At 30.2% G+C, this 115,343-nt stretch carries 124 protein-coding genes, 1 other RNA gene and 2 riboswitches (2 of these 127 cut by a window edge); of the genes, 110 read left to right on the forward strand and 15 right to left on the reverse strand.

What is annotated here, in order from left to right:
• The 26 genes from rpoD to gcvPB all read left to right on the forward strand — a co-directional run.
• Positions 1 to 337 carry the 3' end of an RNA polymerase sigma factor RpoD gene (gene rpoD / locus NSU06_RS06130; RefSeq protein WP_002449793.1) on the forward strand. The gene continues 770 nt to the left of window position 1, outside the view, so only the last 337 of its 1,107 coding nucleotides appear in the window; its start codon lies beyond the left edge, outside the window; the stop codon is at positions 335 to 337.
• Positions 338 to 440: 103 nt separating this feature from the next.
• Positions 441 to 1,130, forward strand: coding sequence for a tRNA (adenine(22)-N(1))-methyltransferase (locus NSU06_RS06135; protein ID WP_017176223.1), 690 nt, complete (start codon positions 441 to 443; stop codon positions 1,128 to 1,130).
• Positions 1,120 to 2,223: a Nif3-like dinuclear metal center hexameric protein gene (locus NSU06_RS06140; protein WP_017176224.1), complete on the forward strand. Its 1,104-nt coding sequence runs from the start codon at positions 1,120 to 1,122 to the stop codon at positions 2,221 to 2,223. The genes NSU06_RS06135 and NSU06_RS06140 overlap by 11 nt, the downstream gene beginning before the upstream one ends.
• 24 nt (positions 2,224 to 2,247) lie before the next feature.
• Entirely contained in the window at positions 2,248 to 3,594 is a 1,347-nt protein-coding gene (locus NSU06_RS06145) for a DEAD/DEAH box helicase (RefSeq protein ID WP_017176225.1), read from the forward strand.
• 9 nt (positions 3,595 to 3,603) lie between these two features.
• The gene (locus tag NSU06_RS06150) at positions 3,604 to 4,494 is read left to right on the forward strand and encodes a deoxyribonuclease IV (protein WP_017176226.1); all 891 of its coding nucleotides are present in this window, start codon (positions 3,604 to 3,606) and stop codon (positions 4,492 to 4,494) included.
• Positions 4,495 to 4,614: 120 nt separating this feature from the next.
• Positions 4,615 to 5,391 carry a metal ABC transporter ATP-binding protein gene (locus tag NSU06_RS06155; RefSeq protein WP_017176227.1) on the forward strand — a complete coding sequence of 259 codons (777 nt, stop codon included), beginning with the start codon at positions 4,615 to 4,617 and terminating at the stop codon, positions 5,389 to 5,391.
• A 56-nt stretch (positions 5,392 to 5,447) separates the two neighbouring features.
• On the forward strand, positions 5,448 to 6,293 hold the full coding sequence (locus NSU06_RS06160; protein ID WP_017176228.1) for a metal ABC transporter permease: 846 nt from the start codon (positions 5,448 to 5,450) through the stop codon (positions 6,291 to 6,293).
• 3 nt (positions 6,294 to 6,296) lie between these two features.
• Entirely contained in the window at positions 6,297 to 6,719 is a 423-nt protein-coding gene (locus NSU06_RS06165; protein ID WP_002455286.1) for a Fur family transcriptional regulator, read from the forward strand.
• Between the two features lie 229 nt (positions 6,720 to 6,948).
• On the forward strand, positions 6,949 to 7,551 hold the full coding sequence (locus tag NSU06_RS06170; RefSeq protein ID WP_017176229.1) for a superoxide dismutase: 603 nt from the start codon (positions 6,949 to 6,951) through the stop codon (positions 7,549 to 7,551).
• Between the two features lie 130 nt (positions 7,552 to 7,681).
• Entirely contained in the window at positions 7,682 to 9,727 is a 2,046-nt protein-coding gene (locus tag NSU06_RS06175) for a peptidoglycan D,D-transpeptidase FtsI family protein (RefSeq protein ID WP_017176230.1), read from the forward strand.
• A gap of 122 nt (positions 9,728 to 9,849) precedes the next feature.
• On the forward strand, positions 9,850 to 9,999 hold the full coding sequence (gene rpmG, locus NSU06_RS06180; RefSeq protein WP_002449881.1) for a 50S ribosomal protein L33: 150 nt from the start codon (positions 9,850 to 9,852) through the stop codon (positions 9,997 to 9,999).
• A gap of 210 nt (positions 10,000 to 10,209) precedes the next feature.
• Positions 10,210 to 10,761 carry a 5-formyltetrahydrofolate cyclo-ligase gene (locus NSU06_RS06185; RefSeq protein ID WP_017176231.1) on the forward strand — a complete coding sequence of 184 codons (552 nt, stop codon included), beginning with the start codon at positions 10,210 to 10,212 and terminating at the stop codon, positions 10,759 to 10,761.
• Positions 10,761 to 12,218, forward strand: a complete 1,458-nt coding sequence (locus NSU06_RS06190) for a rhomboid family protein (RefSeq protein WP_017176232.1) — start codon at positions 10,761 to 10,763, stop codon at positions 12,216 to 12,218. Before NSU06_RS06185 ends, NSU06_RS06190 begins: the two co-directional genes overlap by 1 nt.
• A complete protein-coding gene (locus NSU06_RS06195; protein WP_017176233.1) occupies positions 12,202 to 12,405 on the forward strand; it encodes a YqgQ family protein in 204 nt (67 codons plus the stop codon). The genes NSU06_RS06190 and NSU06_RS06195 overlap by 17 nt, the downstream gene beginning before the upstream one ends.
• On the forward strand, positions 12,402 to 13,388 hold the full coding sequence (locus tag NSU06_RS06200) for an ROK family glucokinase (RefSeq protein WP_002449785.1): 987 nt from the start codon (positions 12,402 to 12,404) through the stop codon (positions 13,386 to 13,388). Before NSU06_RS06195 ends, NSU06_RS06200 begins: the two co-directional genes overlap by 4 nt.
• Positions 13,388 to 13,711 (forward strand): MTH1187 family thiamine-binding protein, encoded by a 324-nt coding sequence (locus tag NSU06_RS06205; RefSeq protein WP_017176234.1) that lies wholly within the window; start codon positions 13,388 to 13,390, stop codon positions 13,709 to 13,711. The genes NSU06_RS06200 and NSU06_RS06205 overlap by 1 nt, the downstream gene beginning before the upstream one ends.
• Position 13,712: 1 nt before the next feature.
• Positions 13,713 to 14,339 carry an MBL fold metallo-hydrolase gene (locus tag NSU06_RS06210; RefSeq protein ID WP_017176235.1) on the forward strand — a complete coding sequence of 209 codons (627 nt, stop codon included), beginning with the start codon at positions 13,713 to 13,715 and terminating at the stop codon, positions 14,337 to 14,339.
• A 50-nt stretch (positions 14,340 to 14,389) separates the two neighbouring features.
• The gene (gene comGA, locus NSU06_RS06215) at positions 14,390 to 15,364 is read left to right on the forward strand and encodes a competence type IV pilus ATPase ComGA (RefSeq protein WP_017176236.1); all 975 of its coding nucleotides are present in this window, start codon (positions 14,390 to 14,392) and stop codon (positions 15,362 to 15,364) included.
• Complete coding sequence (gene comGB, locus NSU06_RS06220) at positions 15,342 to 16,400, forward strand: competence type IV pilus assembly protein ComGB (RefSeq protein ID WP_048681721.1); 1,059 nt, start codon at positions 15,342 to 15,344, stop codon at positions 16,398 to 16,400. The genes comGA and comGB overlap by 23 nt, the downstream gene beginning before the upstream one ends.
• 19 nt (positions 16,401 to 16,419) lie before the next feature.
• Positions 16,420 to 16,731 (forward strand): competence type IV pilus major pilin ComGC, encoded by a 312-nt coding sequence (comGC, locus tag NSU06_RS06225; protein ID WP_017176238.1) that lies wholly within the window; start codon positions 16,420 to 16,422, stop codon positions 16,729 to 16,731.
• Complete coding sequence (gene comGD, locus NSU06_RS06230) at positions 16,721 to 17,155, forward strand: competence type IV pilus minor pilin ComGD (protein WP_017176239.1); 435 nt, start codon at positions 16,721 to 16,723, stop codon at positions 17,153 to 17,155. Before comGC ends, comGD begins: the two co-directional genes overlap by 11 nt.
• A 191-nt stretch (positions 17,156 to 17,346) precedes the next feature.
• Positions 17,347 to 17,844: a competence protein ComG gene (locus NSU06_RS06235; protein WP_017176240.1), complete on the forward strand. Its 498-nt coding sequence runs from the start codon at positions 17,347 to 17,349 to the stop codon at positions 17,842 to 17,844.
• Positions 17,845 to 18,008: 164 nt separating this feature from the next.
• The gene (locus tag NSU06_RS06240; protein WP_017176242.1) at positions 18,009 to 18,518 is read left to right on the forward strand and encodes a shikimate kinase; all 510 of its coding nucleotides are present in this window, start codon (positions 18,009 to 18,011) and stop codon (positions 18,516 to 18,518) included.
• Positions 18,515 to 18,636: riboswitch (glycine riboswitch) on the forward strand. (Overlaps the previous gene by 4 nt.)
• A 76-nt stretch (positions 18,637 to 18,712) precedes the next feature.
• Entirely contained in the window at positions 18,713 to 19,804 is a 1,092-nt protein-coding gene (gene gcvT / locus NSU06_RS06245; RefSeq protein WP_017176243.1) for a glycine cleavage system aminomethyltransferase GcvT, read from the forward strand.
• 16 nt (positions 19,805 to 19,820) lie between these two features.
• A complete protein-coding gene (gene gcvPA / locus NSU06_RS06250; protein WP_017176244.1) occupies positions 19,821 to 21,173 on the forward strand; it encodes an aminomethyl-transferring glycine dehydrogenase subunit GcvPA in 1,353 nt (450 codons plus the stop codon).
• Positions 21,160 to 22,638, forward strand: coding sequence for an aminomethyl-transferring glycine dehydrogenase subunit GcvPB (gene gcvPB / locus NSU06_RS06255; RefSeq protein WP_017176245.1), 1,479 nt, complete (start codon positions 21,160 to 21,162; stop codon positions 22,636 to 22,638). Before gcvPA ends, gcvPB begins: the two co-directional genes overlap by 14 nt.
• An 84-nt stretch (positions 22,639 to 22,722) precedes the next feature.
• Here the strand turns inward: gcvPB and NSU06_RS06260 are convergent, their stop codons facing one another.
• Positions 22,723 to 23,109, reverse strand: a complete 387-nt coding sequence (locus NSU06_RS06260; RefSeq protein WP_002449897.1) for a rhodanese-like domain-containing protein — start codon at positions 23,107 to 23,109, stop codon at positions 22,723 to 22,725.
• Positions 23,110 to 23,259: 150 nt separating this feature from the next.
• Between NSU06_RS06260 and NSU06_RS06265 the strand changes: the two genes are divergently transcribed.
• Positions 23,260 to 24,090 carry a lipoate--protein ligase family protein gene (locus NSU06_RS06265; protein WP_017176246.1) on the forward strand — a complete coding sequence of 277 codons (831 nt, stop codon included), beginning with the start codon at positions 23,260 to 23,262 and terminating at the stop codon, positions 24,088 to 24,090.
• A gap of 51 nt (positions 24,091 to 24,141) precedes the next feature.
• On the opposite strand, the gene NSU06_RS06270 is transcribed toward NSU06_RS06265, so the two are convergent.
• Positions 24,142 to 24,357, reverse strand: a complete 216-nt coding sequence (locus NSU06_RS06270) for an SA1362 family protein (protein ID WP_017176247.1) — start codon at positions 24,355 to 24,357, stop codon at positions 24,142 to 24,144.
• Between the two features lie 16 nt (positions 24,358 to 24,373).
• Positions 24,374 to 24,955: a hypothetical protein gene (locus tag NSU06_RS06275; protein ID WP_017176248.1), complete on the reverse strand. Its 582-nt coding sequence runs from the start codon at positions 24,953 to 24,955 to the stop codon at positions 24,374 to 24,376.
• 100 nt (positions 24,956 to 25,055) lie between these two features.
• Between NSU06_RS06275 and NSU06_RS06280 the strand changes: the two genes are divergently transcribed.
• The 17 genes from NSU06_RS06280 to NSU06_RS06360 all read left to right on the forward strand — a co-directional run bounded on the left by NSU06_RS06280 (position 25,056) and on the right by NSU06_RS06360 (position 40,800).
• Entirely contained in the window at positions 25,056 to 26,114 is a 1,059-nt protein-coding gene (locus NSU06_RS06280) for a M24 family metallopeptidase (protein ID WP_049382014.1), read from the forward strand.
• A gap of 27 nt (positions 26,115 to 26,141) precedes the next feature.
• The gene (gene efp, locus NSU06_RS06285; protein WP_002449752.1) at positions 26,142 to 26,699 is read left to right on the forward strand and encodes an elongation factor P; all 558 of its coding nucleotides are present in this window, start codon (positions 26,142 to 26,144) and stop codon (positions 26,697 to 26,699) included.
• 258 nt (positions 26,700 to 26,957) lie between these two features.
• A complete protein-coding gene (gene accB / locus NSU06_RS06290) occupies positions 26,958 to 27,434 on the forward strand; it encodes an acetyl-CoA carboxylase biotin carboxyl carrier protein (protein ID WP_019835214.1) in 477 nt (158 codons plus the stop codon).
• Positions 27,434 to 28,789: an acetyl-CoA carboxylase biotin carboxylase subunit gene (gene accC / locus NSU06_RS06295; RefSeq protein WP_017176250.1), complete on the forward strand. Its 1,356-nt coding sequence runs from the start codon at positions 27,434 to 27,436 to the stop codon at positions 28,787 to 28,789. Before accB ends, accC begins: the two co-directional genes overlap by 1 nt.
• A gap of 12 nt (positions 28,790 to 28,801) precedes the next feature.
• On the forward strand, positions 28,802 to 29,161 hold the full coding sequence (locus NSU06_RS06300) for an Asp23/Gls24 family envelope stress response protein (protein WP_017176251.1): 360 nt from the start codon (positions 28,802 to 28,804) through the stop codon (positions 29,159 to 29,161).
• Positions 29,162 to 29,193: 32 nt separating this feature from the next.
• Positions 29,194 to 29,580 carry a transcription antitermination factor NusB gene (nusB, locus tag NSU06_RS06305; protein ID WP_017176252.1) on the forward strand — a complete coding sequence of 129 codons (387 nt, stop codon included), beginning with the start codon at positions 29,194 to 29,196 and terminating at the stop codon, positions 29,578 to 29,580.
• A 20-nt stretch (positions 29,581 to 29,600) separates the two neighbouring features.
• Positions 29,601 to 30,938, forward strand: coding sequence for an exodeoxyribonuclease VII large subunit (xseA, locus tag NSU06_RS06310; RefSeq protein WP_340779620.1), 1,338 nt, complete (start codon positions 29,601 to 29,603; stop codon positions 30,936 to 30,938).
• The gene (locus NSU06_RS06315; protein WP_017176254.1) at positions 30,931 to 31,161 is read left to right on the forward strand and encodes an exodeoxyribonuclease VII small subunit; all 231 of its coding nucleotides are present in this window, start codon (positions 30,931 to 30,933) and stop codon (positions 31,159 to 31,161) included. The genes xseA and NSU06_RS06315 overlap by 8 nt, the downstream gene beginning before the upstream one ends.
• Positions 31,139 to 32,020: a polyprenyl synthetase family protein gene (locus tag NSU06_RS06320; RefSeq protein WP_340779622.1), complete on the forward strand. Its 882-nt coding sequence runs from the start codon at positions 31,139 to 31,141 to the stop codon at positions 32,018 to 32,020. Before NSU06_RS06315 ends, NSU06_RS06320 begins: the two co-directional genes overlap by 23 nt.
• Before the next feature lie 261 nt (positions 32,021 to 32,281).
• The gene (gene ahrC, locus NSU06_RS06325; protein WP_002449839.1) at positions 32,282 to 32,734 is read left to right on the forward strand and encodes a transcriptional regulator AhrC/ArgR; all 453 of its coding nucleotides are present in this window, start codon (positions 32,282 to 32,284) and stop codon (positions 32,732 to 32,734) included.
• Positions 32,735 to 32,749: 15 nt separating this feature from the next.
• Entirely contained in the window at positions 32,750 to 34,423 is a 1,674-nt protein-coding gene (recN, locus tag NSU06_RS06330; RefSeq protein WP_049434811.1) for a DNA repair protein RecN, read from the forward strand.
• A 142-nt stretch (positions 34,424 to 34,565) separates the two neighbouring features.
• Positions 34,566 to 35,990 (forward strand): dihydrolipoyl dehydrogenase, encoded by a 1,425-nt coding sequence (lpdA, locus tag NSU06_RS06335; RefSeq protein WP_019835218.1) that lies wholly within the window; start codon positions 34,566 to 34,568, stop codon positions 35,988 to 35,990.
• Between the two features lie 13 nt (positions 35,991 to 36,003).
• Positions 36,004 to 37,005 (forward strand): thiamine pyrophosphate-dependent dehydrogenase E1 component subunit alpha, encoded by a 1,002-nt coding sequence (locus NSU06_RS06340; protein WP_017176258.1) that lies wholly within the window; start codon positions 36,004 to 36,006, stop codon positions 37,003 to 37,005.
• Positions 36,998 to 37,981, forward strand: coding sequence for an alpha-ketoacid dehydrogenase subunit beta (locus tag NSU06_RS06345; RefSeq protein WP_019835219.1), 984 nt, complete (start codon positions 36,998 to 37,000; stop codon positions 37,979 to 37,981). The genes NSU06_RS06340 and NSU06_RS06345 overlap by 8 nt, the downstream gene beginning before the upstream one ends.
• Positions 37,982 to 37,993: 12 nt before the next feature.
• Complete coding sequence (locus tag NSU06_RS06350; RefSeq protein ID WP_049415558.1) at positions 37,994 to 39,280, forward strand: dihydrolipoamide acetyltransferase family protein; 1,287 nt, start codon at positions 37,994 to 37,996, stop codon at positions 39,278 to 39,280.
• Between the two features lie 92 nt (positions 39,281 to 39,372).
• A complete protein-coding gene (gene brxB / locus NSU06_RS06355) occupies positions 39,373 to 39,810 on the forward strand; it encodes a bacilliredoxin BrxB (RefSeq protein ID WP_017176260.1) in 438 nt (145 codons plus the stop codon).
• A 12-nt stretch (positions 39,811 to 39,822) separates the two neighbouring features.
• Positions 39,823 to 40,800, forward strand: coding sequence for an aromatic acid exporter family protein (locus tag NSU06_RS06360; RefSeq protein WP_017176261.1), 978 nt, complete (start codon positions 39,823 to 39,825; stop codon positions 40,798 to 40,800).
• Between the two features lie 151 nt (positions 40,801 to 40,951).
• Here NSU06_RS06360 and prli42 read toward each other — a convergent pair whose 3' ends face one another.
• Positions 40,952 to 41,047 (reverse strand): stressosome-associated protein Prli42, encoded by a 96-nt coding sequence (gene prli42, locus NSU06_RS06365; protein ID WP_017176262.1) that lies wholly within the window; start codon positions 41,045 to 41,047, stop codon positions 40,952 to 40,954.
• Between the two features lie 168 nt (positions 41,048 to 41,215).
• Between prli42 and NSU06_RS06370 the strand changes: the two genes are divergently transcribed.
• The 3 genes from NSU06_RS06370 (at position 41,216) to NSU06_RS06380 (ending at position 45,831) form a co-directional block, all read left to right on the forward strand.
• Positions 41,216 to 42,340 carry a M20/M25/M40 family metallo-hydrolase gene (locus NSU06_RS06370; protein WP_340779625.1) on the forward strand — a complete coding sequence of 375 codons (1,125 nt, stop codon included), beginning with the start codon at positions 41,216 to 41,218 and terminating at the stop codon, positions 42,338 to 42,340.
• A gap of 77 nt (positions 42,341 to 42,417) precedes the next feature.
• Positions 42,418 to 43,824, forward strand: a complete 1,407-nt coding sequence (gene gndA / locus NSU06_RS06375) for an NADP-dependent phosphogluconate dehydrogenase (RefSeq protein ID WP_017176264.1) — start codon at positions 42,418 to 42,420, stop codon at positions 43,822 to 43,824.
• A 360-nt stretch (positions 43,825 to 44,184) separates the two neighbouring features.
• Complete coding sequence (locus tag NSU06_RS06380; protein ID WP_019835223.1) at positions 44,185 to 45,831, forward strand: glycoside hydrolase family 13 protein; 1,647 nt, start codon at positions 44,185 to 44,187, stop codon at positions 45,829 to 45,831.
• Positions 45,832 to 45,884: 53 nt separating this feature from the next.
• Here the strand turns inward: NSU06_RS06380 and NSU06_RS06385 are convergent, their stop codons facing one another.
• Together NSU06_RS06385 and zwf are read right to left on the reverse strand one after the other, a co-directional pair.
• Positions 45,885 to 46,751 carry an AraC family transcriptional regulator gene (locus tag NSU06_RS06385; protein WP_002449782.1) on the reverse strand — a complete coding sequence of 289 codons (867 nt, stop codon included), beginning with the start codon at positions 46,749 to 46,751 and terminating at the stop codon, positions 45,885 to 45,887.
• Positions 46,752 to 46,962: 211 nt separating this feature from the next.
• The gene (zwf, locus tag NSU06_RS06390) at positions 46,963 to 48,447 is read right to left on the reverse strand and encodes a glucose-6-phosphate dehydrogenase (protein ID WP_017176267.1); all 1,485 of its coding nucleotides are present in this window, start codon (positions 48,445 to 48,447) and stop codon (positions 46,963 to 46,965) included.
• Between the two features lie 242 nt (positions 48,448 to 48,689).
• Here zwf and rnz point away from each other — a divergent pair, with 242 nt between their 5' ends.
• Positions 48,690 to 49,610, forward strand: a complete 921-nt coding sequence (gene rnz, locus NSU06_RS06395) for a ribonuclease Z (protein ID WP_049415561.1) — start codon at positions 48,690 to 48,692, stop codon at positions 49,608 to 49,610.
• Positions 49,611 to 49,704: 94 nt separating this feature from the next.
• Here rnz and proC read toward each other — a convergent pair whose 3' ends face one another.
• Positions 49,705 to 50,520, reverse strand: a complete 816-nt coding sequence (gene proC / locus NSU06_RS06400) for a pyrroline-5-carboxylate reductase (protein WP_017176269.1) — start codon at positions 50,518 to 50,520, stop codon at positions 49,705 to 49,707.
• A gap of 107 nt (positions 50,521 to 50,627) precedes the next feature.
• On the opposite strand from proC, the gene NSU06_RS06405 reads away from it, so the two are divergent.
• On the forward strand, positions 50,628 to 51,383 hold the full coding sequence (locus tag NSU06_RS06405) for an SDR family NAD(P)-dependent oxidoreductase (protein WP_049415592.1): 756 nt from the start codon (positions 50,628 to 50,630) through the stop codon (positions 51,381 to 51,383).
• A 96-nt stretch (positions 51,384 to 51,479) separates the two neighbouring features.
• On the opposite strand, the gene NSU06_RS06410 is transcribed toward NSU06_RS06405, so the two are convergent.
• Positions 51,480 to 52,388, reverse strand: coding sequence for an aldo/keto reductase (locus NSU06_RS06410; protein WP_049415564.1), 909 nt, complete (start codon positions 52,386 to 52,388; stop codon positions 51,480 to 51,482).
• Between the two features lie 81 nt (positions 52,389 to 52,469).
• Here NSU06_RS06410 and NSU06_RS06415 point away from each other — a divergent pair, with 81 nt between their 5' ends.
• From NSU06_RS06415 to xerD, 3 genes are all read left to right on the forward strand, one after another.
• A complete protein-coding gene (locus NSU06_RS06415; RefSeq protein ID WP_049415565.1) occupies positions 52,470 to 53,012 on the forward strand; it encodes an NUDIX domain-containing protein in 543 nt (180 codons plus the stop codon).
• Between the two features lie 100 nt (positions 53,013 to 53,112).
• A complete protein-coding gene (fur, locus tag NSU06_RS06420; protein ID WP_017176273.1) occupies positions 53,113 to 53,559 on the forward strand; it encodes a ferric iron uptake transcriptional regulator in 447 nt (148 codons plus the stop codon).
• Positions 53,560 to 53,723: 164 nt separating this feature from the next.
• The gene (gene xerD, locus NSU06_RS06425) at positions 53,724 to 54,611 is read left to right on the forward strand and encodes a site-specific tyrosine recombinase XerD (protein ID WP_017176274.1); all 888 of its coding nucleotides are present in this window, start codon (positions 53,724 to 53,726) and stop codon (positions 54,609 to 54,611) included.
• A 25-nt stretch (positions 54,612 to 54,636) separates the two neighbouring features.
• On the opposite strand, the gene NSU06_RS06430 is transcribed toward xerD, so the two are convergent.
• Positions 54,637 to 55,140: a DUF309 domain-containing protein gene (locus NSU06_RS06430; protein ID WP_049415567.1), complete on the reverse strand. Its 504-nt coding sequence runs from the start codon at positions 55,138 to 55,140 to the stop codon at positions 54,637 to 54,639.
• A 98-nt stretch (positions 55,141 to 55,238) separates the two neighbouring features.
• On the opposite strand from NSU06_RS06430, the gene NSU06_RS06435 reads away from it, so the two are divergent.
• The 6 genes from NSU06_RS06435 to NSU06_RS06460 all read left to right on the forward strand — a co-directional run bounded on the left by NSU06_RS06435 (position 55,239) and on the right by NSU06_RS06460 (position 60,900).
• Positions 55,239 to 55,970, forward strand: coding sequence for a segregation and condensation protein A (locus NSU06_RS06435; RefSeq protein WP_049415570.1), 732 nt, complete (start codon positions 55,239 to 55,241; stop codon positions 55,968 to 55,970).
• Positions 55,963 to 56,496, forward strand: coding sequence for an SMC-Scp complex subunit ScpB (gene scpB / locus NSU06_RS06440; RefSeq protein ID WP_049415573.1), 534 nt, complete (start codon positions 55,963 to 55,965; stop codon positions 56,494 to 56,496). Before NSU06_RS06435 ends, scpB begins: the two co-directional genes overlap by 8 nt.
• Position 56,497: 1 nt before the next feature.
• Complete coding sequence (locus NSU06_RS06445; protein WP_017176278.1) at positions 56,498 to 57,235, forward strand: pseudouridine synthase; 738 nt, start codon at positions 56,498 to 56,500, stop codon at positions 57,233 to 57,235.
• Between the two features lie 206 nt (positions 57,236 to 57,441).
• Positions 57,442 to 58,167 (forward strand): response regulator, encoded by a 726-nt coding sequence (locus NSU06_RS06450; RefSeq protein WP_048681466.1) that lies wholly within the window; start codon positions 57,442 to 57,444, stop codon positions 58,165 to 58,167.
• Positions 58,151 to 59,917, forward strand: a complete 1,767-nt coding sequence (locus tag NSU06_RS06455; protein WP_340780047.1) for an ATP-binding protein — start codon at positions 58,151 to 58,153, stop codon at positions 59,915 to 59,917. The genes NSU06_RS06450 and NSU06_RS06455 overlap by 17 nt, the downstream gene beginning before the upstream one ends.
• Positions 59,918 to 60,162: 245 nt before the next feature.
• A riboswitch (FMN riboswitch) is annotated at positions 60,163 to 60,290 on the forward strand.
• Positions 60,291 to 60,354: 64 nt separating this feature from the next.
• The gene (locus tag NSU06_RS06460) at positions 60,355 to 60,900 is read left to right on the forward strand and encodes an ECF transporter S component (RefSeq protein WP_002449844.1); all 546 of its coding nucleotides are present in this window, start codon (positions 60,355 to 60,357) and stop codon (positions 60,898 to 60,900) included.
• Between the two features lie 83 nt (positions 60,901 to 60,983).
• Here the strand turns inward: NSU06_RS06460 and NSU06_RS06465 are convergent, their stop codons facing one another.
• Entirely contained in the window at positions 60,984 to 61,232 is a 249-nt protein-coding gene (locus NSU06_RS06465; protein WP_002449743.1) for a ferredoxin, read from the reverse strand.
• Positions 61,233 to 61,328: 96 nt separating this feature from the next.
• On the opposite strand from NSU06_RS06465, the gene NSU06_RS06470 reads away from it, so the two are divergent.
• The 4 genes from NSU06_RS06470 (at position 61,329) to ypdA (ending at position 66,456) form a co-directional block, all read left to right on the forward strand.
• Positions 61,329 to 62,294 (forward strand): helix-turn-helix domain-containing protein, encoded by a 966-nt coding sequence (locus NSU06_RS06470; RefSeq protein WP_037541043.1) that lies wholly within the window; start codon positions 61,329 to 61,331, stop codon positions 62,292 to 62,294.
• A complete protein-coding gene (locus NSU06_RS06475; RefSeq protein ID WP_017176282.1) occupies positions 62,275 to 63,654 on the forward strand; it encodes a RecQ family ATP-dependent DNA helicase in 1,380 nt (459 codons plus the stop codon). Before NSU06_RS06470 ends, NSU06_RS06475 begins: the two co-directional genes overlap by 20 nt.
• 147 nt (positions 63,655 to 63,801) lie before the next feature.
• On the forward strand, positions 63,802 to 65,319 hold the full coding sequence (ebpS, locus tag NSU06_RS06480) for an elastin-binding protein EbpS (protein WP_340779631.1): 1,518 nt from the start codon (positions 63,802 to 63,804) through the stop codon (positions 65,317 to 65,319).
• 150 nt (positions 65,320 to 65,469) lie between these two features.
• Positions 65,470 to 66,456: a bacillithiol disulfide reductase YpdA gene (gene ypdA, locus NSU06_RS06485; RefSeq protein ID WP_340779634.1), complete on the forward strand. Its 987-nt coding sequence runs from the start codon at positions 65,470 to 65,472 to the stop codon at positions 66,454 to 66,456.
• A gap of 62 nt (positions 66,457 to 66,518) precedes the next feature.
• Here ypdA and NSU06_RS06490 read toward each other — a convergent pair whose 3' ends face one another.
• A complete protein-coding gene (locus NSU06_RS06490) occupies positions 66,519 to 67,487 on the reverse strand; it encodes an asparaginase (protein WP_017176285.1) in 969 nt (322 codons plus the stop codon).
• A gap of 75 nt (positions 67,488 to 67,562) precedes the next feature.
• On the opposite strand from NSU06_RS06490, the gene cmk reads away from it, so the two are divergent.
• From cmk to NSU06_RS06615, 25 genes are all read left to right on the forward strand, one after another.
• On the forward strand, positions 67,563 to 68,219 hold the full coding sequence (gene cmk, locus NSU06_RS06495; protein WP_017176286.1) for a (d)CMP kinase: 657 nt from the start codon (positions 67,563 to 67,565) through the stop codon (positions 68,217 to 68,219).
• Positions 68,220 to 68,529: 310 nt separating this feature from the next.
• On the forward strand, positions 68,530 to 69,708 hold the full coding sequence (gene rpsA, locus NSU06_RS06500; protein ID WP_017176287.1) for a 30S ribosomal protein S1: 1,179 nt from the start codon (positions 68,530 to 68,532) through the stop codon (positions 69,706 to 69,708).
• Positions 69,709 to 69,892: 184 nt separating this feature from the next.
• Entirely contained in the window at positions 69,893 to 71,203 is a 1,311-nt protein-coding gene (gene der / locus NSU06_RS06505; RefSeq protein WP_017176288.1) for a ribosome biogenesis GTPase Der, read from the forward strand.
• Between the two features lie 14 nt (positions 71,204 to 71,217).
• Positions 71,218 to 72,216, forward strand: a complete 999-nt coding sequence (locus tag NSU06_RS06510; protein ID WP_340779636.1) for an NAD(P)H-dependent glycerol-3-phosphate dehydrogenase — start codon at positions 71,218 to 71,220, stop codon at positions 72,214 to 72,216.
• A 168-nt stretch (positions 72,217 to 72,384) separates the two neighbouring features.
• A complete protein-coding gene (locus tag NSU06_RS06515; protein ID WP_002449794.1) occupies positions 72,385 to 72,657 on the forward strand; it encodes an HU family DNA-binding protein in 273 nt (90 codons plus the stop codon).
• A gap of 188 nt (positions 72,658 to 72,845) precedes the next feature.
• Complete coding sequence (locus tag NSU06_RS06520; protein WP_017176290.1) at positions 72,846 to 73,427, forward strand: heptaprenyl pyrophosphate synthase subunit A; 582 nt, start codon at positions 72,846 to 72,848, stop codon at positions 73,425 to 73,427.
• Positions 73,427 to 74,128 (forward strand): demethylmenaquinone methyltransferase, encoded by a 702-nt coding sequence (locus tag NSU06_RS06525; protein WP_017176291.1) that lies wholly within the window; start codon positions 73,427 to 73,429, stop codon positions 74,126 to 74,128. Before NSU06_RS06520 ends, NSU06_RS06525 begins: the two co-directional genes overlap by 1 nt.
• A 29-nt stretch (positions 74,129 to 74,157) precedes the next feature.
• Positions 74,158 to 75,114 (forward strand): polyprenyl synthetase family protein, encoded by a 957-nt coding sequence (locus NSU06_RS06530; RefSeq protein ID WP_017176292.1) that lies wholly within the window; start codon positions 74,158 to 74,160, stop codon positions 75,112 to 75,114.
• Between the two features lie 123 nt (positions 75,115 to 75,237).
• A complete protein-coding gene (gene ndk / locus NSU06_RS06535) occupies positions 75,238 to 75,690 on the forward strand; it encodes a nucleoside-diphosphate kinase (protein ID WP_017176293.1) in 453 nt (150 codons plus the stop codon).
• Between the two features lie 229 nt (positions 75,691 to 75,919).
• Positions 75,920 to 77,086, forward strand: coding sequence for a chorismate synthase (aroC, locus tag NSU06_RS06540; protein ID WP_017176294.1), 1,167 nt, complete (start codon positions 75,920 to 75,922; stop codon positions 77,084 to 77,086).
• A 38-nt stretch (positions 77,087 to 77,124) separates the two neighbouring features.
• A complete protein-coding gene (gene aroB, locus NSU06_RS06545) occupies positions 77,125 to 78,189 on the forward strand; it encodes a 3-dehydroquinate synthase (RefSeq protein ID WP_037541037.1) in 1,065 nt (354 codons plus the stop codon).
• A gap of 10 nt (positions 78,190 to 78,199) precedes the next feature.
• The gene (gene aroA, locus NSU06_RS06550) at positions 78,200 to 79,498 is read left to right on the forward strand and encodes a 3-phosphoshikimate 1-carboxyvinyltransferase (protein WP_049415988.1); all 1,299 of its coding nucleotides are present in this window, start codon (positions 78,200 to 78,202) and stop codon (positions 79,496 to 79,498) included.
• Between the two features lie 6 nt (positions 79,499 to 79,504).
• Positions 79,505 to 80,749 (forward strand): tetratricopeptide repeat protein, encoded by a 1,245-nt coding sequence (locus NSU06_RS06555; protein WP_049415985.1) that lies wholly within the window; start codon positions 79,505 to 79,507, stop codon positions 80,747 to 80,749.
• Positions 80,750 to 80,763: 14 nt separating this feature from the next.
• Positions 80,764 to 81,303, forward strand: coding sequence for a YpiB family protein (locus NSU06_RS06560; protein ID WP_017176298.1), 540 nt, complete (start codon positions 80,764 to 80,766; stop codon positions 81,301 to 81,303).
• 25 nt (positions 81,304 to 81,328) lie between these two features.
• Positions 81,329 to 81,946 (forward strand): DUF1405 domain-containing protein, encoded by a 618-nt coding sequence (locus tag NSU06_RS06565; RefSeq protein ID WP_049415982.1) that lies wholly within the window; start codon positions 81,329 to 81,331, stop codon positions 81,944 to 81,946.
• A gap of 27 nt (positions 81,947 to 81,973) precedes the next feature.
• On the forward strand, positions 81,974 to 82,672 hold the full coding sequence (locus NSU06_RS06570) for a zinc metallopeptidase (RefSeq protein WP_017176300.1): 699 nt from the start codon (positions 81,974 to 81,976) through the stop codon (positions 82,670 to 82,672).
• A gap of 200 nt (positions 82,673 to 82,872) precedes the next feature.
• On the forward strand, positions 82,873 to 83,190 hold the full coding sequence (locus NSU06_RS06575) for a nucleotide pyrophosphohydrolase (protein WP_017176301.1): 318 nt from the start codon (positions 82,873 to 82,875) through the stop codon (positions 83,188 to 83,190).
• Between the two features lie 22 nt (positions 83,191 to 83,212).
• Positions 83,213 to 84,331 (forward strand): N-acetyl-alpha-D-glucosaminyl L-malate synthase BshA, encoded by a 1,119-nt coding sequence (gene bshA, locus NSU06_RS06580; protein ID WP_017176302.1) that lies wholly within the window; start codon positions 83,213 to 83,215, stop codon positions 84,329 to 84,331.
• Positions 84,332 to 84,346: 15 nt separating this feature from the next.
• On the forward strand, positions 84,347 to 85,549 hold the full coding sequence (locus tag NSU06_RS06585; RefSeq protein ID WP_049382029.1) for a CCA tRNA nucleotidyltransferase: 1,203 nt from the start codon (positions 84,347 to 84,349) through the stop codon (positions 85,547 to 85,549).
• Positions 85,536 to 86,507: a biotin--[acetyl-CoA-carboxylase] ligase gene (locus NSU06_RS06590; protein ID WP_049415980.1), complete on the forward strand. Its 972-nt coding sequence runs from the start codon at positions 85,536 to 85,538 to the stop codon at positions 86,505 to 86,507. The genes NSU06_RS06585 and NSU06_RS06590 overlap by 14 nt, the downstream gene beginning before the upstream one ends.
• Positions 86,508 to 86,536: 29 nt before the next feature.
• Entirely contained in the window at positions 86,537 to 89,245 is a 2,709-nt protein-coding gene (locus NSU06_RS06595) for a helicase C-terminal domain-containing protein (RefSeq protein ID WP_049382031.1), read from the forward strand.
• 106 nt (positions 89,246 to 89,351) lie between these two features.
• Positions 89,352 to 90,644: an asparagine--tRNA ligase gene (gene asnS / locus NSU06_RS06600; protein ID WP_049415977.1), complete on the forward strand. Its 1,293-nt coding sequence runs from the start codon at positions 89,352 to 89,354 to the stop codon at positions 90,642 to 90,644.
• Between the two features lie 97 nt (positions 90,645 to 90,741).
• A complete protein-coding gene (locus tag NSU06_RS06605; RefSeq protein WP_048762449.1) occupies positions 90,742 to 91,428 on the forward strand; it encodes a DnaD domain-containing protein in 687 nt (228 codons plus the stop codon).
• The gene (gene nth / locus NSU06_RS06610; protein ID WP_049415974.1) at positions 91,418 to 92,077 is read left to right on the forward strand and encodes an endonuclease III; all 660 of its coding nucleotides are present in this window, start codon (positions 91,418 to 91,420) and stop codon (positions 92,075 to 92,077) included. The genes NSU06_RS06605 and nth overlap by 11 nt, the downstream gene beginning before the upstream one ends.
• 4 nt (positions 92,078 to 92,081) lie before the next feature.
• Complete coding sequence (locus NSU06_RS06615) at positions 92,082 to 92,417, forward strand: YpoC family protein (RefSeq protein ID WP_048762447.1); 336 nt, start codon at positions 92,082 to 92,084, stop codon at positions 92,415 to 92,417.
• Between the two features lie 93 nt (positions 92,418 to 92,510).
• Here NSU06_RS06615 and NSU06_RS06620 read toward each other — a convergent pair whose 3' ends face one another.
• Both NSU06_RS06620 and recU read right to left on the reverse strand, forming a co-directional pair.
• A complete protein-coding gene (locus tag NSU06_RS06620; RefSeq protein ID WP_048762445.1) occupies positions 92,511 to 94,895 on the reverse strand; it encodes a transglycosylase domain-containing protein in 2,385 nt (794 codons plus the stop codon).
• On the reverse strand, positions 94,892 to 95,518 hold the full coding sequence (recU, locus tag NSU06_RS06625) for a Holliday junction resolvase RecU (RefSeq protein ID WP_048762475.1): 627 nt from the start codon (positions 95,516 to 95,518) through the stop codon (positions 94,892 to 94,894). Before recU ends, NSU06_RS06620 begins: the two co-directional genes overlap by 4 nt.
• 261 nt (positions 95,519 to 95,779) lie before the next feature.
• Between recU and NSU06_RS06630 the strand changes: the two genes are divergently transcribed.
• From NSU06_RS06630 to NSU06_RS06665, 8 genes are all read left to right on the forward strand, one after another.
• Positions 95,780 to 96,133, forward strand: a complete 354-nt coding sequence (locus NSU06_RS06630) for a DUF1798 family protein (RefSeq protein WP_017176309.1) — start codon at positions 95,780 to 95,782, stop codon at positions 96,131 to 96,133.
• Positions 96,130 to 96,693 (forward strand): DUF1273 domain-containing protein, encoded by a 564-nt coding sequence (locus NSU06_RS06635; RefSeq protein WP_017176310.1) that lies wholly within the window; start codon positions 96,130 to 96,132, stop codon positions 96,691 to 96,693. Before NSU06_RS06630 ends, NSU06_RS06635 begins: the two co-directional genes overlap by 4 nt.
• Positions 96,694 to 96,704: 11 nt before the next feature.
• Entirely contained in the window at positions 96,705 to 97,043 is a 339-nt protein-coding gene (gene gpsB / locus NSU06_RS06640) for a cell division regulator GpsB (protein ID WP_002449866.1), read from the forward strand.
• A 136-nt stretch (positions 97,044 to 97,179) separates the two neighbouring features.
• Positions 97,180 to 97,566: RNase P RNA component class B (rnpB, locus tag NSU06_RS06645), an RNA gene on the forward strand.
• 117 nt (positions 97,567 to 97,683) lie between these two features.
• Complete coding sequence (locus NSU06_RS06650) at positions 97,684 to 98,820, forward strand: THUMP domain-containing class I SAM-dependent RNA methyltransferase (RefSeq protein ID WP_017176312.1); 1,137 nt, start codon at positions 97,684 to 97,686, stop codon at positions 98,818 to 98,820.
• A gap of 178 nt (positions 98,821 to 98,998) precedes the next feature.
• Positions 98,999 to 99,637 (forward strand): SDR family oxidoreductase, encoded by a 639-nt coding sequence (locus NSU06_RS06655; protein ID WP_002455331.1) that lies wholly within the window; start codon positions 98,999 to 99,001, stop codon positions 99,635 to 99,637.
• A 163-nt stretch (positions 99,638 to 99,800) separates the two neighbouring features.
• On the forward strand, positions 99,801 to 103,244 hold the full coding sequence (locus tag NSU06_RS06660) for a dynamin family protein (RefSeq protein WP_049415971.1): 3,444 nt from the start codon (positions 99,801 to 99,803) through the stop codon (positions 103,242 to 103,244).
• Positions 103,245 to 103,258: 14 nt separating this feature from the next.
• The gene (locus NSU06_RS06665) at positions 103,259 to 104,143 is read left to right on the forward strand and encodes a 5'-3' exonuclease (RefSeq protein WP_049415968.1); all 885 of its coding nucleotides are present in this window, start codon (positions 103,259 to 103,261) and stop codon (positions 104,141 to 104,143) included.
• Between the two features lie 63 nt (positions 104,144 to 104,206).
• Here the strand turns inward: NSU06_RS06665 and NSU06_RS06670 are convergent, their stop codons facing one another.
• Positions 104,207 to 104,608 carry a ribonuclease HI family protein gene (locus NSU06_RS06670; protein WP_002449811.1) on the reverse strand — a complete coding sequence of 134 codons (402 nt, stop codon included), beginning with the start codon at positions 104,606 to 104,608 and terminating at the stop codon, positions 104,207 to 104,209.
• A 99-nt stretch (positions 104,609 to 104,707) separates the two neighbouring features.
• Entirely contained in the window at positions 104,708 to 105,412 is a 705-nt protein-coding gene (locus NSU06_RS06675; protein WP_049382033.1) for a queuosine precursor transporter, read from the reverse strand.
• Between the two features lie 199 nt (positions 105,413 to 105,611).
• Between NSU06_RS06675 and NSU06_RS06680 the strand changes: the two genes are divergently transcribed.
• From NSU06_RS06680 to NSU06_RS06750, 15 genes are all read left to right on the forward strand, one after another.
• On the forward strand, positions 105,612 to 105,806 hold the full coding sequence (locus NSU06_RS06680; RefSeq protein ID WP_002449911.1) for a zinc-finger domain-containing protein: 195 nt from the start codon (positions 105,612 to 105,614) through the stop codon (positions 105,804 to 105,806).
• 11 nt (positions 105,807 to 105,817) lie between these two features.
• Positions 105,818 to 106,066, forward strand: a complete 249-nt coding sequence (locus NSU06_RS06685; protein ID WP_002449746.1) for a NifU N-terminal domain-containing protein — start codon at positions 105,818 to 105,820, stop codon at positions 106,064 to 106,066.
• A 17-nt stretch (positions 106,067 to 106,083) separates the two neighbouring features.
• Entirely contained in the window at positions 106,084 to 107,199 is a 1,116-nt protein-coding gene (locus NSU06_RS06690; RefSeq protein ID WP_017176316.1) for a conserved virulence factor C family protein, read from the forward strand.
• 13 nt (positions 107,200 to 107,212) lie between these two features.
• Entirely contained in the window at positions 107,213 to 107,647 is a 435-nt protein-coding gene (gene brxA, locus NSU06_RS06695; protein WP_017176317.1) for a bacilliredoxin BrxA, read from the forward strand.
• A 181-nt stretch (positions 107,648 to 107,828) separates the two neighbouring features.
• Complete coding sequence (locus tag NSU06_RS06700) at positions 107,829 to 108,785, forward strand: thymidylate synthase (protein WP_049420518.1); 957 nt, start codon at positions 107,829 to 107,831, stop codon at positions 108,783 to 108,785.
• A 41-nt stretch (positions 108,786 to 108,826) separates the two neighbouring features.
• Entirely contained in the window at positions 108,827 to 109,303 is a 477-nt protein-coding gene (locus tag NSU06_RS06705; protein ID WP_048679885.1) for a dihydrofolate reductase, read from the forward strand.
• Between the two features lie 21 nt (positions 109,304 to 109,324).
• On the forward strand, positions 109,325 to 110,170 hold the full coding sequence (locus NSU06_RS06710; RefSeq protein ID WP_017176320.1) for a DegV family protein: 846 nt from the start codon (positions 109,325 to 109,327) through the stop codon (positions 110,168 to 110,170).
• A 101-nt stretch (positions 110,171 to 110,271) separates the two neighbouring features.
• On the forward strand, positions 110,272 to 110,799 hold the full coding sequence (gene msrA / locus NSU06_RS06715; RefSeq protein WP_017176321.1) for a peptide-methionine (S)-S-oxide reductase MsrA: 528 nt from the start codon (positions 110,272 to 110,274) through the stop codon (positions 110,797 to 110,799).
• The gene (gene msrB / locus NSU06_RS06720; protein WP_002449905.1) at positions 110,792 to 111,220 is read left to right on the forward strand and encodes a peptide-methionine (R)-S-oxide reductase MsrB; all 429 of its coding nucleotides are present in this window, start codon (positions 110,792 to 110,794) and stop codon (positions 111,218 to 111,220) included. Before msrA ends, msrB begins: the two co-directional genes overlap by 8 nt.
• Before the next feature lie 12 nt (positions 111,221 to 111,232).
• Positions 111,233 to 111,733, forward strand: a complete 501-nt coding sequence (locus tag NSU06_RS06725; RefSeq protein WP_002449797.1) for a PTS sugar transporter subunit IIA — start codon at positions 111,233 to 111,235, stop codon at positions 111,731 to 111,733.
• Positions 111,733 to 111,954: a YozE family protein gene (locus NSU06_RS06730; RefSeq protein WP_017176322.1), complete on the forward strand. Its 222-nt coding sequence runs from the start codon at positions 111,733 to 111,735 to the stop codon at positions 111,952 to 111,954. Before NSU06_RS06725 ends, NSU06_RS06730 begins: the two co-directional genes overlap by 1 nt.
• Positions 111,955 to 112,155: 201 nt before the next feature.
• On the forward strand, positions 112,156 to 113,625 hold the full coding sequence (locus NSU06_RS06735; RefSeq protein ID WP_017176323.1) for a S41 family peptidase: 1,470 nt from the start codon (positions 112,156 to 112,158) through the stop codon (positions 113,623 to 113,625).
• Positions 113,626 to 113,642: 17 nt separating this feature from the next.
• Positions 113,643 to 114,146, forward strand: coding sequence for a GNAT family N-acetyltransferase (locus NSU06_RS06740; protein WP_017176324.1), 504 nt, complete (start codon positions 113,643 to 113,645; stop codon positions 114,144 to 114,146).
• An 18-nt stretch (positions 114,147 to 114,164) separates the two neighbouring features.
• A complete protein-coding gene (locus tag NSU06_RS06745; RefSeq protein WP_017176325.1) occupies positions 114,165 to 115,232 on the forward strand; it encodes an undecaprenyldiphospho-muramoylpentapeptide beta-N-acetylglucosaminyltransferase in 1,068 nt (355 codons plus the stop codon).
• 17 nt (positions 115,233 to 115,249) lie between these two features.
• Positions 115,250 to 115,343, forward strand: partial view of a phosphatase PAP2 family protein gene (locus NSU06_RS06750; RefSeq protein ID WP_017176326.1) — the beginning only. It continues 530 nt past the right edge of the window; only the first 94 of its 624 coding nucleotides appear in the window; it begins with the start codon at positions 115,250 to 115,252; its stop codon lies beyond the right edge, outside the window.

Raw genomic sequence — 115,343 nt, forward strand, 5'->3', positions numbered from 1 at the left:
TCAAGAGCCAGTATCCCTAGAAACGCCAATAGGTGAAGAAGATGACAGTCACTTAGGAGACTTTATTGAAGATCAAGAAGCACAAAGTCCTTCTGACCATGCTGCTTATGAGTTATTGAAAGAACAATTAGAAGACGTTTTAGATACACTTACTGATAGAGAAGAAAATGTTTTACGTTTAAGATTTGGCCTTGATGACGGACGAACTAGAACATTAGAAGAAGTAGGTAAAGTGTTCGGTGTTACAAGAGAACGTATTCGTCAAATCGAAGCTAAAGCGCTTAGAAAATTAAGACATCCAAGTCGTAGCAAGCGTCTTAAAGATTTTATGGACTAAGATTAATGCTAAATCTGAGTTAACGATAGATGTTATGTATAAAGAAATTTGAGGCTAAGACAATACTATGTCCTAGCCTCTTTTTATAATAAAGGAGATAACAATGATATCATTAAATCATAGATTAAAAGTTGTAAGCCAATACTTATTACCTAATTCATTAGCTGATATCGGTTCTGATCACGCTTATTTACCTATTTATGCATTACAACATCATCTATGCGATGATGCTATTGCTGGTGAAGTAATAAAAGGACCTTATACAGCTGCTAAAACGAATGTAGCACAGCATCAACTTACTCAACATATCGATGTTCGATTAGGTGATGGTCTTAGTATTCTAACTGAGAAAGATAAAGTAGATAATGTCACAATTTGTGGAATGGGTGGACCTTTGATAGCGAAAATATTAGATGAGGGTAAAAATAAACTTGCACATCATCCACGTCTAATTTTGCAAAGTAATATTCAAACTGAAACCTTACGCAAGACACTTCAACATCTTAATTATGATATTATTGCTGAAGAAATTTTAGAAGAAAAAGGGCATATCTATGAAATTGTAGTTAGTGAATGGAAAGAAAATCTTAATCTTCTTAATAAGAAATCACTTAAATTTGGTCCTATTCTTTTAAATCATAAAAACGATATTTTTATAAAAAAATGGGAAAGAGAGTTAGCAGCTTTAGAGTATATTCGTAATCAATTGAATCCAATACAACATCATGAGAGACTAGAAGAGATTGAAGAAGAGATATCAATGATAAGAGAGGTGCTCTATAATGAAAATTAAAGAACTAATGTCAATTATTGACCAACATGTTCCCCTTAAAACTGCTGAAAGCTGGGATAATGTGGGTTTATTAATTGGAGATGACACTAAAGAAATAACAGGTATTTTGACAGCATTAGATTGCACAATGGAAGTAATAGAAGAGGCAATTAGCAAAGGATACAATACAATTATTGCGCATCACCCTTTAATTTTTAAAGGTGTTAAATCATTAGTTAATGATGGATACGGTAAATTGATACACATGCTTATTCAAAATGATATTCAACTTATTGCTTTACACACCAATTTAGATAATCACATTGATGGTGTCAATGAGATGCTAGCAAAAAAATTAAATTTAACTAATATTAGATTTTTAAATGAAGAAGAATCTTTTTATTATAAAGTACAAACTTACATTCCGGAAGAAAATCTAGAATCATTTAAATATCATATAAATAATATTGGTCTAGCAAAAGAAGGGAATTATGAATATTGTTTCTTTGAGTCCAAAGGTAAAGGTCAATTCAAACCAGTTGGAGACGCTCGCCCTCATATTGGAGAACTAAATCGAATTGAACATGTAAATGAAGTGAAGGTAGAATTTATGATTCGTAAAGATCAATTAAGTATTGCTAAAAATGCAATTATTAATTACCATCCTTATGAAACACCTGTATACGATTTTATTAAGATGACGACATCTGCTAATTATGGTCTTGGAAAAATAGGTGAACTAAATGAACCATTAAATTTAGAAGATTTTGCTAAATATGCTAAAGCACATTTAAATATTCCTAGCGTTCGTTATACAGGTCCTTCAGAAGCGTTAATTAAAACAGTTGCTATTATCGGAGGTGCTGGTATCGGTTTTGAAACTAGTGCTTTTAAAAAGGGAGCAGATGTTTTCGTTACTGGAGACATAAAACATCATGATGCACTTGATGCTAAAACTAATGGCATTCATTTATTAGATATCAATCATTATAGTGAGTACGTTATGAAAGAAGGACTTAAAGACTTACTAGGACGATGGTTATTTAGTAATGATAGTAAGCAGTTTAATATAGAAGCTTCAGAAATAAATACAGATCCATTTAATTATATTTAAAACAATACAAAGGAGGCCAGATGAATGGCTAATCATCCATTTGAAATATTTAATTTAAATCCAAATCTTATTGATGCAGTTAAAGATTTAAATTTTAATAAACCTACTGAAATTCAAAATAGAATTATTCCACGTATAAAAAAAGGGACTAATTTAATTGGTCAATCACAAACCGGTACTGGCAAATCACACGCCTTTTTATTACCTTTAATAGATTTAATTAATACTGACATTAAAGAACCTCAAAGTATTGTTGTTGCACCAACTCGTGAATTAGCACAACAATTATATAAAGTGGCTAGTCATCTAGCTAGTTTTCAATCAGATATTAAAGTAAGTTTATTTATTGGTGGTACTGACATAGAGAAAGATAAACAACGAACAAATCAACAACCTCAATTAGTGATTGGTACACCAACACGAATCAATGATTTAGCTCAGAGTGGACATTTGCATATTCATAAGGCATCATATTTAATTATCGATGAAGCAGATTTACTCATTGATTTAGGGTTAATAGAAGATGTGGATTATATTGCTGCTCGTTTAGATGAAAATGCTAATATTGCAGTCTTTAGTGCAACAATTCCAAAATCATTAGAACCGTTTTTAAATAAGTATCTTAGTCACCCTGAATATGTTGTAGTTGATAACAAATCCCAAAATAAAAAAAATATTGAATTTTATTTGATTCCTACTAAAGGAACTGAAAAAGTTGATAAAACTTTACAATTAATTGATATACTAAATCCATATCTATGTATTATTTTTTGTAACAGTAGAGAAAATGCAAATGAACTTGCTCAATCTCTTAATGAGTCTGGCATTAAAGTAGGTATGATTCATGGCGGTTTAACACCTAGAGAACGTAAACAACAAATGAAACGTATTCGGAATTTAGATTTCCAATATGTTATTGCAAGTGATTTAGCTTCAAGAGGAATTGATATTGAAGGCGTTAGTCATGTAGTAAATTTTGATGTTCCTAATGATATTGATTTCTTTACTCATAGAGTGGGTAGAACAGGACGTGGAAATTATAAAGGCGTGGCTATAACGTTATATAGCCCAGATGAAGAACATAATATTTCTCTTATTGAAGATAAAGGCTATCACTTTGATAATGTTGATATTAAAAATGGAGAACTTAAGCCAATCAAAGCGCACAATACACGTCATAAACGTGAACGTAAAGATGATCATTTAACAAATCAAGTAAAACATAAAGTAAGAAGTAAATCTAAAAATAAAGTTAAACCAGGCTATAAAAAGAAATTTAAACAAGAAGTAGAAAGAATGAAACGACAAGAGAGAAAGCAATACAGTAAACAACGTAGTAGACAACAACGAAAAAACAATAAAAAAGGTTAGGTGAAACAAATGTTAATTGGCTCACATGTATCAATGAGTGGTAAAAAAATGTTAGAAGGATCGGCCGAAGAAGCACATCAATTTGGTGAATCAACATTTATGATTTATACAGGTGCACCTCAAAATACAAGAAGAAAAAATATAAACGATTTAAATATTGAAAAAGGTCATAAAGTTATGGAACAATATGGTTTATCCAATATTGTTGTACACGCTCCTTACATAATAAATATAGCAAATACAACGAAGCCTGAAGTTTACGAACTAGGTGTGAATTTCCTTCAAAATGAGATTGAACGCACGCAAGCTATAGGAGCGAAAGATATTGTCTTACATCCAGGTGCACATGTAGGTGCCGGTGCAGATAAAGGAATTAATCAGATTATTAAAGGATTAAATGAAGTATTAACACATGATCATGATGTACGAATTGCACTTGAAACAATGGCTGGGAAAGGAACAGAAATTGGACGTAGTTTTGAAGAACTTGCTCGCATTATTGATGGTGTGACACATAACGATCGATTATCTATTTGCTTTGATACCTGTCATACACATGATGCTGGTTATAATATCAAAAATGATTTTGATGGAGTTTTGAATGAGTTTGATAAAATCATTGGAATAGACCGTATTAAAGTTGTTCATGTAAATGATAGTAAAAATGAACAAGGTGCACATAAAGACCGACACGAAAATATTGGATTTGGATATATTGGTTTTGACGCCTTGAATAATGTGGTACATCATGAAGCTTTTAAAGACATTCCTAAAATCCTTGAAACTCCTTATGTAGGAGAAGATAAGAAAAATAAAAAGCCGCCTTATCGCTTTGAAATCGAAATGTTAAAATCTCAAATTTTTGACCCCAAATTAAAAGAAAAAATATTGAATCAATAATTAAAATAAGAGTAAGATAGCATAATCTACAAAGAGGCTATCTTACTCTTGTTTTAATTCGTAAACATTACTATTTACAAAAAACATATATAATTGTATAGTATTTAGCGAGGTGAAAAGATGAATCAACCTGTTTTTGAATTAAAAAATATTGATTATTATTTTGATAATAAACAAGTATTAGAAAACATTAATATTCGAATTAATAAAGGTGACTTTCTTGCAATTGTTGGTCCTAATGGAGCCGGTAAATCTACTCTTTTAAAGGTTATTCTTGGCTTGTTACCATTACAACACGGTGAAATATACATTGACGGGAAATATTATAAAAAAAATACTCAATCTGCATTAAAAATTAGTTATGTATCTCAAAAAGCCAATGCTTTTACTGCAGGATTTCCTGCTAGTGTGAAAGAAGTTGTTTTAAGTGGTTTAACTAAAACGAAAAGAATTTTTCAGTGGTTTAATAAAAGTGATGAACAACAAGTAGATAATGTTTTACATCGTTTAAACATTCATCATCTAAAGAATAAAAATATTGCAGAATTATCAGGTGGACAACAACAACGTGTACTAATTGCACGCGCTTTAATTTCAAATCCATCCGTCTTAGTATTAGACGAACCGACAAATGGGATTGATGCAAAACATGTGAATGAATTCTATGCCACCTTGCAACATTTAAAAGAAGAAGGTATAACGATTATTTTAGTTACTCATGATATAGGCGTTGTGGTAGACACAGCTACAAAAGTCGCTTGCTTAAATAAACATCTTCATTTCCACGGTTCTACTGAAGAATTTAAGTCTCTTGATGAAGTTGAAATTTCAAAAATATATGGTCATCCAATTAAATTTGTTGATCATCAACATAATCGTTCATGCTGTGAAGCATAATTTTAAATAGGAGTTAATTATGATAAGTATATGGATTGAATTAAGAGGTGAATATCATGATTGAAGCATTGTTAAATTTTGATTTTATGAGATATTCACTTTTAAGTGGGATATTGATTGGTTTTATTGCACCTTTAATTGGTGCATTTATAGTAGTAAGGCGATTATCATTAATTGCTGATGCTTTAAGTCACGTCACACTAGGCGGTATTTCGTTTGGAATGTTTATTATTACCTTATCACCAGCATTAGCATTTATAAACCCTATGTGGTTTGGTATAATCTTTGCAATAGTTGGAGCTTTACTTATAGAAAAATTAAGAACTTCATATTCAAACTATCAAGAAATTGCAATTCCAATTATAATGAGTGCAGGAATTGCATTAAGTGCAATTTTTATTTCTCTAGCTGATGGGTTCAATCAAGAAATTGTTGGGTTATTATTCGGTTCAATTAGTGCTGTAAATTTAAGTGACTTAATCACAATTACGATTATTTCAATCGTCGTATTATTATTCATTCTTTTATTATACAAAGAATTATTTATTTTATCTTTTGATGAGGAATATAGTAAGGTTATTAATATTCCAAAATGGATTCAGTTTTTATTTATAACGATTGTTGCTATGGTCATTTCTGCATCAATGAGAGTAGTAGGAATTTTACTCGTGAGTGCATTAATTACATTACCTGTGGCTATAGCAATGCGATTAACTAAAGGATTTAAACAGTTGATTATCTTAAGTATTGTTATAGGTGAATGTTCTGTTATTCTAGGGCTTACCTTAGCATTTTATATTAATATATCTCCTGGTGGTGTCATCGTGGTATTATTAGTTCTAATTTTAGGAATAACGATGTTACTACAGAAAACTAAACGAACTGCCAAAAAGGAGCATTAAATTATGAATACAAATGACGCTATTAAAATTTTAAAAGACAATGGGTTAAAATATACTAAGAAAAGAGAAGATATGATTAATATCTTTGTTAATGAAGATAAATATATTAATGCTAAATATATACAACAACAATTAGACAATGATTATCCAGGTATATCTTTTGATACTATTTATCGTAATCTTCATCTTTTTAAAGATTTAAATATTGTTGAAAGTACAGAATTAGATGGAGAAATGAAATTTAGAATCGCTTGTACTAATCATCATCATCATCATTTTATATGTGAAAATTGTGGGGATACAAAAGTAATAGATTTTTGTCCAATTGAGCAAGTTAAGCAATTCCTACCTAATGTAGATATTCATACTCATAAATTAGAGGTATATGGTATATGTGAAACTTGCCATAATAAAGGTATAAATTAAAATGAGAAATGTTCTGAGACGTAAGTAAGCGTCTCAGTTTTTTATAGGTCAAAAGTCTGAATTTCTACTAATATTGAAATATATGTTTAAAAACTACTAAAATGAGATATAAGAAGAGTATAATAAGAAATATGACAACTATGTGAATAATATTTAAAGCAAATGATTTGTTGCACATCACATAGCTTGTTATTATTTATGTAAAGATAATTTAGGAGGATGATTATTTATGGCTTTTGAATTACCAAATTTACCATATGCAGCAGATGCATTAGAACCACATATCGACAAAGAAACAATGGAAATTCATCATGACAAACATCATAACACTTATGTTACAAAATTAAATTCTGCAGTTGAAGGTACTGATTTAGAATCTAAATCAATTGAAGAAATTGTTGCAAATTTAGATAGTGTACCTGAAAATATTCAAACAGCAGTACGTAATAATGGTGGAGGTCATTTAAATCACTCATTATTCTGGGAATTATTAACTCCTAATTCTGAAGAAAAAGGTACTGTAATTGATAAAATTAAAGAACAATGGGGTTCTTTAGATGAGTTTAAAAAAGAATTCGCTGATAAAGCTGCAGCACGTTTTGGTTCAGGTTGGGCTTGGTTAGTAGTAAATAATGGAAAATTAGAAATTGTTACTACTCCAAATCAAGATAACCCTATTACTGAAGGAAAAACTCCAATTTTAGGTTTAGATGTTTGGGAACATGCTTATTACCTTAAATATCAAAATAAACGTCCTGATTATATCAGTGCTTTCTGGAATGTTGTAAATTGGGAAAAAGTAGACGAGTTATACAATGCTGCTACAAAATAATAAATAAAAAAAGTATTTATTAGTGGTCTCTTTTTGGGAGATCACTTTTTTTTATGAAAAATATAGAAAAATTATACAATTTCATATATCATTTATACGTATACATGATTAATAATTGAGGTCGGTTGTCTTGCTTAAAAGATTAAAAGAAAAATCAAATGATGAAAAAATAAAACATACGATGAATAAACGAATTAGTTTTATATTTGGTGCAATTGTTTTGATTTTCGTATTAATTGTCCTAAGACTAGGATATTTACAAATTGCACAAGGTGCACATTATAGTCAATTAGTGAAAAATGATGAGAATATTACTGTCAATGAATCCGTACCACGAGGAAGAATACTAGATAGAAATGGCAAAATTTTAGTTGATAATGCTTCGAAATTAGCAATTACCTACACTCGTTCTAGAAAAACCAGTCAACAAGATATGTTAAACACCGCTAAAAAATTAGCTAAACTCATTACAATGAATACTGATAAGATTACAAAGCGAGATAAACAAGACTTTTGGATCCAAAATCATCCAAAAGAAGTTAATAAATTAATGAAAAAAGAAACAACTATGCTTAACAATGGTAGCATAAGTCAAGAACAGTACGATAAACAATTACATAGTAAAATTACAGAAACTCAATTAAATAGTTTATCTAAGCATGATTTACAAGTATTAGCTATATACAGAGAAATGTCAGCTGGATCTACACTTGATCCGCAAATGATAAAAAATGAAGATGTTAGTGAAAAGGAATATGCTGCTGTTTCTCAACAATTGGATAATTTACCTGGTGTCAATACTTCAATGGATTGGGATCGAAAATATCCATATGGTGAAACTTTAAGAAGTATATTTGGTAGTGTCTCTACACCTTCTGAGGGTATTCCTAAAGAATTAACTGAACAGTATTTAGCAAAAGGATATTCTAGAAATGACAGGGTTGGGAAAGCTTATCTAGAATATCAATATGAAGACATTCTACGTGGTAAAAAGAAACAGTTGAAATACACTACTGATAAATCTGGTAAAGTTATTAGTTCTAAAGTGATTAACCCTGGGTCACGCGGAAATGATTTACAACTAACCATTGATATTGATTTACAGAAAAAAGTTGAGTCTCTATTAGAAAATGAAATAAAAACACTACGTAGTCAAGGAGCAACAAATATGGACAATGCTCTTGTAGTTGTTCAAAATCCTAAAAATGGTGATATTCTTGCAATGGCTGGAAGACAAATTGATAAAAAGGGTGAACTGCTAGATTATGATTTAGGTAATTTTACTGGCCAATTTGCAGTCGGTTCTTCTGTTAAAGGAGCAACCTTATTAACTGGTTATCAAAATCATACTATCAAAGTCGGTGAAGAAATGATTGATGAACCTTTACACTTTAGTGGCGGACTAACTAAACGTTCTTACTTTAACCAAAATGGCAAAGTCCTAATTAACGACAAAGAAGCATTAATGCATTCTTCAAACGTATATATGTTTAAAACTGCTTTAAGACTAGCTGGTGATCCTTACTCAAGTGGTATGAATTTACCTAATAATATTGAAGAAGCTGGTCAAAAACTGAGAAAAGGTCTAAATCAAGTAGGATTAGGTGTTAAAACAGGTATCGATTTACCAAATGAAACAATTGGTCAAATTGAACCATTAACTAATAATCCAGGCAATTATTTAGATTTATCAATAGGTCAATATGATACTTATACACCTATTCAACTTTCACAATATATATCTACAATTGCAAATAATGGTTACAGAGTACAACCACACATTGGTTTAGCTATACATGACGCAACAAATAGTGATCAGGTAGGACCTGTAAAAGATAAAATTAAAGGTAATATACTAAATAAAGTCAATAATTCTCAAGATGAGATAGATGAAGTAAAACAAGGATTCAAGATGGCTTTCAATGAAAAAGATGGTACAGGCTATGCAAGCTTCCATAAAACTGTTGTTCCATCAGCTGGTAAAACTGGTACTGCTGAAGTTTATCAAAATGGACAACCTAGAGTTAACTCAACATATATAGGTTATGCGCCTGTTAAAGATCCTAAATTAGCTTTTTCTATCGTATATACTAATCAACCTGTTCCACCACCATGGTTAAATGGGGGAGATTTAGGAAGAGATATCATTAATTACTACTTTAAAAATGAAAAATAATTTGAATAACCGTTGATAAGATGCTTTTCTATTTAACACTAGTAAAAATTAATACTTTTCAATTAATCGTCTAAGTGGTATGATAATAAAGTCGTATTTAGAAAAGGTAAGGAGGTATAATCATGCGCGTAAACGTAACATTAGCTTGTACTGAATGTGGTGACAGAAACTACATTACTACTAAAAATAAAAGAAACAATCCTGAACGTATTGAAATGAAAAAATATTGTTCACGTGATAACAAACAAACTCTACATCGTGAAACTAAATAATATTAAAAGTAAAAAGGTTGGAACAAAATTGTTCCAACCTTTTTTACTTTAGTAGCTCATTCAACTATTAATAATCCTAAATATATAATCAACAACTATATTTATTTTATATAAATTAATATAATTTTTTAACTTAAAATAATTTGAATTATCACAAATGACATCACTATATAATAACGTTATAATATATATTAAAGGATGGGAGAAAGAATGGGTAAAAAACAAATTAGAAAAAATATCTTATCACAAATGAAAGACTTTGATAAAAAAAGTAAGCATAAAGCTGATATTTGGTTAATGAAACAATTAATTGAAAACGAAAAATTCAAAAATGCACATCGTATCGGTATATTTTTGTCTATGCCACACGAGATTAATACATACAATATTATTAATTTCGCTTTAGATAATGGAAAACAAATTTTTGTGCCCAATACAGATTACAGAAGTCGTAATATGAACTTTAAACAACTATTAGATTTGTCATCAATAGCTACCGATGATAAAGGCATTAATTATGTTAATGAAGATACATCTATTAGTAATGACATGGATTTACTTATTGTACCTGGAGTAGCTTTTCAAACAAATGGTTTTCGTATAGGGTATGGAGGAGGTTACTATGATAAATTTCTAAATCAACACGATATTAACTCAATTAGTCTTATATATGACTTCCAAATATCAGATTTCGATGTGGAAAAACATGATCAACCTGTAGATAATTTAATTATATGTAACACTAAATTTGGGAGGAATTAATGAATATTGATAAACTATATTGGAAATCAATTTATTATTGGATCAAATATTTTAACTATAAATTAGAACACACAGATAAAAATACAAATGAAATTTGGTTATTCAATAAGAAAAAAGAAGAACTTATTGTATTTAGAAAAGAAGTGAGTTCAACTCAAGAGATACGCTTCGACAAATCTAAAATAAATGATCATAAAGAGAATTTACAAAAAAAGTTAGGATTTAAAATTAAAAAAGTTGAGTTCTTCTACTTTTTAGAAACATCGATGAATATTGATAATTTCGATGAAACGCATCCTACTAAGTTGATTTATCATAGTATCACTAATGAAAAAGACTTAGAAAATACAATGCCTAATTTTATTTTAAAAAAACGCGTTAATAAAAAAGATAAAAAATCATCGTTAGATTATAAAAAGCGTGTACTTAATACGAACCTTGTTGATAAGTATATGATGATATTTTCACCAATGACTTATACACTTATAGCTATAAATGTCCTAGTATGGTTATATATGAAGATTTATCTAAATCATTTTTCAGATATTAAGCTACTAGATGTTGGGGGATTAGTACACTTCAATGTAGTGCACGGAGAGTGGTACCGTCTTATTACCTCGATGTTTTTACATTTTAATTTTGAACATATTTTAATGAATATGCTATCTTTATTCATTTTTGGTAAAATTGTAGAGACGATCGTTGGTCCATATAAAATGTTAGGTATCTATTTAATTTCTGGATTATTTGGAAACTTTGCTTCGTTATCCTTTAATATAAGTACAATATCTGTTGGTGCAAGTGGAGCCATTTTTGGTCTTATAGGGGCTATTTTAACGATGATGTACTTAAGTAAGACTTTTAATAAGAAAATGATAATACAATTGTTAGTTGTTGTATTAATATTGATTTTTGTCTCGCTATTTATGTCGAATATTAATTTAATGGCTCATTTAGGTGGTTTCATAGGTGGTATCCTTATTACATTAATAGGCTATTATTTTCATGAAAATCGTAATTTATTTTGGTTATTTTTAATTTTATTATTAGTACTTTTTGTTTTATTACAAATTAGAATATTTTCAATTAAAGAAGAAAATATTTACGATAAACTTATTAAAGACGAAATGATATCCTATAATTATGATGATGCTTTATCAATTGTTGAACATACAATCAATAAAGGATACGATGATGATGAAACATATTACTTAAAAGGTTTAATAACTGCTACTAAAAGTTCTAAAGCAGAGGCAATGGCTGATTGGGAAAGAGGCCTAAGAAGTCATCCTAACTCTGCATTATTAAACTATGAATTATCCATAGCTAATAGAGCATTAAATGATAACGATAAATCTTTAAAATATATAAAAAAAGCTTTGAAAATTGATGCCAATAACCAAAGCTATAAAAATTTAGAAAAAGAATTGAAAGATAGTAATGAATCGAAAAATTAACAATTTTTATGATGTCTTGCAACTTTTGAAACGTTATGGTTTTATTATATATTTTAAAGATAAAGAAGATATGTATGAAATGATGCAACAAGAAATACGTTCTCTTTACAATTATGATCTTTTAACAAATGAAGAATATCTAAAATGTATTTTAATAATTAATCAAAGAAGGAATGAGCATAAATGAAAAATATTATTTTAGCAGCTGATATAGGTGGAACAACATGTAAACTTGGTATCTTTGATACAAAATTAGAACGATTACATAAATGGTCTATTGAAACCGATACTTCAGACCATACAGGTCGAACTTTATTAAGGCAAGTCTTTGATTCTTTTAAAGAAGCAACTGAATCTTATCATTTTGATCTTCAAAATGTTATCGGAGTTGGTATAGGAGTTCCTGGTCCTGTTGATTTTGAAACGGGAATCGTACATGGGGCTGTTAATTTACATTGGCCTGGAAATGTAAATGTGAGAGAGATTTTTAGTGAATTTATAGATTGTCCTGTATATGTGGATAATGATGCAAATGTAGCTGCACTGGGTGAAAAGCATAAAGGTGCTGGTCAAGGTGCAAATGATGTAGTTGCTATTACACTTGGTACTGGTCTTGGTGGAGGCATCATTTCAAATGGTGAAATTGTACATGGTCATAATGGTTCAGGTGCAGAAATAGGTCATATTAGAACTGATTTTGATCAACGTTTTAATTGTAATTGTGGCAAATCAGGATGTATTGAAACTGTTGCTTCAGCTACTGGAGTGGTTAATTTAGTCAATTTTTATTATCCTAAACTAACTTTTAAATCATCTATTTTATCACTTATAAAAGAGAATAAAGTAACTGCTAAAGCTGTATTTGATGCAGCAAAAGCAGGAGATCAATTCTGTATATTTATAACAGAGAAGGTCGCAAATCATATCGCTTATTTATGTAGTATAATTAGTGCTACAAGCAATCCTAAATATATTGTTTTAGGTGGAGGAATGTCTACAGCTGGATTAATATTAATTGAAAATATTAAAACAGAATATCATAATTTAACATTTACTCCTGCTCAAAAAGATACTGAAATTGTCCAAGCAAAACTTGGAAATGATGCTGGTATCACTGGTGCTGCTGGACTAATAAAAACATATATAATTGAAAAGGATGGTGTTAAATAATGGCTATTATTGATGTAGTTGTTATACCAGTCGGAACGGAAGGTCCTAGTGTTAGTAAATATATTGCAGAAATCCAAACGAAACTAGAAGCATTTAAAAAGCAAGGTAAAATTGACTATCAATTAACCCCTATGAATACGCTTATCGAAGGTGATCTTAAAGATTTATTTGAAGTAGTTCAAGCAATTCACGAATTACCATTTGATAAAGGATTAGATAGAGTATGTACAAATATCCGTATTGATGATAGAAGAGATAAGTCTCGTAAAATGAATGATAAATTAAAATCTGTTCAAAAACATTTAGATAAACAAGGTGAATAATATGAGAATTTCTAATTTATCTTTAGGATTAGTTGATACAAACGCGTATTTTGTAGAAAGCGATAACAGTGTATTATTAGTTGATCCTGCTGGAGAATCTGATAAAATATTTAAGAAATTAAATCAAATCAATAAACCTTTAAAAGCAATACTACTTACACACGCTCATTTTGATCATATTGGTGCTTTAGACGATGTATTATCCAAATATGATGTACCTGTTTATATGCATAAAGAAGAATTTTCTTTCTTAACTGATCCTGAAAAAAATGGTTCTTCAAAATTTAAACAATATGGTATGCCACTCACTACTAGTAAAGCTCAACCAATTGCTTTAGATGAAGGTAATTTTACAATCGATGAATTTAAATTCAATGTTCTTCATACACCAGGTCATTCGCCAGGAAGTTTAACTTACGTTTTTGACGATTTTGCAGTAGTAGGAGATACATTATTTAATAACGGTATTGGAAGAACAGACTTATATAGAGGAGACTATGAAACATTAGTAGACTCAATTAAGGATAAATTATTTGAATTAGACGGAGATTTGCCTTTATTCCCAGGTCATGGTCAATACACTACGGTAGATGACGAACAACTCAATCCATATTTAGATGGACAATAAAAAAGTAATTTAAACACCTCTTACGTTTATATATGTAGGAGGTGTTTTTTTTGAAATTATTATTTCAAGAAATAATTAATAAAGCAATTTCAAAAAATGCAAGTGACGTACACTTTATTCCTTCAGAGGATAAAGTACATATTAAATTCAGAGTGAATGATATATTAGAGACATATGAAATGTTTAGTAATGACATTTATGAAAAATTATTAATTTATATGAAATTTAAAGCAAATTTAGATGTATCAACACATCAAATAGCTCAAAGTGGTAGATATACTTATCATGCTAAATCAATATTTTATTTAAGAATTTCTACTTTACCTTTGTCATTAGGAGTAGAAAGTTGTGTTATTAGACTTATCCCTCAATATTTCACTTCTAAAAGAGAGTATAAGGACTTTAATGACTTTAAATCTCTAATGAATAAAAAGCAAGGTCTCATTTTACTTACTGGTCCAACAGGTTCAGGTAAAAGTACTTTGATGTATCAATTAGTACTCTATGCTTTTCAAGAATTAAATTTAAATGTTATTACAATTGAAAATCCTGTTGAACAATTATTAAAAGGCATAACACAAGTGTCAGTAAATCATAAAGCCGGTATAGATTATGTTAGTTCATTTAAAGCAATATTAAGATGTGATCCAGATGTTATTTTAATTGGTGAAATTAGAGATGCTGAAGTGGCAAAATGTGTTATTCAAGCAAGTTTAAGTGGTCATTTAGTGTTAACTACTATGCATTCAAGCAATTGTAAGGGCGCAATACTCAGATTGTTAGAGATGGGGATTAGTGTTCAAGAAATTTCACAAGCAATAAATGTTATTTCAAATCAAAGATTAGTTACAACTACTTCAAATCAAAGAAAGCTTGTTTGTGAGTCTATTACAAATAATCAAATTCAATATTTTTTTGAACATAACCATACGCTTCCTAAGACATTTAATAATTTAAAAGAAAAATTGTTATCGCTATCGAAAGAAGGTCTTATATGTGAAGATGTGGTTGAAAAATATATTTAACAAACATTCTAAAGTTCTTAATGAAAACCAACAAATTATACTTCTAAATAATTTGAATAACTTACTTAAAAGTGGATTTACATTATTAGAAAGTTTTAATTTTATAAATTTGTATTTTAATTATAAAAATAAAGATATAGCAAATAAGATAGTTAAAATAATAAAAACAGGAGGAGAATGCGATCAAATATTAGAATTAATAGGCTATCCTAAATCTATTATCACTCAAATTCAATTTGCGCAGAAATATGGGAATATAAATGAAGCACTAGAGGAAGCAATGAATTATTTAAAAACAAATCTTCAAGCTAAACAACGAATATTAAAAGCTATTCAATATCCCATCATTTTAATTGCAATATTTATAACTATGTTAAGTATATTAAATTATACAGTTTTACCTCAATTTGAACATCTGTATTCAATGATGGATGTTAAACTCAATTTATCACAAACTATTATTACATATTTAATTAGTCATTTACCGCAAATTTTTCTTTTTGTTTTTTTTACTTTACTAACTTTATCCATCATTATATTTATCTTTCTTAATAAATTAGATATATCCAAAAAACTTACATTCATTTCTTACATACCAATTGTACGTTTTTATTATTCGACTATAAAAACATATCAACTTGCTAATGATTTAGCTTTATTTTATAAAAATGGTATTAGTATTCAACAAGTCGTAGATATGTACATTCATCTACAAAACAACTCATTTTTGAATTATATTGGTATCGTTATTCAAAATGAACTAAATAGAGGCATTAATTTACCCAATATTTTGATTAAAATACCATGTTATCAATATGATTTAATACAGTTTATTAAGCAAGGTGAGAAAAATAATAAATTAGATATTGAGTTGAAAATGTATTGTCAAATATTAATTCAAAGGCTCCAACAAACAGCTTTAAAACAGTCAAAAATTATCCAACCTATCGTATTTATATTCTTAGGAGCCTTTATAGTCAGCTTGTATCTAGTGATCATGTTACCCATGTTCCAACTTATGCAAAATATTAAGTAAAGTAAAATGGAGGTTTTTTATGAAAAAATTCAAAAATAAATTAAAAGCTTTTACTTTAATTGAGATGTTACTTGTACTATTAATAATTAGTGTTTTACTCATTCTTATTATTCCGAATATAGCTAAACAAATGTCACATATTCAATCAACAGGATGTGAAGCACAAGTGAAAATGGTCAATAGTCAAATTGAAGCTTATACTTTAAAACATAATAGAGTTCCTAATTCTATTGAGGACTTAGTAACTGAAGGGTTTATAAAACAAGGGCAATCATCTTGTAAGTCTGGAGAAACTATCAGTATTAAAAATGGAGAAGCAGTTGCAGAGTAAGAATATTAAAGCATTCACTTTTATAGAGAGCTTGTTAATCATTTTGATTTTAACAATCTTACTTAATGCAACTTTAAGGGTAAATGTATTTAACAATATTTCTTTGTCAGACGATTTAAAAGCAACACAATTTGTTAATCAATTAGAATATTTTAAATCTAAAGCGATGCATGATCATCAATCTATTACATTGTTAATTTCAAAACATTCCTCAATTATAAAAGTAATAGAAGCACATGGTGGGCGGTACAACTACAATATTGAAGATGGAAAAATAGTTGAAGTTAGAAATTTAGAGAAAATTACTTTTAATAAAGAAGGAAGAATAAATCAGTTTGGCTCTTTAATATTGAAAATCAATCAACATCAATATAAGTTGATTATTAATATTGAAAAAGGAAGAATTAGATATTTTAAAATTTAAAGCAGTGTTACTCATCGATAGTTTATTTAGCTTGTATATATTCACTACTATAGTTTTTACTTTAATTCCACTACTAATCAGTTTAAATCATACATTAAAAAGAGAATACCAAATTATTGAAATCAAGCAAACTATAATGAGTAGTATCAACCATTATGATAAAAAAACCCTTTCAAAAGGTATAAATTTAGGTGATTATCATATTAAACTTTATTCCAACAAAATATGTGGACTTCACAAAGAAACTGAAATCGAATCATGCGTTAAATATTAAATTAAAATCATTCACTTTAATAGAAATGTTAGTTTCATTATTTTTAACAACAATGATGTTAACATTTTTTCCTCAATTAATTAAATTGACTCATTCCTATTTATACGAGTCATATAATAGTTATCAAACAGAATATGCTTTTTTTCAGACAAATATAACTCAAATTATTTCGAAAAAGCATCATGCCCTTATAATTAAGGATAAACATACAATTATCATTGATAATGAATCGTCTAAAGATTATATAGAATTTAAAAACAACAAACTATTTTACAAAATTAATGGGAATGGCAATATCGTTTTACTAAATAACGTCATCAATGCAGAATTTCAAATTTTACCTTCTAACATCATAAAATTAAAACTAAAAATAGGTGATAAAAACGATTACTATGAAAAAAACTTATTTTTATAAAATGAAAGGATATATAAGTAGCTATACATTATTTATTCTTAGTATATATTTGATAATTATATCTACTTATTCTGCTCAATATAGTATAAAATTAAAAACAATACATAATATTCAAATATATTATGATAGTATAATAAGTGATAAACTTAAGAGAGGTGATTAGGATGACTCATTCTTATTTACCACTTATATTAACAGGCTTTATGGGTACTGGTAAAAGTACTATTGGCAAATATTTGGCTTCAAAATTACACTATTCATATATTGATTTAGATACATATATAGAAATGAAAGAATTTAAAACAATACCAGATATTTTTAATGAAATTGGTGAAAAAGGATTTCGTAAGTTAGAGTATAAATATTTAAATGATTGTATTGGTAAATATGATATTATATCAACCGGGGGAGGAATTATAGAAAACGATAATTCTATCTCACTTTTAAAAAATAAAACAGTTATTTGGTTAGATTGTGATATAGATATTATCTATAATAGAATTGCTAATGATCCACATAGACCAAATGCGAAAAACAAAAGTGAAAAACAATTAAAAGACTTGTATTTATCGAGAGTTTCAAGATATAATGAAATCGCATCCAAAAAAGTAGATAGTAGTAAAACAATTGAATGTGTATATAAAACAATTTTAAATCATATACCATGCGAATGATCAGTATTAGAGAGAATAACTTGAACTGATTCTATAGTTGTTTTGAAATTATGTCATGTTATCGCCGAAGGTGCAAGTAAACTACGAAACTCTCAGGCAAAAGGATAATACTGTTACGCAGTCCTGGATTTGTTATTTAGACAGGGTAGCTTCTGCTACTCTGCTTTTTTTATAAAAAAATAGGGGGTTTTTAAATGACAAACGAATTAAAAAAGACACCATTATATGAAACTTATGTAAATAGTGGTGCTAAAATAGTTGAATTCGGTGGGTGGGCTATGCCTGTTCAATTTACTAGTATTAAAGAAGAACATAACGCAGTTAGATACAAAGTAGGTATGTTCGATGTAAGTCATATGGGAGAAATTTTAATAGAAGGTGAAAATGCTAGTAAATTTGTTCAATATTTACTTTCGAATGATACTACTAATTTATCTGAAACTAAAGCTCAATATACAGCTTTATGTAATGATGAGGGTGGTATTATTGATGATTTAGTAACATATAAAATTGCTGATAACAAATACTTATTAATTGTTAATGCAGCCAATACTGATAAGGATTTCGAATGGATTCAAAAACATCAATCTAAATTTAATGCTACTGTAACAAATGTGTCTGAACAGTATGGTCAATTAGCGGTTCAAGGCCCTCAAGCAAGAACTTTAGTAAGTGAACTTGTTGATATTGATGTAAGTGAAATGAAGCCTTTTGAATTCAAACAAAATGTAACTATTTTTGGAAAAAATGTTATCTTATCTCAATCTGGATATACAGGTGAAGATGGTTTTGAAATTTATTGTAATTCAAATGATACAGTTGACATTTGGAATGGTTTTATTGATAAAGGCGTTGTACCTTGTGGTTTAGGTGCAAGAGATACACTTAGATTAGAAGCTGGTTTACCTCTTCATGGACAAGATCTCACTGAATCAATTACGCCTTATGAAGGTGGAATTGCTTTTGCTGCTAAACCTTTAATTGAAGATGAATTTATTGGTAAATCTGTTTTAAAAGATCAAAAAGAGAATGGGTCAAAACGACGTACTGTAGGTTTAGAACTTATAGATAAAGGCATTGCAAGAACGGGTTATACAGTAATGAATCTTGACGGAAAAGAAATAGGTGAAATTACTTCAGGAACTCAATCACCTTCTTCAGGAAAATCAATTGCTATGGCTATTATTGATCGTGATGAATTTGAGTTAGGTAAAGAATTACTAGTTCAAGTTCGTAAAAGACAATTAAAAGCTAAAATTGTTAAGAAAAATCAAATCGAAAAATAACTAAGGGGTGTGCAATGTGAGTCATCGTTATATACCATTAACTGATAAAGATAAAAAAGAAATGTTAGAAACAATTGGAGCAAATTCAATTACCGAGCTCTTTGGAGATATTCCAAAAGATATTTTACTTAATAGAGATTTGAATATAGATAGTGCAGAAGCTGAAACTTCACTTTTAAGAAGATTGAATACTATTGCAAATAAAAATATTACTAAAGAAACACATGTGAGTTTTTTAGGTGCAGGAGTATATGATCATTACACACCTGCAGTAGTAGACGCTATGATTTCTCGTTCTGAATTTTATACTGCTTATACACCTTATCAACCTGAAATTTCTCAAGGTGAACTACAAGCAATTTTTGAATTCCAAACATTAATTTGTGAACTTACTCAAATGGATGTCGCAAATTCGTCTATGTATGATGGCATAACTAGCTTTGCCGAAGCTTGTATATTAGCTTTTAATCATACTAAAAAGAACAAAATTGTAGTATCTAAAGGTCTCCATTATCAGGCTCTACAAGTATTAAAAACGTATATTAAAGTAAGAAAAGAATTTGAAATTGTTGAAGTTGATTTAAATGGAACGATTACTGACCTAGAAAAATTAGAACAAGCAATTGATGATGATACTGCAGCAGTTGCTGTACAATATCCTAACTTCTATGGATCAATTGAAGATTTAGAAAAAATTCATTCTTATATTGAAAATAAAAAAGCGTTATTCATTGTTTATTCTAACCCATTAGCATTAGGCGTTTTAACACCTCCAGGCCAATTTGGAGCAGATATTGTTGTTGGTGATACACAACCATTTGGTATTCCTACTCAATTTGGCGGTCCTCATTGTGGTTACTTTGCTACTACTAAAAAGTTAATGCGTAAAGTTCCTGGCAGATTAGTAGGACAAACGCAAGATGATGAAGGTAATAGAGGGTTTGTTCTTACTTTACAAGCTCGTGAACAACATATTCGTCGTGATAAAGCCACATCAAATATTTGTTCAAATCAAGCATTGAATGCTTTAGCATCCTCAATTGCTATGTCAGCTCTTGGTAAACAAGGTATTTATGATATTGCGGTTCAAAACTTAGAACATGCTAATTATGCTAAAAATCAATTTAAAAACAACGGTTTTGAAGTCCTAGATGGTACATCTTTTAATGAATTTGTTGTTAAGTTTAATCAACCTATCAAAGATGTAAATAAAAAATTAGCAGAACATGGTTTCATCGGAGGCTTTGACTTAGGTGAAGCTTCATCAGACTTTGACAATTATATGTTAATTGCTGTTACTGAATTAAGAACGAAAGAAGAGATTGATACATTTGTTGAGAAAGCTGGTGAGCTAAATGGTAGTAAGTAAATCTAGTCCATTAATTTTTGAAAGATCTAGAGAAGGTAGATATGCATATTCTTTACCACAAAGTGATATTAAAACAGACTCTGTTGAGAGTATTTTAGATGATAAATTTATTCGTAAAAATAAAGCAGAGTTTCCTGAGGTGGCAGAATTAGATTTAGTACGTCATTACACGGAACTTTCGAATAAAAACTTTGGGGTAGATTCTGGATTTTATCCCTTAGGTTCTTGTACTATGAAATATAATCCAAAAATCAACGAAAAAGTTGCTCGTATTTCTGGATTTGCAGAATCTCATCCACTACAAGAGGAAGAACAAATTCAAGGTTCATTAGAAATTATTTATAGTTTACAAGAAGAACTAAAAGAAATTACAGGTATGGATGAAGTAACTCTACAACCAGCAGCAGGTGCTCATGGTGAGTGGACAGCTTTAATGATTTTTAAAGCATATCATATAAAAAATGGTGAGGGCCATCGTAATGAAGTTATTGTTCCAGACTCTGCACATGGTACAAACCCTGCATCAGCTTCATTTGCCGGATTTAAATCAGTAACTGTTAAATCTAATGAACGCGGTGAAGTTGATATCGAAGACTTAAAGCGTGTCGTTAATGAAAATACCGCTGCTATTATGTTAACTAACCCAAATACTTTAGGTATCTTTGAGAAAAATATTATGGACATTCGTGAAATTGTTCATGAAGCAGGCGGGTTACTCTATTACGATGGAGCAAACTTAAATGCTATTATGGATAAAGTTCGTCCTGGAGATATGGGATTTGATGCTGTGCACCTAAACTTGCATAAAACATTCACAGGTCCTCATGGCGGTGGTGGCCCTGGTTCAGGTCCAGTCGGCGTAAAAAAAGAATTAGCAAGTTATTTACCAAAACCAATGGTGATTAAAGACGGTGATACATTTAAATATGATAATGATATTGAAAATTCAATCGGTCGAGTAAAACCATTTTATGGTAACTTTGGTATTTATTTAAGAGCTTATACGTATATTAGAACGATGGGTGCACAAGGATTAAAAGAAGTGTCTGAAGCAGCTGTCTTAAATGCGAACTACATTAAAGCTCGATTAAAAGATCGTTATGAAATCCCTTATGAACAATATTGTAAACATGAATTTGTCTTAAGTGGATCTAAACAAAAAGAATATGGTGTCCGTACTCTAGATATGGCAAAACGTTTACTAGACTTTGGCGTACATCCACCAACAATTTACTTCCCGCTAAATGTGGAAGAAGGTATGATGATTGAACCAACCGAAACTGAATCTAAAGAAACTTTAGACTACTTCATTGATGCAATGCTTCAAATTGCAGATGAAGTTGAAAGTGATCCTGATAAAGTATTAGAAGCACCTCATACAACTATCATTGATAGATTGGATGAAACAACTGCAGCTCGTAAACCAATTCTTAAATTTGAAGATTTACATCAAGAAAAACTTTAATATTGTAAATAATTTAATGAATGATTTAATTATCAGAAATAATAAAACTCTCAAGAAATTTCTTGAGAGTTTTATTTCTGATAATTATTTTTTAGTTTTAATTTTACCAGTCCATTTTTTATAGCCGCCTTTAAGCATGTATAAATCTTTATATCCATTTTTTTTCAAAATGCGAGCAGCACGATAACTGGCAATACCATTTGCATCACAAAGATATACAGGTTGATCTTTACGTAAACCTTGAAATCTTTGTCTAAACATAGATATTGGAATATTGCGAGCACCATTAATATGACCATAATCATAATCAACTTTTTCACGTACATCAATGACTTGAGCTTTTCTTAAACCTTTATGAAATTCGTTTTGATCTAGTTCAGTTACAGCTCGTCGATTAAGAAAGAAATTTCCAACCATGTAAAGGATTATTAAAACTATAATTATTAATGCTATAATCAAAGATACATTCATATTGCATCCTCCCTAATTAACCGTTATTATTAATTATAAAGGTGTTAGCTCAATTTATCAAAAATTTTTTATTGTTTCATATTTCTAATACATTCTAAAGTAACATTAACGTTGAATTTATATAAATTAAGTTGTGATTGGAGTTTTTATATGACTGAAACATGGAATTTTATCAATACTGGGAGCCATGATCCTTATTATAATATGGCAATGGATGAAGCCTTATTAAATTTTGTTTCAAGAGGGGAAATTGATCCTGTAGTTAGATTTTATACTTGGAATCCTGCTACCTTATCTGTAGGTTATTTTCAAAGATTAAAAAAAGAAATTGATATCGATAAAGTGAAAGAAAAAGGATTTGGTTTAGTTCGCCGTCAAACTGGTGGTAGAGGCGTTCTACATGACAAAGAATTAACATATAGTGTTATCGTACCTGAATCTCATCCAAATATGCCTTCTACAATTACTGAAGCCTACCGTGTCATTTCAGAAGGACTTTTAGAAGGCTTTAAATTATTAGGATTTGATGCTTATTTTGCTATTCCACGTTCTAAAGAAGAGAGAGAAAAATTAAAACAACCAAGAAGTGCCGTTTGCTTTGATGCCCCAAGTTGGTATGAATTGGTCGTTGAAGGACGTAAAATTGCAGGTAGTGCACAAACACGTCAAAAGGGTGTTATTCTTCAACATGGGTCACTACTTCAAGATGTAGATGTAGACGAATTATTTGATATGTTTATTTTTAAGAATGATCGCTTGAAAGAAAAAATGAAAAAAGCTTTTGTAGATAAAGCTGTAGCAATAAATGATATATCAGATAGACACATCTCTATTGAAGAAATGGAAAAAGCATTTGAAGAAGGATTTAAAAAAGGTTTAAATATCGAATTTAAACCACTATCTCTAACTGAAAATCAATTAGCCGAAGTAAAAGTTCTTGAAGAAAAATATCGTTCAGAAGAGTGGTTATATAAAAAATAGATATAAAACAAGGAGGCTTAAGAGTACTAATACTCTTGAACCTCCTTGTTTTTATTTTCTTTGTCTTTTTTTATATTTTCGGACTGCTCTTCGATATTTTCTCTGATCTTCTGTAAGGAAGAAGAAATAATAGATAAAGTAAATAATAAGAGCAATCATTATAAGTGTGAAAATTGTTTTCATGAACGACATTACAAAAATATTTAGATTTAGCAGTAAACCTATAGCTGCTATAATTAAAACGAAATAAAATATAATATTTTTCAACTAAAAAACTCCTATTTTATGAACTACTAGAAACATTAATTTGTGATAACTTCATCTTACCTTGATTTATTTTCTTTTTATTGTTAGATTCATAGCCATTTTTAATATCTTTAAAAGCAGATTGAAGATTTTTGTTTATTTGTTTAATAGTTTTATCTTCGTTAGTATTATCATTTGATATATTACTTTTATCTGTATCACTTTTATATTTGCTGTAGGCATCATCTATATCATTTGATAATGAATTTAGCTTTTCAAGATTTTGATTTTTATCATCTTTTTTAGTTTTATTTAAATCAAGTTGATTAAATTTATCGATAATCTTAGCAATATCTTGATAATAATTTGAAGAAGCTTGTAAAAAATTAGCTTCATTATTATTATCAACAGTTTTAGATACATTCTTTTTATCTTTATTTAATGCTTCTAACTGAGATTTTTGATTATTTATATCTTGATTTAGTTGTTGAATTTTTAATTTTAAATTATGATTCTCATCTCTTAAATTGGTTGTTTTATCTTCTAAAGGTCCTAAATTTTGAGAGCCACAGCCAACCAAAAACAAAGAAGCTCCTAAAATCGTTAATAATCTTTTCATGTAAATCTCCCTAAATCAAAATATCTTTAATATTTTAAGTATGTTATTATTTTAATGTATATAATAAAAATGTACAAACGTTATACAAGGAGTGGGTTAAATGGATAAATTAGCTAAAGTTCGTCATATATTAAAAAGTGAAAATCTTGATGCTCTTGTTATATTATCTGACTATAATAGACGTTATATTTCTGATTTCACTGGAACAAGTGGCGCTTTAATCATTTCTAATAATGAAAATAAGTTGATTACAGATTTCCGTTATATTGAACAAGCCACAAATCAAGCCACTCACTTTGAAATTGTAAATCGACGTAGTGGGATTATTGATGAGATAAAAGAAATTATAAAAAACAAGCAGTATAAAACAGTAGGTTTTGAAGGTCATTTAGTTAGCTATGATACGTTTCAAGAATTAAGCCAAATTGATACGAAGTACGTAAGTATAGGCAATGCCATTGAAAAAATTAGAGAAATTAAATCACCTGAAGAAATCGCTAAAATAAAATATGCGGCTAAGATCGTGGATGATACTTATAACTACATTTTAAATATTGCAAAAGTTGGAATGACTGAAAGAGAGTTAAAAGCATTGCTTGAAAGTAAAATGTTAGAACTAGGCGCTGATGGTCCATCATTTGATACAATCGTTGCTTCTGGTTATAGAGGGGCTTTGCCTCATGGAGTTGCTAGTGATAAAGTAATCGAAAAAGGTGACATGATTACTCTTGACTTTGGTGCATATTATAGAGGATACTGTTCAGATATTACTAGAACATTTGCGATTGGTGAACCTGATAAAAAATTGAAAGAAATCTATAATATCGTGCTTCAATCTCAAATAAAGGCAATTGAAGAAATCAAGCCAGGTATGACAACTAAGGAAGTTGATGCATTATCTAGAGATTATATTAAAGCACATGGTTATGGTAATGAATTTGGTCATTCTTTAGGTCATGGTATTGGTTTGGATATTCATGAAGGTCCAGTATTATCTAAAAATACTAATGATACAGTTCAAGTTAATAATTGTGTTACTATTGAACCAGGTATTTATGTAGATGGTCTTGGTGGAGTGCGTATAGAAGATGACATTTTAATTACTGAAAATGGGTGTGAAGTCTTTACTAAATGCACAAAAGACCTTATTATTTTATAGTAAGCGTATAATTGAGGAGGAAACTGAATGATTTCGGTTAATGATTTTAAAACAGGTTTAACTATTTCAGTAGATAATGGAATTTGGAAAGTAATTGATTTCCAACACGTAAAACCAGGTAAAGGTTCTGCTTTTGTTCGTTCTAAATTACGTAATTTAAGAACAGGCGCTATTCAAGAAAAAACTTTCCGAGCTGGTGAAAAAGTAGAACAAGCGATGATTGAAAATCGTCGTATGCAATATTTATATGCTGATGGAGATACTCATGTCTTCATGGATAATGAAACATTTGATCAAACAGAATTATCTGGCGATTACTTAAAAGATGAATTAAAATATTTAAAAGCGAATATGGAAGTTCAAATTCAGTCATATGAAGGTGAAACGATTGGTATTGAATTACCAAAAACTGTTGAACTTGAAGTTACTGAAACAGAGCCAGGTATTAAAGGTGATACTGCAACTGGTGCTACAAAATCTGCTACAGTTGAAACCGGTTATACTTTAAATGTACCATTATTCGTTAACGAAGGCGATGTGTTAGTTATTAATACAAGCGATGGTAGTTACATTTCAAGAGCATAATTAATAATTTTAAAAATTTAAATTAAAACAGGTTAATGCATATTTAATTATGGATTAACCTGTTTTTATATAAATAATGAAAAAGAATAATCAATATTTTAGTATCTAAGTTTTAATATAAATTTACTATATTATAATTACTTATATACTTTTTTAATCATAAGTTAGATCTCAGTTAAATGAACACGCTTGAATTGATTTTCACACTCAAGTAAAATAGATGGGTAGATGAAAACTAAGTCGAGGAGTCATTAAATTATGAACTTTAAAGAAATTAAAGAATTAATTCAAATTCTTGATGAATCAAGTTTAACTGAAATTAATATAGAAGATAATAAAGGTAGCGTAGTTAATTTAAAAAAACAAAAAGAAACTGAAATTATTACGCCTCAATATTCACAACAACCAACAGTGATGGCATCTCAACCATCTGTACAAACACCAATGGCAAATGAAATGTCTCAAACTAGTGAAGTAAACCAAGAAAATGAAATGTCAAACTACGAAACAATTAATGCCCCGATGGTAGGGACTTTTTATAAATCTCCATCACCTGAAGAGGAAGCTTATGTACAAGTTGGGGATAAAGTCACTAATGATTCAACTGTATGTATCTTAGAAGCCATGAAATTATTTAATGAAATTCAAGCAGAAGTCACAGGAGAAATCGTTGAAATTTTAGTGGAAGACGGACAAATGGTAGAGTATGGCCAGCCGTTATTTAAGGTGAAATAATGAAAAAAGTATTAATCGCAAATCGTGGTGAGATTGCAGTTAGAATTATTAGAGCTTGTCATGATTTAGGTATTCAAACTGTTGCTATATATTCTGAGGGAGATAAAGATGCATTACATACTCAAATCGCTGATGAAGCATATTGTGTCGGTCCAACTCAGTCTAAAGATTCATATTTAAATATTCCAAACATCCTATCTATAGCGACTTCAACAGGATGTGATGCAATTCATCCAGGTTATGGCTTTTTAGCCGAAAATGGTGATTTCGCTGAACTTTGTGAAGCTTGCCAATTAAAATTTATTGGACCAAGTTATCAATCCATTCAAAAAATGGGTATTAAAGATGTAGCTAAAGCTGAAATGATAGCAGCTAACGTGCCTGTAGTACCAGGAAGTGATGGATTAATTGATTCGATTGAAGATGCTAAAAAAGTGGCTAAACAGATAGGATATCCAGTTATTATTAAAGCTACTGCTGGTGGCGGAGGTAAAGGAATTCGCGTTGCACGAAATGAGAACGATTTAGAAAATGGTTACCGTATGACACAACAAGAAGCGCAAACAGCTTTCGGTAATGGTGGATTATACTTAGAAAAATTCATTGAAAATTTCCGTCATATTGAAATTCAAGTGATTGGTGATCAATTCGGTAATGTAATTCATTTAGGCGAACGTGACTGCACAATTCAAAGACGTATGCAAAAATTAGTAGAAGAGTCACCTTCGCCAATACTTACAGATGAAAAACGTAAAGAGATGGGTAAAGCCGCTATTCGCGCAGCTAAAGCAGTGAATTATGAAAATGCTGGTACTATAGAATTCATATATGATTTAAATGAAAATAAATTCTATTTTATGGAAATGAATACACGAATTCAAGTAGAACATCCAGTTACTGAAATGGTAACCGGTGTAGACTTAGTGAAATTGCAATTAAAAGTTGCTATGGGAGAACCGCTACCTTATAAGCAAGATGATATTACAATAAATGGCCATGCCATTGAATATAGAATTAATGCTGAAAATCCTTATAAAAATTTTATGCCTTCACCAGGTAAAATTACACAATACCTTGCGCCAGGAGGATACGGAGTAAGAATCGAATCAGCATGTTATACAAACTATACGATTCCACCTTATTATGACTCAATGGTAGCAAAATTGATTGTGCATGAACCTACCAGAGATGAAGCAATAATGACTGGGATTCGAGCACTAAGTGAATATTTAATTCTAGGAATAGATACAACAATTCCATTCCATCTTAAATTAATGAATAATGATATTTTTAAATCTGGAGATTATAATACAAACTTTTTAGAAAAGTATAATATTATGGCTGAGAGTGAATAGGAGGATAAAACAATGGTAAATGTAGCAGATTATTCACATGCTAATTTAGGTAAAGTAGAAATTGTACCAGAAGTTATTTCAGTAATAGCAAGTATTGCTGTTTCTGAAGTTGAAGGAGTGACTGGGCATTTTTATGAACTAAGAAAGAGTAATATTGAAAAAATAAGTCGTAAAAATTTAAATAAAAATTTAAAAGTTAATACTAAAGATGATGGTATTCATATTGATGTTTATTGCTCTATTAAACATGGAATAAAAATAGCTAAAGTTGCAAGTAAAATTCAGACTTCTATTTTTAATTCCATTAAAACAATGACTGCTATCGAACCCAAAGAAATTAACATTCATATCATGCACATTACAGCTGAATAAATCAAAGTTACCATAATACAAAGGAGTTTCTTATGAGTCGTAAAGAATCAAGAAAACAAGCATTTCAGACATTGTTTCAACTAGAAATGAAAAATACAGATTTAACAATCAATGAAGCTATAAATTTTATAAAAGACGATTATCCAGACTTAGATTTTGAGTTCATTCATTGGCTTGTTACAGGAGTGAAAGATCATGAACAAGTTTTAGATCAAACAATTGAACCAAAATTAAAAGACTGGTCTATACAACGATTATTAAAAACGGATCGTATTATTTTAAGAATGGCTACCTTTGAATTGCTTCATAGTGATACGCCCCCTAAAGTCATCATTAATGAAGCAGTAGAGCTAACAAAACAATTTAGTGATGAAGGTCATTATAAATTTATAAACGGTGTCTTAAGTAATATAAAATAAACATATTTGAGTGATGAATCATGTCAGAATATTTAAGTGTCTCTACTTTAACTAAATATATTAAATATAAATTTGATCAAGATCCCCACTTACAATCTATCCTCTTAAAAGGTGAACTCTCAAACTTTAAAAAACATTCTAGTGGTCATCTTTATTTTAATGTGAAAGATAAAAATAGTGTGATAAGTGCTATGATGTTTAAGGGAAATGCTTCTAAACTAACATTTGATCCTAAAGAAGGAGACGAAGTTTTATTAGAAGCTCGAGTTTCAGTTTATGAACGTAGAGGAAATTATCAAATTTATGTTAATAAAATGGAAATTGATGGTATAGGAAATTTATACCAAAAGCTAGAGCAATTAAAAGAAAAACTAAATAAGCAGGGAATTTTTAATCAAAATCATAAAAAAGCAATCCCTAGATTTCCTAAAAAAATTGCTATTCTTACAGCTGATACTGGAGCAGCAATCAGAGATATTCACACTACCATAGATAGTAGATACCCTCTAGTAGAAAAAATATCAATTAGTACATTAGTGCAAGGTATTAATGCTAAAAATGACATTATTGAAAAAATTAAGTATGCAGATACTTTAGGAGTAGATACCATCATTTTAGGCCGTGGAGGCGGCTCTATTGAAGATTTATGGAATTTCAATGAAGAAGAAGTTGTTCGAGCTATATATGAGTGTCATATACCAATTATCTCAGCTGTAGGACATGAAACTGATTTTACTCTTAGTGATTTTGTAGCAGATATGAGAGCAGCAACACCTACTCAAGCTGCTGTTATCGCTACACCAGATCAGTACGAACTCATTCAACAAATACATCAGTATCGATTTTCTCTTACTAAAAGTATTAAACAACTAGTAGAAAAACAACATAAACAATTAGATTATTTGTCATCATATTATAAATTTAAGCAACCTACATTATTATATGATCAACAGATTCAACGAAGAGACGATTTAGAGAAAAAACTAACACAACGTTTAACGTTAAATATTGAAAAAAATAGAAACAATATCACTGTATTGCGTCAACATTTTAATATAAGAAGATTAAATGATTTAATTGTACAATATCAAAAAATGAGCCGTAATAATGAAAATAGATTAATAAATTTAACATATAACTTAATTAATCATAATAAAGCTAATTTAAAAAATAAAATTGAGCAATTAAATCAACTTAGTCCAACTAATACAATGTTAAGAGGATATTCAATTGTTAATAAGGATAATAAAGTCATTACAAGCACACACGATTTAAATGAACAAGATGAAATCACATTATCAATGAAAGACGGTAATATAGATGCTATAGTTAAGAAAGTAAGGTGTGAAGATGAGTAAAGAACAACAAAGTTTTGAAGAAATGATGAAAGAATTAGAAAGTATAGTTCAAAAGTTAGATAATGAAACTGTTTCATTAGAAGAATCTCTTGATTTATATCAACGTGGTATGAAATTATCATCTGCTTGTGACAAAACTTTGAAAGATGCTGAAAATAAAGTAAATCAATTAATCAAAGAAGAAACAAAGGATGAAGATGATGTTGAAGAAATCAATGAATGAATTGATTGAAATTATAAATAATAATCTTGACGGTATTATAAAATCGTCTCCATTAAATACTAAACTAGAGGAAAGTATGCAATATTCACTTGATGCTGGTGGTAAAAGAATTCGTCCAGTGCTTGTATTACTCACTTTAGAAGTGTTAAATGAAAATTATAAAAAAGGGTTACAAACCGCACTGGCATTAGAAATGATTCATACTTATTCACTTATACATGATGATTTGCCTGCAATGGACAATGATGATTTTAGAAGAGGAAAATTAACAAATCATAAAGTGTACGGAGAATGGAAAGCGATTTTAGCGGGAGATGCCTTACTAACAAAAGCATTTGAACTAATTGCAAATGATAAAAACTTAGAAGTTGAAACAAAAGTAAAAGTTATTTCAAGACTAGCACATGATAGTGGCAATCTCGGCATGGTCGGTGGCCAAACCTTAGATATGGATAGTGAGAATACTCCAATAGAATTACATACTCTAGAGCAAATTCATAAGGCAAAAACTGGAGCTCTTTTAAAATTTTCTATTTTAAGTGCTGCGGATATTGCCAATGTAAATGATGAAACTTTAAATACATTAGATTGTTTCAGTGAACACTTAGGCCTAATGTTTCAAATAAAAGATGATTTATTAGATGTTTATGGTGACGAGAAAAAATTGGGTAAAAAAGTGGGAAGCGATGTAGAAAACCATAAAAGTACTTATGTTTCTTTACTTGGTAAATCAGGCGCTGAAGAAAAACTAAAATATCATAAAGATGCTGCAATAGATGCAATTAATCAATTGAAATCACAATATGATGTTGAACCGCTTCTAGAAATTGTAGATTTATTTTATTCACGTGACCATTAATAGTTAGAGTTTTTCTCTTTAAAGATTACTAAAACAATAATCTTTAAAGAGTTTTTTGTTTTAGTAATCTACTTTTAATGATTTATAATGCATAAATGTATATAAATTTAAATTTAATTTAAATAGAAAATATGATAATACGTATCATAAATAATAATATCTTTCTTCAAATCAACCTTTCTAAAGGATAACTTTAGTAGTAGTTAAAATAACGTTGTGTTAAAATCATTGTATAAATATTCGAAACTAGGAGTGTTCATAATGGCAAAAAAATCTGTAAGACATATAAAAATAAGAGAGATTATTTCAAGTGAACAAATTGAAACACAAGATGAACTTGTAAAACGTCTAAATGAATACGACCTAAATGTTACTCAAGCGACTGTCTCTCGTGACATTAAAGAATTGCAATTAATTAAAGTACCTGCTTCATCAGGACAATATGTATACAGCCTCCCCAACGATAGAAAGTACCATCCTTTAGAAAAATTAGGTAGATACTTAATGGATTCATTTGTAAATATTGAAGGAACAGGAAACCTACTCGTACTAAAAACGCTTCCTGGTAATGCTCAATCTATCGGAGCAATCTTAGATCAAATTGATTGGGATGAAGTATTAGGAACTATTTGTGGTGATGATACCTGTCTATTAATATGCAGAGATGAAGAAGCAAGTCATACAATTAAAACAAGAATTTTCAATTTATTATAAGGATGCGATTAATCTATGTTACAAACCTTATCAATAAAGCAATTTGCAATTATAGATGAACTCGAAATTCATTTTTCTGATGGTTTAACTGTGCTTAGTGGTGAAACTGGATCTGGTAAATCAATTATTATAGATGCAATAGGCCAACTTATTGGTATGCGTGCCTCTTCTGATTTTGTAAGACATGGAGAGAAAAAAGCAATTATCGAAGGGATTTTTGATATTGATAATAGTAAAGAGGCCATTTCAGTTTTAAATGAGTTAGATATTGATATTGATGAAGACTTTCTATTAGTAAAAAGAGAGATTTTTAGTTCGGGAAAAAGTATTTGTCGTATTAATAATCAAATTGTTACGCTTCAAGATCTAAGAAAAGTGATGCAAGAACTTTTAGACATACACGGCCAACATGAAACGCAAACGTTATTAAAACAAAAATATCATTTAAAATTATTAGATGATTATGCTGAAAATCAATATAGCCGTGTTAAAGAACAATATGAAACGACATTTAATGAATATAAAGAAAAGAAAAAAGAACTTGAAGAATTACAGTCTGCTGATCAAGCATTATTGCAACGTCTTGATTTAATGAAGTTTCAATTTGAGGAATTGCAAGAAGCTTCTCTAAAAGAAGGTGAAATTACTCAATTAGAATCTGATATAAAACGAATCCAAAATTCTGAAAAATTAAGTTTAGCATTAAACAATGCGCATGTCACACTTACAGATGAACATGCTATTACCGACCGTTTATATGAATTAAGTAATCATTTACAAACTATTGATGACATTATTCCAGGTAGATTTAAAAAACTTAAAGCAGATATTGATCAGTTCTACTATACCTTAGAGGATGCTAAACACGAACTATACGATGAAATGTCAAATACTGAATTTGATGAACAATTACTTAATGAATTAGAATCTAGAATGAACTTACTGAATAATCTTAAACGTAAGTACGGTAAAACTATTGATGAACTTATTACTTATCAATCTAAATTAGAAAGTGAAATTTCTAAGATTGAAAATTATGAAGAAAGTACTTCTCAATTAAAAGAAGAAATTGACTTGCTTTATGAAAAAGTAATAAAATATGGACAGTCATTATCGAAGGAAAGACGAATTGTAGCTCGAACGTTACGGGATCATATCGTGGCTGAAATTCAAAATTTACAAATGAAAGATGCTAACCTCGAAATTTCATTTCAGCCCTTAGAAACTCCTACAATAGAAGGAATTGAGTTTGTAGAGTTTCTAATTAGTCCTAATAAGGGAGAACCACTTAAAAGTTTAAATAAAATAGCTTCTGGCGGAGAACTTTCTCGTATTATGCTAGCGTTAAAAAGTATATTCGTTGAATCAAGAGGTCAAACTGCTATTTTGTTTGATGAAGTTGATTCGGGGGTTTCTGGTCAAGCAGCTCAAAAAATGGCTGAAAAAATGAGAGATATTGCAAAATATATTCAAGTTATCTGTATATCTCACTTACCGCAAGTAGCTTCTATGAGTGATCATCACTTATTAATTAGTAAAATGACTAAGAATGATCGTACAACAACTCAAGTGAAAGAGTTAAAAAAAGAAGATAAAATTGACGAAATTGCTCGTATGATTTCTGGAGCAAGTGTAACTGAATTAACAAGAGAAAATGCTAGAGAAATGATTGCTCAAAATCATAAATAGTTTATAATTGAATAATTTAAATTAAGGTTGGATGTCGAAAAGAAATAGAACATACTGAGTATAATGTTATTTTTTATATTCAAATTGTTTATTCACACTTTTCAATTCTAACCTTTAAATCTGATTAATAAGGAGTAGCAAAATGTCTGAAAAACAATATGACTTAGTTGTTTTAGGTGGTGGGACAGCAGGATACGTAGCAGCGATTCGTGCTTCTCAATTAGGAAAAAAGGTAGCAATTGTAGAGAAATCTTTATTAGGTGGCACATGTTTACATAAAGGGTGTATTCCTACTAAAGCGCTACTTAAATCTGCTGAAGTGACTCGTACTGTTAGACAATCTTCAGAATTTGGTATAGACACAAACGATTTACATATTAATTTTGAAAAAATGATGAATCGAAAAACGGATATTGTTAATCAAATGCATAATGGCGTTCAAAGTTTAATGCAAAAAAATCATATTGATATTTATAATGGTATAGGACGTATTATGGGAACTTCTATATTTTCTCCACAAAGCGGAACAATTTCTGTTGAATACGAAGATGGCAGCTCAGAGTTACTTCCAAATCAATTTGTACTTATCGCTACAGGGTCACGTCCTCAAACATTACCGTTTTTAGAAATTAATCATCAGAATATTTTATCGAGCGATGATATATTACAAATTGATACACTTCCAGACAGTATTGCTATTGTCGGGGGCGGTGTGATTGGCCTTGAATTTGCTTCCTTACTAACTGATTTAAATGTAAATGTTAAAGTGATTGAAGCAGGTAAACGTATATTACCTTCTGACAGTAAATCCATTTCTACATTTTTAAGAGATAGTTTAATTGAACGAGGTGTAGAATTTTTTGAGGATTGCCAACTAAGTGAAGAGAATATCATACATAAAAATGATGTCATTCAAATAAATATAAATGAAAAAACTACTATTACAGTTGATAAAATATTAGTTGCAGTAGGTCGTGTACCTAATACAAGTGATATTGGTATTCAGAATACTAAAATTCAATTAGATACTCATGGGTATATCAAAGTAAATGAATTTCAACAAACGAGTGATAAGCATCTTTATGCGGCAGGTGATTGTATCGGAACATTACAATTAGCTCACGTAGCTTCTAAAGAAGGAATCACTGCAGTTGAACATATGTTTAATGATCATCCGCTTCCAGTGAATTATCATTTAATGCCCAAATGTGTTTATACTTATCCAGAAGTCGCATCTATCGGTTTAAATATAGAAACTGCTAAATCTCAAAATATTAAGGCAACAAGTTATAAAGTTCCTTTTAATGCTATTGGAAAAGCAGTTATTGAAGAAACTAAAAATAAACGTGGTTTTTGTGAAATTATATTAAATAAAGATAATGGAGATATTATTGGTATGAGTATGGTAGGCCCACACGTCACAGAGTTAATAAATGAAGTTGCTTTATTACAATTTATGAATGGATCGACATTAGAATTAGGATTAACGACTCATGCACATCCGTCATTGTCTGAAATATTGATGGAACTTGGGCTAAAGGCTGAAAACAGAGCGATCCACGTTTAAAGGAGGAAGTAAAATGATTGACTACAAATCTGTGGGACTTACAGATGAAGATTTGAGAGAAATATATAAATGGATGGACCTAGGACGAAAACTAGATGAACGCCTATGGTTACTTAACCGTGCTGGAAAAATACCCTTTGTAGTAAGTGGTCAAGGACAAGAAGCCACTCAAATTGGTATGGCGTATGCAATGAAAGAAGGAGATATTTCATCTCCGTATTATAGAGATTTAGCTTTCGTTACATATATGGGGATTTCACCTTATGATACAATGTTAGCTTCTTTCGGTAAAAAGGATGACATTAATTCTGGAGGAAAACAAATGCCTTCTCATTTTAGTCATAGAGAAAAAGGTATTTTATCTCAAAGTTCTCCGGTAGCAACACAAATCCCTCACTCAGTAGGCGCAGCATTAGCATTAAAAATGAATCAACAATCTAATATAGCAACTGCTACTGTAGGAGAAGGTAGTTCTAATCAAGGAGATTTTCATGAAGGATTGAATTTTGCTGGAGTCCATAAATTACCGTTTGTATGTGTAATTATTAATAATAAATACGCAATTTCAGTCCCTGATTCATTACAATATGCAGCAACGCATCTATCTGATAGAGCAATAGGTTATGGTATTCATGGAGAAACTGTAGATGGAAATGATCCAATTGCGATGTACAAAGCAATGAAAGAAGCAAGAGAAAGGGCACTTAATGGCGAAGGAGCAACGTTGATTGAAGCTATTACTACTCGAATGACTCCTCATTCTTCTGATGATGATGATACATATCGTTCTAAAGAAGAAAGAGATGCTTTCAAGACATCTGACTGTAATCTTAAATTCAAAAATGAATTACTCGATTTAGGCATTATTGATGAAGATTGGTTAAACGAATTAGATAATGCACATAAATCTATTATAGATAAAGCTACAAAAGATGCTGAAAATGCTCAATATCCAGATGTAGAAGAAACATATCAATATGTGTATGATCCGGAAGGAGATATTTTCAATGACTAAAATGAGTTATATAGAAGCCATTCAAAATGCACAAGACTTGGCTATGGAAAAAGATAATAATATTTTTATATTAGGAGAAGATGTAGGACGAAAAGGTGGTGTATTCGGTGCTACACGTGGTTTGCAAGAAAAATATGGAGAACTGCGTGTAATTGATACGCCTTTAGCAGAATCAAATATTATCGGTACTGCAATTGGTGCAGCAATGCTTGGCAAACGCCCTATAGCTGAAATTCAATTCGCAGATTTTATTTTACCAGCAGTTAATCAAATTATTAGTGAAGCTGCTAAAATGCGATATCGTTCTAATAACGATTGGCAATGTCCTTTAACTGTTCGTGCACCATTTGGTGGTGGCGTACATGGTGGTTTATATCATTCTCAAAGTATTGAGAGTATCTTTGCGTCTACACCTGGATTAACAATTGTAATTCCTTCAACTCCATATGATGCGAAAGGTTTATTATTATCTTCAATTGAATCAAATGATCCAGTATTATTTTTTGAACATAAAAAAGCATACCGATTTTTAAAAGACGAAGTACCCGATTCTTACTATACTATCCCTTTGGGTAAAGCTGATGTTAAACGTGAAGGTGATGATATTACAGTTTTCACTTATGGTTTATGTGTTAACTATTGTATTCAAGCGGCCGATATTTTAGAGGCAGATGGCATTAGCGTTGAAGTAGTGGACTTAAGAACAGTTTATCCATTAGATAAAACAACGATTATTGAACACGCTAAACGAAATGGTAAGATTTTGCTTGTAACTGAAGACAATCTTGAAGGTAGTGTTATGTCTGAAGTTTCAGCAATCATAGCCGAACATTGTTTATTCGAATTAGATGCACCAATTATGCGGTTAGCTGGTCCTGATGTTCCATCAATGCCATTTTCTCCTAACTTAGAAAATGAAGTAATGATGAATCCTGATAAGATATTAAAAAAAATGCGTGAGTTAGCACAATTTTAGGGAGGTAACATAATGGATGTTAAAATGCCAAAATTAGGAGAAAGTGTCCATGAAGGTACAATCGAACAATGGTTAGTTTCTGAAGGGAATCATGTGGATGAATATGAACCACTATGTGAAGTAGTTACAGATAAAGTAACAGCAGAAGTTCCTTCAACTATTTCTGGTACAATTACAGAGTTAATTGCTACTGAAGGTGAAACGATTGAAATCAATCAAACCATTTGTAAAATTCAACCCGATGATACATCTTTAAATTCTAATCAAGACGATACTGACGAAACTAATGAAACACCCAGTCAAACACAAAGTAATTCTGTAAAGAGCCAGTCTAAGCCTTCTAACACAAATCAATCATCTAAGCATTCGATCAATAATGGAAGATTTTCTCCAGTCGTATTTAAGATAGCTTCAGAAAACGATATTGATTTATCACAAGTCCCAGGCACAGGATTTGAAGGTAGAGTAACCAAAAAAGATATTGAAACTTATATTCAAGAAAACAACCAACAAAATTCAAAAGAAACATATACCACTCAGATAACGAATCATTCCGAAACAACTTCAAGAAATAATAACGCTTCATTAAATGAACCATTAGACGATTATACAATATCAGTTAAAGGCGTGCGAAAAGCAATTGCCCAAAATATGGTTACCAGTGCCACTGAAATTCCACATGGCTGGATGATGATAGAAGTCGATGCTACAAATCTTGTGAAAACTAGAAATCATTATAAGACTGTGTTTAAAAAACAAGAAGGATATAATTTAACTTTCTTTGCTTTCTTTGTAAAAGCTGTAGCAGAAGCTTTGAAATCTAATCCATTACTTAATAGCAGTTGGGATGGTAATGAAATTATAATTCATAAAGACATCAATATTTCAATAGCTGTAGCTGATGAAGATAAATTATATGTTCCTGTAATTAAAAATGCTGATGAAAAATCAATTAAAGGTATTGCTAGAGAAATCAATCAACTAGCACAAAAAGCTCGAAATCAACAACTGGCTCAAGAAGACATGACTGGTGGTACTTTTACAGTTAATAATACTGGTACATTTGGTTCTGTATCTTCAATGGGTATTATTAATCATCCTCAAGCAGCAATTTTACAAGTAGAATCAATTGTTAAAAAACCTGTTGTCATCGACGATATGATAGCTATAAGAAATATGGTTAATTTATGTATTTCAATTGATCATCGTATTTTAGATGGTGTTCAAACTGGACGATTTATGTCGCAAGTAAAAAATCGAATTGAAAGCTATTCAATTGAAACAACAAATATTTATTAAAAGTTTGTTATATTACAACCAACCTATTTGAACTATATGTTGTAAATTAGTAAAATGACAATAAATAATAATTGACTGAAAGGTGATTCTAAATGGATTTAAATTTTGATTTATATATGAATGGTGTTGTAGAACAAGCTAGAAATGAAATTGAATCTGCTGGTTATGAACAATTAACTACTTCAGATGAAGTTGATAAAGTATTTAAACAAGATGGCACTACACTCGTAATGATAAATTCTGTTTGTGGATGTGCAGGAGGTATAGCGCGTCCAGCAGCAAGTCACGCACTTCATTATGATAAGTTACCTAATAGATTGGTTACTGTATTTGCTGGTCAAGATAAAGAAGCAACTCAGCAAGCAAGAGACTATTTTGAAGGATACGCACCTTCAAGTCCTTCATTTGCACTGATGAAAGATGGTAAGATTACTGAAATGATAGAACGCCATCAAATAGAAGGTCATGACGTAATGGATGTTATCAATCAACTTCAAAAGTTATTTGATAAGTATTGTGAAGAAAGATAAGAGGAACAATACATGCTAACTTTAAATCCTTATAGAATTGGATTTAGAACACTTAAAACAGCTGTAGGAATTACTTTAGGTGTTATTTTAGCTAAATGGATAGGGCTTGATAACTATGCTTCAAGTGCTATCCTCATTGTTCTATGTATTAAACATACTAAGGTTCACTCACTACAAGCAATTGGTTCTCGATTCGTTTCGTGTTTATTAATGTTATTTTTTGGTTCATTTATTTTTAATTTACTTGGTCAAAATGCAATCGTTTTAGGATTAATTGTTTTATTATTTATTCCACTTACAGTGATGTTGAATGTTCAAGAAGGTGTAGTGACAAGTTGTGTCATTTTACTTCACGTATTTAATGCCAAAGTTATTGGGCTTCATTTAATTATTAATGAAATTTTACTTCTTATCATTGGCTTAGGAATAGCATTTTTAATGAATTTAATTATGCCTAGTCTAGATAATACATTAGGTAATTTTAAGAAAGAAATTGAAAATGAAATTAAAACAATATTTACACAATATAGTGAAGCATGTTTAAATATTAATAAACAATTGTCAATTTCTTTTGATACATTAGAAAACAATATTCGTAAGGCTAAATCTATTGCTTTTAGAGACGTTAAAAATCACTTTGTGCGAAATGAAAACTCATATTATCACTATTTTGATATGAGAGAAGAACAACTAGAAATACTACGCAGAATCCAAACATTAATTCATAATACTTCAGCTAATGATCCTTTGTTAGAGACTGTTGCCCATTTAATGGCTGAAATTGGAGATAATGTTAATAGTAATGATTATACTGTATTAAGACTACATTCATTATATGAGATACGTTTAAAATTAGACGAATTGCCATTGCCAGAATCACATCAATCTTTAAAATCAAGAGCAAGTATGATGCAAATTTTAAATGAATTAGAAGAATATTTAAATATTAAATCTCAATTCGGCTCTTTAAAATTACATAGTGAAATATAACATCTAAGATTAACTTCTAATCAAAGTAAAAAGACAAACTTTCTTTAAATACAAAAAGTTTGTCTTTTTTATTTGCATAATTTTAAGAAATAATAATAAAAACTATCGTCAAATTCGAATTTTTGTCGATAGTTTTTAATCTAATTAATTTTTAATGCATGAGAGGAACAAGACTTGTAAGTAACAATGCAGCTACAACTGCAATTAACATGATAATGATAATAATCTTTAGCACTTTATTATTCAATGTAAACGCTCCTTGAAACCTTTAAAATAATTTGATTATTCGTTATATTAATAACTTATAGTATATAAAATAACCTTAAATGATTTCGATAAAAATGGCAATCAATTTATTTACTCTAATTGTCAAAGTCAGTTAAAATATTATCTATATAAGAAAGGGGTTTTCATAATGATTAATAGTCGCCGTTTACTTAATACTTTTTTAGAGTTAGTGCAAATTAATTCTGAAACTGGGAATGAAGAAACGATACAACCCATTCTAAAAAAGAAATTTATAGATTTAGGATTAAAAGTTGTAGAAGATAATGCGTCTAAAAGAGAATGGTTAGGTGCAAATAATTTAATTTGTACCTTACCAAGTAGTAAAGGAAAAGAACATGTTTCTAAAATCTATTTTACTAGCCATATGGATACGGTTGTTCCAGGTATTAACGTTAAACCGATCCTTAAAGAAGATGGCTATGTATATTCAAATGGCACAACTGTATTAGGAGCAGATGATAAAGCAGGTATAGCTGCTTTGTTAGAAATGATTCAAACTATAAACGAACAACAATTACCTCATGGACAAATTCAATTTATTATCACTGTAGGAGAAGAAGCAGGTTTAAAAGGTGCTAAAGAATTAGATCAAAACTTGATAGATGCGGAGTTCGGCTATGCTGTCGATGCCAGCCAAGCGGTTGGAACAACAGTGGTGGGTGCTCCAACTCAAATGATTATCAATACAACTATTTATGGGAAAACAGCACATGCTAGTAAACCCAACCAAGGTATAAGTGCAATTCATATTGCAGCTAAGGCGATTAATAAAATGCATTTAGGTCAGATTGATCAAGATACCACAGCGAATATTGGTAAATTTTATGGTGGTTCTGCTACAAATATTGTTGCAGATAAAGCCATTTTAGAGGGAGAAGCTCGTTCGCATAATGATAAAAGTTTAGAATATCAAGTCAACCATATGAAAGAGACTTTCGAAACGACAGCAAAAGAATTAGGGGGTAAAGCAAACGTTGAAATTTCTAAGAGTTATCCTGGTTTTAGAAGAAACGATTCTGAGACTGTAACTCAATATGCTATAAAAAGTGCGAAAATTTTAGGCCTTTCAGGTAAAACTGTTATTGCTGGCGGAGGTTCAGATGGAAGTATTATTAATACGTATCATATTCCAACTGTTATATTAGGTGTAGGATATGAACATATTCATACTACTTCTGAACGTATTCCTGTAGCTGCTTTAAATCAACTTACGAATCAATTGATTAAAATTGTTGAATTAGTAGCGAAATAATATTTTACTTTAGTGAAGTCATTTATATTTTTGTGATACAATACTAATGAAATTATTGAATAAGAGAGGTAAGTAATATGACTCAACAAATAGGTGTAGTAGGTTTAGCTGTTATGGGTAAAAACCTAGCATGGAATATCGAATCACGTGGTTATAGCGTATCTGTTTATAACCGTTCTAGTGATAAAACAGATTTAATGATTAAGGAATCAGAAGGTAAACAAATTCATCCAACGTATTCTTTAGAAGATTTTGTAAACTCTTTAGAAAAACCACGTAAAATATTATTAATGGTTAAAGCTGGTCCTGCTACAGATGCAACAATTGATAGCTTATTGCCTTTATTAGATGACGATGACATTTTAATTGATGGCGGTAATACAAACTATCAAGATACAATTCGTCGTAACAAAGCACTTGCTGAAAGTGGTATCAACTTTATTGGAATGGGTGTTTCTGGTGGTGAAATCGGAGCGTTAACTGGTCCATCTTTAATGCCTGGTGGTCAACAAGAAGCTTACAACAAAGTAAGTGATATTTTAGATGCCATTGCTGCTAAAGCAAAAGATGGTGCTGCATGTGTAGAATATATTGGACCAAATGGTGCAGGACATTATGTAAAAATGGTTCATAATGGTATCGAATATGCTGATATGCAATTAATTGCTGAAAGTTATGCAATGATGAAAGAATTATTAGGTATGTCTCATGAAGAAATTTCTAAAACGTTTAAAGAATGGAATGCTGGAGAATTAGAAAGTTATTTAATTGAAATAACAGGCGATATTTTCACTAAATTAGATGAAAATAATGAACCTCTTGTAGAAAAAATTCTTGATACTGCGGGTCAAAAAGGAACTGGTAAATGGACATCAATTAATGCATTAGAATTAGGTATACCATTAACAATCATTACTGAATCTGTATTTGCACGTTTCATTTCTTCAATTAAAGAAGAACGCGTGAATGCATCGAAAGTATTAAGTGGTCCTAAATCAAACTTTGATGGCAATAGAGAAGACTTCTTAGAAAAAATCCGTAAAGCGTTATATATGAGTAAAATTTGTTCATACGCTCAAGGTTTCGCACAAATGCGTAAAGCGAGCAATGAAAATGAATGGAACCTTAAATTAGGTGATTTAGCAATGATTTGGCGTGAAGGTTGTATTATTCGTGCTCAATTCTTACAAAAAATTAAAGACGCATATGACAATAATTCAGGTCTTCAAAACTTATTATTAGACCCTTATTTCAAAGGTATTGTTACTGAATATCAAGATGCACTTAGAGAAGTAGTTGCTACTGGTGTTAAAAATGGCGTACCAACACCTGGTTTCTCAGCAAGTATCAGCTATTATGATAGCTACCGTTCAGAAGATCTACCTGCTAATTTAATTCAAGCTCAACGTGATTATTTTGGTGCACATACGTATGAACGTAAAGATAAAGATGGTATTTTCCATACTCAATGGACTGAAGAATAATCATTGTAGAATTAAAAATCTGGGACATCATTAAGTGTCTCAGATTTTTTTATTATGACAGTTTTGTATAGATGTCTTAATACATATAGCCTTGCTATTTAATTTACATTTAATCGATATATCCCAAGTTGACATTTAGAGACTCGATTAGTACGATAAATATAGGTGTAAACGTTTTCTAAATAACTGGATTATCGCTATATAATGCTATTACATATTATTTTATATTTATATAAATCCAGAAAAATTTAGATTATATATTGAAGACTAACATTGACTATTAAATATTTAACTCGAATATTATGATTAATTATTTCAAAGTTAATTGATTTACATAATACTTTCAAAGGAGCGATATAAATGGAAAAAAATTGGTGGAAAGAAGCCGTAGCATATCAAGTGTATCCGAGAAGTTTTAATGATAGCAATAATGATGGTATTGGTGATTTACCAGGGATGGTAGAAAAATTGGACTATCTGAAAGATTTAGGTATTGATGTCATTTGGCTTAGTCCAATGTATAAATCTCCAAACGATGATAATGGTTATGATATTAGTGATTATCAAGATATTATGGAAGAATTTGGAACAATGGAAGACTTTAATCATTTATTATCTGAGACTCATAAGCGTGGAATGAAATTAATTTTAGACCTTGTTGTTAACCATACATCTGATGAACACCCATGGTTTATAGAATCTCGTTCTAGTAAAGATAATCCTAAACGAGATTGGTATATTTGGGCAGATCCTAAATCTGACGGTTCTGAACCTAATAATTGGGAAAGTATTTTCAATGGTTCAACATGGGAATATGATGACACAACAAAACAGTATTATTTCCACTTATTTAGTAAAAAGCAACCTGATTTAAATTGGAGTAATCCTGACGTTAGAGAAGCTGTTTTTAAAATGATGAATTGGTGGTTCGAAAAAGGAATTGATGGCTTTAGAGTCGATGCGATCACACATATCAAAAAAACATTTGAAGCTGGTGATTTACCTGTTCCAAAAGGAAAACAATACGCTCCAGCATTTGATGTTGATATGAATCAACCAGGCATTCAAGATTGGCTTCAAGAAATGAAGGACAAATCACTTAGCCATTATGACATTATGACTGTTGGCGAAGCAAATGGCGTAAATCCAGATAATGCAAAAGAGTGGGTTGGAGAAAAAGAAGGTAAATTCAATATGATTTTCCAATTTGAACATTTAGGTTTATGGAGTACTGGAGACTCTAAATTTGATGTTTTATCTTATAAAAATGTATTAAACCGTTGGCAAAAACAACTAGAGGGTATAGGATGGAATGCACTATTTATTGAAAATCATGATCAACCTAGACGTGTTTCTACTTGGGGAGATGATACAAAGTATTGGTTTGAATCTGCTACTAGCCATGCAGTGGTATATTTCTTACAACAAGGCACACCTTTTATTTATCAAGGTCAAGAAATTGGTATGACAAACTATCCATTTGAAAGTATTGAAACATTTAACGATGTTGCTGTAAAAACAGAATATCAAATTGTTAAATCTCAAGGTGGAGATGTTAATCAGTTATTAGATAAATATAAAATGGAGAATCGTGATAATTCTAGAACACCTATGCAGTGGACTAATGAAGTAAATGGAGGTTTTACTGAAGGTACGCCATGGTTCCCAGTCAACCCTAACTATAAAACAATAAATGTAGCACAACAATCCGAAGATTCAGATTCCGTTCTTAATTTTTATAAACGTCTAATTAAATTAAAAAAATCCGATGATATATATACTTATGGTGAATTTAATTTAATCGATGATGCGAATGAGAATATTTTTGCTTACACACGTAAACTTAATAATAAGACAGTTCTAGTTGCAGGAAATTTAACAGATCATGTTGCATCATTAAATTTACCATTTGAAGTTGAAGCATCTCAAATTAAGCTACACAATTATAAAAATGATTTAGATATCACTAATATGAAACCTTTTGAAGCATTCGTAGCCGAACTTTAATAGTAAAGCGTTAGATGACATAAGTTTAATAACTTAGTCATCTAACGCTTCTTTTATTCTATATCATAAGTTTCTTGTTTAATAGGTAGCCATAATTGTATTTTAGTGAACGGGTCCTCGAATGAGAGATCAAAAGGATAAATTTCAACATATAAGCTATTTTTTTCATAGGGTAGAGTAAGTTGTAAGCTGGATTCAATATAATACCAAGCTTCATTAACAGTATAATCCACTTGACCTTGCAAATTAAATTTTGCATAGTGTCGCCCTGGTAACAATCGGCTTTCTAAGTGAGCTGGATAACGTTCACTAGGTACGCCCACAAATAATTCTACACCTTCATCTAAAGGACATGTAATAACAAATAACTCATATGGACTTATATTATTATATCGTTTTAATTCTTTTATTTTACCATCTAAATATAAATCTTCTAAAAAGTCAGGAACTTTGTAAGGGTTAGATAGTTGATTAGCCTCAATATATTTTACATATCCAACTAAAGGTGTGTCTTTAGTCGTTTCTAGTCTGTAAGGGTATGGTGCTCTTTCTGTAGTTGTTAATTTAATATACAAGCGTTCATTCATTTTTAGTTCTTCTTTTTTAGTAGAAGCTTGAATAGGAGATATTCCATGAAAATCACTAAAATCATTTGCAAAGTCATTTGAACTTAAATAATTATAGCGTTTTGCTACATCAACTAATCTCGAAGAACTTTGTATCATTTCTTTAGCAGCTTCAGTCATTTTTCGAGAGTGAGCATAACTTTCAGGAGGTTGTCCAACAATCATTTTAAACGATTGATCAAGATGGTAAGGAGAGAGACCAACGTAATCACTTAAATCTTGCAAATTAAAAGGCTCTAATAAATGATCTTCTATATATACAATTGCCTGTTGTATCTGCTTGATAACGTCCAAAACTTTCACTCCAATAAATTTACAATCAATACTAATATTTTACATTATTTTATAAAAATATACATCAATAATATAAAATTAAATTAAATTTTTAAATGACTCTTTCAATATTCAATTTAAAAAGGACAAGACCTTATTTTCAATGAGTGAAAATAATATAATGTGTCTTATCCTTTATACATTTATCACATGAAACGTCTAGTATATCTGTTTATTGAATATCGTCCCACCAATGATTTCCGTCTCTGCTTAATAATAAATCACTTTCGATAGGGCCATTTGTCCCTGATTTATAGTTAGGGAAGTTTGGATCAATCATAGTCCAATGTTCTTGAATAGCGTCTACAAATTTCCATGTAGATTTAAGTTCTTCCCAATGTGTAAAGTTCGTTGCATCACCTTTAAGACAATCGAATAACAAGTTTTCATATGCATCTACTGTGTTCATTTTATCTTGTGCACTCATAGCATAAGACAGTTGAACAGGCTTTGTTTCGATACCTTGAATACTTTTCTTAGCATTTAAGTGTAATGAAATACCTTCATTAGGTTGAATATTAATAACTAATAAATTAGAATCTAGTAATCGATCCGTTTGATAATATAAATTCATAGGAACTTCTTTAAATTCTACAACAACTTGTATACATTTAGACTTCATACGCTTACCAGTACGAATGTAGAATGGTACACCAGCCCAACGGAAGTTATCGATAGTTAATCTTCCAGAAACAAAGGTTGGTGTATTGGAATCAGATGCAACACGATCTTCATCTCTATAAGCGATAACACGTTGGTCATTAATAGTTCCTTCTCCATATTGTCCACGCACAAAGTTTTGATTGACTTCTTCAGGTTTTAATTGTCTTAAAGATTTTAATACTTTCACCTTTTCAGCTCGAATATCTTCACTTTTAAGACTAATAGGTGCTTCCATTGCTAGTAATGCAACCATTTGTAACATATGGTTTTGTACCATATCTTTTAATGCACCGCTCGATTCATAATAACCTCCACGATCTTCAACACCTAGTATTTCTGAAGAAGTGATTTGTATATTAGAGATATACTTATTATTCCAAAGAGGTTCAAACATCGCATTAGCGAATCGTAGAACTTCGATATTTTGCACCATATCTTTACCAAGATAGTGATCAATTCTGTATATTTCTTCTTCTTTAAATGATTGTCGTAATTGATTATTTAATTTTTCAGCAGATTTAAAATCACTACCAAATGGTTTTTCAATTACAAGGCGTTTAAATCCTTTAGTTTCAGTTAAGCCAGAAGCTTTTAAATAATCAGAAATTGGTCCAAAGAATTGAGGTGCCATTGCTAAATAGAATAGGCGATTACCTTCTAATTTAAATGTATCATCAAGTTCATTAGAGAATGCTAATAATTCATGATAACTTTCTTCTTCATTGACATCATTTTTAAAATAAAAAACATGTTCTATGAATTCGTCGAGTCGATCAGTATCTTTGACGTGCGTTTGAATAGATTGTTTAACTTGTTCACGGAAAAAGTCGTTAGTATAATCTCTTCGACCAACGCCAATAATGGCAATATGTTCATCTAAATTATCTTGTTGATATAAGTGGAATAAAGAAGGGAATAATTTTCTATGACTCAAATCTCCAGTTGCGCCAAATATAGTAATTAAACAAGGGATATGTTTAGTGTGTGTGTTCAAATTCAAAACCTCAATTCTTTAATTGCTATGATTAATTCATTATAAATTAAAACTGTTTTTCTTGATATGTTTTTGCCTAAAATTGTTGATAATATTTACAACATTAAACTAAATAACATACAATTTATTTTTTATAAGTTACATTATACCCTAAATTCTGATAAATTCATTTATTTTATTTCATATGATAACAAACTTATAGACGTATGATAAAATATATTGAAGAAAGAGGAGGCAAATGCATGGAAGTTACATTTTTTGGAACGAGTGCGGGTTTACCTACTAAAGATCGTAATACTCAAGCGATTGCTTTAAACCTAGAACCTTATTCAAATTCAATATGGTTATTCGATGTAGGAGAGGGGACTCAACATCAAATTTTGCATCACTCGATAAAATTAGGCAAAGTTGATCATATTTTTATCACGCATATGCATGGCGACCACATTTTTGGATTACCTGGATTATTAACAAGTCGTTCATTCCAAGGTGGAGAAGATAAGCCATTGACGTTAATAGGGCCAACAGGTTTGCAACAATTTATTGAAACCGCTTTGAAATTATCTGAATCTCATTTAAACTATCCTATTACATATATTGAAATTGATAATAATTTTACATATCATCATAATGGCTTTACAGTTTCATCAAGGTTATTAAATCATGGTATACCTTCATATGGTTATCGAATTGAGGCTCCTACAACACCAGGTACAATTGATGTAACTGCATTAAAGGCAATTGGACTAGAACCGGGTCCTAAATATCAAGAAGTAAAAATGTTTGATACTTTTGAATATAATAATCAAATTTATCTTTCTAAAGACTTTAAAGGTCCAGCCAAACCAGGACCTATTGTTACTATTTTTGGAGATACGAAACCATGTGATAACGAATATATACTTGCAGAAAATGCGGATATTATGATTCATGAAGCAACATATATTGACGGTGACAAAATTTTAGCAAATAACTATCATCATAGTCACATTGACGATGTATTTAGGTTAATTCATCAGTCTAATGTGAAGAAAAGTTTTATTACCCATCTAAGTAATCGATATAATTTAGAAGATATAGAAGAGATAAACCGTGCATTAAAAGAAATGAAAGATACACCAAATTTTGAGTTTGTTAAAGACTTTGATACATTCAAATTTTAAATAATAATAGCGTTTTAAATGCTACGTAAAAACTAAAAAATAGCTATAACGATATGTATGACTTAATTTTCGTTATAGTTATTTTTAATATTTATTACTCATCTTCACTTTTAGAAAGGGCGATACTTCTATGAACTGCAGCATCTAGACAGGCTTTAAAAATACTCTCAATATCATGTCGATCAAGTTCATTTAATCCAGCTTGTGTTGTGCCACCTTTAGAGGTAATATTTTTTCTAAGTTGTTCCATACTTAAATCCGATCGTTCAATCATCTTACTTGTTCCAATAATGAGATTCTTAATGGATTCTTCAACTTGTTTTTTTTCAAGACCTAATGATGTTCCTGCTTTAACATATTGTTCAAATACATGATATAAAAAAGCTGGTCCGCTTCCTGTAATAGCCGTCACTTGATGTAAATATTCTTCGTCAACTTCAATAACTGAGCCAAAAGCACTAATTAATTCTGTTACTTCATCTTTAGAATGAGGATCGAAATTACCAGAAAAACTAATACCTGTTACTGAATGACCTACCTGTGCATTTGTATTGGGCATAATTCTAGCAACGGGATTATTCGTTTCTAACTTTTCTCGGATATAATTTATCGATAAACCAGCCATAATAGATATAAAACGATGGTCTGATTGTATATGTGATTTAATACGTGATGCGACCGTTTCAAAATCATGAGGCTTAGTACCTAGAAAAACATAATCTGCATCTTTTAATAAAAATGCATCATCGTAACTATATTTTACTCCTAATTCTTTCGCAAATGATTTTAAAGTATTTTCATTTGATTTATTTGTTAAATAAATATCGTTATGATTTAATATTTTAGAATCAATAATTCCTTTAAAAATGGCTTGTGCCATGTTACCAGCGCCATAAAATACTAACTTCATAAAACAGCACCATCCTTACCCTTAATTGATAAAACTATAGTAACATATTCAATATAATTATTATCAAAAATTAACTATACTTGTTAGATAGGAGAGAGTCATCCGTGATTGTAGGTAAACATTTCATCGTAACTGGAGGAACTAGTGGCTTAGGTTTAGAAATAACGAAAGAATTATTAAAAAAAGGCGCATATATTACCCTCATTGTTCGTAGTACGGAGAAATTCGAAAATATTAATTTTAATCCGTACAAACATCGTGTTTCAATGATTAAATGTAATTTACAAGATACTTCACAAATAGATAATATTTCTAAATCCCTTTGTTATCCGATTGACGGAATCATTTATAGTGCAGGTTTAGGCTTTTTTAAATCAATACAATCTCATTCGTTAGAAGAAATCATGGAAACTTATCATGTGAATGTGCTTGGTTTTATTACATTATTTAAAACTGTTAAACCCTATTTAACAATGAACGCTTCTATAGTGGCTATTTCTAGTCAGGCAGCATTTGTAACGCAAGCGAATGCTGCATTTTATGGCTCATCTAAAGCTGCTTTAAATGGCGTATTAAATGCTCTAAGAATTGAGGAACAAGACTTTCATGTAATGACTGTTAATCCAGGTCCCATTAATACACCATTTCATAAAAAAGCAGATCCATCATTGAAGTATGCTAATAAATATGCATCACTAATGATAGATCCCAAAATACTCGCAGAAGACATCGTTAAAGGTATCATCACTCGTAAAGTAGAAATTAACAAGCCGCTATGGATGAATCCACTATTAAAACTTTACCAATTAGCTCCTAGAAAAATTGAAAAATATTTTACTTCATTGTTTAAAAATAAAATATAATTTAACCTAAAAAAGTGATGAAGCATTCATCATAGATACTTCATCACTTGTACTTTACATCAACGATTGTTTATAAGAATTTATAATAATGATTCCTTACTCAAGATGCTGAGTATATTCCAAATCTTTCACACGGTGACGTGCAGATTTAATTTGATCCAAACTTATTGTTTTATTAAAATTAGCAATATTATCTTTTAATTGTGAAACAGAACTTGCACCAACAATAATAGAACCTAATGCATCATGGGATTTTAAATATTCGAATGATAAAGCACTTAAATTACTTTCAACTTCCTTAACAGAAGCAATCGTTTCTCCTAATTCATGATAATTATAGTCAAAAATACCATCAGAGAATTTCTGATCAAGTACATTAACACTATTTGAAGTAAGTAACCCTTTAAACACGGGACCACGTGCTAAAACTTTTACGCCATGAGAATGAATATGATTTAAAAGACGTTCTGGACGATTATCAATAAGATTAAATTGAGACATAATCGTTTCTATTTGACTGTGTTTTAAATAATACTCAATCACGTTAGGTCTAATAGAAGAGATTCCATAAGCTTTGATTACACCTTCTTTTTTCAGTTCATCGAATGCACTAATCGTCTCATCTAGGGGATCATCAATTGTACCTCCGTGAAGTTGATAAAGATCTAACTGTTCTAAGCCTAATCGTTTTAAAGAACTTTTAACACTTTCTTTAATATATTTTTTTGAAGGATCCCAAGTAGTACTACCATCATTAAGTGGTCTATTTCCTACTTTTGTTCCTATAACAATATCATCTCTATTTTGATATTTCTTTAAAGACTTTCCAACAATGTCTTCATTGACCCCTCTATCATAAATATCTGCGGTATCAAAATATGTGATATCATTTTCAATTGCACACTCAATAATTTCTTCTGCATGATGATATTCTGTGCCTAAACTCATACAGCCTAAACCTAGTTCCGAAATTTCAATGCCACTTTTTAATATATTTTTTTGCATGAACAATCTCCTTCCGATACACTTTAGTTAACGCATTTATCTTATCAATTTATTAACTTAATGAAAAGGGACGTGGATATAATGGACTTTAATGAAAAAACTTTTGATAGAACAGTCATTTATAATGGTAAAATTATCGATCTAGAACTACACGATGTGGAATTACCAGACGGAAAAACTTCCAAGAGAGAAATTATCAAGCATAATGGTGCTGTGGCAATTTGCGCTATTACTCCAGAAAAAGAAGTATTATTGGTTAAACAATATCGTAAACCTATTGAAAAACCCTTGTTAGAAATTCCAGCAGGTAAACTAGAAGAAGATGAAGAAAGAGAAGAAGCAGCTAAACGCGAATTAGAAGAAGAAACTGGCTACAAAGCTAATCATCTAACGTTCATCACTCATATGTATGGTTCTCCAGGATTTTCAAATGAGAAACTAACCATTTATTTTACTGATCATTTAAGTGTAGGAGAATTAAATCTGGATGATGACGAATTTGTAGAATTGCATAAAATACACTTAGACGATATCCATGCACTTATAGAAAATCATGAAATTGAAGATGCGAAAACAATGATTGCTTTACAATATGTATTATTAAATTATAATCATTCTAAATAAGATGTGATAACTACTTGATTTTTACTAAATTTATTGGTAATTTATTAATTGAAATAATTTAGTTTAAAATGATTATAATTAATTGAGGAGTGATGCTCCCGTGGAAGAACGTCTAAATAGAGTAAAACAACAATTACAGCAATCTTCTTATAAATTAACACCTCAACGCGAAGCAACAGTTCGTGTGTTAATTGAGAATGAAAAAGATCATCTCAGTGCTGAAGATGTATATTTAAAAGTAAAAGATAAAGCACCTGAAATAGGTTTAGCTACTGTTTATCGAACTTTAGAACTACTTGCTGAATTAAAAGTAGTAGATAAAATTAATTTTGGTGATGGCGTAGCGCGATTTGATTTGAGAAAAGAAGGTGCTAAACATTTTCATCATCACTTAGTTTGTATGGAATGTGGTAGGGTAGATGAAATTCATGAAGACTTACTACCAAAAGTAGAAGAACGTGTTGAATCAGAATATCAATTTAAAATTTTGGATCACCGCTTAACATTTCACGGTATATGTTCAGAATGCCAAGCTAAAGGTAAATAATAAGTTAAACTTAATAAAGTGTTGTATCAACTCTATATACAAATGCTTGAAGAACTTTTCAAGATAAAAAAGTAATATGTAATAATTAATCGATAGAAGGTGTGAAATTAAGAATCAACTTTGAATTCTATTTCATACCTTTTTTATATAAACAGAGGTGTAATATGAATACGATTATTGAAGAATTTTTAAAATTTATTCAAATTGAAAAGGGATTGAGTGAAAATACTATCGGCGCATATCGACGTGATTTAGCTAAATATGAAGAATACATGAAAGAACATAAAATTGCTCATATCGATTTTATTGATCGCCAAGTTATACAAGAATGCTTAGGATATTTAATAGACCAAGGTGCTTCTGCTAAATCAATGGCGCGTTTTATCTCTACAATTCGCAATTTTCATCAATTTGCACTTAGAGAAAAATATGCCGCTAAAGATCCAACTGTCTTAATTGAGACTCCGAAATATGAGAAGAAGTTACCCGATGTTTTAGAAGTTGAGGAAGTCATTCAACTTTTGGAAACACCGGACTTAAATAAGAAAAATGGGTATCGTGATCGTACAATATTAGAATTATTATATGCGACTGGCATGCGTGTTTCTGAACTGATACAAATTAATATTGAGGATATAAATCTTATTATGGGATTTGTTAGAGTATTTGGTAAAGGTAATAAAGAACGAATTATACCATTAGGAGACACTGTGATTGAATTTCTAGATACGTATTTAGAAAAGATACGTCCTCAACTTTTGAAAAAGACTATTACGAATGTATTGTTTTTAAATATGCACGGTAGACCTTTAACTAGACAAGGGATATGGAAGATGATTAAACAATATGGTTCAAAGGCCAATATTAATAAAACTTTAACTCCTCATACGTTGAGACATTCATTTGCTACACATCTTTTAGAAAATGGGGCAGATTTAAGAGCAGTTCAAGAAATGCTTGGTCATTCAGATATTTCAACGACGCAACTTTATACACATGTGTCTAAATCTCAAATAAGACAAATGTATAATCAATTCCATCCCAGAGCTTAAAATAAAAGAAAGAAAAGTGAATGATTTAACTTTTCTTTCTTTTATTTTTAAGTGCTTTTTTTCTAGCTGCAATGATATCGCTTCTATCTCTTAGACGATGGCAATGAACAATCATGTCATCATTGTTAATTTGTGTCTTATATTCATAATTAGGATATAAATTGATAATTTCCCTTTCTACCGCAGATTTAATTGGCAACTGTATTGGTTGAAATGTCTGATCATATTTCACTTTTTCTATTTGATTTTGAATCAATAAAGTAAATTCATTGACCTTTAAACCTAGTGTCTCTTTATCTTTTGCATGCTTAAATGTATATAACGCTTTTTTAAAGCTTTTTAATGCACCTAACTTATTACACCGTCTATAGTGATACATTGCAGTTGAAAATAATATTAAACTAACTACAGCATCTTTCTTAGAAAAATTAGGGTTAGACTTCCATAATTCTTCTAAAATATCATGACATAAAAAATAATGTTGGTGTGTATGAAATTGATAGTAGAAGTGACTTAATGCTTTATTCATGAATACTCATCCTTAATTTAATTCTAATATATATTCATGCTATAATATTTAAGTGAATTATGCACAATTTAGATTTTATAATACAAGGAAGTTAATTTATGTACGAAGTTAAATTAGATGCTTTTAATGGCCCATTAGATTTACTTCTTCATTTAATCCATAAATATGAAATAGATATTTATGATATACCAATGAAAGCTTTAACTGAACAATATATGCAATATGTTCATGCAATGAAAGAAGTTGAAATTAATATTGCAAGTGAATATTTAGTGATGGCTTCAGAGTTATTAATGATAAAAAGTAGATTATTATTGCCACAACAAGAAACTGAAAATGACTTAGAAGAAGATCCTCGTGAGGAACTTGTAGGTCGTTTAATCGAATATCAAAATTATAAAGAATATTCTTTACTATTAACAGAATTAAAGAAAGAAAGAGAATTATATTATACTAAATCACCAGCTGATTTATCTCACTTAGAAAAAAAAACGCATTGGGACAAAAATCAAACGATTGATTTGACTCAACTGATTGTTGCATACCAAAGAGTAAAAAATAGAGTAGCATTAAATACGCCAAAAGCAGTTGAAATTTCAAAAGATATTTTTACAATTCAACAAGCTACTGAAGTGGTTGCTAAACATTTAGAGAAACAAACATCATTTAACTTCTTTAGTTTATTTAACTTTAATGAACCTGTGAGTAAAGTTGTTACACATTTCTTAGCAATATTAGAAATGTCTAAAGCAGGTCTTATTAATATAGAACAGTCAAATAACTTTGAAGACATCAATATCATTAGAGGAGTGAACTATTCTATTGGATAACATTGGCATTATAGAGTCATTATTATTTACTGTAGGCGATGAAGGACTCGAAGCACGTCAGCTTGCAGATATTTTAAAAATGGATTTAGATGAACTTGATCAATTAATTTCGACGTATCATTCAAAAGGTCTTGAAATACAAAGATATGGTTCCATTTATATGTTAACCTCCAAAAAAGAGAGTGCTCCTTTTATCGAAGTATTAGTGAATCAAAAAGCAAACATGAAATTATCTCAAGCTGCTATGGAGACACTATCGATTATTGCTTATAATCAACCATTAACTAGAAGTGATATCGAAGTAACAAGAGGTATTAATTCTGATGGTGCAGTGAGAACATTAATTGCTAGAGGACTTATTGAAGCAAAAGACATGGAGAATTCGCGTAGTCATTTACTCATGACTACTGATTTATTTTTAAATGTTTTTGGAATGAAATCAATAGAAGAACTACCATCTACTGAAGAAGATAACGAAGAGATTGAAAATTTCTTTAGTACACTTACAGAGCAAAAGGAGAAATAAAATGAATAAAGATTTAGAAAGACTTCAAAAACGAATTGCTAACAGTGGATATACATCTCGAAGAAAGGCAGAAACTTTAATCACTGAAGGTAAAGTAAAAGTCAATGGTCAAGTAGTTACAGAACTTGGAACGAAAGTTAAATCTTCAGACACTGTTGAAGTTGAAGGAATTAAAATTGAGCAAGAAGATAAAATTTATATTCTGTTCTATAAACCAACGCAAGTGATTACTAGTGTTTCAGATGATAGAGGTAGAACGGTTGTAACAGATTATTTTAAAGATTTAGAAGCAAGAATTTATCCAGTTGGACGATTAGACTATGATACTTCAGGGTTATTATTACTTACAAATGATGGTGAATTTACTAACCTGATGACTCATCCTAGATATCATATTCAGAAAAAATATGTTGCAAAATTAAAAGGGTATTTAATGAGAGAAGAAGTTAAAGCATTAGAACAAGGAATTGAATTAGAAGATGGTTTTACACAACCTGCTCAAGTTAAAATAAAAAATCAAAATAAAGAAAAAAATACGACACTGGTTGAAATAACTATTAGCGAAGGTAGAAATAGACAAGTTAGACGTATGTTCGAACATTTTAATCACACAGTCGATAAATTAATACGAATCGAATTTGGAAATCTTAATTTAAAAGGTTTAAATGCAGGTGAAGGTAGAGTATTAACACCTCATGAGGTGAAAATATTAAGACATATGGCTGAAAATGGCAATTAATTCGAAATAACTTAACAATACAAAGTATTTTCACAATTACAATGTGTATCTTTTTTTATTTATTCACTGTAATAATAAATCATAGGTTCTACATCAAAAAAGATATTTTGCTATTTTTTTCACAAAGTCAATTGAATAGAAAGCTTTAATATAGTGAATATGCTATAATTAAAATGGTATAGAGCGTGTGTAGGAGGTATATTGTAATGATGAATGAAATATTAATTGTAGACGATGAAGATAGAATCAGAAGATTATTAAAGCTTTACTTAGAAAGAGAATCGTTTACTATCCATGAAGCAAGTGATGGTAGAGAAGCATATGAACTTGCTATGGAAAATGACTATGCGTGCATTCTTTTAGATTTAATGTTGCCTGAAATGGATGGTATTGAAATGTCATCAAAATTACGTGAGCATAAAGATACGCCTATTATTATGCTTACAGCTAAAGGCGAAGAAACTAATCGTGTGGAAGGATTCGAATCAGGTGCAGATGATTATATAGTGAAGCCTTTCTCTCCCCGAGAAGTCGTATTAAGAGTGAAAGCATTACTACGTAGAACTCAAACATCTAAACCAGAACAAAGCGAACCACATGCAAGAGATGTCATTGAGTTTAATCATCTTATTATCGATAATGATGCACATCGTGTATTAGCGGATCAACAACAAGTGAATTTAACTCCAAAAGAATATGAGCTATTAATATACTTAGCAAAAACACCTAATAAAGTATTTGATCGTGAACAACTATTAAAAGAAGTTTGGCATTATGAATTTTATGGTGATCTAAGAACTGTAGACACACATGTTAAACGATTAAGAGAAAAATTAAATCGAGTTTCTGAAGAAGCAGCACATATGATTCAGACCGTTTGGGGTGTCGGTTACAAATTTGAGGTCAATACAAATGATGAATCGACTAAATAGTGTTGTTATAAAACTGTGGTTAACTATAATATTTATAGTAACGACAGTTTTAATTTTATTAAGTGCAGCATTAATTACATTTATTCAATATTATTACACCCAACAAACAGAAAATGCTATAAGAGAAGATGCTTCAAGGATTAGTCATCTTGTTGAAAAAGCTGATAACAAGTCACTTGCCATACAACATAGTCAGGAATTGATTGATGGTACAGGTGGCGTTATTATTATGTCTAATAAAAATATGTCAGCAGAAAAATCATATAATCTGATTAAAAAAAGAATGTTAAAAGAAATACAAAACAATGACAACTTTAATAAAGTATTTGATACAGGGAAATCTGCCACACAAAACGTCACAATAAGTGAAAAAGGAGCATCCCATTCTTATATTCTTTTAGGATATCCGATGCAATCTCAAAATCGTAAACATGCTAAGTTTAGTGGCGTATTTATATATCAAGATTTAAAAACAATTGAAGATACTAATAATGCAATTACCATTATTATTTTAATTACTGCCATTGTATTTTTAATTGTTTCAACGATTTTTGCGTTCTTTTTATCTAATCGTATCACTAAGCCACTTAGAAAATTAAGTACACAGGCAATCAATGTATCGAATGGAGATTACTCTCAAAAAACAACAGTAAATACGAAAGATGAAATTGGTGAACTTTCTTATACGTTTAATAATATGAGTTATAAAATTCAAGAACACATTGAAGCTTTATCTACTCAAAAAAATATTCGTGATCGTTTATTTAATTCTATGATTGAAGGTGTAGTGGGTTTAAATGATAAAAGTGAAATTATTTTATCTAACAAAATGGCAGACCAAATACTACCGACAATTGATAAATCTATTTATTCAGAAATTAAAAATCAAATTAATGCCACATTTCATTCAAAAGGTACAGAGTTTAATGAATATACAATAAACTCTAAGTATTATGTGTTTATAATGAGCTATATTGATCGTATTCAACAAGATGGTCGTAGCGGGATTGTAATCATCATAAGAGATATGACAAATGAACATAATCTTGATCAAATGAAAAAAGATTTTATCGCAAATGTATCCCATGAACTCCGTACACCGATTTCGTTATTACAGGGTTATACTGAATCGATAGTCGATGGCATTGTAACAGAACCTAACGAAATCAAAGAATCACTATCAATTGTATTAGATGAAACAAAACGACTTAATCGCCTTGTCAACGAGCTTTTAAATGTTGCAAGAATGGATGCGGAAGGATTAACCATTAATAAAGAAATACAGCCTATAATGCCATTATTACGTAAAATACAACTTAAATATCGTCAACAAGCACAAGATTTAGAACTAAACATAGACTTGTTACCAAATATTAATGAAGATGATTTATGGAATTACGATGCTGATCGAATTGATCAAGTACTCACAAACTTAATTGATAATGCAACACGCTATACACATCCTGGAGATTCAATTACGATTACTGCTAATAAAGATAGTCAGTACCAAATTTTAAATATAAAAGACACAGGTAGCGGCATTGCTCCCGAACATCTTGATCATGTATTTGATCGTTTTTATAAAGTAGAAGCTTCTAGAACTAGAGGTAAACAAGGAACTGGTTTAGGATTATTTATTAGTAAGATGATTATTCAAGAGCATGGCGGAATTATTTCTGTAGAAAGTACAGTGAATAAAGGCACAACCTTTATTATTAAATTACCTAAACCTTCTATAGATTCTAAATAATTAACTTTCGACAAAATAAGATTAAATATCCAAATTATTTGAGATTACGCTCTTCAAAGTTAAAGATAAAACTTTGAAGAGTGTTTTTATATCTATAGTTTTTTTAATATAATATTTCATTTTATATTAATTTAAAATCAGTCGACGAAATTGATGAACCATATCTCTCATTTTTATAAATAAACAGAGATATTGCAATGAAGGAGTTATTCATGTAATATAAATTTTAAATGATAAATTCAATAATTCATCTTCGGGGTAGGGTGTAATTCCCAACCGGCAGTAATTTGAGCCTGCGACCCGCTTCAATGGAAGTGGCTGATTCAGTGTAAATCTGAAGCCGACAGTATAGTCTGGATGGGAGAAGGTGGAGGTTTTTTGTTGTGTAAAAGTATCCTCCAATTCTTAGTAAGATGAATGGAAGGAGAAAACTGAATATGCAACAAAATAAACGTTTAATTACCATAAGTATGTTGAGTGCAATTGCATTCATATTAACATTTTTGAAATTTCCATTACCATTTTTGCCTCCATACTTAACATTAGATTTTAGTGATGTACCGACTTTATTAGCTACTTTTATTTTTGGTCCTTTATCTGGTCTTCTTGTAGCATTAATTAAAAATATATTAAATTTCTTATTTAATATTGGCGATCCTGTTGGACCTGTGGCAAATTTTTTAGCAGGGGCTAGTTTTTTACTAACAGCTTATTTTGTTAGTCATCGTAAACAATATTCATCTCGTCGTTCACTAATTATAGGATTAGTTGCCGGCACTATTGCAATGACTATCGTTTTAAGTATTTTAAATTATTTTGTCTTACTACCTTTATATGGCATGATATTTAATCTTGGTGATGTATTTACTAATTTAAAAGTAATTATTTTATCTGGTATTATTCCTTTTAATATTATTAAAGGATGTGTAATATCGATTATTTTTATCTTGCTATATCGCCGTTTAAAAAAAGTATTGAAATAAAATCAAAACCTCCGATGACTTCTTAGTAGGAATCATCGGAGGTTTTATATTATAATTATGGTAATGCAATTTTATTTACGGATTTATTCAAATTTTAAGGCATCTCCATCAAAAGGCTCTTCTTCAATTTTAATTGAATCAGTTGGACAGCCTTCAAGAGCATCTTCCATATCTTCATATAATTCTTCTGGTACTTCTGCAGTACCTTGATTATCGTCAAGGATTACGAAAGCAATACCTTCGTCATCATAATCGTAAATATCTGGTGCAGCAGCGCCACAAGCACCACAAGCAATACATGTATCCATATCAACGATTGTGTACTTTGCCATTTTATTCGCCTCCTTTGATAAAAATGCTACACTAGTCATAATAAATAATTTTATTATATTCTAGATATAAAAGTTCTATAAAAGAGGAGTTCACTCATGCAAGAAATGATTAGTTATGTTAAACATCACTCATTCAATTATAAAACTAATAAAAGTATATATAATATTTTAAGTGGAAAAAAGTCACATCAAACGTTTTTTGATGCGAGCTCTCAACAACTTTTATCATTATATCATAGTTTACCTAAATTAAAATATCAGACATTTGAACGACTTTTAAATAAAAATGATATAAAAGAATTAAATATCAAGGTGCATCCTCGATTCACTTATGATAGTCTTAATAATACTTTTAAATGTATTCAATTATTAATTCAGACGATATCTCAATATCTCCATCATCAACTCAAATTCGTACCAATGAACCAACAGGTTATTATTCAAAATAAAGTTAAAAAGGTTTATGGAACTATTATTGAAAATGATTTAATAAAAGACTTTGAAAATGAAGTGACTGATTTATTTCAAGCAATCAGTTTAAATAATAATAATAAGTGTTACCTTCATTATTATTTGCATGGTTATGATGAGCCTATGTATACAAGACAACAGGTAAGTTTGATTGAGAATATTTCTATTTCAAAATTATATACATTAGAATTGAATAATTTAGTCACCTTAGGAAGTGAAATTGAAAATAAACAACGTTATCCTATATTGTCTGAATGTATTATTCTTTCATCATTATTAAATAAAACATCTATTACTCAACAATATCTTCATCAAGGTTTGAGTTTAAATGAAATCGCAATTGCACAGAATGTTAAACTTAATACAATAGAAGATCATATTTTAGAATTATTTATTAAAGGTTATGAGAAAAATTACGAAAATTATGTGGAGAAAAAAGATATTTTTCAATTTACTCAATACTATACAGAGCATAAAGGAGAAAGATTAAAACGATATAAACAAGAGTTTGATCATTTATCATACTTTGAAATTAAACTCATGATTGTTGGGATAGAAAGAGGTGAAATGAATGTTAGAGAACAATCTTAAACAATGGTTTGGACATGAAAGTTTTCACCCAGGTCAGAAAGAGGTCATAGAAAGTGTATTACAAGGCAATCATACACTTGGTGTTTTGCCAACAGGTAGTGGGAAAAGTCTGTGTTATCAATTTCCAACTTATATGCAACAAAAACCTACTCTTATTATTTCACCGCTAATTTCTTTAATGGATGACCAAGTGATGCAACTTAAATCTCAAGGTGAACGAAGGGTTGTGTGTATTCATTCAGGTATGGATGAACAAGAAAAAAAAGAAAATATCAATGTATTAAATCAAAGTCGTTTTATATTTCTAAGTCCTGAATTTATTCTTCAATCTCATCATTTCAATTTAATTAAAAACATTCCATTTGGTTTAGTAGTATTAGATGAAGCACATTGCTTATCAGAATGGGGATATGATTTTAGACCGCATTACGCACTTATTGGTCAAATCACTCATCATTTTAAATTAGCGACTATTTTAGCATTAACTGCTACTGCACCGCCACATTTAACAAGTGATTTAGAACATATTTTAAAAGTTAAATTAAACACTATACAAACTACTATGAATCGTAAAAATATTTCGTTATCACATTTTAATTTCAAGGATGACGACGAAAAAATAGAATGGTTATTGAAATTTATTGAATCTTCAGGTCCCACAATTATTTATGTATCATCTAAGAAAATATGCTTACAACTCGCAAAACTCATTTATCAACATGGATATTTAACTGGTATTTATCATGGGGATTTAACTTATCAAGAACGTCAAACTGTTCAAAATCAATTTATTAATAATTTTATTCCAGTTATTGTAGCTACTAGTGCTTTTGGAATGGGGGTTAATAAAAAAGACATTCGGACTGTTATTCATTTTCATTTATCATCTAGTCCTTCAAATTATTTACAAGAAATTGGACGAGCTGGGAGAGATGGAAAACAAAGTCAAGCGATTAGTCTATATCAACCAGACGATGCTTATATTCTAGAGACGTTACTCTTTAATGATGCTATCGTATCAGAAGATGTCGAAACTTTTGAGTTAGGCGCATTCCTTCCACCTAATAAAGAAGAAATTTTAACAGTATTACACCAAAATTATACATTTAAAGAATTGAAACACATTTTTAAAACCTCATATATACGTAAACAAGCTGGTTATCAAAGAATCATAGGTTATACTCGTATAGATCAATGTAGAAGAAAATTTTTACTGGAATTTTTTGGAGAATCTCCTAATCAATCTAATGAATGTTGTGACAATGATTCAGATTTAAGTAAAATTGAGTGTTACAACAGAAAAAAAGTTAAAAGACAATTTACTTTCAATGAAAAAATTAAAAACTTATTTAGAGTTTAGTGACTTTACTTTACTAAAATATTTTATACAGGATATAATTAAATTACAAAATGATTTATAAGAAATTAAAAAAATGATACATATTTATGCATTACTTGGGTATAAATAATGTGACAATTAAAATAAGAAAAAGAAAGGATGTTGACTATGTCTAGAGATAATTTTAAGGATGATTTTGAAAAAAATCGACAATCGATAGATTCAAACGATCAATTCGATCGTGTAAATAATGAAACTAACGATGAAATAGACAATTTTAACAATGAAACTGATCAACAGTTTCCACCAAGAAATGCACAAAGACGACAAAGAAGAAGAAACCAATCTTCTAGTCGTAACAAAAAATTTAACGATCAGGTTAATGATTATGAAGAAGGTTCATTAGATGACCGTTATGATGAGGAAACATTTGACAAAGTACATAACGAAAGTAACTCTCATCATAATCACGAGAATGATGAGAATAATCAACGTTCCAATATAGATGAGCATTATGATGAACGCAACCGTCATTCTAATTTAAATGATCGTCATAATGATGATGATCGTCGTAATAATTCTAATCATCGTTTTGAGGACGATAGTTATGAAAATGATGATAATAGTGATGATAGAATGAATAGTGATCATCGTCGTCATCGTGATTTTGATCAAGATAATGATAGACATGAAGATCATCATTCCAAAATCGGAAAAGATGCAACCATTGCTGGAGGAGCTGCTGCTACTGGAGCTGTTGGAGCAAAAGCATCACGTAATAAAAAACGTAAAAATAATCGTCATGATGAGGAAAATTATAGAGATAATGAAAATAGAAGTGTTCAACATGACAACGAAGATAATAATGAACTAGATAATAAACATCACAGAAAAAAAGGAAATAAAGGCAAAAAAGCTGCTGCAGTCGGTGCTGGAGCAGGTGCTGCTGGTGCTGCTGCTTCTAAACATAAACATCATAATGAACATAACAATCTAAATCATCATGATGATGATAAACATCGTGAATACGAAGATAATGATGGTTTCCAAGCACATAACGGTAAGAAAAAACGTGGTTTAATGGGAATTTTACTTCCACTCATAGCTTTATTACTTATTTTAGCTGCTCTAGCTATTTTTATTGGCATGTATCTTAACAATGACCATAAAGATAAGAATAATAACACTGCAGATAATAAAACAGAACAAACTGAGAACAAAGATAAAGATAAAGACAAAGACAATGCTACAAATGAAAAAGACCAATCAAATGAAACAGCAGCAACAAAAGAAGATAAATCAAGTGAATCAGATAATAGCACTAAAAAAGATAGTGATGAGTCAAATGAAGTAGCTACAACAGAAAACAGTACATCAAATGATAATAATGATAAAAATTCTACTGAAAATGCAACATCTGAAAATGATAACAATAAATCAAATGTATATAATAATTCATCAAGTTCAGATAATAACTCAAATTCTCAATCAACTCAAAATAACACACAATCAAGTAATAGTGTTGGCCAACAAACTCACGTAGTATCTGGTAATGATAATTTATATCGTATTGCAATTCAATACTATGGTGAAGGTACAGTTGAAAATGTAAATAAATTAAAACGAGCTAATGGCTTAACTAGTAATAATATTGTAAATGGTCAAAAATTAGTTATTCCTCAATAATATCTGAATGTATTAAAAAAGATACACCTAAAATGGTGTATCTTTTTTATGTTCATTTGAAGATAAGTAAATAATAATGTAAATATTTTTATTTAGAAATATATCAGTAAACTGATATAATATGTTAGTGATTAAAGGAGGCCATTAAACATGCAAACAATTGAAAGTATTATTATTGGTGGAGGCCCATGTGGTTTAAGTGCAGCCATTGAGCAAAAGAAAAAAGGCATAGAAACACTAGTAATTGAAAAAGGTAATATTGTAGATGCCATTTATCATTATCCTACGCATCAAACTTTTTTCTCTTCTAGCGATAAATTAAGTATTGGCGATGTGCCATTTATTGTAGAGGAAAGTAAACCTCGTCGTAACCAAGCACTTGTCTATTATAGAGAAGTAGTAAAATTTCATCAGTTGAATGTACATCCTTTTGAGGAAGTATTAACAGTTAAAAAAATTGGAAATAAATTTACAATTACAACAACTAAAGACGTGTATGAATGTAAATTTTTAACAGTTGCGACTGGTTATTACGGTCAACATAATACTTTAGATGTTAAAGGTGCGGATTTATCTAAGGTTAAACATTACTTTAAAGAAGCACATCCATACTTCAATCAAGATGTTGTGGTTATTGGAGGTGAGAATTCTGCAGTAGATGCAGCTTTGGAATTGGAAAAGGCTGGGGCAAATGTGACTGTATTATATCGTGGAGATCGATATTCAGCAGCAATTAAACCTTGGATTTTACCAAATTTTGAATCTTTAGTTAACCATGAAAAAATCGATATGGAATTTGATGCAAATGTTACTGAAATCACTCAACATTCAGTAACTTATGAAAAAAATGGTGAAACAGTAACAATACCAAATGACTTTGTTTTTGCAATGATTGGTTATCATCCAGACTATGAGTTTTTACAATCTATTGGTATAGATATTCATACTAATGAATTTGGAACAGCTCCAATTTATAACAAAGAAACGTATGAAACAAATGTGGAAAACTGTTATATTGCTGGTGTTATAGCAGCTGGTAATGATAATAATTCAATTTTCATTGAAAACGGTAAATACCATGGTGGCATTATCGCTCAAAGTATTTTAAGAAAAAAACAAACTCCACTAGAAAGTTAAATTTCATTTATTTTAATTAAAAGAGAGAAACAATGAGTGCATCATCATTGTTTCTCTCTTTTTTAAGTTTCAAAGTATTCTTTCAATTCCTTGTGATTCATATGATTACTTAAACCAATTAAAAGTTTTAATCTTGCTTTAGGGCCATTTAATCCGTTAGAAAAAATAAGTCCCTCTTCAGCTAATCGAAAACCTCCACCTTCATAATCATATACTGGACTTACAATGCCATTAAATGAGCGAGACACAAGTACGATAGGAATATCTTTTTTGACACACGATTCAATACCTTTTAAACAACTTGGGGGTAAGTTACCTTGGCCTAACGCTTCAATAATTATACCTTGAACATTTTGTTGAGCATAAAATTCTAAAACATCCTTAGTCATCCCCATATACGCTTTAATTAATGGCACATTTAAACTCTCATCTATTCTTGGAAATACTGTTTGTCGATATGGACGATTATAGAATTGAACACGATCTTTAGTTAAGATACCTAAAGGGCCTTGATTAGGACTCTGAAAGGTATTGATATTCGAAGTATGTGTTTTAGTAACATTTCTCGCAGTATGTATTTCGTCATTAAATACGACCATCACGCCTTTATCAGAAGCTTCTAATGAAGTTGCAACTCTAATTGCTGAAATAAAATTATATAGCCCATCTGAACCAATCTCGTTTGATGAACGCATCGCACCTGTTATAACAATAGGTTGACTTATATCGATTGTTAAATCGAGCAAATAAGCTGTTTCTTCTAACGTATCTGTGCCATGTGTAATCACACATCCATCATAATGATTCTTAGAAAATTCCTTAATAATGATGTCTTTTAACTTTATTACATGAGAAAGTGTGATATGTGGTGATGGGACATTAAAGGGACTTATTTCATATACATTTGCATATTGACCTATGATGTTTTTATGTAATGAAATAGGATTGATGTCATTTGTAACGACCTGATTGAGTTGATTTTGAGACATACTAATTGTTCCACCTGTATGAATAACAAGTATTTTTTTCATTAAACTCCTCCTATTTTTAAAATATATATTTATGATAAAATAATACAGATAAAACAACAAGAAAGGAAAAATGTTATGAATCCAATTAATATTGCATTAGATGGTCCTGCTGCTGCTGGAAAAAGTACAATTGCAAGACAAGTGGCTAGTAAATTATCAATGATTTATGTCGATACTGGTGCAATGTATCGTGCAATAACGTATAAATATTTAAAGCAAGATGCTCCTGAAGATTTTCAAAATTTAATTAATCATACTTCTTTAGAATTAACTTACAATCCATCAAAAGGACAACGAATTATTTTAGATAACGAGGATGTGACAGACTATCTAAGAGAAAATGATGTCACGCAACATGTTTCATATGTTGCATCAAAAGAACCTGTACGCACATACGCCGTACAAAAACAAAAAGAATTAGCAATAAAAAAAGGAATTGTTATGGACGGTAGAGATATTGGTACCGTCGTTCTTCCAGATGCTGAGTTAAAAGTATATATGATTGCCTCTGTAGATGAAAGAGCTGAAAGAAGACAAAAAGAGAATGAATTACGTGGCATTTCTTCCACTTTAAATCAATTAAAAAAAGAAATTGAAGAAAGAGATCATTACGATATGAATCGTGATATTTCACCTTTAAGAAAAGCGGAAGATGCTATAACAGTGGATACAACGAGTAAAACTATAGAAGAAGTAACTGAAGAAATATTAAAATTAGTAGAGAATCTGTAATTTTTGTACATAGCTATTTAATTTAATTCGTCAAATGACTAAAATATAAGCGAATTATTTTAAATAGCTATTTTAGTTATATATAATTAATTATGGAAATATAAACAATAAATTTTCTTAATCTTATATTCAATCATAAGTTTCGATTTTTATTGATATTAATAAATATATTTTTTCTATTGCTCAATATTAAATAATTTTAAAAAATGATATATTTTTTAAAAACTTATGAAACTAAAGGGGTATTTCTTGACAATTCCTTGTGTTTATAAGATGTTATAGTTATGTAGTGTATAAGGAGGCAAACATGATGACTGAAGAATTCAATGAATCAATGATTAATGATATTAAAGAAGGTGACAAAGTCACTGCAAAAGTTCAACAAGTTGAAGATAAACAAGTAGTAGTTCATATTGATGGGGCTAAATATAATGGAATTATTCCAATTAGCCAACTTTCAACTCATCACATTGAAAATCCAAGTGAGATTATTTCAGAAGGTGATGAAATTGAAGCATATGTAACCAAAATTGAAATTGACGAAGAAAATGAATCAGGCGCTTACATTTTATCAAAACGTCAACTTGAAACCGAAAAATCATATGAATATTTACAAGAAAAGCTTGATAATGACGAAGTAATCGAAGCTAAAGTTACTGAAGTAGTTAAAGGTGGCTTAGTTGTGGATGTGGGCCAAAGAGGATTCGTTCCTGCGTCACTCATTTCAACTGATTTCATTGAAGATTTCTCTGTATTTGAAGGACAAACAATTCGTCTTAAAGTAGAAGAATTAGATCCTGAAAATAATAGAGTCATTTTAAGCCGTAAAGCAGTTGAACAAGCTGAAAATGACGTTAAAAAAGCATCGTTATTAGATTCACTTAATGAAGGGGACGTTATCAAAGGGAAAGTTGCTCGTCTTACTAACTTTGGTGCTTTTGTAGATATTGGTGGCGTTGATGGATTAGTTCACGTATCAGAATTATCACATGAGCATGTTCAATCTCCTGAAGACGTGGTAAGCGTTGGACAAGAAGTGGACGTTAAAGTTAAATCTGTTGAAAAAGATTCTGAGCGTATTTCTTTATCTATTAAAGATACTTTACCAACTCCATTCGAAAATATTAAAGGTAAATTCCACGAAAACGACGTTATCGAAGGTAAAGTAATTCGCTTGGCTAACTTTGGTGCTTTTGTGGAAATTGCTCCTGGTGTTCAAGGACTTGTACACATTTCAGAAATTGCTCATAAACATATTGGTACACCAAGTGAAGTGTTAGAACCAGGACAACAAGTGAGCGTTAAAATTTTAGGTATTGATGAAGAAAATGAGCGTATTTCTTTATCTATTAAAGCTACATTACCAAATGAAGATGTGATTGAAAGTGACGAAGCTACAACTCAATCATATTTATCTAATGAAACAGATGAAGACAATCCAACATTAGGTGACGTTTTTGGTGATAAATTTAAAAACTTAAAATTCTAATATTAAATATTTTATTATTTAATTTAATGATGAGAGCAAGAAAAGATATTCAAATAGAATTCTTTCTTGCTCTTTTTTATTTATCTTTACTCACTATCTATCGTATGACAATATATACTTGTTTTTAAATCATCATTGCATATGATAAAATTATAGAGATTTTAGAAAGAGAGGAAGTTAGCTTATGACTAAACCTATTGTAGCAATTGTAGGTAGACCTAATGTGGGTAAGTCTACAATTTTTAATAGAGTAGTAGGTGAACGTGTATCAATTGTTGAAGATACTCCAGGTGTTACGCGTGATCGTATTTATTCTTCAGGCGAATGGTTAACACATGAATTTAATATCATTGATACTGGAGGCATCGAAATCGGAAATGCACCTTTCCAAACACAAATAAGAGCTCAAGCAGAAATCGCTATTGATGAAGCAGACGTAATTATCTTTATGGTAAATGTAAGGGAAGGTCTCACTCAAAGTGATGAAATGGTAGCTCAATTACTTTATAAATCAAAAAAACCTGTTGTTTTAGCAGTAAACAAAGTAGATAATCCTGAAATGAGAAGTGATATTTTTGATTTTTACTCTTTAGGTTTTGGCGATCCTTATCCAATTTCTGGTTCACATGGTTTAGGTCTAGGTGATTTATTAGATGAAGTCGTTAAACATTTTAAAGAAGAAGATAGTGATCCATATGATGATGACACTATTCGTTTATCTATTATTGGTCGTCCAAATGTGGGCAAATCTAGTTTAGTAAATGCCATTTTAGGTGAAGAACGTGTTATTGTATCAAATGTAGCAGGTACAACTCGAGATGCTGTAGATACTGAGTATAGCTATGATGGACAAGATTATGTGTTAATAGATACAGCAGGTATGAGAAAAAAAGGTAAAGTATATGAATCAACTGAGAAATACTCTGTATTAAGAGCTTTAAAAGCAATTGAGCGTTCAAATGTGGTGTTATTAGTTATTGATGCCGAAGAAGGAATTATTGAACAAGATAAGCGTGTTGCTGGATATGCTCATGAAGAAGGAAAAGCAATGGTGATTGTCGTAAATAAATGGGATGCTGTAGAAAAAGATACTAATACCATGAAAAAATTTGCTGACGATGTACGTAATCAATTTCAATTTTTAGATTATGCACCTATCGCTTTCGTATCGGCAAAAGAGCGACTACGATTAAAAACACTTTTCCCTTATATTAGAGAAGCAAGTGAAAATCACAAAAAACGTGTTCAAAGCTCAACACTTAACGAAGTAGTAACAGATGCTATTTCAATGAATCCTACACCTACAGATAAAGGTAGACGTTTAAATGTCTTCTATACTACTCAAGTGGCTATTGAACCACCAACATTTGTTGTATTTGTAAATGATGTTGAGTTAATGCATTTTTCTTATAAACGCTATCTCGAAAATCAAATTAGAGATGCATTTGGTTTTGAAGGAACGCCTATTCATATCATCCCTAGAAGAAGAAACTAAGAGGAGAGATTAAGATGACTAAGATTACGGTTTTTGGTACAGGAAGTTTTGGTACTGCATTAGCAAATGTTTTAGCAGAGAATGGCCATTTAGTTTTAATGTGGGGGAAAAATGAAAATACTGTAGATGAAATCAATCACTCTCATCAAAATAAACGGTACTTGAAAGACGTAACATTAAATGAAACGATTAAAGCAACAAGTCAATTAGAACAAGCAGTTAATTTTTCAGATATATTTTTAATTGCTTTACCTACAAAAGCAATTAGGAATGTTGTGACTGAAATTGATCAACATATTAAAACTAAAAAAACGTTTATTCACGTTGCAAAAGGTATTGAAAATGAAACATTTAAACGTGTATCAGAAATGATTGAAGATTCAGTATCTAAGAACCATAAAAATGGCGTAGGGGTACTATCTGGACCAAGTCATGCTGAAGAAGTTGTAATTAAACAACCCACAACTGTTGCAGCTTCGTCAAAAGATGAACACATAAGTAAACTTATTCAAGATTTATTCATGAATGATTACTTAAGAGTATATACTAATAATGATTTGATAGGAGTAGAACTAGGTGGTGCACTTAAAAACATTATTGCTGTAGCAAGTGGTATTGTTGCTGGAATGGGTTATGGTGATAATGCTAAAGCGGCTTTAATGACAAGAGGTTTAGCTGAGATTAGTCGACTAGGTGAAAAGCTAGGGGCTGATCCTATGACTTTTCTAGGTCTTGGTGGCATTGGTGATTTAATTGTAACGTGTACGTCTACTCATTCAAGAAATTATACTTTGGGATATAAATTAGGAAAAGGTAAAACGACTGAAGAAGCACTTAACGAAATGAATATGGTTGTTGAGGGAATTTACACAACAAATTCAGTATATCATTTAGCGAAGTCTCAAAATGTTGATATGCCAATAACCAATGCTTTATACAAAGTATTATTTGAAGATAAACCAGTGAAAGATAGCGTGAAAGATTTAATGGGGCGAGATAAAAAAGCTGAATAAAGTGTAATTTTGCTATTTAACACAAATATTTTATAAAATTATTCACGAAATACTGACAATTCAACGTTTTAAGTATATAAATCGTTGCGGTAAAGGGAATTATTGTGTTAAAGTCATACCATAATGATATAAATTTATCATTATCATTCATCCGGAGGTGAACTCATAATGAATAAAACTGACTTAATCAATGCGGTTGCAGAACAAGCTGATTTAACTAAAAAAGAAGCTGGTTCAGCAGTAGATGCTGTTTTCGAATCAATTCAAAACTCACTTTCTAAAGGTGAAAAAGTTCAATTAATTGGTTTCGGAAACTTCGAGGTACGTGAACGTGCTGCACGTAAAGGACGTAACCCTCAAACAGGTAAAGAAATCGAAATTCCTGCAAGTAAAGTTCCAGCATTCAAAGCTGGTAAAGCATTAAAAGATGCTGTAAAATAATTTACTTAAAAAAGCCCTATAAGGGCTTTTTATTTTATATATTGTTTAATTCTAAATACATATGTTTTATTTATAATTGTACAATTCACTGTGAAGCGACTATGAAGTTATTTTCGTCATAAGCACTATATTTTATTTTTATGAATATAATGTTAATATGTATATTGATACTAACGTGAGGTGTGAACATGGAAAGAACATTAAGCAAATTAAATAGACAAATTACTCAAAGGCTTAAAGGAATTAATGAATATGAAGCAATTCACATTAATAAAGGATTAAGTGATGTTTTAGATCATTTTAATATTCCAGAAAATGCTAAACTTGCCTGCCTCACTATTGATACTTCAATGAAGCATCTAGATGATATTTCTAAAAATAAATTATCTAAGAAATCAATTCTAATTGGTGACTTATTAAGTGCTCATTTTTATACTTTAATATCTGAAATTGGTGATGTATCATATCAAAGACTAATGAGTGAAGCGATTATCAAATCTAATGAGCTTAAAACTTCATTGCATCATCATTCACTCGAGCGTCATGATATATATAAGGCTGTGTTAGATATAGAAACACTTTTCCCTTTTATAACTATTTCTCATTTTACAGATATTGAGATCTCTCAATATGAAATATTTGAAAAATTATTTAATGGGGTACATCAATATTATCCCTCTTATTTAAGTGAATATGATGAAGATGAAATCAACCAAATTATTAAACATATAAAGCAAAGCGATAAAGAGAAAAGTAGAGGTAATAATTAATGACTGAAAATAATGCAAAAAAAGAACAAGTTCATACGGTTTTTCAAAATATTTCTAAAAAATATGATCGATTGAACAATATAATAAGCTTCGAACAACATAAAATATGGCGTAAACATGTAATGAAAGATATGAATGTGTTACCTGGAAGTAAAGCACTTGATGTATGTTGTGGTACAGCAGATTGGACCATTGCTTTAAGTAGAGCAGTAGGACCTAATGGAGAAGTTACAGGTTTAGATTTCAGTGAAAATATGCTTGAAGTTGGTAAAGAAAAAACTAAATCAATGCCTAATATTCACTTAGTGCACGGCGATGCTATGAATTTACCATTTGAAGATAACACATTCGATTATGTAACCATTGGTTTCGGTTTAAGAAATGTGCCTGATTATTTAGCAACATTAAAAGAATTAAATCGCGTATTGAAACCAGGCGGTATGATTGTATGTTTAGAAACAAGTCAACCAACATTACCCGTATTTAAACAAGTTTATAAACTTTACTTTAAATTTGTGATGCCTATTTTCGGGAAGTTGTTTGCTAAATCTAAGGAAGAATATGAATGGTTACAACAATCTACATTCAATTTTCCAGATAAAACTAAATTAAAGCGTTTATTTGAACAGGCTGGTTTCAGTCATGTAAAAGTTCGTAGCTTTACAGGTGGCGTTGCTGCAATGCACCTTGGCTATAAATAGAAAGTTCTACTAAATAAAAGGTGATTAATGTGGCAAAGTTAAGTATGAATAGTGAAATTAAAAATGTTGAAAAGCGTTTAAAAAATGCTATTAAAAGTAATGATTCTGTATTACAAGAAGCAGCATTTCATTTATTATCTTCGGGTGGCAAACGAGTGCGTCCAGCATTTGTTCTTCTTAGTAGTCAGTTTGGACCAAAAAAAATTACTGAAGATACGTATCATGTTGCAGTAGCTTTAGAATTAATTCATATGGCAACACTTGTGCACGATGATGTGATTGATAAAAGTGATAAACGTCGTGGTAAATTGACGATTGAAAAAAAATGGGATGTTACTACCGCTATCCTAACTGGCAATTTCTTACTAGCTTTAGGTTTAAAACAACTTTCTAAAATTGAAGATCATCGTGTTCATACTATTATTTCTAACGCAATTGTTGATGTTTGTAGAGGCGAGCTCTTCCAATTCCAAGACCAATTTAATAGTCATCAAAATATTACGAACTATTTGAGACGTATTAATAGAAAAACGGCGTTGCTTATTCAACTTTCAACGGAAGTTGGTGCAATAACATCACAAGCTGATAATGAGACGATTCGAAAATTAAAAATGATTGGTCATTATATTGGAATGAGTTTTCAAATTGTAGATGATATTTTAGATTTTACAAGTACTGAGAAAAAATTAGGTAAACCTGTGGGTAGTGATCTAATGAATGGCCATATTACATTACCAGTTTTATTAGAGATGAAAAAAGACCCGGTTTTCAAAAAACAAATTGCTGAGTTATCACACCTGACAAATAAAAATCAATTTGGCCCACTTATTGATCAAATCAAGAATTCAAATAGTATCACACAATCTCAAGAAGTGAGCGATCACTATTTAAATAAAGCACTCGACTTAATTGATCAATTAGAGGAACCAAATGCTCAAAATTTATTTAGAAAGCTTATTAAAAGAATGCGATCTAGAAATACTTAAAAATAGAAAAAAGTTGAAAGCGCTTTAACAACCTGTTAGTATTTAGTAGTAGTAGTAGGTTGTTTTCTATTAAATGTATTTATACATATTAAATCAATTTTTTTAATTAGGGGGATTTGTATAATGGAACGCACTTTTTTAATGATTAAGCCAGATGCAGTACAACGTAATTTAATAGGAGAAATTATTTCTAGAATTGAAAGAAAAGGTTTAAAAATAGTTGGCGGTAAATTTATAATTCCAACTAAAGATACTGTTAACGTACATTATGCTGAACATACAGAGAAGCCGTTTTTTCATAAACTTGTTTCATTTTTAACTTCTGGACCTGTGTTTGCCATGGTTGTTGAAGGAGAAGACGCAGTTGCGGTATCTAGACATATTATCGGAAAAACAAATCCCACTGAAGCCGATCCCGGTACTATAAGAGGCGATTATGGTTTAACAGTAGGGAGAAATATTATTCACGGATCAGACTCTGTAGAATCTGCTGAAAGAGAAATCAATTTATGGTTTAATGATGATGAAATATATAGCTACGAAGCTATTAGGGAAAATTGGCTTTATGAAGAATAATTTTTTAAAAGTGGAATAAACTGGAATTTATTTTCCATTCAACCATTGACTGCCAACATGTTAGAAAGTACCTAAGACAACAGTTGTCTTAGGTACTTTTTTATATGAAATTATTTGAATTTTCAAACACCAATTATTCTACACTAGTTATGTAATTTCGTTGAATATGATATGATAACAAATAATACATAATACTATTTAAAGTGGTAAAGGAAAGGAGCTATTATTCATGAGATATTTAACTTCAGGAGAATCCCATGGTCCACAACTAACAGTAATTATTGAAGGTGTTCCAGCTAACTTAGAAATGAGAGCTGAGGAGATAAATAAAGAAATGTTTAAGCGTCAAGGTGGCTACGGTAGAGGACGTCGAATGCAAATTGAAAAAGATGCAGTAGAAATTGTTTCTGGTGTAAGAAATGGCTTTACTTTAGGTAGTCCAATTACAATTGTAGTTAAAAATGATGATTTTACTCATTGGAGAAATATTATGGGTATTGAACCAATTAGTGACGAAGCACGAGAAAATATGAAACGTACAATTACAAAGCCAAGACCTGGTCATGCAGACTTAATTGGCGGTATGAAATATAATCATCGTGATTTGAGAAATGTACTTGAACGTTCTTCTGCAAGAGAAACAGCTGCACGCGTAGCTGTAGGAGCAGTGTCCAAAATTTTACTTTCTCAACTAGACATTCATATGTATAGTCGTGTTGTAGAAATTGGTGGAATTAAAGATGAAGGGTTATACGATACAGAAACATTTAAACAAAATATCGATAAAAATGATGTACGTGTGATTGATGAATCGATTGCTCAAAAAATGAGAGATAAAATTGATGAAGCTAAAAAGGAAGGCGACTCTATAGGTGGCGTAGTTCAAGTTATGGTTGAAAATATGCCAGTTGCAGTAGGTAGCTACGTGCATTATGATCGTAAACTCGATGGACGTATTGCGCAAGGTGTTGTAAGTATTAATGCCTTCAAAGGTGTCAGCTTTGGTGAAGGGTTTAAAGCTGCTGAAAAACCTGGAAGCGAAATTCAAGATGAAATTTTATATCATTCTGAAAGAGGTTATTATAGAGGATCTAATCATTTAGGTGGCTTTGAAGGTGGAATGACTAATGGTATGCCTATCATTGTAAATGGCGTTATGAAACCTATTCCAACTTTATATAAACCTTTAAATTCTGTAGATATTAATACTAAAGAAGATTTTAAAGCAACTATAGAACGTTCAGATAGTTGTGCAGTTCCAGCAGCAAGTGTTGTTTGCGAGCATGTCGTTGCTTTTGAAGTTGCTAAAGCTCTTTTAGAAGAATTCCAATCTAATCATATCGATCAACTTAAAGAACAAATTGAAGAACGTAGAAAGTTAAATATAGAATTTTAAACATCTTTTTTAATTAACCTTTAGAAATGAGGTATATCATGCAATTACAAACCACATATCACAGTAATAATTATCCAATTATTGTAGAACATCATGCATTTAAATATTTATCCGAATATATTCAAGATTACGATAAAGTATTCTTAATTATAGATGAATTTGTTGATTTTAATTTTAGAGATAAATTTGAAACAATATGTCACAATTCAAACATTCAAAAAGTTATCGTTCCTGCCGGCGAAAAAATGAAAACGTTTAATCATTATCAAGCTATCATGGAACAACTACTAGGAATGAATCTTACTCGTAATACTTGTTTAGTTGCTATAGGTGGTGGAGCCACAGGAGATTTTACAGGATTCTTAGCTTCTACTTTATTAAGAGGTGTTGATTTTATACAAGTACCTACAACAATATTAGCGCATGACTCAAGTGTAGGAGGTAAGGTTGGAATAAATTCTTCCCATGGTAAAAATCTTATAGGCGCATTTTATAGACCTAAAGCAGTCATATATGATTTGGATTTTTTAAAAACTTTACCTTATCATGAAATTTTAAGTGGATACGCTGAGGTGTATAAGCATGCTTTATTGACTGGCACAGTTGCTACAGAAGATATTGAAAAACACTTTTCAGATAGAAAAACACTTGAATCACTTAAAGATATGGATCAATTTATTTTTAAGGGCATAAAAACAAAACTAAACATTATTATAAAAGATGAAAAAGAAAGTAATGTTAGAAAATATTTAAATTTAGGTCATACCTTTGGACATGCAGTAGAATATAAGTATAAAATACCTCATGGTCATGCCATTATGATTGGGATGATTTATCAATTTATTGTGGCAAATCATCTTCTTGGCACACAATTTGATATTCAACATTATATTAATTATATGAATCAATTAAATTATCCGCTGGATTTAATCCAGCAGATTGATTTTGAAGAAATGTATCAATATATGTTATCAGATAAAAAGAATAATGGTGAAGGTATTCAAATGGTTCTACTCGAGAAATTAGGCAAACCTAATGTATATCATGTAGAAAAAAATATATTGAAGCAATCATTTAAACAACTACAATTATTAGTAGAGTAGGTGAAATACTGTGACAACAAGTCAAATAATAGATATTCATGGTCCATTAAAGGGTGAGATAGAAGTACCCGGAGATAAATCTATGACGCATAGAGCAATTATGCTATCGTCACTCGCTAAAGGTAAATCAATTATTGAACAACCGCTTCTAGGTGAAGATTGTTTACGTACGATTGAAATTTTTAAACTCTTAGGTGTGGAGATTGAAATTGAAGAACATCGTCTTATTGTTAATTCTCCAGGATATCAACATTTCAATATACCACATCAAACGTTATATACTGGAAATTCTGGTACAACAACGCGCTTACTTGCTGGTCTTTTAAGTGGATTGGGCATAGAGTGTGTTTTATCTGGAGATGCATCGATAGGAAAACGACCTATGAATCGTGTTTTAAGACCTTTAAAATTAATGAATGCAAATATTAACGGTATTGAAAATAACTATACACCACTTATTATTAAGCCTTCAGCCATTAATGGCATCAATTATCAAATGGAAGTCGCAAGTGCTCAAGTTAAAAGTGCAATTTTGTTTGCAAGTCTATTTTCAAAAGATGCATCACAAATTACAGAATTAGACATAAGTAGAAATCATACTGAAACGATGTTTAAACATTATCAAATTCCAATACAAGTAAATCAAAAAGTGATTACAACATCTCCTTATGCTATAAGCAATATTCAACCTAAAGACTTTGTAGTACCAGGAGATATTTCTTCGGCCGCTTTCTTTATTGTAGCTGCTTTGATTTCTCCTGGAAGTGATATTACAATTCATAATGTTGGCATCAATCCTACACGTTCAGGTATTATAGATATCGTTGAACAAATGAATGGTAACATTGAGTTATTTAATGTTACAGAATCTTCAGAACCAACTGCGTCGATTAGAGTTCAGTATACGAACGACTTGAAACCCATCACAATTGAAGGAGATTTAATTCCTAAAGCAATTGATGAATTGCCAATTATTGCTTTGTTATGCACTCAAGCTTCTGGTACAAGTATGATTAAGGACGCAGAGGAATTAAAGGTAAAAGAAACTAATCGTATTGATACAACTGCAGATATGCTTAATTTACTAGGTTTTAAATTACAAGCTACTGAGGATGGATTAATTATTCATCCCTCTAAATTAACTAGAAATGCTATAGTAGATAGCTTAACTGATCACAGAATTGGCATGATGCTTGCAGTCGCATCTGTTTTAAGTGATTCACCATTAACGATACGTCAGTTTGATGCAGTAAATGTATCATTCCCTGGTTTCTTGCCGAAATTAAAGCTTTTAGAAAATGAGGGATAAAATATTATGGAAGATATCTATAAATTAATAGACGATATCAATCTTCAAAAAATAGATCATTTAGATACACGTGTAAATGAAGCATTAACTTCCAATAATGATGATGCTTTATTTATTTTAGGAGAAACATTATATAACTTTGGATTAACACCTCAAGGTCTTGAAGTGTTTAGAACGTTATATCATAAGTATCCAGATGAAAGTGAACTATTAATTTATTTTATCGAAGGGCTTATGTCTGAAAATCAGACAGACGAAGCATTAGAATATTTAAATCAAGTTGAATTGTCACCTGAAAAATTAATGTTAGAAGCCGACTTATATCAACAAATCAATATGACTGAAGTTGCTATTGATAAATTAACTGAAGCGCGTGAATTAGAACCTAATGACCCAATTATTCATTTTGCTTTAGCAGAATTACTTTATTTTGATGGACAATACCTTCGTGCTACACGAGAATATGAAGTTGTTTTAGATACAGGCGAATATGAAATAAATGGAATTAATTTATTTTCAAGAATGGCTGATTGTGCGTTACAAAGTGGAAATTATAGTGATGCTATACAGTTATTTGATGAGATTAGTGAAGATGAAATGATCTCTGATGACTTTTTCAAAAAAGCTATCGCATATGAAAAAAATGATCTAACTCAAGAAGCTATAAAAATTATGACTACACTTCTTTCTAAAGATCCAGACTTTATTCAAGGTTACTTTTATTTACAATCTTTATATGAAAATGAAAAAAATTATCCAGATGCGATTGAAACAGGTAAAGAAGGGTTACGTCTTAATCAATTTTATAAAGAGCTCATGGTTTCTACCGGTAGTTTAGAAATTGAACATGGAGATGCGAATGAGGGGGTAGAACTTCTTAAAAAAGCACTTGAAGTAGATAATGCTTACCATGAACCTTTACTTATCTTAAGTGATTTATTCCGCCAAGAAGAAGATTATGAAGCCATCATTTCACTCCTATCTTATGTAGATGAAGAAGATCTTGACCCTGTCTTTATGTGGCACTTAGCACATGCATATGGGGAAGAAGAAAGAGATACTGAAGCCCAACATTTCTATGAATTGGCTTATCCGACATTGAAATCTCAGAGTTTATTCTTAAGCGATTATTATTTTTATTTAATTGAAATTGGCCAAAAAGATAAAGCTAAAGTATTGCTTAACGAGTTATTAATCATTGATCCAACTAATGAAACTTGGAATGAAGAATTGAGTAGATTGAATGACTAGAGTGGGTGTTAAAATTGAATGACACATTAGTTAAAATGAAACAAAGCTATATTGAATATGCTTTGTTTCATTATCATTTTAAGTCCAGAATTAGTGTGTGGCTATTAAATTATTTAAAAGCTTCACCGCTAAAATTAAATTGTAGTCATTTTGTAAATAAGAAAATTAAAAGTCATATAACCCTTGAAATTGGCCTAAAACACTCCAATTTCTCTGCAATTAAATTAACAAAAGACGATCAAACATTAATTAATACAAATGAAATATTCAATTATATAGCTTCTAAAGATATTTGTATTGATATATTCATTCACTTTGAATACAACGATGAGCAAGATTGGCGATTAAATGAGCTCATAATTCAACAATTAATATATTCTGATCAATATCTTGCATATCTTAATAATATATATCACTTAAATCTTGATCTAAATAAAAAGTATTCATTAATCGAACAATTAGAACATCATATCGATGTAAGTTTACAAATGAAAGATCAACAACGCTTTTATCAATTATCACAAATTTTGAGTGTATTAACTCATCACTCATAGATCAAAATTAAAGGAATTATAACTTATGCCTACTTTAAGACAACTATGGGAATTATCATTATATCAACGTTCCATACTCGTAATATTGCTTATATGTAATGTTTTAGGTACCATTTATGGTTTTATATGGTATGGTAATCAATTACTTAAGACACAATGGCATTATCTAATTTTTGTACCAGATAGTCCTATTGCATCGCTATTTTTATGTATATCAATTTGTTTAATAATTTTAAATAAACAAAATAGTATTATTGAAGGACTAGCATTTGTAACTTTATTTAAATATGGTTTATGGGCTGTCATTATGAATTTTATAATGATAATTAATAATGATGATATAACTATTATGAATGTATTTTTAATTATTAGTCATGGAATTATGGTACTTGAAAGTATCTATTTTTATCCACGATTCAACATCTCTATGCTCAGTTTGTTTATCTCTATGATATGGGTATTTAACAATGATTATGTAGATTATATATTAAAGAAATATCCTTATTATGATTTTATACAGCAACACGTTCATTTAGTTGCTTTTATCGCGCTATGGCTAAGTATTATATCACTTATGCTTTATTATAATTTTAATAAATTAATAAAGGTTAAATTATTTGATAAAAAAATCGATAGTCAGTAGAATATGATTAAAGGAGAGTGAAATTGATTGTCTATAGTGTCTTATATTATATATATCGTCATTATTATGCTCATTCCAATGTGGGCTCAACACAAAGTAAAATCAAATTATGAAAAATATTCACAGGTAAGATCAACAAGTGGTAAAACTGGTCGTGAAGTAGCAGAAGAAATTCTTCATGCTAATGGAATTTATGATGTAGATGTAGTTAAGGGCGAAGGCTTTTTAACAGACCACTATGATCCAAATAAGAAAGTAGTTTGTTTATCTCCTGCAAACTTTGACCGTCCTTCAGTAGCTGGTACAGCTATTGCGGCACACGAAGTTGGACACGCTATTCAACACCAACAAGGTTATGCATTTTTACGTTTTAGAACTGCTTTAGTACCGTTAGCAAATATTGGTAGTTCATTAAGCTACATCGTTATTATGGCTGGTATCTTTTTAACAGCATTAGGTAGCGCTTTTGGCTCAACTGCATTATGGATTGGTGCTGGGTTAATGTCATTAGCAGTTTTATTCTCAATCGTGACATTACCAGTTGAATTTGATGCAAGCTCAAGAGCTATGAAACAAATTACTGCACTTAATATTGTGAATGAAAAAGAATATAAACATGCGAGAAAGGTATTATCAGCAGCAGCTATGACTTATGTAGCAGCAACAGCTACAGCTGTAGCCGAACTTGTTAGAATTATTTTACTGGCACGTGCAAATGATAACTAAAATACCTTTATAAACTAACTTAAGTTTAAATCTTGTATAATAACATTTAAGATTTTCAAATAGTTATACCGAGCGAAATATGAATTCAAAAATGAATTCTGTTTCGCTCTTTTTTATACCCCATAGAATAGAATTGATAAAATGCATTAACAAGTAATTTGAGATATACTTAGTAAGAAACGGAAAAAAGGAGAATGATGATGAAATCTTTAAATCAAATGCAAAAAGAAGTAGATGACTATATTAGTCAATTTAAAGCGGGTTATTTTTCTCCATTAGCTAATTTAGCCCGTCTAACAGAAGAAGTGGGCGAACTTGCAAGAGAAATCAATCATTATTACGGTGAAAAGCAAAAGAAACCAACGGAAGAAGAAAACTCTGTTAAAGCTGAATTAGGAGATAATTTATTTGTTTTACTTTGCATTGCTAATTCCCTTGGTATTGATATGACAGAAAGTTTTAATGATACAATGGAGAAATTTAATACTAGAGATAAAAACCGATTTGAACGTAAATAATGGATAGAAAGGTGGTTATTTTATGAAAATAGGTATTACATGTTATCCGTCAATGGGTGGCTCAGGTATCATAGCAACTGAATTAGGTATTAAAATGGCAGAAAGGGGACATGAAGTTCACTTTATTACGTCAAATATTCCTTTTAGAATTCGTAAGCCGTTGCCTAACATTACTATCCATCAAGTCGAAGTAAATCAATATGCAGTATTTCAATATCCACCGTATGATATTACATTGAGCACAAAAATATCTGAAGTCATTAAAGAGTATGATTTGGATATCTTGCATATGCATTATGCTGTACCACATGCTGTATGTGGTATTTTAGCACGTCAAATGGCTGGAAAAGATATAAAAATTATGACAACATTACATGGTACTGATATCACAGTGTTAGGCTACGACCATTCACTTAAAGGTGCTATTAAATTTGGCATTGAACAAAGTGACCTCGTGACTAGTGTCAGTCAGTCATTAGCTAAACAAACACAATCAATTATTGAAACAGATAAAGAGATTATTCCTATTTATAATTTTGTTCGAGAAAAAGAGTTTCCTACACAACATGAAAATCAATATAAAGAGCTTTACGATATAAAGCCTGAGGAAAAAGTTCTTATACATGTATCAAACTTTAGAAAAGTCAAACGTATTGACACTATTTTAGAAACTTTCGCTAAAGTCCATAAACATATACCAAGTAAGTTGATCTTATTAGGTGATGGCCCAGAACTTTTAGATATGCGTAAAATAGCAAGATCATTACATATCGAAGATGATGTATTATTTTTAGGTAAACAAGCTCAAGTTAGTAAATTTTATCAAATGGCTGATTTAGTTTTACTGTTAAGTGAAAAAGAAAGTTTTGGTCTTACACTATTAGAGGCAATGACTACGGGAGTAGTACCTATAGGTTCAAATGCTGGAGGTATTAAAGAAGTCATCAAACATGGTGAAACAGGTTATATTGTAGATGTAGGAGATAGTGAACAAGCAAGTGATTATGCACTAAAATTATTAACAGATGAGCAACTCTATCAAAGATTACAAAGTAATATGCTTAAAGATATTAAACAACGATTTAGTTCTGAACTTATCGTCGATCAATATGAATATTACTATAAAAAAATGTTGAATTAAAAAAAGAGGATTAATATGGGTAATGAATTATTTGAAAAAGCTCTGCCAATTCTTAATCAAATAGAAACACATCATTTCGAAGCTTATTTTGTAGGCGGGGCAGTCAGAGATTACATTATGCATCGTACAATTCATGATATTGATATCACTACAAGTGCGATGCCAGACGAAATTGAAGATATATTTGAACACACTATTCCAATTGGAAAAGAGCATGGAACAATCAATGTTGTTTTCAACAATGAAAATTACGAAGTGACGACATTTAGATCAGAAGGTGATTATTTAGATCACCGTCGTCCAAGTGAAGTTCATTTTGTGAGAAATCTCTATGAAGATGTACAACGTAGAGATTTCACTATCAATGCTATTGCTATGGATAAAAATTATAAAATATTTGATTACTTTGGTGGTCAAAAGGATATACAATCAAAATTAATACGTACAGTAGGGAATCCAAGTGAACGATTTAAAGAAGATGCATTAAGAATTATTCGTGGACTTAGATTTCAGTCACAACTTACATTTGATATTCATACTGAAACCTTTGAAGCAATGCAATTAACTTGTTCGGACATTGAATATTTATCAATCGAACGAATTGTTGTAGAATTTAAAAAATTAATCTTAGGAAGTAATGTTAAACAGAGTTATCATAATTTATTATCTTTAAAACTTTTTAATCATATTCCATTTTTTAATGAATTAGATATGACATGTGTTTACATCAATGAACCTCTTGAATTTGAACAATGGTTAGCCATTTTACTTATAAAAAATGATACGTTTCCTTCTTTAAAGCAATTAAAAATTAGTAATAAAGAAAAATCAGATATACATACATATATTGATATTATTGAAACATTACCTCAAATTACTTCTAAAGATGCTTTAAAATTATTTGTTTATGATTATAGTGACTATTATATCTTAAAGGTTTTAAATATTTATTCTGTACTTCAAAATAATCAAATTCCTACCGCTTCAGAACTTATTATCAATTCTCTTTCTATTAAACAAGTCGTTCAACACCTCCAATTACATGAACGTAAAGAAATGGATGTGAATGGAAAAGATTTACTTGACCATTTTAATAAAAATGGTGGCCCTTGGTTAAAAAATGTATTGAGAGAAATAGAATGTGCGATAGTTACTGATAAAATCAAAAATAACAAAGAAGAAATTTTGAAATGGGTGAATGAAAATGTCAAAATATAGTCAAGATGTCGTTAAAATGTTATATGAGCATCAATCAGAATATATTTCTGGTCAATACATTGCGAATCAGCTTAATATATCGAGAGCTGCTGTAAAAAAAGTAATTGATCAATTAAAAGCAGATGGATGTGATATTGACTCAATTAATCATAAAGGACATAAGCTTAATGCATCGCCAAATCGTTGGTATAGAGGCATTATCAATAAAGTACTAGAGTCTAATCATTTAGTATCCAAAATTGAAGTATATGATAGTGTTGAATCTACTCAAACTATTGCTAAACAAAGCCTTGTTGATAATCAATACACCATGTTAATTTTAAGTGATGAGCAAACAAAAGGTCGTGGTCGTTTCAATCGTAATTGGTCTTCTTCAAAAGGAAAAGGGTTATGGATGTCTGTTGTTTTAAGACCTAATGTCTCATTTGCAATGATTCCAAAATTTAATCTTTTTATAGCTTTAGGAATTAGAGATGCTATCCAAGCATTTTCTAAAGACAAAATAGAGATTAAATGGCCAAATGATATTTATATTAATGATAAAAAAGTATGTGGATTTTTAACAGAAATGGTAGCAAATGCTGATGCAGTTGAGGCTATAATATGTGGTATTGGTATTAATTTAAACCATCAAGAAGAAGATTTTTCTGATATTATACGTCATCGTGCTACAAGCATTCGCTTGCACTATTCAGAAGAAATCAATCGATATCAATTTTTAAAACGTTTAATTGAGGAAATTGAAAAGCGTTACCATCAATTTCTTAATTCTTCATTTGAAACGATTAGAGATGAATACATTCGTACATCTAATATTTGGCATCGTAAGTTAACATTTACTGAAAGTGGAGAACAATTTATAGGTGAAGCTATTGATATTGATAATGATGGCTTTTTAATTGTCAAAGATGAAGATAATCAGATGAGACGACTGATAAGCGCAGATATAGATATATAAGCATACGGATAGAATTAGGAGAGATAGATATGGCATATACAAGTTTTGCGGTAGTAGATTTAGAAACAACCGGAAACCAACTTGAACATGATGAAATTATACAAATTGGTATTACATTTGTACGTGATAATAAAATATCAGGAACTTATCATTCAATGATTCGTACTGATTTGGAAATCCCACCATTTATCCAAGCTTTGACTTCTATCGAAGAAACTATGCTAGAACAAGCACCGTATTTTTATGAAATTGCTGATGACATATACGAACAACTCAAAGATTGTATATTTGTAGCACACAATGTTGACTTTGATTTAAATTTCATTAAAAAGGCATTTGAAAAAAGTAATATTCATTTTAAACCTAAAAAGGTGCTTGATACCCTGGAATTATTTAAAATTGCATTTCCTACTGAAAAAAGTTACCAATTAAGTGAATTAGCAAATGCTCATAATATACCTCTGACAAATGCACATCGAGCAGATGAGGATGCAACAACAACGGCCTATTTAATGATTAAAGCTTTTAAAAAGTTTGAGTCATTACCTATAGATACCTTAAAGCAATTATATTATTTAAGTAAGCATTTAAAATATGATTTATTTAACATTTTATTTGAAATGGTCAGACAACATCATAATCATGATATAGATTATCAGTATGCTCAATTTGAACAGATTATCTATAAAAAACAACAAGACTTAAAAGTACCACAAATTGAATTTAAAGGTTCATTAAAAGATTTATATCTAGAAGTTACAACAGCACTTGAACTTACTTATCGCCCACAACAACTCTATTTGTCAGAAATTATTTTAGAGCAGTTAATGCATAATGATAAGGCACTTATTGAAGCACCTTTAGGAAGTGGTAAATCACTAGCATACTTATTAGCTGCATTGATGTATAACATTGAAACAGGCAAACATGTAATGATTTCAACAAACACAAAATTACTTCAACATCAATTACTTCAAAAAGATATTCCTAGTATTAATCGCGCGCTAGATTTCAAAATTAATGCTGCACTTATCAAAAGTAAAACAGACTATATTTCACTAGGATTGATAAGTCAAATTTTAAAAGATGATACAGCTAACTATGAAGTGAATATTTTAAAAATGCAATTACTTATATGGATATTAGAAACAAATACTGGAGACATACAAGAGTTAAATTTAAAAGGTGGTCAGAAAATGTATTTTGACCAAAAATTAGAAACTTATGTTCCAGTAAGGCACGATATTCATTACTATAATTATATAAAACGTAATGCTCAAAATATTCAAATTGGTATTACTAATCATGCGCATCTTATTCATTCAGATCAAGAGAATTCAATCTATCAGTTATTTGATGATTGTATCATTGATGAAGCACATCGTTTACCTGATTATGCTCTTAATCAAGTGACCAATGAATTAAACTATTCTGATATCAAATATCAGTTAGGTTTAATAGGGAAAAATGAAAATGAAAAGCTTCTTAAATTAGTAGATCATTTAGAGCAACAACGTATTTTAGAACGATTAGATATTCCACCTATTGACGTGTTTGGTCTAAAATCTAATATTTCTGATTTACACGAACTAAATGAAACCCTATTTAATCATATTTTTGATATTGTTCAACACTCAGACGTACATGATGATGATGTACATCGATATCATTATGTATTCGACTTTGATGCTACACGTATTCTAAAAGATTTGCATGCAATTGTAGACAAAATCAACAAAACTTTAGAATTTTTTAATGGTATTAACCATAAAACAATCAAATCTATACGTAAGCAATTACTTTACATTAACGATAATTACAGACATATAGAACTAAGTTTAAAACAAAATCATACTGCCTTCATATCTATCAAAAATTTGAATCAAAAATCGACCATACGTCTAATTGTAAAAGATTATGAAGTCCGTGATATTTTAACAAAGCAAGTGCTCGAGAAATTTAAATCATTAACATTTATTTCAGGCACACTTACATTCAACCATTCGTTTGAGGCATTTAAAAACTGGTTTAAAGAAGATGTAGAATTTAATACTTATGAAGTACAGTCATCACTTCAAAATCATAAATCAACAAATATTTACATTCCAAGCGATGTTGTTTCTTATGATTTTAAAAATACAGAAGATTATGTAGCATCTATTGTAGACTATATTCAAGAGTACGTCACTGTAACACAATCTAAATGTCTCGTACTTTTCACAAGTTATCGAATGATGCATATGGTACAAGAGCTATTAAATGAATTACCGATATTTGACGATTATGTTATTTTGACCCAACAACAAAATCAAAACTATAAAATTGTTCAACAATTTAATCATTTTGATAAAGCTATTTTGTTAGGTACATCAACATTCTTTGAAGGATTTGACTATCAATCTAATGGTATTAAATGTGTGATGATTGCTAAATTACCATTCATGAATAAATATAATACAAAGCATTGGTTAATGGATTCAGAATTTGAATCTACATTTAAAGATTATGTCTTACCTGATGCTGTAACGCGTTTTAGACAAGGTCTAGGTAGATTGATTCGTAACGAAGATGACAAGGGGCTCATTGTTTCCTTTGACGATCGTTTAACAAATAGTAACTATAAGCGTTTTTTTGAACAATCGTTAGAATCTTATTCCCAAAAAAAAGGGAATATTCAACAATTTAGTAAATTACTTCACCGCATGCAGGCAAGTAAACTGAAAAATAGAAAAAAATAGATTATTTTAAATGATGAGAACACTATTCAGGTGCTAGAAGTTCACTTTCTATTTTGATAAAATAAATAAGTATTGTATAAAAAGAAAATAAAGTAGGAGTTTGATTATGAAAACAACAATTAAACAAGCAAAACAATACATTAATCAAGAAGTCACAATTGGCGCTTGGTTAACAAATAAACGTTCAAGCGGTAAAATTGCATTTTTACAATTACGTGATGGTAGTGGATTTATGCAAGGTGTTGTCGTTAAATCAGAAGTTGACGAAGAAACATTTAAACTTGCTAAAGACATTACACAAGAATCATCATTATATGTCACAGGTACAATTACAGAAGATAATCGATCTGATTTAGGCTATGAAATGCAAGTAAAATCAATTGAAGTCATTCATGAAGCTCATGATTATCCAATCACACCTAAAAATCATGGTACAGAATTCTTAATGGATCATCGTCATTTATGGTTAAGATCTAAAAAGCAACATGCAGTAATGAAAATTAGAAATGAAATTATTAGAGCAACATATGAATTCTTTAATGAAAATGGCTTTACTAAAATTGATCCGCCTATCTTAACTGCAAGTGCACCAGAAGGTACTAGTGAATTATTCCATACTAAATACTTTGATCAAGATGCATTTTTATCTCAAAGTGGTCAATTATATATGGAAGCTGCAGCTATGGCACACGGACGTGTTTTCTCATTTGGACCGACATTTAGAGCGGAAAAATCTAAAACAAGACGTCATTTAATTGAATTCTGGATGATTGAACCTGAAATGGCATTTACCAATCACGAAGAAAGTTTACAAGTTCAAGAACAATATGTATCACATATCGTAAAATCTGTATTAGAACATTGTAAATTAGAATTAAAAGCGCTAGATAGAGATACGAGCAAATTAGAAAAAGTATCTGCGCCATTCCCACGCATCTCTTATGATGATGCTATCAAATTCTTAAAAGAAGAAGGATTTGATGACATTGAATGGGGTGAAGACTTTGGTGCGCCTCATGAAACAGCTATAGCTAATCATTATGATTTACCAGTATTTATTACAAACTATCCAACTAAAATTAAACCATTCTATATGCAGCCTAACCCTGTCAACGAAGACACAGTTTTATGTGCAGATTTAATTGCACCAGAAGGTTATGGTGAAATTATTGGTGGTTCTGAACGTATCAATGATCTAGAATTATTAGAACAACGTATCGATGAACATCAACTTGATACAGAAAGTTATAACTACTATTTAGACTTACGTCGTTATGGTAGTGTGCCACACAGTGGTTTCGGTTTAGGTTTAGAACGTACAGTTGCATGGATTTCAGGCGTTGAACACGTGAGAGAAACATCACCATTCCCACGTTTATTAAATCGTTTATATCCATAAAAATATCACGTTTTATAAATCATACTTGGGGAGTGAGACTAAATGATGTTATTCATGTCTCACTCCCACTTTTTACAATAAGAAAGAGAGGGGTATCATGGACACACATCAACTTAAAACTCGTCCTGTTGTAGTTAGAAGGGAACTTTTCGATCATTACAATGAATTAGGTTTAAATGAAAAAGATTTAGTCATTTTGATTAAGTTGATTTATGCCGCTGAAGTTTCTAATAAACAACCCTCAATAGAATTTTTGCAAAAAGGTTCAAATATGGAGCCGAGAGAAATAACATCAATTATTCAAAATTTAATTCAGCGTGATTTACTTGCACTGCATGTAAGTAAAGATGAGGAAGGAAAATTTACTGAATATATGAATTTAAATCGTTTTTACGAAAAGTTAAGTGATATTTTAACTCAAGAAAAAAATGAAACTACACATCATCAAACGCAACAAAACTTTAAGGATTTATTTCAATATATTGAACAGTTGTTTTCGAGACCCTTATCACCATATGAAATCGAAACGCTCAACCAATGGATTGATATAGACCAACATGATTACACTTTAATACGTGCTGCATTAGATGAAGCATATAGTCATGATAAATTAAGCTTTAAATATGTTGATCGTATTTTATTAAATTGGAAGAAAAACAATGTAACAACTTTAGAAGAATCTAACAAAGTGAGAGAAAAATTCAATAAACCTAAATTAACTCATACTGTAAAACATATACCTAAATTTGACTGGTTAAATGGAGAGAATCTAGATGGTAAGTAAGAAAAAAGCATTAGAAATGATTGACGTTATTGCAGATATGTTTCCCGATGCAGAATGTGAATTAAAACATAATAATCCGTTTGAATTAACAATAGCTGTATTATTATCTGCGCAATGTACAGATAATTTAGTTAATAAAGTAACACGTTCACTTTTTAAAAAATATAAAACACCTGAAGATTATTTAAAAGTAGATATAGAAGAATTGCAGAATGATATAAAATCCATAGGTTTATATCGTAATAAAGCAAAAAATATTAAAAAATTATGCCAATCTTTACTCGACCAGTACGATGGACAAGTTCCTCATACACATAAAGATTTAGAAAGTTTAGCTGGAGTCGGACGAAAAACAGCGAACGTTGTCATGAGTGTAGCTTTTGATGAGCCTTCTTTGGCAGTAGACACACATGTTGAACGTGTTTCAAAGCGTCTAGGTATTAATAAGTGGAAAGATAATGTTAAACAAGTAGAAGAACGTTTGTGTGATATTATTCCAAAAGAAAGATGGAGTAAAAGTCATCATCAACTTATCTTTTTTGGACGTTATCATTGTATTGCTCGAAAACCAAAATGTGATATTTGTCCATTACTTGAGGATTGTAGAGAAGGGCAAAAACGCATGAAAGCAATGAAAAAGGAAGTCTAATCAAATGATTAATAAATCACAATTTGAATCGCTAGAAAATGAACTTGATGTCTATGCTAAGAAAAGACAACTAAATTCTGATTTAGCAAAACAATATATCGATGATTATTTTGAACTACTTCTTTTGTTTTTTAGACAAATTAATGAAATAGAGTCTATTGATTTAAATCAGTTAGACCAATATCCAGTTGTTCCTATGAATTTTTTAGAACGATATCAATATATGTTAAAAAGAAAATACCACTTTATGGGGTATAGTCAAATGAAAACTTTGAAAAATGAACTTATTAAAATGAACGCTTCATATCAAATTAGAAGAAAAAATCAAAATAATAATTAATATGAAAGATAGTCTAGAGCAAAGTTGTTCTAGACTTTTTTTAGTTAAAAAAACGACATAGCCTTATAAAAGACTATGTCGTTTTTAAAGCTATTACGACGCTTTTCTAAAATTAAAAATCGTATTTGCTTTAAATATGTTAGATAAACTACTATTGTTATTTGTATTATCATTATTATTATTTTGTTGAGTTGATGTGGTACTATTGTTAGCACTGTTGTTCGTAGTTGAATTATTTACTGAGTTATCAGTTGTATTACCTGTATTCGTTGTAGTATTACTGTTCGTTGTTGATGTAGTATTTGAGTTGTTATCACTGGTAGAATTAGAATTGCTTGAACTATTTCCTGTACTACTAGAATTACTTGATGAGCTACTATCTGAATTGTTAGTAGACATATTATCATATTTACTTCCTGATGTTGTATTATTATCTGGATGATCTTTAACTGATAATGTACTTGCACCTGAACCAACAACTGAATCAGGTTTTTTGAAGTCTCCATCATTACTTGAAGTAATATCTGACATCACATCTTTATATAGATATTGTGCATATTCTTGTTCAGAATGTCCTAAGAATGAATCTTCACCGCCTTGTTTAATTTGGCTGAAGCCCATCCAAATTGACATTGTATATTTAGGTGTGAAACCATTCATCCAGATATCTTTGGCTGCATTGTCAGGTAAGTTATATTGATTATTAACTTCTGTGCCATAAGTACTTGTACCTGTTTTAGCCCCCATATTAACGCCAGCAACACCATGACCGTAAGCAGAACCATATGGTTTAAATGTACCAGTTAACATTTCTGCAAGCATATAAGCAGTATAATCTTCCATCGCTTTATGACTTGTATGATCAAATTCGATAGTTTCATCATCAGATGTTACAACTTTGCGAATTGAATGAGCATTATTGTAAGTACCACCATTAGCTATTGATGCGAATGCTGATGCTAATTGAGTAGGTGAGAATTCAGAAGCACCACCACCTAAAATTTCAGATGGTCCTAAATCAATGTCATAATCTAAACCAACTTTAGACGCAAACTCTTTTGGAGCATCTTTACCTGCACTTGATGATACTTGTTGCCAAGCTTTTAAGGCAGGAATATTAAAACTTTGTCTTAATGCATCATATGCAGATACTGTACCATGACCTTGACTATCATAGTTACGGAATGTACCGCCATCAATGGAATAACTTGATTCATCTTGAATTGCATGGTTTGTAGCCCATTGCATATTTTCAATTGCTGGACCATATGATAAGAATGGTTTAAGTGATGAACCAGTCAAGTGTGTATCTGTAGCAGCGTTACGATCAACGACATCTTTATAATTTCGTCCACCAGAAATGGCTACAATGCCTCCTGTTTTACTATCAAGAATGGTTGAACCCACTTGTTGATCATCATTTTTATAGTAATTACCATTATCAATGCGATCTTGAAGCGTTTTTTGCACGTCCTTATCCATATTTGTATAAATCTTAATACCACTTTGCATTAAATCACTATAGTTTTTATTTTTAAAGTGTTTATTGCCTATTAATTCAGCTTTAACAAAATTAACGTAAGAATCATACTCAGTATCAGAATCATTATTAGATATTTGACGTTCTTTTGTTGTACGTTTTACTAAATTATCTTCTAATGAAGTAGCTTTAGCTTCTTTCCACTGTTTATCAGAGATTCTATGATGGTAGTGCATTAAGTATAAAACAGTTTCTTTACGGTTTTCAGCTTCTTTTGGGTTATCATAAATGTTATAAAGGTTAGGAACTTGTGGTAAACCAGCTAGATAGGCTTCTTCAGCTAAATTAAGTTCATTTAAATTCTTATTAAAGTAATATTTAGCTGCAGCCCTAACGCCATATACACCGTCTGAGTAATAAATTTTATTTAAGTACATTTGGAAAATATCATCTTTACTGTACTCTTGCTCTAAACGGTAAGATAGATAAGCTTCTTGCGCTTTACGTCCAATAGATTTCTTTTCTGAAAGGAATGAACGCTTAACCACTTGTTGTGTTAAAGTAGATGCCCCTTGAGAACCAAAACCACCAGTTACGTTCTTACCAATAGCACCAAATAAACGTTTATAGTCTAAAGCACCATGTTCATAGAAGCGATTATCCTCAGTTGCTAACACGGCATTTTTCATATTTTTAGGAACATCTTTCAAATCAACATGTTCTCTACGTGCACCATTGTCTAATTTCTTAACCAAGTCACCGTTCTTATCATAAATTTCAGCAGGCTTTGGATCTTGTAATTTAGACTCATTAAATGCTGGAGCTTTCCAAGCATAATATGCAAATAGAAGTATACCGAGTAGAAGTAACACGATAAAGGCAATGAATAAAAAGCCTATAATCTTAATAATCGTTCTTTTTACATTCTTATTCTTTTTTGATTTGGATTTCCCATTTTTACCTTTATTTGGTTGGGAAGATCCTTTATTTTCCGTCATACGCGGTCCTCACTTTCATCTAATATCAACTTATCAACAGCCTTGAGATAGTTCAATCTAGGTTGATACTGATAAGGAATATAGTAACTATTTTTTTTGATTTCTTCAACTGTTATTGATTTTTTTATTTCCTTTTTATATCTTTCCCAAAAAGGTTCAAACTTCGAAAAAGGTAATAGATATACCTCATCAAGCATTTTAAATCTAATCAGTAAAAAGACGAGTCCCTTTTGTAGAAAACAACTTTTCATATGTTCTACTTGATGATCATGGATATTATTTAAAGGGAAAGACGTTTTATTTTTCGTTTCTTTCGCTTCAAAATCAATGTAATAGCCTCGATAAACGCCATTATAATCAGTTGTAGAAGGTGTTCGAAAGTATGCTTCATTAATTACAGCTTTACTTCTTTTAGGATAATGAACATTTACAATTTGAATAGGAGTAGGTTTCTTATGTATAACAGCCACACCATGCTTAAAATAGTAATTGTTAGATTGTTCAATATCTTTTTCGAGAGTCATACCTCGTCCACCATATTTAATGTTACTAGAAGCATCACTTTGATTACTTCCAACCTTAGTAGGATTTAGTTTGAATGGTTTTCCATTTGGATAATTTATCATACTCACCACACAAATTTAATATTACACTTTCAATTTCTCAGAGAATAATATTAAACTATAATACGATAATAATGAAATGAGCATAATATTTATATTATACTACACATAATTAAATATATTCATTAATTATCTATTCTATTTTAACGTGCTTTAACAGTGAAAACAATATGTTTAAAAATTTGTAATAATGTAAAATTTATATCTAAACAATACTATAAAATAATTGTAATAAATTGTAAGAATATAGGAGGCCTCGTTATGTACACATTAATTAATGAAATACTTAAAGAACTACAGTACATGGCGTCAAGCTATAATGAAATAAAATTGACACAGTCAGAGAAGCAATTTCATCGAGATGTTGTTCCTTATGTAAAAAAAATTGATGGTTTAACTGAAGAATTATCTCATTATCATGATGAACTAATTCAATTTCCTTATATGAATAAGGAAAAATTAGAAATTTTAGTTAAACATATTAAGGAATTATCTGTAGAGTGTCACTACAATAAAACAAGTAAGAAGTTATTTAATGAAAAATTGAAATCTGCTAATTATGATCTTACCAATTTGCTTAAACATATAAAAGATAAAGAGGAATCAATACATTGAAAACAGTATATGTGACTGGATATAAATCATTTGAGTTAAATATATTTAAAGATGATATGAAAGAAGTGGATTATCTTAAACAATTTATAGAACATAAATTATTACAGTATATTGACGAAGGGCTAGAATGGGTACTCATTCAAGGACAAATTGGTATTGAATTATGGGCAGCTGAAGTAGTATTAAAATTACAAGACACATATCCTGAGTTAAAATTAGGTATTATCACACCATTTTATGGTCATACCTCCAAATGGAATGAACACAATATAGCAAAGTATGAATCTATTGCTAGTAATGCACAATTTCTAGAAAGTGTATTTCATTCTGAATATCAAGGACCTTTTCAATTTAAACAAACAGACCAGTTTATATTAGATCATACAGATATGACGTTATTAATTTATGATGATGAACAAGAAGGAAGTCCAAAATATTTTAAGAGGATGTTAGTTGATTTTATGGAAAAAACGACTTATAATTGTGATATTGTGACATTTGATGAACTTACTGACTTTATTAACGATTTACAATGGCAACAAGACCAAAGTTTTGAATGAGGTGGAAATTAATGGCAGATGTTTCTTTAAAGCTTTCAGCAAAAGATATCTATGAAAAAGACTTTGAAAAAACGATGGCTCGCGGTTATCGTCGTGAAGAAGTTGATGCTTTTTTAGATGATATCATTACTGATTATCAGAAAATGGCTGATATGAATAATGAAGTAGTCAGACTATCTGAAGAAAATAATAAACTTAAAAAAGAAGTTGAAGAATTGAGAATCAGAGTTGCAACTTCACGTCCTTCTGATAATAAGTCATTTGCTTCAAGCAATTCGAAATCAGCGAATAACAACGTAGACATTTTAAAAAGAATTTCTAATCTTGAAAAAGCTGTTTTTGGCAAATAATACATTGATATCTTAAAGATATAAGCTTGTTACGAAGCATGTTTGATTGCTATTATGTTTGATTTTGATAGCTAATTATTTATCTATTTAAAATTCTATTAAATATTTTAAAATTATGTTATACTCACAAAAGTGATATTTTGGGTAATCGCTATAGAAATATAGAGGAAAGTCCATGCTCACACAATCTGAGATGATTGTAGTGTTCGTGCTTGATGAAACAATAAGTCAAGGCATTAATTTGACGGCAATGAAATAACCTAAGTCATTCATTGATATGGTTAAAATAGTTTGAAAGTGCCACAGTGACGTAGCTTTTATAGAAATATAAAAGGTGGAACGCGGTAAACCCCTCGAGTGAGCAATCCAAATTTGGTAGGAGCACTTGTTTAGCGGAATTCAACGTATAAACGAGACATCTTTACTCGCATAGTAAAGATCTGTAGACAGATGATTACCACCAAAGTACCAGTACAACTAGTGTACGTTATGAGTACAATGGTACAGAACATGGCTTATAGAGATATCACAGACTAGTTTAGCTCTCCCTTTTTATGGAGAGCTTTTTTTATTTTGTATACATAATTATTTTAATATTTGTTAATATACTAATATGATATGAGACAAAGGAGATGAAATAATGTATCAATTATTAGCCGTGTGTCCAATGGGTCTTGAAGCCGTAGTTGCTAAAGAAATACAAGAACTTGGTTATAATACTCAAGTTGAAAATGGACGCATTTTCTTTGAAGGTGATGCTAATGCCATTGTAAAATGTAATTTATGGCTACGTACAGCTGACCGATTAAAAATAGTAGTAGGACGCTTCAATGCTAAAACATTCGATGAACTTTTTGAAAAGACAAAAGCATTACCTTGGGAAACAATTATCGATAAAGAAGGACAATTTCCTGTCCAAGGTCGTAGTGTAAAATCTACACTTCATAGCGTTCCTGACTGTCAAGCCATTACTAAAAAAGCTATCGTTGAACGTCTTAAAAAAGCTTATAATGAAAAAGGATGGTTAAACGAAAGTGGTGCGAAATATCCTGTTGAAGTAGCTATTCTTAAAGATAATGTCCTACTTACCATTGATACGTCAGGTTCAGGACTAAATCGTAGAGGGTATCGTATTGCACAAGGTGAAGCACCTATTAAAGAAACATTAGCAGCTAGCTTAGTACGTTTAGCAAATTGGAAGGGTGATACACCCTTTATTGATCCATTTTGTGGTTCTGGAACCATTGCTATTGAAGCATGTTTAATTGCTCAAAATATTGCGCCAGGTTTTAATAGAGAATTTGTATCAGAGGAATGGAATATTATGCCTCCTAATATTTATGACGTCATGCGTGACGAAGCTGATCAACAAGCTGACTATGATAAAGACATTCAAGTGTATGCGTCTGATATCGATCCAGAAATGGTTGAAATTGCTAAACGTAATGCTGAAGAAGTAGGCCTAGGTGATATTATTCAATTTAGTGTTAAGGATGTTAATACATTAACTATCGACCAAGAAGGACCTGTAGCGTTAGTTGGTAACCCGCCATACGGCGAGCGTATTGGAGGTAGAGCTGAAGTTGAAGAAATGTATCGATATGTAGGTAAACTAATGAAACAACATCCTTATTTATCAACATATATCCTTACAAGTAATAAAGAATTTGAGTATTTAGTAGATCGTAAAGCAACTAAACGTCGAAAACTTTTTAACGGTTATATCGAATGTACGTATTATCAATACTGGGGAAAAAAGCCTAATATTGATAAATAAATTTGACTTGAAGATTTATTTGAAAATAATTAATTTTGTAAATTTTTCTTAATAAATTGGATAATATTTATTTAAAATTTATGTATTTATTAGCACTATAATAGTGACTATTGTAAAGTTATTAGTAAGCGTGTTAAAAACATAGCACATTTAAACAGTATAGTAAGGAGAATAAGTTATGCAAACAGTTTTAATTGTAGGGGCTAACGGAAAAGTATCAATTGAAGCAACTAAAATTTTCTTAGAGAATTCTAGTTTTAACGTTGATTTATTTTTAAGAAATGCCCACCGTATTCCTGATTACGCATCTAATCGTATCACTGTCTTTGAAGGTGATGCTAAAAATGTTGAAGATTTAGAAAAAGCATTAGATCAAGTAGATATTGTTTTTGCAAGTTTATCAGGATCACTAGATAGAGAAGCACAAGCCATTATAGATGCCATGAACAAAAAGAATGTTAAACGTTTAATATTTGTGGCAGCTCCTGGTATTTATGACGAATTACCAGATAAATTCAATACATTTAACAAAGAACAATTTGGTGAAAAATTAACTAAATATCGTAAAGCAGCTGATTTAATTGAAGCGTCTGACTTAGATTATACAATTATTCGTCCTGCTTGGTTAACATTTAAAAATGAATCAGATTATGAAATTACTCAAAAAGGTGATACCTTTAAAGGAACAGAAGTTTCTAGAAGAAGTGTAGCCAATTTAGCAGTGCGTATAGCGAAACAACCTGAACTTTATTCTAGACAAAATATTGGAGTAAATAAACCAAATACTGATGGCGATAAACCAGCTTGGTTTAACTAATTCATTCTATATAGGTTTTTATTATTTCTTATGATAAAATTTAATAAACATAGCTAAAGATATTTTAGTTTTATCACCCTAAAAGTGAGGTTATAATTCTTTTTAGTTTTATAACCTTAATTTTTTTATATTTTAGAGTGAGTGAAATAAAGGGGATAGCATTATGCAAAATAATGAACAATTAGATGTATTATACAAATTAAAAAAAGAAATAGAAAAATCGAATAACGAAGCATTAGTACATACAATAAATCAAGTGATTAAAAAAGTATATTTAAATCAATATACTTTATCATTTGTTGGACATTTTTCAGCTGGTAAGTCAACATTAATCAATTTATTATTAGAACAAGATATATTGCCTAGCTCACCTGTACCAACAACGAGTAATACGGCTATAGTTTCTGTTTCAAAAGAAGAAGAAATTATTGCTAATTTAGAATATCAAAAATATGCTAAGTTAAAAACGTATGATGATGTAAAAATAATGAACCGATTAAATATTGATGTGGAATCTATTGAAATAAAGTTTCCTTCAAATAAGTTTAATCTTGGTTTTACATTACAAGACACTCCAGGAGTAGATTCAAATGTTTCTACACACCAATCCACTACTGAACAATTTTTATATACAAGCAATATGATTGTGTATATAGTTGATTATAATCATGTTCAGTCTGCGCTCAATTTCCAATTTATGAAACGCATGAATCAAGTAGGCATACCTATTATTTTTGTTATCAATCAAATTGATAAGCATAATGAGAATGAAATTTCTTTTGATACATTTAAACAAAAAGTAGAACAATCTATACAAGATTGGGATATTAAAGTCGCTCAACTATTTTATGTTAGTAAATTTGATCATCCAAACAATCAACTTCATTTATTCTCAGAGTTTTTAGTAGAACAAGATAAACTACGTGAACCTATTGAAGATTTTGTAACACGTATCATTGAATTTATACATCGTACTCAGCTTTCATATATTCAAGAGCATATGCAAAATATACTTGACGCTTTAAATATCAATGAATCCGAATTTGAAGAATCCTATAAACAATTTCAACAGAATCAAGCTATAAGTGAAGAAGCACAATTATTAAATCATTCTTCTCAATTATTAACGTACTTAAAAGAAAAACGGAAAAATATATTAGATAATGCTTATATTATGACTCATGATATGCGAGAAGATATTCGTTATTATCTTGAAAGCATGGCTTTAGACTTCAAAGTGGGCGGTCTTCTAAATAAAAAAAAGAAAACGGAAGAAGAGAGAGCAAAACGTTTACAAATTGTTGTAGACCGTTTACAAGAAAAAGTGAATCGACACATTCGTCAACCAATGCGTGAAGATTTATCTTTTGTAACTCGCTTTATTCATCATTCTGAAGTAAATCAACGAATTTTAAATCAACATTATGAAATTGAACCTACTTTAATTTCTAATTTATATCAAGTACAAACAAGCATTAATAATACCTATGTGCTCACATTTAGTGATGACGTTTTAAAAGCAATTGCACGTGCTATCGAAAAACAATCAGATTCATTATTTAAAGACATTATTGAACATACTGAAGCAACGGAATTATCTAACATAGAAGATAATGATGCACATTTATATGAACAGTATCTTGAGTTCAAGAATTTAAAACAGTCATTAACAACTGAAAATTATAAACATTATTATATTCATATAAATGACTCACTCGATAAATTAATTGATCGAACAGAAACACATTATAAACTTAATCAATCAACCATATCTTCAACAAATGATTTAGACGAAGATATTACATCAACTAAGGATACGACAACTCATCACTTTGATATTCAGAAAGCTCTGGCTATCATTGAGCCTGTTCCTTTATTCAATAAAACTAAGCAAGACATCAAAGCAACATTGCAACGCATAGATAATAAAATTGTAAAAATAGGCGTCTTTGGTACATTTAGTGCAGGAAAAAGTAGCTTGATTAATGCTTTACTTGGAGATCATTATCTTGTAAGCTCACCTAATCCAACAACAGCAGCTACGACTGAAATCTCATATGGTCATGATAGTCAAATTACTTTGAAAACAAATACGCAATTGTTAAATGAATTAAACCAATTACTTGAATATCAAAACGTTTCTTTTAACTCGTTAGAAAAATTTATGAATAGTAATATTGAGTCTTTAAAACAACAATTAGAAAAAAATCAATTGGCTTTTATAACATCAGTAGAGAAGCACTTTTCAATGTACCAAGATATGCTAACAGAAGGTATAACACATACTATTTCACAAAATGAAATTAAGCAATGGAGTGCTGAAGACGAATACGCTACATTTGTTAAAACCGTTCATATACAACTTCCACTGGATTGGTTAAAAGACAAAATTATCGTTGATTCATTAGGGTTACATTCTAATAATCAACGACATACAAATGAAACTGAACGCATCTTAACTTCTTCAGACCTAATTTTATATGTGAGCTATTTTAATCACTCATTTACTGATAATGACAAAGCATTTATTGAACATATGAAAGATATTAACCAATTAAATGAAGCACAGACATTTAAAATGATTATTAATGCGATAGATTTAGCTGAAACTAATGAAGATTTAATAGCAGTGGAGCAGTATGTAAAAGATGCTCTATCTCAAGTGAATCTGCCATCTGAATTATTCGGTGTATCAAGTAAACGTGCATTGGAGACTAAAGATGAAGGCATTCTTAAATTAAAAGAAAGTATTAATCATTTTGTCGAAACTGAATCGAAAACGATTTTAGAGAAGCAAATGATTCATCAAATCGAGCAAATGCGCGATAACTTTAATCAAATCATCTATGAATTTAAAACAAATCAAACACGTATGTTAGAACAACAACAACAACTTGAAACTTATAAAAATAAAACACCATTAACTAACCAAATTATTCATACAAGTGAGCAGCATACTAAAAATGAGGTTGAAGAACAAATCTATCATTTAAATAAACGATTACAGCTTCAATTATTAGATGAGGTTAAAAAAGTATATAATAGTCAAATGACACAAAATAATGATTTTAATGATGAAAAGAAACGTGCTACGAAAATGTACTTAGATCAAGTTCATCAACGATTATATTTAGAACAAACTTTATTAGTCGAAAGAATAAAAACATACTTTACTTCTCAATTAGATCAACAAATAGCACCAACAATTCAAAAATTAAACTCAGTTCATGTACTTATCCAACCTCATTTTAAAATAACAGCGCCGTTTACTGATGATGCACTATTACGTATTAGTTTAGAAGAGATGCTTTCAGTTTTACCTAAACAGTTGTCTAAACGTAAAATTTTAAATGCAAATGCGCAAAGAGAACTGCAAGAAATGATTTGTACAAATACACTAGAACTGCTACAACCATCACTAAACGTATTAAAACAACAATTAAATTATTATGTATCTAACTTAACTCACGACGCGAACATCGAACTTAATCAGTTAAATAATAATGTTTTAGAGCAAATCAATGACTTATTATCTAAACGTATCGATAATTCACTCATTGAACAATTAGAAACAGTAAATCAACAATTGGAACCACTTTTAAATTAGAAAGAAGGATTAATATGACTCAACGTGTCTTACTTGTAGATGGAATGGCACTCTTATTTAGACATTTTTATGCTACAAGTCTACACAATCAATTTATGTATAATTCTAAAGGTATGCCAACCAATGGGATTCAAGGTTTTGTTAGACATATCTTTACGGCAATTAAGGATATTAAACCAAGCCATGTTGCGATATGTTGGGATATGGGGCAAGCGACCTTTAGAGATGCTATGTATACTTCTTATAAACAAAATAGACCTGCGCCACCAGAAGAATTGATACCTCAATTCGATTACGTAAAAGACATTTCAGAACAATTTGGTTTTGTGAATATCGGTGTTGCAAATTATGAGGCAGACGATGTCATAGGAACACTCGCTAAAATATATTCAAAAGATAATGAAGTACATATTGTAACTGGAGATAGAGATATTTTACAATGTATCAATGAACAAGTAGAAGTCTGGTTAATCAGAAAAGGTTTTAATATTTATCATCATTATACTCTTAATCGTTTTAATGAAGAGTATGCATTACATCCACTTCAACTTATTGATATTAAAGCATTTATGGGAGATTCAGCAGATGGGTATCCTGGTGTTAAAGGTATTGGGGAAAAAACCGCCATTAAATTAATACAATCTTATGGTAGCGTTGAAAACGTACTAGACCATATCGAATCACTTACACCTGGTCAACAGAAAAAAATTGCAACTGATAAAGAAAATTTGATTTTATCCAAACAATTAGCGGAAATCTATACGGATGTGCCTATCGATACAACTGCATTATATAAAGAAATGGAATATACACATTCATTGAATCATATTCTTTCAATTTGTAATGAACACGAACTTTATGTCTCTGGTAAATATCTTGCTTCAAAAATTTTAATGTAAAACAGATAAAAAAAGAAGATAAAAGAATTCAACATAAATTCTTTTATCTTCTTTTTTACATTATTATTGTTTATTCTTAATTAATTTGTATAGAGCTTGTTGTGCTAATTGATTTGCTTCTTTATTTTTATCTCTTGGAACCCATTTTACAAATAGCAAATCAAAACTTGCTTCTAAAATCTCCATATTTTCAAAAAATGGTTTGAAACGCGCATTTTTTACATAACCTTGATTCACGCTATCTTCTATCAATTTAGAATCTGTATGCAATAAAGCATTTGAAACATTTAATTCACGAGCATGTTCTAATGCATGAATGAATGCAGACCATTCAGCACTATGGTTGTCCAATTCTCCTAAATCATGTGTATACGTATATTTAATATCATTTTCTTTAATTACTATCCCACACGTACTACGTCCCGGATTGCCACTCGTCGCAGCATCAAAAAATATTTTAGCCATTAAAAACACCTCTAGTTTAAGCATTAATTAAACACTATTTGTCTATTTAAAAATAGCATATTGCTTAGTAAACCTAAACAATATGCATGTATGATTGTTTTAATAACCTTCGTCTAATTTTTGAATTTTTCCTTTTCGATAGAAAGACTTCGCAATATAACCAAATGGAACATTGAAAATCGTTGAGACTAATTTTAAAACATACGTAGTAATAAAGATTTCAAATACAACACTTGCAGGCAATGTACCGATAAATGCGATAGTTACAAATAATGCAGTATCAATAATTGAACTTAATACCGTACTTCCATAAGCTCTAATAATAAATGTTTTATCTGATTGGAAAACTTTTTTTATCATTGAAAAGATGAACACATCTACATGTTGCCCTATAATATAAGCAATAATTGAACCTAAAGCAATTCTCGGCACTAAATCAAAAATCGTAGATAATGCTTTTTGAGATATATCTTCTGGTGCGGGTATAAAATGTAATGACATTTGCATTACAATTATCATAACAAGAGTTGATGAGAAGCCTAACCATACAGCACGTTTAGCAACTTTTCGTCCATAAATATCATTTAAAATATCTGTAGCTAGGTAGATAGAGGCAAACATTACATTACCTAAAGTTGCTGAGATACCAAAAATATCAACCGTTTTGATGACTTGGATATTAGCAATAATTGTACCGATAGCTACCCAAGCGATAAGACCTTGTTTACCAAAACAACGATACATTAAAACCATTACAATAAATGTTACAAAAAAAGTAGCAATACCAAAAAATTCATTATACATCATTTATTCCTCCTAAATTTTGATAATGCGGGTGTTTAGAAACCGCTAAGCAACTTTAATATTTTATAGTAAAAGTAATTCAAATTCAATACTCATTAATCAATTCATATTATAAATAATAAAAAATAAAATCGATTATTTTAAAATGATCATCATATAAGTTATAATAACTCCATATTTATAAAATTAAGTATAAGGAGTGAAAGTTATACTTACACATTCCGAACAAAATGCAATAGAAAAAATTGATGAATTAATGAATACTTATTGTGATAAATGTTTACTGAAAACACACATTAGAAAAACAGAAGGAAAAACACAAGCACATCATTTTTGTATTTCTGAATGTTCAATAGGTAAGCAAATTAAGCAATTAGGCAATGAACTTCAATAGGAGGGAATTTTATGCATATAAAGTCAATTGAAGACACACCAAATTATAATACGATTAAAATTAATTTAAGTGAAAAACGTAAAGATAATCAATCAAATACGTATACATCTGCTCAAGATGGGCAACCTGATTTTATTAATCGATTATTTGATATCGAAGGAGTAAAGTCAGTTTTTTATGTCATGGATTTTATTTCAGTAGATAAAGAGGAATATGCCAATTGGGATGATCTTGTACCTAAAATTGAAGACACATTTTAATTTTAGGAGGAACAGTAGTGGAAATATTAAAAATTGAACCAACACCAAGCCCAAATACAATGAAAATCGTTTTAAGTGAAAAGCGTGCTGATAATCAGTCGAACACATATACAGAAGTCAAAACATCTCAACCTGATTTTATTAATGACTTATTACAAATTAAAGATGTTAAATCTATATTTCATGTAATTGACTTTTTAGCTATTGATAAGTATCCGAAAGCAAATTGGGAAGAGGTATTACCTCAAATTACTGCGTCACTTCAAAAAGAGGAAACTATTAGTCAATCATCTCAGTTTGATGAACACTATGGAGAAGTGAAAGCAGAGATACTCACTTTTAAAAATATCCCATATCAAATTAAATTAACAAATGCTCATGAAGAAGTACGTAAACAACTACCTGATATCTTTATTAATAGTATGCTTAAAGCACAAGAAGATGATGATAATGTTATTTTTCTTAGAAAATGGAAAGAGCTTGGTTTACGTTATGGAGAACTTTCTCTAGTTATGGAAGAAGTTTATGAAGAAATCATTGCATTATATCCAAAAAGTCGATTGGAACAATTAGTCGTTCAAGCTTTATCTACACAAACGAAAAGTACATCTCATTTTTATCAACATGTTTCATACGAGGAGTACTTGAATGAATCAGACTGGAAAGTACGTCTCAGAATGTTAACAGAATTCCCAACACCAACACTTGAGGATATTCCACTCTTAGAGCAAGCCCTAAATGAAAATAAGTTACCATTAAGACGTCAAGCGATTGTTTTATTTGGTATGATTGAAAGTAAAGAAATATTGCCATATTTGTATAAAGGATTAAATGATCAGCATCCAGCTATTCGACGTACAGCTGGAGACTGTATCAGTGATTTAGGTTATAAAGAAGCTTTGCCAGAAATGGAAAAAGCACTTGATGATCCACAAAAAATTGTTCGTTGGAGAGCTGCAATGTTTTTATTTGAAGAAGGTGGCGAAGCGCAACTAGCATCTCTAAGAGCGCATGCAAACGACAATGCTTACGAAGTAAAACTTCAAGTGAAAATGGCAATTTCTAGAATTGAAAATGGCGATGAAGCATTAGGTTCCGTATGGAAACAAATTGCTAATCGTAATAAACATTAAAGGAGTTTTTTATATGAATCCGTATGAACAATATATGCATGAACTAGCACAACAAATGCGTTCTGAATTAACTGATAATGGTTTTACAAGTTTAGAATCAAGTGAAGATGTATCAAACTATATGAACAATGTTAAAGATGACGAAACAACATTTGTTGTTATTAATTCTACATGTGGTTGTGCTGCTGGTTTAGCGAGACCTGCTGCTGTAGCAGTTGCTGATCAAAATGATAAAAAGCCAACACATAAAGTCACAGTATTCGCTGGACAAGATAAAGAAGCAACGCAAACAATGCGCGATTATATCCAACAAGTACCTTCAAGCCCTTCGTATGCTTTATTTAAAGGTACAGAATTAAAGCATTTTATTCCGCGTGAACATATTGAAGGTAGAGATATTCAAGATATTTGTATGGATATTAAAGATGCTTTCGACGAAAATTGTTAATATGATTATATTAAATTAATCTATCTTAATATGCATCTCCAATAATAAATTATATCAGTTTGATAATTTATTATTGGAGATTTTTAAATATAAAAATGTTTTGAAATAATATAATTCATTCAATATCTTTCTATTTTCTAGTATAATGATAATTAATATAAAATTTAGGAGAGATGTACATATGCTCAATCCTTTTGATTTGGCGTATCACGATTTATGTAATGACATTTTAGAAATTGGTAATCAACGTGATGATAGAACACATACAGGTACCATTTCTAAATTTGGACATCAAATCCGCTTCGATTTAACGAAGGGATTCCCTTTACTCACTACAAAAAAAATATCTTTCAAACTTATTGCTACTGAGTTATTGTGGTTTATAAAAGGAGATACTAATATTCAGTATTTATTAAAATATAATAATAATATTTGGAATGAATGGGCTTTTGAAAAATATATTCAATCTGAAGATTATCATGGTCCAGATATGACAAATTTTGGACATCGTTCTCAAGAAGATGAAAATTTCAATAAAATGTATCAACAGGAAATGAAAAAATTTAAAGAGAAAGTGTTGAATGATGATACTTTTGCTAAAAAATATGGTGATTTAGGAAATGTCTATGGAAAGCAATGGCGTGATTGGGTAGATCAATATGGTAATCATTTCGATCAGCTTAAAACAGTTATTCAGCAAATTAAGACAAACCCTAATTCGAGAAGACACATAGTTTCAGCATGGAATCCCACTGAAATTGATACTATGGCATTACCACCATGTCATACAATGTTTCAGTTCTACGTACAAGATGGCAAATTAAGTTGTCAACTTTATCAACGTAGTGCAGATATTTTCCTAGGTGTGCCTTTTAATATTGCAAGTTATGCATTACTTACGCATTTAATTGCTAAAGAATGTAACTTAGAAGTTGGAGAATTCATTCATACTTTTGGAGATGCACATATTTATTCTAATCACATAGAGGCAATTAAGACTCAACTTTCTAGAGAAGGTTTTGCACCTCCTACATTAAAAATAAATTCTGAACACTCAATCTTTGATATTAATTATGAAGATTTAGAACTTGTAGACTATCAATCTCATCCAGCAATTAAAGCGCCCATTGCTGTGTAATCTATCTTTAATTAAAAATAAACTAAAAGGGGATATGATAAATGACCTTATCAATTTTAGTGGCACATGATCAACAACGTGTCATTGGTTATAAAAATGCTCTACCATGGCATATTCCAAATGATTTAAAACATGTAAAACAACTCTCAACTGGCCATACACTTGTAATGGGTAGAAAAACATTTGAGTCCATTGGCAAACCATTACCAAATAGAAAAAATGTAGTTTTAACTCGTGATAACAATTTTAAACCTGATGGCGTTGAAGTGATTCACACAATTGATGATATCTACAACTTAGAGGGTCATGTATTTATTTTTGGTGGCCAAACATTATTTGAAGTAATGATTGATAAAGTTGACGATATGTATATCACTGTAGTAGATGGAAAACATCAAGGTGATACATTTTTCCCTCCCTATACATTTGAAGATTGGACGGTTGTATCTTCTGAAGAGGGTCAACTTGATGGAAAAAATACTATTCCACATACCTTTTTACATTTAGTACGAAAATAAAATAAATTAACAGGAGAAATTATGACTAAACAAGTAATTGTTACAGACTCTACCTCAGATTTATCAGCTGAATATTTAAATCAACATAACATCCATGTTGTTCCATTAAATTTAACCATTGATAAAGAATCATTTGTAGATCAAGTAGATATCTCATCCGAGGAGTACATTAAACGTATTGAAGAAGACGCTGACGTTAAAACGAGTCAGCCATCAATTGGTAAATTTATTGAATTATATGAACAACTTGATAAAGACAATGACGATGTAGAAATCTTTAGCATTCATATGTCTTCAGGATTAAGTGGAACATATCAGACTGCTTTACAAGCGAGCAATATGATTGAAGCAAAAGTAAATGTGATTGATTCAAAATCAATTTCTTTTGGATTAGCATACCAAATTCAACGTTTAGTAGAACTTGTAAACACTAATCTTTCAAGTGCAGAAATTATTAAACATATTTCAGAATTGCAGAAAAATATTAAACTATTTGTTGTTATTGGCCAACTCAATCAATTAATTAAAGGTGGACGCATCAGTAAAACAAAAGGTTTAATCGGAAATATTATGAAAATAAAACCGATAGGAACACTTAGAGAGGGATATTTAGAAATCGTACATAATTCTCGTACACAAAACTCTAGTATTCAATATCTAAAAAAAGAAATTGCTAAATTTATTGAAAATCATACTATTCAATCGATTGGTATTGCACATGCAAATACGATTGAATTCATTGAAAAAGTAAAACATCAATTTAATGAAGCATTTGGACAACAAAATTATGATGTTAATGTAACGACACCAGTCATTTCTACACACACTGGTCAAGGCGCTATCGGTCTTGTCGTAGTTAGAGGATAATAGATAATAATAGGTGACTTAAGTTATTGATCTCTGAGTTAATTACTTTAATTTCATATCATTATATCGTAAATTTAAAGAAAGATAGAGGAGGTAATATAATGGCATATGCAACTTTAGCAGGAGGATGTTTCTGGTGTATGGTTAAACCTTTTACATCTTACCCAGGTATTGAAGATGTCGTATCAGGTTATAGTGGCGGAAATATAGAAAATCCAACGTATGAACAAGTATGTTCAAATCAAACTGGTCATAGAGAAGCAGTTCAAATTACTTATAATCCAGATATTACGTCATTTGAAAATATTTTGGATGTTTACTTTAAACTATTTGACCCGACAGATAATAAAGGGCAATTTTTTGATAGAGGCGAAAGCTATGAACCAGCAATATTTTATCATGATGAACAACAAAAAAAAGCTGCTGAATTAAAAATCCAACAACTAAATGAAGAAGGTATTTTTAAAAAACCAATCATCACACCAGTTCTTCCTTACAAAAACTTTTATCCAGCGGAAGATTACCATCAAGACTATTATAAAAAAAATCCTATGCATTATGAGCAATATCAACGCGGTTCTGGTAGAAAAGCATTTATAGAATCACATTGGGGGTCTCAAAATGATTAAAAAAGATAAAAGCGAATTAAATGATATGGAGTATCTCGTTACTCAAGAAAATGGTACAGAACCTCCTTTTCAAAATGAATATTGGAATCATTTTGACAAAGGAATATACGTAGATAAAATTTCTGGTAAGCCTTTATTTACTTCTGAAGAGAAATTTGAATCTGATTGTGGTTGGCCAAGTTTCTCAAAAGCATTAGACGATGATGAAATTGTTGAACTCGTAGATAAATCATTTGGTATGATTCGAACTGAAGTTAGATCAGAAGATGCTAACAGTCATTTAGGTCACGTATTCAATGATGGCCCAAAAGAAAGTGGCGGATTGCGTTATTGTATTAATTCTGCAGCTATTCAATTTATTCCATACGAAAAATTAGAAGAATTAGGATATGGCGATTTGATACAACATTTTAATAAATAGGAGCGATGAATAATGTTTAAAAAATTATTTGGTAAAGATAAAGAAGTCAATAAGGAAACTCAACTATATGCACCATTAACAGGTGAATATGTCAAAATTGAAGATATACCAGATCCTGTATTTGCCCAAAAAATGATGGGTGAAGGTTTCGGTATTAATCCTACTGAAGGTGAGGTAGTTTCCCCAGTTGCTGGAAAAGTTGATAATGTTTTTCCAACAAAACATGCAATTGGTTTAAAAACTAAAAATGGTCTTGAAATTTTAGTACACATTGGATTAGATACTGTTCAGTTAGACGGAGAAGGATTTAATGTACTGGTTAGCAGTGGTGACACAGTACAAGTAGGCGACCCTTTACTCAAATTCGATTTAGAATTTATTAGAAATAATGCCAAATCAGTTATTTCACCTATTATTATTACAAATTCTGATCAAACAGAATCTATTTCACTCGATGATGTTAAAGCTGTTATTAAAGGCGAAACTAAAGTTGTCGATGTGACAATGAGCTAATGAAAGATCATTCATTTTATCAATTTGCCTTAACGGCTAGAGGACGTAAAGATGATAAAGGTGAATTAGCCGAAGACATTTTCAATGACTTATCGTTTCCAAAACATGAAAGTGACTTCAACGTATTATCAGACTATATCGAAATGCAAAGTGACATTACGTTACCTATGTCCGTATTTGATGATTTATATGAAGAATATACAGAATGGTTAAAATTCTAATTTAAATTCATTTTATGTCTAAATATGATATGGAGTGGTGTTATAAAATCTTAATTTTAGATTTATATGCCACTCTTTTTATTTTTATCTAATTAAGAATACAATTTCTTATAATTTGCGTTTGCTTAAAAATAAAGACATACTAGGTATGTCTTTATATAAAATGATAAGAGACAAGATGTAATTAGAGGAAGTGATTTTATGAATAATCATTCTGAGGAGCACCATGACGGACAATCAGATGAAAAAAGACATGCATCTCCTAAAAAAAAGATGCATTTGAAAATATGGCAGTTTATCTTAATTTTATTAAGTGTTATTATCATTACAACAATTATAGCTGTATTTGCAACGATAGGAATCAGTCATAAGTTAAGTGGTTTAACTAAAGAAGAGCGTCAAGAAATGAAAAAAATAGAATTTGCATATAAAACGTTAGATACAGACTATTACAAAAAACAAAACTCAAGTAAACTTTCTGAAGCTGCAATTAATGGTATGGTAAAAGAATTAAAAGACCCATATTCTGAATACATGACAAAGTCTGAAACAAAGAGCTTTAATGAAGATGTATCTGGAGATTTTGTAGGTATTGGTGCAGAAATGCAAAAGAAAAATAAAGATATTATGATTACAAGTCCTATGAAAGATTCTCCTGCTGAAAAAGCTGGCCTTCAACCTAAAGATGTTGTCACAAAAGTTAATGGTAAGTCTGTAGTAGGTAAACCTTTAGATCAAGTTGTTAAAGTGGTAAGAGGTAAAGAAGGCACAAATGTTAGGTTAACTATTAAACGCGGTTCTGAAGAAAAAGATATTAATATTAAACGTGGTAAAATTCATGTCAAAAGTGTGGAGTATAAGAAAAAAGGTAACATAGCTGTATTTACGATTACTAAATTCCAACAAAATACTGCGGGTGAATTAAAATCTGCAATTATAAAAGCTCATGATGCTGGTGTTCGAAATATCATCTTAGACTTGCGTAATAATCCAGGGGGATTATTAGATGAAGCAGTTAAAATGGCTAATATTTTTATTGATAAAGGTCAAACTGTTGTTCAACTTGAAAAAGGCAATGATAAAGAAGCAATTAAAACTTCAAATGATGCTTTAAAAGATGTTAAAGATATGAAAGTGAGTATTTTAGTAAATGAAGGTTCCGCAAGTGCGTCAGAGGTCTTTACAGGGGCAATGAAAGATCACCATAAAGCTAAAGTGTATGGTTCAAAAACATTTGGTAAAGGAATCGTTCAAACCACACGAGAACTTAAAGATGGGTCATTATTAAAATATACACAAATGAAATGGTTAACACCTGATGATCATTATATTCATGGAAAAGGTATTAGACCAGATGTTACAATTGATTCTCCTAAGTATCAATCATTAAGTGTTATTCCGTCTGATAAAACATATTCTGTTGGCGATAATAATAAAAACGTTAAATCGATAAAAATTGGTTTAGATGCTTTAGGTTATTATAACGGAGATGAATCAAACCAATTTGATAATCAATTAGCTAATGCTATTAAACTATTCCAATCAGATAATCAACTATCTGAAACGGGAAAATTTGACACCAAAACAAATGAAAAATTCACTCAATTATTAGTTGAAAAATCAAATAAAGAAGACACAGTCTTAGACAAATTATTAAAATTAATAAAATAGAAAGGAATAACTATTATATGATTAGACTAGGTAAACATGAAGATATTAATCAAATCGAAACATTAGTGTCAGAAGCAAAAGATTTAATGAAATCATTTGGGAATAATCAGTGGGACGATAAATACCCAGCTACTGAACATTTTAAGGAAGATATTGATACAGAGACGTTATATGTTTTAGAAGAAAATAACACTATTTATGGATTTATTGTTGTCGACCAACAACAATCAGAGTGGTATGATGATTTAGAATGGCCAGTTGATAGAAATAACGCTTATGTTATTCATAGATTAGCTGGTTCTAAAGATTATAAAGGTGCAGCAACTCAATTATTTGATTTTGCAGTTAAATTAGCAGAAGAACATCATATCCATGTGATTCTGACAGATACTTTTGCATTAAATAAACCCGCTCAAGGTTTATTCGAGAAATTTGGTTTCCAAAAAGTAGGAGAAACAAAAATTGACTATCATCCATTCGATAGAGGCGCACCATTCTATGCATATTATAAAAACATATAAGAATAGAGGTTAATAATCATGTCTAAAATTGCGTTTACCGGAGGCGGCACAGTAGGCCATGTGTCTGTGAACTTAAGTTTAATTCCAACTGCATTAGAAAAAGGACATCAAGTTTTTTATATTGGTTCTAAAAACGGAATTGAACGAGAAATGATTGAATCACAACTTTCGAATATTAAATATTACCCAATTTCAAGTGGTAAATTACGTCGTTATTTATCATTTGAAAATGCAAAAGATGTTTTTAAAGTATTAAAAGGTATCTTAGATGCCCGTCGCGTTCTAAAAAAAGAAAAGCCTGATTTATTATTTTCTAAGGGGGGATTTGTTTCTGTTCCTGTTGTTATAGCAGCACGTTCATTGAATATTCCTACTATTATTCATGAATCAGATTTAACTCCTGGTTTAGCAAACAAAATATCTTTAAAATTTTCAAAAAAAATATATACAACATTTGAAGATACACTTAAATATCTACCTAAAGATAAAGCTGATTTTGTAGGGGCAACCATTAGAGAAGATTTAAAAGAAGGTAATCAACAAAAAGGTTATGAAATAACAGGGTTTGATTCAGATAAAAAAGTATTACTTGTTATGGGTGGTAGCCTAGGTAGTAAAAAATTAAATGATATTATTAGAGAAAATCTTGAAGCTTTACTACATGATTATCAAATCATTCATTTAACAGGGCATGGATTAGTAGATGAGTCTTATAAACAAAAAGGATATATTCAATATGAATTTGTTAAAGAAGAATTAACGCATTTATTATCTATTACAGACACAGTCGTAAGTCGTGCAGGTTCTAATGCTATCTATGAATTCTTGACTTTAAGAATCCCAATGTTGCTCATACCACTAGGACTTGATCAATCTAGAGGGGATCAAATTGACAATGCTAAATATTTTGAATCCAAAGGATATGGAAAAATGATTCCAGAAGATCAACTTACACAATTCAAATTACTCGAACAATTAAAACAAATTGAATCTCACCGTACTGATATTACTCATCAAATGGAATCTTATAAAGAAAGTTATACTAAAGAAGACTTATTTAATAAAATCTTGAACGACGCGCTTTAATATAGGAGGACCAATTGATGAATAGAACGAAACGCATTACATTGCTCATTGTTTTTACATTAATCTTTGGCATCATTGCATTTTTCCATGAATCACGTTTAGGCAAATGGA

The organism is Staphylococcus sp. FSL W8-1270 (assembly GCF_038007165.1).
Classification (GTDB): Bacteria; Bacillota; Bacilli; order Staphylococcales; family Staphylococcaceae; genus Staphylococcus; species Staphylococcus hominis.

What these genes read in the sequence shown, in the direction of transcription:
- NSU06_RS06555 (WP_049415985.1), top strand. Translation starts at nt 79,505, where the DNA reads ATGGAAGATATCTATAAATTAATAGACGATATCAATCTTCAAAAAATA.
- rpmG (WP_002449881.1), top strand. Translation starts at nt 9,850, where the DNA reads ATGCGCGTAAACGTAACATTAGCTTGTACTGAATGTGGTGACAGAAAC.
- NSU06_RS06300 (WP_017176251.1), top strand. Translation starts at nt 28,802, where the DNA reads ATGGTAAATGTAGCAGATTATTCACATGCTAATTTAGGTAAAGTAGAA.
- gcvPB (WP_017176245.1), top strand. Translation starts at nt 21,160, where the DNA reads ATGGTAGTAAGTAAATCTAGTCCATTAATTTTTGAAAGATCTAGAGAA.
- NSU06_RS06360 (WP_017176261.1), top strand. Translation starts at nt 39,823, where the DNA reads ATGCTAACTTTAAATCCTTATAGAATTGGATTTAGAACACTTAAAACA.
- gndA (WP_017176264.1), top strand. Translation starts at nt 42,418, where the DNA reads ATGACTCAACAAATAGGTGTAGTAGGTTTAGCTGTTATGGGTAAAAAC.
- NSU06_RS06190 (WP_017176232.1), top strand. Translation starts at nt 10,761, where the DNA reads ATGAATATTGATAAACTATATTGGAAATCAATTTATTATTGGATCAAA.
- NSU06_RS06490 (WP_017176285.1), bottom strand. Translation starts at nt 67,487, where the DNA reads ATGAAAAAAATACTTGTTATTCATACAGGTGGAACAATTAGTATGTCT.
- NSU06_RS06350 (WP_049415558.1), top strand. Translation starts at nt 37,994, where the DNA reads ATGGATGTTAAAATGCCAAAATTAGGAGAAAGTGTCCATGAAGGTACA.
- comGB (WP_048681721.1), top strand. Translation starts at nt 15,342, where the DNA reads ATGTGGTTGAAAAATATATTTAACAAACATTCTAAAGTTCTTAATGAA.
- NSU06_RS06455 (WP_340780047.1), top strand. Translation starts at nt 58,151, where the DNA reads ATGAATCGACTAAATAGTGTTGTTATAAAACTGTGGTTAACTATAATA.
- aroC (WP_017176294.1), top strand. Translation starts at nt 75,920, where the DNA reads ATGAGATATTTAACTTCAGGAGAATCCCATGGTCCACAACTAACAGTA.
- NSU06_RS06595 (WP_049382031.1), top strand. Translation starts at nt 86,537, where the DNA reads ATGGCATATACAAGTTTTGCGGTAGTAGATTTAGAAACAACCGGAAAC.
- NSU06_RS06630 (WP_017176309.1), top strand. Translation starts at nt 95,780, where the DNA reads ATGTACACATTAATTAATGAAATACTTAAAGAACTACAGTACATGGCG.
- NSU06_RS06565 (WP_049415982.1), top strand. Translation starts at nt 81,329, where the DNA reads ATGCCTACTTTAAGACAACTATGGGAATTATCATTATATCAACGTTCC.
- NSU06_RS06585 (WP_049382029.1), top strand. Translation starts at nt 84,347, where the DNA reads ATGGGTAATGAATTATTTGAAAAAGCTCTGCCAATTCTTAATCAAATA.
- recN (WP_049434811.1), top strand. Translation starts at nt 32,750, where the DNA reads ATGTTACAAACCTTATCAATAAAGCAATTTGCAATTATAGATGAACTC.
- efp (WP_002449752.1), top strand. Translation starts at nt 26,142, where the DNA reads ATGATTTCGGTTAATGATTTTAAAACAGGTTTAACTATTTCAGTAGAT.
- rnz (WP_049415561.1), top strand. Translation starts at nt 48,690, where the DNA reads ATGGAAGTTACATTTTTTGGAACGAGTGCGGGTTTACCTACTAAAGAT.
- ndk (WP_017176293.1), top strand. Translation starts at nt 75,238, where the DNA reads ATGGAACGCACTTTTTTAATGATTAAGCCAGATGCAGTACAACGTAAT.
- NSU06_RS06675 (WP_049382033.1), bottom strand. Translation starts at nt 105,412, where the DNA reads ATGTATAATGAATTTTTTGGTATTGCTACTTTTTTTGTAACATTTATT.
- msrB (WP_002449905.1), top strand. Translation starts at nt 110,792, where the DNA reads ATGATTAAAAAAGATAAAAGCGAATTAAATGATATGGAGTATCTCGTT.
- NSU06_RS06280 (WP_049382014.1), top strand. Translation starts at nt 25,056, where the DNA reads ATGGATAAATTAGCTAAAGTTCGTCATATATTAAAAAGTGAAAATCTT.
- proC (WP_017176269.1), bottom strand. Translation starts at nt 50,520, where the DNA reads ATGAAGTTAGTATTTTATGGCGCTGGTAACATGGCACAAGCCATTTTT.
- der (WP_017176288.1), top strand. Translation starts at nt 69,893, where the DNA reads ATGACTAAACCTATTGTAGCAATTGTAGGTAGACCTAATGTGGGTAAG.
- xseA (WP_340779620.1), top strand. Translation starts at nt 29,601, where the DNA reads ATGTCAGAATATTTAAGTGTCTCTACTTTAACTAAATATATTAAATAT.
- brxA (WP_017176317.1), top strand. Translation starts at nt 107,213, where the DNA reads ATGAATCCGTATGAACAATATATGCATGAACTAGCACAACAAATGCGT.
- NSU06_RS06315 (WP_017176254.1), top strand. Translation starts at nt 30,931, where the DNA reads ATGAGTAAAGAACAACAAAGTTTTGAAGAAATGATGAAAGAATTAGAA.
- ebpS (WP_340779631.1), top strand. Translation starts at nt 63,802, where the DNA reads ATGTCTAGAGATAATTTTAAGGATGATTTTGAAAAAAATCGACAATCG.
- rpsA (WP_017176287.1), top strand. Translation starts at nt 68,530, where the DNA reads ATGACTGAAGAATTCAATGAATCAATGATTAATGATATTAAAGAAGGT.
- NSU06_RS06620 (WP_048762445.1), bottom strand. Translation starts at nt 94,895, where the DNA reads ATGACGGAAAATAAAGGATCTTCCCAACCAAATAAAGGTAAAAATGGG.
- bshA (WP_017176302.1), top strand. Translation starts at nt 83,213, where the DNA reads ATGAAAATAGGTATTACATGTTATCCGTCAATGGGTGGCTCAGGTATC.
- NSU06_RS06210 (WP_017176235.1), top strand. Translation starts at nt 13,713, where the DNA reads ATGAGAATTTCTAATTTATCTTTAGGATTAGTTGATACAAACGCGTAT.
- NSU06_RS06160 (WP_017176228.1), top strand. Translation starts at nt 5,448, where the DNA reads ATGATTGAAGCATTGTTAAATTTTGATTTTATGAGATATTCACTTTTA.
- NSU06_RS06650 (WP_017176312.1), top strand. Translation starts at nt 97,684, where the DNA reads ATGTATCAATTATTAGCCGTGTGTCCAATGGGTCTTGAAGCCGTAGTT.
- NSU06_RS06525 (WP_017176291.1), top strand. Translation starts at nt 73,427, where the DNA reads ATGACTGAAAATAATGCAAAAAAAGAACAAGTTCATACGGTTTTTCAA.
- xerD (WP_017176274.1), top strand. Translation starts at nt 53,724, where the DNA reads ATGAATACGATTATTGAAGAATTTTTAAAATTTATTCAAATTGAAAAG.
- msrA (WP_017176321.1), top strand. Translation starts at nt 110,272, where the DNA reads ATGGCATATGCAACTTTAGCAGGAGGATGTTTCTGGTGTATGGTTAAA.
- NSU06_RS06510 (WP_340779636.1), top strand. Translation starts at nt 71,218, where the DNA reads ATGACTAAGATTACGGTTTTTGGTACAGGAAGTTTTGGTACTGCATTA.
- NSU06_RS06705 (WP_048679885.1), top strand. Translation starts at nt 108,827, where the DNA reads ATGACCTTATCAATTTTAGTGGCACATGATCAACAACGTGTCATTGGT.
- asnS (WP_049415977.1), top strand. Translation starts at nt 89,352, where the DNA reads ATGAAAACAACAATTAAACAAGCAAAACAATACATTAATCAAGAAGTC.
- accB (WP_019835214.1), top strand. Translation starts at nt 26,958, where the DNA reads ATGAACTTTAAAGAAATTAAAGAATTAATTCAAATTCTTGATGAATCA.
- brxB (WP_017176260.1), top strand. Translation starts at nt 39,373, where the DNA reads ATGGATTTAAATTTTGATTTATATATGAATGGTGTTGTAGAACAAGCT.
- NSU06_RS06660 (WP_049415971.1), top strand. Translation starts at nt 99,801, where the DNA reads ATGCAAAATAATGAACAATTAGATGTATTATACAAATTAAAAAAAGAA.
- aroB (WP_037541037.1), top strand. Translation starts at nt 77,125, where the DNA reads ATGCAATTACAAACCACATATCACAGTAATAATTATCCAATTATTGTA.
- NSU06_RS06725 (WP_002449797.1), top strand. Translation starts at nt 111,233, where the DNA reads ATGTTTAAAAAATTATTTGGTAAAGATAAAGAAGTCAATAAGGAAACT.
- NSU06_RS06145 (WP_017176225.1), top strand. Translation starts at nt 2,248, where the DNA reads ATGGCTAATCATCCATTTGAAATATTTAATTTAAATCCAAATCTTATT.
- NSU06_RS06170 (WP_017176229.1), top strand. Translation starts at nt 6,949, where the DNA reads ATGGCTTTTGAATTACCAAATTTACCATATGCAGCAGATGCATTAGAA.
- NSU06_RS06415 (WP_049415565.1), top strand. Translation starts at nt 52,470, where the DNA reads ATGGACTTTAATGAAAAAACTTTTGATAGAACAGTCATTTATAATGGT.
- nth (WP_049415974.1), top strand. Translation starts at nt 91,418, where the DNA reads ATGGTAAGTAAGAAAAAAGCATTAGAAATGATTGACGTTATTGCAGAT.
- NSU06_RS06460 (WP_002449844.1), top strand. Translation starts at nt 60,355, where the DNA reads ATGCAACAAAATAAACGTTTAATTACCATAAGTATGTTGAGTGCAATT.
- NSU06_RS06450 (WP_048681466.1), top strand. Translation starts at nt 57,442, where the DNA reads ATGATGAATGAAATATTAATTGTAGACGATGAAGATAGAATCAGAAGA.
- NSU06_RS06520 (WP_017176290.1), top strand. Translation starts at nt 72,846, where the DNA reads ATGGAAAGAACATTAAGCAAATTAAATAGACAAATTACTCAAAGGCTT.
- NSU06_RS06275 (WP_017176248.1), bottom strand. Translation starts at nt 24,955, where the DNA reads ATGAAAAGATTATTAACGATTTTAGGAGCTTCTTTGTTTTTGGTTGGC.
- NSU06_RS06430 (WP_049415567.1), bottom strand. Translation starts at nt 55,140, where the DNA reads ATGAATAAAGCATTAAGTCACTTCTACTATCAATTTCATACACACCAA.
- NSU06_RS06475 (WP_017176282.1), top strand. Translation starts at nt 62,275, where the DNA reads ATGTTAGAGAACAATCTTAAACAATGGTTTGGACATGAAAGTTTTCAC.
- NSU06_RS06140 (WP_017176224.1), top strand. Translation starts at nt 1,120, where the DNA reads ATGAAAATTAAAGAACTAATGTCAATTATTGACCAACATGTTCCCCTT.
- NSU06_RS06265 (WP_017176246.1), top strand. Translation starts at nt 23,260, where the DNA reads ATGACTGAAACATGGAATTTTATCAATACTGGGAGCCATGATCCTTAT.
- NSU06_RS06590 (WP_049415980.1), top strand. Translation starts at nt 85,536, where the DNA reads ATGTCAAAATATAGTCAAGATGTCGTTAAAATGTTATATGAGCATCAA.
- NSU06_RS06575 (WP_017176301.1), top strand. Translation starts at nt 82,873, where the DNA reads ATGAAATCTTTAAATCAAATGCAAAAAGAAGTAGATGACTATATTAGT.
- NSU06_RS06515 (WP_002449794.1), top strand. Translation starts at nt 72,385, where the DNA reads ATGAATAAAACTGACTTAATCAATGCGGTTGCAGAACAAGCTGATTTA.
- NSU06_RS06260 (WP_002449897.1), bottom strand. Translation starts at nt 23,109, where the DNA reads ATGAATGTATCTTTGATTATAGCATTAATAATTATAGTTTTAATAATC.
- NSU06_RS06195 (WP_017176233.1), top strand. Translation starts at nt 12,202, where the DNA reads ATGAATCGAAAAATTAACAATTTTTATGATGTCTTGCAACTTTTGAAA.
- NSU06_RS06700 (WP_049420518.1), top strand. Translation starts at nt 107,829, where the DNA reads ATGCTCAATCCTTTTGATTTGGCGTATCACGATTTATGTAATGACATT.
- NSU06_RS06345 (WP_019835219.1), top strand. Translation starts at nt 36,998, where the DNA reads ATGACTAAAATGAGTTATATAGAAGCCATTCAAAATGCACAAGACTTG.
- gpsB (WP_002449866.1), top strand. Translation starts at nt 96,705, where the DNA reads ATGGCAGATGTTTCTTTAAAGCTTTCAGCAAAAGATATCTATGAAAAA.
- NSU06_RS06745 (WP_017176325.1), top strand. Translation starts at nt 114,165, where the DNA reads ATGTCTAAAATTGCGTTTACCGGAGGCGGCACAGTAGGCCATGTGTCT.
- NSU06_RS06410 (WP_049415564.1), bottom strand. Translation starts at nt 52,388, where the DNA reads ATGCAAAAAAATATATTAAAAAGTGGCATTGAAATTTCGGAACTAGGT.
- NSU06_RS06465 (WP_002449743.1), bottom strand. Translation starts at nt 61,232, where the DNA reads ATGGCAAAGTACACAATCGTTGATATGGATACATGTATTGCTTGTGGT.
- comGC (WP_017176238.1), top strand. Translation starts at nt 16,420, where the DNA reads ATGAAAAAATTCAAAAATAAATTAAAAGCTTTTACTTTAATTGAGATG.
- NSU06_RS06740 (WP_017176324.1), top strand. Translation starts at nt 113,643, where the DNA reads ATGATTAGACTAGGTAAACATGAAGATATTAATCAAATCGAAACATTA.
- NSU06_RS06370 (WP_340779625.1), top strand. Translation starts at nt 41,216, where the DNA reads ATGATTAATAGTCGCCGTTTACTTAATACTTTTTTAGAGTTAGTGCAA.
- NSU06_RS06730 (WP_017176322.1), top strand. Translation starts at nt 111,733, where the DNA reads ATGAAAGATCATTCATTTTATCAATTTGCCTTAACGGCTAGAGGACGT.
- NSU06_RS06665 (WP_049415968.1), top strand. Translation starts at nt 103,259, where the DNA reads ATGACTCAACGTGTCTTACTTGTAGATGGAATGGCACTCTTATTTAGA.
- NSU06_RS06605 (WP_048762449.1), top strand. Translation starts at nt 90,742, where the DNA reads ATGGACACACATCAACTTAAAACTCGTCCTGTTGTAGTTAGAAGGGAA.
- NSU06_RS06380 (WP_019835223.1), top strand. Translation starts at nt 44,185, where the DNA reads ATGGAAAAAAATTGGTGGAAAGAAGCCGTAGCATATCAAGTGTATCCG.
- accC (WP_017176250.1), top strand. Translation starts at nt 27,434, where the DNA reads ATGAAAAAAGTATTAATCGCAAATCGTGGTGAGATTGCAGTTAGAATT.
- NSU06_RS06185 (WP_017176231.1), top strand. Translation starts at nt 10,210, where the DNA reads ATGGGTAAAAAACAAATTAGAAAAAATATCTTATCACAAATGAAAGAC.
- NSU06_RS06135 (WP_017176223.1), top strand. Translation starts at nt 441, where the DNA reads ATGATATCATTAAATCATAGATTAAAAGTTGTAAGCCAATACTTATTA.
- gcvT (WP_017176243.1), top strand. Translation starts at nt 18,713, where the DNA reads ATGACAAACGAATTAAAAAAGACACCATTATATGAAACTTATGTAAAT.
- NSU06_RS06320 (WP_340779622.1), top strand. Translation starts at nt 31,139, where the DNA reads ATGTTGAAGAAATCAATGAATGAATTGATTGAAATTATAAATAATAAT.
- NSU06_RS06200 (WP_002449785.1), top strand. Translation starts at nt 12,402, where the DNA reads ATGAAAAATATTATTTTAGCAGCTGATATAGGTGGAACAACATGTAAA.
- NSU06_RS06685 (WP_002449746.1), top strand. Translation starts at nt 105,818, where the DNA reads ATGCATATAAAGTCAATTGAAGACACACCAAATTATAATACGATTAAA.
- ypdA (WP_340779634.1), top strand. Translation starts at nt 65,470, where the DNA reads ATGCAAACAATTGAAAGTATTATTATTGGTGGAGGCCCATGTGGTTTA.
- lpdA (WP_019835218.1), top strand. Translation starts at nt 34,566, where the DNA reads ATGTCTGAAAAACAATATGACTTAGTTGTTTTAGGTGGTGGGACAGCA.
- NSU06_RS06205 (WP_017176234.1), top strand. Translation starts at nt 13,388, where the DNA reads ATGGCTATTATTGATGTAGTTGTTATACCAGTCGGAACGGAAGGTCCT.
- nusB (WP_017176252.1), top strand. Translation starts at nt 29,194, where the DNA reads ATGAGTCGTAAAGAATCAAGAAAACAAGCATTTCAGACATTGTTTCAA.
- NSU06_RS06445 (WP_017176278.1), top strand. Translation starts at nt 56,498, where the DNA reads ATGAATAAAGATTTAGAAAGACTTCAAAAACGAATTGCTAACAGTGGA.
- NSU06_RS06340 (WP_017176258.1), top strand. Translation starts at nt 36,004, where the DNA reads ATGATTGACTACAAATCTGTGGGACTTACAGATGAAGATTTGAGAGAA.
- NSU06_RS06735 (WP_017176323.1), top strand. Translation starts at nt 112,156, where the DNA reads ATGAATAATCATTCTGAGGAGCACCATGACGGACAATCAGATGAAAAA.
- NSU06_RS06470 (WP_037541043.1), top strand. Translation starts at nt 61,329, where the DNA reads ATGCAAGAAATGATTAGTTATGTTAAACATCACTCATTCAATTATAAA.
- NSU06_RS06150 (WP_017176226.1), top strand. Translation starts at nt 3,604, where the DNA reads ATGTTAATTGGCTCACATGTATCAATGAGTGGTAAAAAAATGTTAGAA.
- NSU06_RS06165 (WP_002455286.1), top strand. Translation starts at nt 6,297, where the DNA reads ATGAATACAAATGACGCTATTAAAATTTTAAAAGACAATGGGTTAAAA.
- NSU06_RS06155 (WP_017176227.1), top strand. Translation starts at nt 4,615, where the DNA reads ATGAATCAACCTGTTTTTGAATTAAAAAATATTGATTATTATTTTGAT.
- NSU06_RS06655 (WP_002455331.1), top strand. Translation starts at nt 98,999, where the DNA reads ATGCAAACAGTTTTAATTGTAGGGGCTAACGGAAAAGTATCAATTGAA.
- NSU06_RS06240 (WP_017176242.1), top strand. Translation starts at nt 18,009, where the DNA reads ATGACTCATTCTTATTTACCACTTATATTAACAGGCTTTATGGGTACT.
- ahrC (WP_002449839.1), top strand. Translation starts at nt 32,282, where the DNA reads ATGGCAAAAAAATCTGTAAGACATATAAAAATAAGAGAGATTATTTCA.
- NSU06_RS06710 (WP_017176320.1), top strand. Translation starts at nt 109,325, where the DNA reads ATGACTAAACAAGTAATTGTTACAGACTCTACCTCAGATTTATCAGCT.
- NSU06_RS06435 (WP_049415570.1), top strand. Translation starts at nt 55,239, where the DNA reads ATGTACGAAGTTAAATTAGATGCTTTTAATGGCCCATTAGATTTACTT.
- NSU06_RS06670 (WP_002449811.1), bottom strand. Translation starts at nt 104,608, where the DNA reads ATGGCTAAAATATTTTTTGATGCTGCGACGAGTGGCAATCCGGGACGT.
- cmk (WP_017176286.1), top strand. Translation starts at nt 67,563, where the DNA reads ATGAATCCAATTAATATTGCATTAGATGGTCCTGCTGCTGCTGGAAAA.
- NSU06_RS06615 (WP_048762447.1), top strand. Translation starts at nt 92,082, where the DNA reads ATGATTAATAAATCACAATTTGAATCGCTAGAAAATGAACTTGATGTC.